This window comes from Salinivibrio sp. KP-1 (assembly GCF_000968645.1).
Lineage (GTDB): Bacteria > Pseudomonadota > Gammaproteobacteria > Enterobacterales > Vibrionaceae > Salinivibrio > Salinivibrio siamensis.
Map to the genome: position 1 here is coordinate 115343 of NZ_LAQR01000003.1, position 100305 is coordinate 215647.

Here is a 100305-nt window from a genome sequence, read left to right on the forward strand (position 1 = left end):
GCTTCAATCGCTGCGTTCAAGGCCAACAAGTTGGTTTGCTCAGCGATATCACGAATCACATCCACCACCATGTTGATTTGTTTCGACTGCTGATCCAATTCATTCACAGTATCGCCGGTTTGACGCATGTCCTCGGCAACTTTACGAATCGAGGCCACCATACCGTCAATGTCTTGTGCGCCCATGCGCGACTGTTCACTCGCTTCATTGGCCGCGGTGGATGAGCTCTCGGTGTTCTGCGCTACATCCGCCACGGTGGCTTTCATTTGCGCCATCGCGGTCGCCACTTGCGACACTTCGTGTTGCTGATTTTGCATCCCCGTCGAGGTTTGGCTCGATACCGCACTCACTTCTTCGACCGCACTGCTCAATTGAGTGACCGCGGCAATCACTTCTTCAATCAAGCTACGCAAGCTATCTTGCATGGCGATACTGGAGTCGGCCAATTTACCCATTTCATCATTACCAATCTGGCTACGATCCAACTGGTAAGTCAGGTCGCCCTTGGCAATTGCAGACGATTGCTCCATCACCAAGCGTAGCGGATTGATAATCGCGCGGGTGAAGACCACCGCTACCACAATCATAAAGGCGATCACCGCAAGCAATACCCCGATAATGGTCATGCTCACCGTAGACACTTGATTCAGCATGGAGGTGCGGTTTGAGGTAATAAACCCTTGGGTCAGCTCAGACATTTCTTTAAGCGATTTATCCAACTGGCCAAAGGTGCCGAACGAGTTCGACAGGATTTTTTGCGCCGCGGTCAGTTGTCCTGCTTCGACTCTGTCCGGAAAGGCACTGAGCTCTTGATTGTATTGGTCCCAGTGATTTTGAATACGAGTAAAAATAGCACGCTCGTTGTCGTACCAAAGGCTTTCTTCATAGGCATCAAGCGCGCGGCTATAATCGCGCTTCATGACATCGATTTCACCCAAGATTTCACGTCGTTCTGCCGGATCACTAAAGGTGAGAACCGCATACTGATCTTGACGAATACGTATTATCTCTTCATTGAGTCGCTCGATCTCAAGCACTGCGGGGAGGGTATCGTCCGTAAAGTTCAGCATATTATCGCGCATGCCGCTGACTTGGGTATAGATATAAAACCCAAAGATCACCACAGCGATACCAATCAGGGAAAAAGCCGCCGTAAACTTTTTACCAATAGATAGATTTTTCAACATGGAAAAGCGAGTCCTCAACAAATTAGTGATTAGCGTGTTAATGCCTAGACATCCATGTTGAGGCGGGCTTGCGTGTCTGTCCTACACAGCGGCACGAATACTAGCACAAAAAATAACCAAAGTGTGATGAAAGACTCATTATTTTTGCAAAAAGTCTGTCATACAATGATGGCTGATTGTGTAAGCATTCTTGCCCTGAACAGCAACTTATCCCTTTTCCGCCCCAATGGTGTAGCGTATTCGGCTCTATTGACCGATTTATAAAAAGTAGATCAAAAATCATCCGGCAGCGACTTTAATCACACATCAAGTAGAAAAAAGACAGAACAAGGCCGAGATAAAGAGAGGTTGAGTACCGAAAGCACCCTGTTACCAGTGCTTTCGGTTGGATTCGTGGCGTCAAAAGACTAGCGTTGGCGAGCAAAACCGCCATCAGACAAACGGAAATAGAGTACCGATTGCCCTTTCTCGGTTTCGATTTGCAGAATATCTAACGCACCACTCTGTGTACGTTTAAAGCGGATCCACTGTCCTGGCTGGATGCGACTAATCGGCTTTCCCTCACCTTCAATATTGGCAATCGCATACAGATCGGTTAACGCTAGATCGTAGCGACGAAAGACTTTGGCCAGCGAGTCACCGGGCTCAATTTGATGGCTCACCCAAGGGCTATTTTCTTTTTTTTCAGCTTGTTGAGTCGCAGGCTCAGCAGTTGACGCCGCGACTGACGAATCATTTTGCGACGCTGACGATACATTCGCCCCTGTATTCAGGGCGACGGGTTGACGAGTTTGGGGCGAGGGGGCTTTGGGCGAGGGACTAGGAAGCACAGCCAACACCAATACAGTCGGGATAAGCACCATCAATAGGCGTCGGTGTAAAGCCGGTAGGCGTTGCCAACCCTGCTTTAGCCCCGTCAAACCATGTAGGCTTTTTAGGCTAGGACGGTTTTCCCATCCCGCTGTGAGTTTCTCTCGCCATCCAGCACGCAGTTTGTTCCAGTATGAACGCATTGCTGTTAACTTCATTGCCACTCCGCGCATGTTTTGTTGTTCTGTCCTCATCTTGGACGCCTTATTGGCACAAAAGTTTACCCACGAAACCATCACCTGTTATCCTTTCACACTTTATTGACGCAAAAAAGAGAGACGTTATGTCTGACGTACAACTGGAAACTGTCGAGCAGAAGGCGAGCTATGGCATCGGCCTACAAATGGGCCAACAGCTTGCCGGTAGCGGCCTAGAAGGCTTACATGTTGATGCCATTGCAAAAGGCATCAGCACCGCGCTGGCTGGCCAAATGCCAGAGATTGAAATTGACGACATCAATAACGCATTGCGTGAGCTTCACACAAAAGCGGAAGAAGTTCGTCAAGAGGCTGCAAAAGCACAAGCAGCAGAAGGCGATGCCTTCTTGGCAGACAATGCCAAGCGCGAAGGCGTCACCGTGACAGATTCAGGTTTGCAGTACGAAGTACTGGTACAAGGTGACGGTGAAATTCCAACCAGCGATAAGCAGGTGCGTGTTCACTACCATGGTCAATTGATTGACGGCAGTGTATTTGATAGCTCAGTCACACGTGGTGAGCCGGTTGAATTCCCGGTGACTGGCGTGATTAAAGGTTGGATTGAAGCCCTGCAAATGATGCCAGTTGGCTCTAAGTGGAAGTTGTATGTGCCACAAGATCTCGCCTATGGCGAGCGTGGTGCGGGCGCAGCCATTCCTCCGTTTGCTGCCCTTGTCTTTGAAGTTGAGCTACTCGACATCCTGTAATCGCTGATTGAATACAAGCGCCAAATCAGGAATGAAAAAAGCGATGCCGAGGCATCGCTTTTTGTCTTTTAATCCGGCGTTATTGCACGTATTCACGTGGGTTCACCGCTCCCCACCAGCTATAGATTTCGGGGAAAATCACATCCGCATTGGTCTCATACTCCACCGCACCAATGGTTTTATCCCCTTGCTGACCGAAGAGCACCACTTCGTCATTGGGCGCCACTTGATCAGCAATATCAGTAATATCAACCATAATGGTGTTCATAGAGGCAACCCCAACGACAGGCACCCGATGGCCCTGAATAAGCACATCGGCATCATTGCCCATTTTACGTGGGAAACCATCCGAATAGCCGACCGGTAGGTTAGCCAAGATAGAGTCACGCTCTAAAGTATAGGTGCTGTCATAACCGACCGTGCTACCAGCAGGCAAATGATGAACAGAGGCCACCTTGGTCTTAAAGCTCATGATGGGTGGGAACTCTCGGTTTGTGGGCTGATCACCATACAGCGCACCGCCAGGGCGAACCATGTCAAAATGCCCTTCTGGCACGTTCAAGGTGACAAACGAGTTCGCCGCATGCAGCAAAACCTCTTCACGCTTCAAACCAGCCTGTTCAATCAACCATTCGCTGTTTGCTTTAAATTGCCCTAGCTTGCTGCGGACATAGTCTTCTTGGTAGTTAGGGAAATGCGTCATGATACCGACCACGTCAAAACGCGCGTCAGTGGCAATATCCACAGCAACTTGCTTACCAGACTCCTCATTCATCTCGATGCCATTACGTCCCATACCACCGGCATTAAACGCCATATGAACGGGAATGGTCATATCGTGTTTGTCGGCAAGTTGGCGCATTTGCTCAGCTTGTTCCGCTGAACCAACCAGTTCTTGAATATTAAGCGCTAAGCCACTTTCCATCTCTTGCAAAGTCGCGGTGCGCACACGCATGATTTCTCCGGTAAAGCCGCCCTCGCGAATAGTACGCGCCTCTTCGTTGCTGGCAATGCCAATACAATCAATCCCGCTAGCAATCACAGTCGGCAGTAGCCCTGCAATGCCGTTACCGTAAGCGTCGGCTTTCATCACCGCACAGATCTTGGTGCCTTCACTGACTTGCTGCTGAACACGCTGAATATTGTCGCCAAAGGTGGAGGTGCTCACTTCTAGCCAGCCGTTGCCATGGCCCATATAACGGTTACCCGTATCTGGCGTTGACGGCGCAGGTGAGGAGTAATCGATAACGGCGGGCGCCCCGAGGGCGACAACACCGGCGACGGCAAGCGCCACTAAAGAGAATTTTTTGTTCATAAGCTTCACTGTTGGTCACATAAATGGAGCATCCGTGACGTGTTGAAATAAAAGCTTGGCGCTTCTATTTGTGCCTCCTGGCATTGCGCGCTGTTTATATCACAGAACACTTCACGGCTGACGAGTCACTCAATAAAAAAGATAGACAAGTTCCGCCCACTTGAACAAAAAAACGCCACCCCACGGTGGCGTTTGAGAGAAGCATGGTTCAGACAAGATTCAACCAGCTAGATGCCAGCCCCATCGTTGAGATCGTCTTCATGCAATCCACATTCGCGTTTTAAACCAAAAAAGCGCGTTTGTTCATCACGCATTCCTGGCTCCAAGCGCTGGGTAGTATGCACATCGCCCACCGACACATAGCCTTGGTCACGCAAGGGGTGATACGGCAAGTCGTGCTCGCGCAGATAGTCGTCCACCGCTTGATTCGACCAATCAATCACCGGCAAGAACTTAAACACCCCATGTTGAATACTAAGTATCGGCAAATTAGCGCGAGAGTCTGATTGCCCGCGGCGCAATCCCGAGAACCAGGTGCCAGCGTTGAGCTCTCGCAGCGCACGCTTCATCGGCTCAACTTTGTTGATTTGATTGTATTGGGTGATCCCTTCCACGCCTTGCTCCCAAAGTTGGCCATAGCGTGCCTCCTGCCAAGCGGGGCTGAGTTCGGCGCGATATACCCGTAAGTCTAAATCCAACCGTGTGGTTAAGGTATCAATAAACCGATAAGTTTCAGCGAACAAGTAACCCGTGTCGGTTAAAATCACCGGAATATCTGATTTTACTTGGCTGACCAAATGCAGCATCAATGCCGCTTGCACCCCAAAGCTAGATGAGAGGACAAATTGCCCCTCAAGGTGCTCTAACGCCCAAGCGACACGCTCAGGTGCCGAGAGTGCTTCCAAGCTGGCATTGACCTCCGCCAGCGCCAAGGCTTGCTGGCTTTTATTCATCGTGGCAATGTCAGCTAACGCTAACGTCGCGTTGGGTTGAATGGTTTCAGGCATAAAAATCCCTCTTAGATACATGCACAGGGGCAATCACCTCACCACGGATCAAGAAATCACCAAAGTGCTCGCCCGGCTCGCGTTCTGTCGCCCAGCGGCCAATCAGCTGATCCAACTCCTCGAGGATTTGGCGATCGGTGATATTCTCTTTATACATTTTTGGGATCCGGGTGCCTTCCCAATTTCCACCTAAGTGCAGGTTGTAACGCCCAGGCGCTTTACCTACCAAACCGACCTCAGCCAGCATCGCGCGACCACAGCCGTTCGGACAACCGGTTACACGCAGAACAATTGGATCATCTTGCACTTGATGCTTTTGCTGAATTTTCTCCACTTCCGTGACAAAGTCCGGCAAGAAGCGTTCGGCTTCTGCCATCGCCAGTGGACACGTTGGGAAGGCCACACACGCCATCGAGTTTGTACGCTGAACACTGTGTTCATCGTCAATTAACCGATAACGACGCGCTAACGCCTCAATCTCGTCTTTTTGCGCTTCTGGGATCCCAGCAATGATCAGATTTTGGTTGGCGGTCATGCGGAAATCGCCTTGGTGTACCTTGGCAATCTCTGCCATGCCGGTTTTGAGCGGCTTTTCTGGCGTATCACGCAAACGGCCATTTTCGATAAACAGGGCAAGGTGGTATTTACCGTCAATGCCTTTGGTCCAGCCTAAGCGATCGCCGCGTCCGGTAAAGGTATAAGGCCGGCTTGGTGCAAAGGTCACACCAGCACGCTTTTCCACTTCCGCTTTGAATACATCTGCGCCAACGCGATCAAGGGTATACTTAGTCTTCGCATTCTTACGGTTCGAACGGTTTCCCCAATCACGCTGGGTGGTGACCACGGCCTCAGCAATCTGCAACGTATGCTCTAGCGGAATAAAGCCAAAGTCATCGGCACGACGCGGATAGGTGTTGGTATCACCATGGGTCATCGCCAGCCCACCACCAACGAGGACGTTAAAGCCAACAAGCTGTCCTTGCTCGGCGATGGCGACAAAGTTGAGATCGTTGGCGTGCACATCCACGTCGTTTTGTGGCGGGATCACCACCGTGGTTTTGAACTTACGTGGCAGATAACGCTCACCCAAAATCGGCTCTTTGTCTTGGCTGCCTTCGACTTTTTCACCGTCGAGCCAAATCTCTGCGTAAGCGCGGGTTTTAGGCAGCAAGTGCTCGCTTATCCGCTTTGCCCAATCATAAGCTTGCTGATGGAGCTCTGACTCCACCGGGTTGGACGTACACAATACGTTGCGGTTCACATCCCCAGCGGTGGCAATCGAGTCAATGCCATATTCATTCAAGGTCTGGTGCATGAGCTTGATGTTAGGCTTAAGGACACCATGAAATTGAAAGGTTTGTCGGGTGGTCAGGCGAATACTGCCATAGAGCGAGCTTTCACGGGCAAACTTATCAATCGCCAGCCATTGCTGGGGCGTAATGATCCCGCCCGGCATCCGCGCACGCAACATCACATTGTGCAAAGGCTCCAGTTTTTGTTTTTGTCGCTCGGCACGGATATCGCGATCATCTTGCTGATACATACCATGGAAGCGGATCAGCTGGAAATTATCATCCGTGAATCCGCCAGTGATCGGATCATCCAAGTCTTGATCAATGGTGCCACGCAAGTAATCACTTTGCTCTTTCAAACGCTCGTTATCAGCTAGTGGGCCCAGTGTATCGCCCGCAAATTTCTGCTCACTCATTAATACACATCCCTTTGATAGCGCTTATCTTTGCGCAATTCATTAATAAAGGCTTCCGCTTGCTCACGGCTTTGCTGGCCCTGTGTTTGGGCTATCTCGATTAAGGCTTCATGAACATCTTTCGCCATTTGATTGGCATCACCACACACATAGATGTAAGCGCCGTTCGATAGCCATTGCCATACCGCCTCAGCACGCGCGAGTAACCGGTGCTGGACATAGACTTTCTCAGCCTGATCGCGGCTAAAGGCCACATCCATCCGCGTCAGCAGGCCAGATTTAAGGTATTGCTGCCATTCAACCTGATAAAGAAAATCGTCAGTAAAGGTGCGATCGCCAAAGAACAGCCAGTTATCACCCTTTGCCTCTCGTTGCTCTCGCTCTTGCAAGAAAGCACGAAATGGCGCAATGCCAGTACCGGGGCCAATCATAATAATGGGGGTGTCATCACTGGTTGGCAGTTTGAAGTTATCGTTGTGCTCAACAAACACCTTGACCGTCTCGGCCACTTCAGCGCGGTGGGCGAGAAAGCTCGAGGCGCCGCCTTGGCGTGATTCTCCGCTCTCATGCTGATAATCCACCAGCCCAACGGTGAGGTGTACTTCATCTTCCACTTCTGCTTGGCTAGAGGCGATCGAGTACAAACGTGGCGTGAGCCGACGCAATATCGATTGAAATTGCTCGACATTCAGGTTGATGTCCGCCAGTGCCAGCACATCAATCAGTTGAGTGCGATTAGCAAACTCGCGCAATGCGGCTTTGTCTTCCGTCAATGCGGTAAGTGTATCGCTCTCAGATAACGCTGCCAGCGCACTGACCTGCTGTGGGTTAGAGGCGGTGATCTCATAGTGGGCAATTAGCGCGTCTCGCAACGAGAGGTTATCACCGTCGATATCGACGGTTTCATCGCCACGCAGACCCACCTTGGCGACGATGCTGTCCACCAGTTCGGGATCATTTTGATACCACACCCCCAAAGCATCGCCTGGCTGATATTCAATGCCGGATTCATCCAGATCCAGCTCAACATGATAAACCGCTTTATCTGAGCCTCGTCCGGTAATACGCTGGCAGGTGAGTAGTTCAGCAGTATAAGGAGACTGTTTGGTATATTTTGCTTGCGCGGTGGCTTGATGAAGCGGCACTACCTGCGCATCGCCACTGGCCTTAAACTGTTGCTTCACCTCGGCTAAGGTTTGCTCTCGCCAAGCACTGGCCGTGGCTTCATAATCCACATCGCAATCAAGGCGGGCGACCATCGGCTTGGCGCCAAGCTTTTGCAAAAAGGCATCAAAGTCTTTCCCCGTCTGGCAGAAGTACTCATAACTCGAGTCTCCCAAGCTCAAGACGGCATAATGAAGATGATCCAGTTTGGGGGCTTTTTTCGATTGCAAAAATTCATGTAACTCAATGGCGTTATCGGGCGGCTCGCCTTCACCATTGGTGGAAGCAACAATCACAAGATGGGTTTCTTTGCCCAGTTGCTTGCCTTTGTAGTTATCTGCTGCAACCAATTTGGCCGGGATCCCAGCCGCTTCCGCTTCCTGATGCAGCGCCTCCGCCACGCCTTTAGCATTGCCGGTTTGTGACGCATACAAAATAGTTAGGGTATGGTTGGGAGCAGAACTGGCTTGTGGCATAGCATTGGGTGCCGCCGCTTCACCAGCAGGTGTTTGGCTTAACCCCCAAAAATAACCACTGATCCAGGCCAGTTGCTGCGGTGACAACTCCGCCACTGCTTGTTGCAACTGGCCTATCTGCTGATCATTGAGCGGGCTGGTTAACCCGGAGAGATCCTTGAGTAACATGGTGACGACATTCCTTGCTAACATTGCGTGAATGCTAGCGTACCCTCACCAATTAATAACAATAAAGAATAGATGTGAATGTTTTATAACTTTTTGTAAGGTAGGTGCGCAGCGGCGTGTCATTAAGCGGGGACATAACGTTAGTCAGCAATACGAACTTGCTGAAAACCAATCTCAAGCGCATTCAACGTCGCTTGGTCAATATCGGTAAAGCATTGCTCAATCCCTTCAGCATTGGTAAGCGCCATTAAACCACCACCGGTGTGGCGACACTCAACAACCCACCCCTCGCTATCTAACGAAGGCTCAACAACCGCCTCAATCAAAAGCTGCTGACGGTATAAAGCACGTAGCTGTTCGGCTGTCATGATGCTTTGCCCACTGAATTGGATCACTTATTGAGTTTAGTCTCAGATAAGCAAAGCTGCCATGCAGGAGGCTTGATGAGCAGAGGCGATGTTGTCACCGCCTCCGCATTGAGGTGGTCTCTATTAAAAGAAACCCAATGGATCAATGTCGTAGCTAACGAGTAAGTTCTTCGTTTGTTGATAGTGACCCAGCATCATTTTGTGTGTCTCTCGCCCGATCCCTGATTTTTTGTAGCCGCCAAAGGCGGCATGCGCCGGATAAAGGTGATAGCAGTTTGTCCAGACCCGCCCTGCTTCAATCGCACGTCCGACACGATAGGCGCGGTTCATATCACGGGTCCAAAGCCCTGCACCCAACCCGTACTCGGTGTGGTTAGCAATCGCTAAAGCTTCCGCCTCATCTTTAAAGGTGGTCACCCCAATCACCGGCCCAAAGATCTCTTCTTGGAAAACCCGCATATTATTATGGCCCTCCAGTAGGGTCGGCTGCACATAATAGCCGCCGCCCAAATCCTGGTGACTACCGCCAATTAATACCTTCGCGCCCTCTTCTTGCCCGACCTTCAAATAGCTCATGATCTTATCAAACTGTTCGTCTGATGCTTGCGCCCCGACCTAGGTCTCGGTGTCGAGCGGATTACCCTGTTTTATCGTGCCTGCGCGCTCAATCACGCGTGCGATAAAGTCGTCATAGATACTTTCCTGGATCAGCGCGCGCGACGGACAGGTGCACACTTCGCCTTGGTTGAAAAAGCCAAGCAACAGGCCTTCTACCGCTTTATTGATATATGCTTCTTCTTGCTGCATCACATCTTCAAAATAGATGTTGGGGGATTTTCCGCCCAGCTCAACGGTTGAAGGAATGAGGTTTTCTGCCGCGCAACGTAGAATGTGATGACCCACTGGCGTAGAGCCTGTGAACGCCAGTTTGGCAATCCGAGACGACGTCGCAAGCGCTTGGCCCGCCTCTGCGCCATAACCATTGACCACGTTAACCACACCAGCAGGCAGCAGATCGCCAATCAACTCCATCAATAGCAATATGGTCGTCGGGGTTTGCTCCGCCGGCTTGAGTACCACGCAGTTGCCCGCCGCCAAAGCCGGCGCAAGCTTCCATGACGCCATCAGTAAGGGGAAGTTCCACGGAATGATCTGCCCCACAACACCTAAAGGCTCGTAAATATGATACGCCACTGTACCCGCATCCAGCTCCGCCGCAGTACCTTCTTGGGCGCGAATACAACCGGCAAAGTAACGGAAATGATCGGCGCAGAGAGGAATATCCGCCGCCAAGGTTTCACGTACCGCTTTACCGTTTTCCCAGGTTTCCGCCACGGCGAGCATTTCGAGGTTCGCTTCAATCCGATCCGCTATTTTTAACAAAATATTGGCCCGATCAGTGACAGAGGTTTTGCCCCATGCGTTTTTGGCGCCATGAGCCGCATCCAGTGCCAGATCCACATCGTCGCTACTTGAGCGCGGCACTTCAGCAAGGGTTTCGCCAGTGCACGGTGACGTATTAGCAAAATACTGCCCTTTCACCGGCGGCACCCATTCACCACCGATAAAATTTTGATAACGCGACTTAAAGCTAACCACTGACCCATCTGTTCCTGGTTTTGCGTAGATCATACTCTTTCCTTATTCCGTGTTTGAGTAGATGGCGGAGCACGTACTGCTCTCTCCTTGCCGTTATTGCTCAAAAAGCGTGGCAGAGATTTTATTGGCTGGGTATTAGGCGAAAGTCGCAGTGAGACATGGGCAACAGAAGCGAATAGGCAGAATCTTCAGGTATAAAAAAACCGCGCATGTGCGCGGTTTTTTACTCGTTGCCTTGACGCTCAACCGATTAAAAGTCGAGCTCTGCACCGACAAAGAAGCCAGTCACATCAAGCTCTCCGTCATTATTGTCAAAGTAGTCGAAGTCATGGTCGATCATGCGATAACCGCCTCGCACGTTCAAATCAGCGGCCACTAAACCTAACTGATATTGCAAGCCCGCTTCGGCATCCAAGGTGCTGGTGCCATCAAACTCGCCTTTGCTCACGGTGGCAAATACAAATAAAGGCGTGCCGACTAGACCTACACGTGCATCGGCATAAATGTTCGGTTGCCACTCGTCAAAGCTTTGCCCTTGAAACTTGCCAGATTGGAAACGCTGCATATTAATGCCCGCATCGACCGACACGAGATCGTTATCGAGAAACTCGTAATAGGCAACAAAGTCGATTTGGTCAAAATCAACATCAGGGTTATCCACGCTCACCGAGGTTTGGCGGATTTTCGCATTGGGGATCAATGGTAACGGATGCTCAATCGCCGCGTAATAAGAGCCAGCAGTGCTCGCATCATCGGCTTCTACATTATTGACGTCAGCATCCATAAACCAGGCATCCGCCCCTACTTTACCGCCTGCCAAGGTATCAGCCTGAGCGGGCATGGCCAAAAACGCAGTGAGCGCTGCGGCGGCAAGCGTCATTGAAGTGGTTTTCATGAAACTCTCCACATTGTCGATTAAAAAAGGTCGTCACGCGGAGGCGGCAAAGCCATGCCTTGTCGCCGATTGCTTAGAATAATAGCAAGCTTTGTGCCGAGGTGAAGAGAAAAACCCGCAACGGCGTGTGTTTGCTGTGTCGACGCGCAAATTTTGTGCGCTTAACGGCGACGGAATCGTGCCCAGCGCTTTTCGTTGATAATCACTTCAGGCTCACCTTTGCGGCTGCGACGCTGGCGTTTAACAAGCCACACAACCAAGGCGATCACCAAAAGCCATGGTAGTAGCTTAAGCAGCGTACCTATCATCCCGGCTAACATCATCACGGCAAAGCCGGCCAGCATGGCCAACACCATGCCCATGATGCTTACGCCTGTCATAAACAATACAACAGCAAAGCCAATCAGAAAGAGTATTTCGATCATTGCGATCTCCTTGTCTTGATAGCGAGACAGACTTTGCAGGTTTCAGGCCAATTTGTCACTCTATATTTTCTCATTAATTCAATGGATTACAGCGTTGCCTTCAGGTCTCCATGAAGGTGCGGTTATATTTTCACCAATAATTGGTGCTTTTCACCGGTTCAGGCATCAAGCCATTGCTCAGGGATATGGCTCATTGCGGTGGTCAGTACCTCAACACCCGCACCCGGCTTGTGCGCATTCTCGCTGATATAGCGGCGCCATTGCCGCGCGCCTGGCATATTCTGGAACAGACCTAACATATGGCGGCTAATATGGTTGAGTTGCGCCCCTTGAGTGAGCTGCTGTTCAATGTATGGGAACATCGCCTCGACTGCTTGGCGACGTGTAATGCGAGGGGTTGTCTTGCCAAATAAACGCTGATCGACCTCGGCCAACATAAACGGGCTCTGATAGGCTTGGCGGCCAACCATCACGCCATCAAGATGCGCTAGGTGCTGTTCCACTTCCTCAAGGCTTTTCACCCCGCCATTGATGGCAAGTGTGAGGTGCGGAAAATCTTTTTTAAGTTGATAAACACGCGGGTAATCCAGCGGCGGGATCTCCCGATTTTCTTTGGGACTCAGCCCTTTTAGCCACGCCTTGCGTGCATGCACGGTGAACATATCACAACCACTCTTTTCACTGACGGTACCCACAAAGTCAGTCAAAAATTCGTAGCTGTCTTGCTCATCAATACCAATGCGGGTTTTCACCGTAATAGGCACATCGGTCACTTCGCGCATGGCAGCCACACACTGCGCCACCAGCTCAGGCTCAGCCATTAAGAGCGCCCCAAAACGCCCGTTTTGCACCCGATCCGACGGGCAACCAACGTTGAGGTTAATTTCATCATAACCACGCTCAGCCGCCAGCTTGGCGCATGTTGCCAAGTCCGCCGGATCCGATCCCCCCAGCTGCAACGCCACCGGATGCTCCTGTTCGTTGTAGGCAAGGTAATCGGCCTTACCATGAATGATCGCGCCTGTGGTGACCATCTCAGTAAACAGCAAAGTGTGTTCTGATAGTAAGCGATGAAAATACCGGCAGTGGCGATCGGTCCAATCCAACATCGGTGCCACGGAAAATCGTTGCATTGGATAATTTGGCTTGAGACCGCGTGAGGCCTGTGTTTTTACTGCATTTGTCATAAGTCTCAATTACTGCGAATTCGGTTAAATTATAGCGAATTTTGATGTACAGTCTCCCTATAGTCTCCCCGAAATGGTAGGACGGAATGGCATCGTACTCTATAGAACACCGTAAACTTGTCAGTGGTGAATCCCGATACCGCTCTCAGGTCGTCATCAAAAAAGGCGGCCGGATTATACACCGAGAGCAAAAAACATTCAGGAAAAAAGCACACGCCGTTGAGTATGGTAAAAAACGGGTTTTCGAGCTAGAAGCCGAGGGCGTAAACAAGTCACAGGTTGTTACGCTTGGCGAGCTTATCGAAAAATACATATACGATGCCAACTTATGGAACAACACGGGGCGCACAAAGCGCTACGTGATCGAAATGCTGAGAGACTGCGACATTGCCAACGTGCTCAGCAACGAGCTAAAACCCAGCGACATTATCCAGCACTGCAAAAACCGTATAGCCGCCGGTGCTAAGCCGGTGACTGTTTATCATGATGTAGCCTATTTGCGTTCGGTAATGCGCAAAGCCAAACCCGTGTTTAACATCGATGCGAACGTTGGCGTGTTCGAAGAAACCATTCCGATACTGGTTGAGATGAAACTGATCGGCAGAAGCGAGAAGCGAACGCGGCGACCCAAAGATGATGAACTCGAGCAACTGCGCGAGGGATTGCTGCAACGGCAGAACTTCCGCAAGAACGGCAACGTGCGTATTCCGTTTATCGATATTCTCGATTTCTCGGTACTGACGTGTATGCGTATTGGCGAAGTATGCGCAATCACGTGGGAAGACTTAGACGAAAAGAACAAACAAGTGCTAGTGCGTAACCGGAAAGACCCACGCAAGAAAAGCGGCAACCACATGTTGGTCCCTTTGCTGGGTGAAAGCTTTGATATTGTGATGCGCCAACCAAGAGAAAGTGATCGGATATTTCCGTATAACCCGCGCTCAGTGACCGCCGGATTTCAGCGTGTGCGCAATGCGCTAGGCATTACCGATTTGCGCTATCACGATTTACGGCGAGAGGGCGCTAGCCGCCTATTTGAGAAAGGTTATTCGATTGAGGAAGTGGCGCAGGTGACAGGCCACCGGAACTTAAACGTGCTGTGGACCGTGTACACAGAGTTGTTCCCGCATAAGCTGCATGATAAAAAGCACTAGAGTTTTCACTAGAAATATATGTCTCTGTCACCTACAAGGGCTTGGAATGAAGAATACTACCAAGGAAATAACGAATAAAATAAAAGAGAATAAATGGTTTATCTTCACCGTTTTATTATCCGCTGTTTTTGGGATGATTTTAGGAGGCGTAACCCTACCTTACTTTTTCTACTCTAATATTGAATCAAAAGAAGTTGCCAATTGGAGCTCAGTACTGGCTGCTGTGGGCACCTTGGGAACTCTAATATTTTTAATAAGAGAAAGCTTTAGAACAAAAAAAGAACAGAAACAAATAAGGAAAGAGCAAAGAGTATATCAGGAAAAACAAGACAAACTCTGGGATGAGCAAAACAAACTGATAGCCTTTCAAAGATATACGGGGCATAGAGAGAGCTTCGAAAAACTGCTTAGCAACATAGAAAAAGCCCATGAATTGAATTTTTATGATAGTGAAAAATTATATAGAAACCTATTCCCTAACAATGGATTCTCCCAGTGTGATTTTAAAATAGAAACAAAAAACCCTAAAAATCCAAAAAAACCTAACGACCTCAATGATATACTTCAAGCACTAAACTACATAGAAGAAAAATTATCAATAATGGACAGGTTCAATAAATACGAGAGGCAAAACAAAATCTGCGACATAGTCTTTGATATCTTTAGACTAAGGAGCATGCTCTATTTCGATTTTGAAAAAAAAGAAGAAATCGGCGATATTAGTCTCGAATTTAAAGGAAAACACTTTGTGCTCAATATTTTCAGCCCCTCAGAATCACTAAACATAATAAGAGATGTAATATCCAAGCTTCTTATCTTTTCTGGAAATGGGAGCCTACCACCATCACTCAATAACATTAATAACAGTTGGAATAGATCTGCGTTGCTCTCTGCGATGATACCGACGTCTCCTAAACACTACTCTTTGTCAATAGAGTCAGTAACCTCTAACAGAGAAATTAGCTTCCTTTGCGAATGGTTTTTATTCATGGACAATCATATATCTGACTACGTTCATACTAACGAAAAGTATAAATATAATGACGTAGCACAGTTGTTATTAAGCAAAAGAGATGTTGAAAAAATAATTTCTGAAAGCGTTAGACTGAAAGCTAAAGTGGGTGAGTGTTTAGAAGTATTAGGAAAAATCGAAAATGATGACAATAAATTCAAACACGCTAAAAGGATAAAAGAAAGATATAGTGATTTAATTTAAAATCCCCACAAAAACTGAACGTGTTGTGGACAGTGTACACGGAATTGTCCTCGCATAAGTTGCATGATAAAAAGTAGCTCACTATCGCAATACAGCATTAAAATCTAGTGAATAACGGCGAATTCATGATACTGAGCTGGCGATCAACTTTAATGCTTATTGAGTCGTTTTGCTATTTTTCTACCTTTATCTGTAAGGCGAAAATGCAACCTATCTAAATCTTTTCGCTCGGATACGGCTAGAACTTTGTCAACAAGGGAGTGATGTTCATGATCGACAGAAACAAAGTTTCCTGAACGTGGGATTGTCATCCCTTTTCCAGGAATGAAAAGAGCACTATCTTTACTCTCATAAATCAAAGAAAGAACTTCTTTTTCCTTAGACGAGAGAGTGAAACGGAGTAGCCAGTTATGAAAAACAGGAATAGAAGATACCCCCGCAAAAAAAGCGGACAAGACCGCCAAGACGATTGCAATTAAATCTGATCCATCCATAAGTCTGCTCCAAAACTGGCCTTGACCAAAAACTTACCTCACTCAATCACAAAGCGGCCGCCGGTGTAGTCACCCGACCAGCCTTTCATGTCAGGGGCGTAGTTTACGGTAACTTTAGGCGCGCCATTTACCATGACGTTTACACTGGCAACCTGAACACGATTTTTAAGCTGCAAATCTTTCGCTGCCTGCGCAGCCGTTGCAAGCAATTGCTCATCACTAAGATTGTCAGCAGTAGTGATGTTGGCGTTAAAGCGGCTTCGATTTCCGATACTCAAATCTTTCGAGTAGCCCACTTTATACGGTTGGGCTTGATTAATTATGCCATCAATTTTCTGATCCGTGGCGGACTGCTCTTGCGCAACAGGTGTTGAGTCTTTGGCTGGTTCGTCATCTGTGAAGAGAGCCAAAGCAAAAGCGATCACAAAAATACCAATGATAGCTTGCAGGCATCCTTTACCTTTCGGTGTTTTTTGTTCGCTGTTCTGGTTTTCTTGTTTCATGATTCCTCCCTAAACCAACTGAAAAAGCGCCTCTTTGGGCGCTGGATTACTCTTTTGTCATAGCCATGACGACGCGGCCAATGACTTCTAAATCTTCATCGTTAACTTCAACGTTTGAGCCTTCAAAGTGAATCGCGAGGCGCTTGCCTGGTATTCGCTGAATCGAGTTAACCGATAGAACGCCATCCATGTTTATCAGGTAACGACCGCTGACAGGTTTGGTTTGCGTTGTATCGATAAAGAGTTTTTCTGATTCGGTATCCACAACCTTTGCAGTCGCAGGCGAAAGGCCGTACTCGCTCAGCGTTTCCACATCTATGTAGGTCTTTCGGACTTCTTCAAGTGAGCCATTGGCTAATCGCTCCAGAACAAGAGATTCACCCTTGGGACCTGAGTCATACATTGGTCCCTCATCGAGAACGAGGTTCCGAATAGATGCCCCGTATTTGAGGTGAGTTCGGATAACGATTTCGAATGGGCATAAATCACGTTGATGCCAGGTCGAAATTGTGGACTTGGGAACACCGTAAACATCCGCAAGCGAAAGAAAATCACGCGAATTCGTGATCTCTTTCAACTTATCAGTCACAGACCTACCCCCTTTGTAGTCAAAGGCGGGAACTTTTGCTTGCAATTTACTCATAAGCGATCTAAATTCACCTCAAAGCGAACCAACAGTGCAATAGTTCGCAATAGTTAACAATAAGCAACCTAAAAGGATACCACTATGGCTTCAGTTCAAATAGCAATTGATACGCCTGTGTGCACAAAACTGGAATTTTTGCGTCGCACAGGGTGGTCCCAAGCGTCACTAAACCGAGCTATTGCTAATAAACAGATTCCAATCATGCCTAAAACCTCTGCCCAAAGCGGGGTGCTGATCAACATGGTCAAGCTGGCACAAATTGCCGCTGAGCAGGAGGACTAGCCGTGCGGTTCCTCAACCTTTTTAACTCAAAACCCATGCCAGCAATAAAAGACTGGCGCTGGGAGTCGCAGACATCAGACCAGCCACGCGAACCAAAGTGCCCTGTATGGCTGCACATTATTGGCATTGCGTCAGTGCTGGCGCCTTACGTGCTCATTTGAGTGTCAGCCATGGAGAGGAATGACTCAATGTGTGAATTTCGTCAGCTCAAACATCAGTCTTTTGACGATGCGTGTTGCGCCTTTGCAAACCGCCATAACTTGCAGCAATTGGCGTCGCAAAGTGAGATCCGTGCGCAAGTGCTGCGCAACAAGCTCAACCCCGAGCAGCCGCATCAGCTCACCGCCAAAGAGCTCGCCACGCTTACACACGTGACCGACGACGAAACGCTAGTCAGTGGACTGCTGTTTGATTTGAGAATGGTGGCCGCCAAGGTGCCCGAGAGCGACGAGGCGGCCAGCCTTGCCACTCGCGCACTGCAAGCCAGCCAGCACGCGGGGGAGATTTCTGCCGCTGCATTGCAGCATGGCGGCAATCACTACCTGCCGCGCACCGAGCGCGACCGCTTAAAAGAGACCGCGCACCGAGGCATCAGAAACCTGGTGATGATGGTGAGCGATTTAGAAAACCGCACATCCGGCATGACGCCGTTCCTGTCGATGGCCGTTGATGCCGTCGGTAGTGGCATGCCTATCCCCGGCTTGAGTTAAGGAGACGACACCGATGAATACACAATTTGCGCTGCTTGCTCATTACGAAACGACAACCATCCCGCTGAAAGACGTGTGTGAAAAGTTTTTTGGCGTGAAAAAGAGCACCGCAGAACAGCAAGCCAAAGCCGGCACGTTCCCCGTGCCAACGTTCAAACTGCGCGACAGCGAGCGCAGCCCAACGCTGATTCACGTCAGCGATTTAGCCGCTTACATCGACGCGCGTTACAAGGCAGCAAAAGAAGAGTGGACTGCCGTTAACACGCCAGCCTAGGAGGGAACCATGTCTCAAGCCGAAAATATCAGCACCCAACACAAAGCGCTCAGCCTGCAAGTGATTACCGGCCGTCCACGCAACCTTGCCGAGTGTGACGCCATTGTTGATGCAGCCAAGGCGAACCCGAAACCCGCGGCGGAAAGCATCGCAGAGGCCCGTGCGCTGTTTGGGCGCAGCCACCGCGCCAGCCAACTAAGAATGGCGTTCAACTCGTTGGCCGCTGCCGAACGCGCCATGGTGTTAGCCGCAGGCGGTTTAGATCATCACCTGCACACCTGGAGCTTTGAAGACTTTGACACCGCCGACCGCGACAAACTGCGCGTTGGCCTTTCTCGCCTCGAGCGCATCGTCAACCGATTTGCAACAGTGCTTGGTCCCATCAAGCGCTTAGACAAAGCCGATTTTCGCTAGCCACTGCACCAGCGTTTGCCCCGCAAGGGGCTTTTTTTGTCACTCGTTTTAGGGAGAACGAAACAAATGGCACAACAAACATTCACCACGCCGCACGGCAACGTCACCGTCAGTGATCCTCAATACAGCGCCAGAACCTTGAGCATGGCACGTGAGCTAGAGCTTGAAAGCCCCAACCCCGAGCGCTGGACAGTCTGCGCGCTTATCACGGAAGACACGAAAGTGACCCAAGAAATGGCCGAGCAATTCGCCGCCAATTCAATCAAGTATTTATAGGAGCAAAGGATGGGCATCTATCTACTCACGGGCGTAAGGCTCGATTTTTATGTGCAAAAGCAACTCGATTTTGAATGCGCTTACTACGTGCTCAAGGGCACATTCACTGCCACTAAAAAGGATTAACACGATGGAAAAGTATTGGAACGGAAAAGGTAACCCCGTGCGCGGACAGCTGTATTTGGATGAAGACAGCCAGCTTTGCGCGTTAATTGAATGGGTTGACGGCTTATTCATCGGCAAGATGATTGAGCACCCAAGCTGGGGAGAGCACGCCCTGCCCGCGCTATCCATTAGCCGCCGCGACAGCATCCAACCAGATCCTAGTCATTTATCAGAATTGACGACGCATAGAACGCTAGAACAACTCGAGCAGGAAACCAAGGCGTTGATTGATGCGATGAATCGATATGGATATTTCTTTCTCGATATCAACATAGTACGCCGATCAGCAAGTGCGGATTTATATCGCGAAACGGAACACATCGAAGCGCTATTGATGAATCGAGTATTCGACCGTGACGGAAATTTCCGAATCGTCGAATGCGCGCAATCAGCTGTGAAGTAGGAGGCGGCATGCAATATTACGCAATTCAATTGAGCGGTGATGGCGGCGTGGTTCGTCACCCTGAAACAGAAGAACCAAAAGCGATCGAAGTTGGCGAGCTGGACGACATGCAAACCGCCATCGACCAAGCCTGCCAGCAGCTTGAGTGCTGCCACATTTTTAAAGGGGTGATTACTCGCGGAAATGGTCTAGGCGGTTATTTGGTAGCCGATGCACACGAACTGGCGGAAATGGGTGTGCAATGAACCAGTTCAACACCCCTGATTTAGAAATCATCAACCAAAGCATTACGCTGCGCGCACTATGGAAAGACGACGAACCATGGGCGCGCAGAATCGTTGATGGATTACCCATTGATATTGCGATGACCATGTACAACCAGTGGCTAGGCCGCTGGATGAAGTACGTTAAGCGCAACGGACAAAGCCGCAGCGCAAACATCTGGCTGCGTCGTGAAGTCGCGCTGCTAAAAAAAGCGGTGAGCCAGTTTCCAGTTCACATCGAGCAGCTTAGAAACGAAACCACGCGCGCCAAACTCGCCAACGACCTGGCCAACCAGTGCATGAATGTTGTTGTTTCAGGCGAAAAGAACGGTGCGGATATTGATGATATCTATAAAGAAGTGTCCGCCATTCCACACTTGTGGGGATTTTCGCCCTCGGTACCGCCACAGACTATCTCTCAGCGGGAAGACGAAAGCAATAAAGAATACAACGAGCGTGTGAGAAAAACATTGCGACTTTCCATTATGTCGCGGTTGATTGATGAAACCTGGTGGGCGCGCAAGCTGGATTTAGCACACAGACGTTTTTCCGAACACTGCCGAATTATTGCAGGCAAGGTTCGGAAAGGCGTTTCGCCCTATTTGAGTCAAGCCGCATTGCGCGAATATCGCGAGCGACGCACTGCCAACGAGCACGCCCTCAAAGACATGATGGCAGAGAACGAGTGGCTGGGAAAAGAAATCTTGCTTTGGGATGCCGTGCAAGCCAGCGTTTCTAACCCAGAGATTCGCCGCACTGAATTGATGGTTCGTATGGCCGGGTTCGAAAAGCTGGCCGAGGAAGAAGAAATGATGGGCGCAATGATTACTGTCACGGCCCCGTCGGCATATCACGCCTTTACCACAGGCAAAAACAAAAAAGCCTATAGCAATAAAAAATACAACGGCGCCAACCCCAAGCAAACCAATCAATACCTTTGCAACGTGTGGGCGAAAGTGCGCGCGTTTCTAAACCGGCGGGATGTCCACATGATGGGCTTTCGTGTCACCGAACCGCACCACGACGCCACGCCGCATTGGCATATGTTGCTGTTCTTTAAACCGGAAGACGCAGAACTGATCCGGTTCGCCTTTTCAGAATATTTTACCCGCGAGCATCGGGAAGAACTGCGCGTTGATAGCGGCGATTTTTCTATTTGGGCAAAAAGCTTTAGTAAAGAGGGGCACTTTGCCCCGCTAGACAAAGACCACATTGAAGTAACCCGCCGCCGCATTCGTGCACGTGTTGACTGGAAAGAGATTGACCCAGAAAAAGGCAGCGCCACCGGCTATATCGCTAAGTACATCGCGAAAAACGTAGACGGTTACAAAGTCGGCATTGATGAAGAAGCCGAGGCCGCTGCCGATACCACCGCCATGTCAGTGGTGGGTTGGGCGAGCGAATGGGGAATTCGCCAGTTTCAGCAAATAGGTGGGCCATCTGTCACCGTGTGGCGTGAGCTACGCCGGATGGAAAACCCAGACCAAGCCGAGCTAATCAAACGCCAAGAAGCGCGCAAGAACGGCGAAAAGTACCAGCCGAAAATCCGATCATTCAAAGAAGTGCGCGCAGAACATGGCGTGCTGGAAGCCGCCCGCCATGCTGCCGATGTTGGCCGCTGGGATATGTTTATCGAGGCCTGCGGCGGTACCTACTGCCCAAGAAAAGACCGCCCAGTTAAATTGGTTTATGCACCGCACACCAACAAACACGCCGAGAACGTCCAGAAGTTAAAAGGGGTTTGCTACGGAATCACCGTGGCCGAAACCCGTGAAGATGGCTGGGTGATTAAGCGGGTGCAAAGCACCCGTAAAAGCAGCGACAGCTGCGCCGCTTGGAGCTCTGTCAATAACTGTACGGAACGATCTAAAAAGGATCCCCGAGCGGAAAAGGCAAGCCCAATAGTTGCCGAAATACTCCAACATTTGGCAAGGACTGGCAGGGACGTAAGCCTATTTAAAGCCCAAGCACTGGCCAACGGGCAATCCATCATTACCGGATATGGCGAGCAAATAAGCATCGTGCAAACCCCGCGTGGCCCAGAGCTTCGCATTAGAGAGTCAGAGCCAGCATGGCGACTGCCAGAACCGCCCGTACAAACCCCAGAAAAACCTAAAGGAAAACGCACACCTGCCCCACCTGATTACGCGGGTGAGTATTGGAATCACATCAACCAACAGCGCGAGAACGCGCAGTAAGGAGCCACAATGGAAAAAGTAAAAGTGCTACTCGAGGTCGAGATCGACAACAAAGGCGACTGGTTGGGGTTAGATGACGAAAACGGCTGGCAATCATGCCCAGGCGTAAACACACTGCTAGACCAATTCAACAGGATGGCGGAACTAGAGAACTGCTCAGCTCTGAATGCACTAGTGAACATATGCGACGCAGATACGCCAAGCCGGTTCGTAAGTGTAGAAAGTGAAACACCACTCAATCAGTTGAAGCGAGTCGAAAAGCGAAAAAAATGAACGTGCTAGCATAGCCTCTGAAAATGCAAGGAGGCCACTATGTACGACTACTTAACCTGCCCTCGATGCGATGAAATCGCTGAGGTCCATAACATGATGCACCACGAAAGCAAGGCAGCCATGATCGTGTTAGCTCGCTGCGAGTCATGCGACAAGGTGCTTTACCATGCAGAGGGGGAAGATGGGCAGAGCGTCAAAGGCATCATGATCACTAAAGCACTAAAGGCATCACCCAGTAACTTTGAGGAAGACGACAATGCGGACGGATTCATTTAAAGCGGAGCTGCTCGCAGAGTGATTAGGTTAGCCACTGTACCGCAGTTACCCACAGAATTTGTGGGTAACTCACCCCCATAAAAAATTTTTCAATTTTTTTTCAATTTACCCCCCTAAATGCCCTTGCATTCTAAAAAGTGGGTTTAGCCTGGTGATGTTCAACGCATAAGGCGCAGCTCAAGCGCCCTTCATGCAAAGCTGGATGTTCGTATTTGATAGGTCAATCAAAAACATACAGTTGTAATCACTTAAAGCACTGTATTAATATACAGTGGTCGGGAATGGTCAGGAGGCTAAATGTCTGATATTAAAACGCAAACGGTAGTGTGGTTGGATTGTGCGTTATCGCAAGACACATGCAACACGGATACCTACAAAACCGCAATTGCAGCCTATCTCTATCGATTGATAGCAAAAGACAACGAGGACCAGCGCACCACCCGGTGCGATGGCGATGGTTCATAGCCGCTACCTGATATCCCGAGCCCCGAGAGAATGTAATCACATGAAACAAACCACACTTTGCAGCTCCCCCACCGCTAAAGTGTGGTTTGTGTCTTTTCAGGTGTTTAGACTAACAAGCTGGTTCCAAGCGTAGGTAAGCATCATGAGTAACATCCCAATTGTCGTATCTGTTCTCGCGTTAGTGCTGGTTGGGATGCTGTTTGGCTTTAACATCCAAGTGAGTAACTCATTCATAGACACGCTGACTTCCGTTGGTGGGACGCTATCTGGGTTAGGTGCCATGGCGGCAGCCTATATTTCATATTTGTCTATTGGGCAATGGAAGGAGCAATATAAACACTCACTGATATATGAATACCTAAGCACGCTCGAGGACTTATTACACACCTATGATAGGGAGTTTTGCGAAAAAGCGATAAATAGAGATAGTTTGAGCTTTAGGGGGAAAGTAGCCTTACGTTTCGAGCCAGTATCAATGATTCTTAACGATTACAACAAAACATATCAAAAGGCTAGAGAAATTGCAGACAAAAAAACACTAGTAAAATTAAAAGACATCGAAATCTTCTCTTTAAATGAGAGCGTTTACCGCGCTTTCATGGACTTTGATTCAGCCAGAAAAAAACAGGATGATTTTTTAAACAAAAACTCAGAAGAAGAAATTACTCAATCACCATACCTACTTGACACGTATCAAAACCTATCCCTTGAAGCAGCTAATAAGCAAAGAGAAATATATAAGGTTTTTAACGACGCATTAAAAGCCGTCCAAGACATAAGAAGCTCGCTTTAGAGCCTCTTTTAAAACACCTATGACTTTGCATTAAAATAGTGAAAGCTGATTATGCAAGTCTTTGCGCCGCTCTGGTGTGAGTGACTAGGTGACTGCATAGTTAAATTTACTGCAAGCTCTCATTTAAACGGAATCATTCTCCATACCCTAGTAGAAGAAATATCATTATCCCTTAAAGAAAAACTCCTAGGCGGGTCAAAAAAACCCAACTCATCCATTAAATTGTAATACTCTTGAGCTTTTTCGTTCTTACCAAATGCATTTCTATTATAAAAAGAAACCAAACCAACAAAATCGTCATCGACGCGCATATGTTCTAGCATCTCATACTTTTCAATTAGCCTCTTATAGTTGTAAAACTGATCGTTTTTATTTTCTTCAGCACAATTAAAAGCCAACAGCATGGTTTCTCTATGACTTAAAAAAGACCTAACTATGTTGGTATAAAACTTTCCATTATCAATTACCCTTTCATTGCTCGAAAAACTATCAGCGTAATCCACATACTTTAGTATGTGGTACAATACTCTAAAGTAATGACTTAAATCATTAAGGTTCGAGTTATCACTTTGTGAAGAGGTAAAATAGAAATATCTTCTTTGCTTCCAATGCACTCTTGAAATGATAATTTTAATTATATCTAAATTATTGGAGGTGCCAGCACACTCATTCGAAGAAGTATTAATCGCATCATAAAGTTTTTTGTTGACATCATAAACCTCTCGAGATACAGAGTTAAACTGTTCTAAAAGTGAAAAGAACGTATCTTCGAACCGCTTCTTTTCTTGCGTTTTTTGAGTTTCTTCTAGTGTTTTTTGTGTGTCTGATAGTTCTTTTTTCTGTATGAGTACTGATTGTGTTAACCAATATAAAGCGAACAAAGCAACGATAGGGCCTAAGATACCACCAAAGTAACTCCCAAAGCCGCCCCATACAGTAGTATCAAGGGATAAGGTAGAACCGGAGTTTGAAAACCAACCAAAATAAGTGACCAGCACTAGAGAGGCAGTAATTCCAGCCGCCCACCAAGACCACTTTATCTTTTTTTGTAACTTTTCAATTTCAGCATCTGTTTCACTTTTTCCCACAACAACCCCCTTGTTTTATTTGGCGTAAAGTAAATTCAAAACAACGACAACTGATTATGCAAATCTTTGCGGCGCTCTGGCGTGAGTGATTTGATTAGCGCGCTGGCGAGTTCATCGGTAGTTTTCGCGCTTGGGGACAGTGGGCTGTGGTAGTGCGAGAACGCGACGAACTGATGGCCGCAATCGGGGTTCGTGCACTGGCAGTACACATCAGCACAGTTTTGCGAGAGTCTGTTGGTTTTGGTGATCCGCGCGCGGGAGCCGCAGCCGCAAAAAATGCGCTTCTGTTTCACAAAAGCGCCCTGCTCTAACTCTAATTTGCTGTGCTGCAAGGTGTGTTTATAGCCCACGGCCTGCACAAAGCTGTGACCGCAATTTGGGTCACTGCACACACAGTGCAAATCACTGCTATCACCATTTTGTTCATGTTTTGGCGCGTGTGCCACCGCGCCACATTGGCAGTAAACTTTCATGGCTGGCCCTCATCACTCAAATCCATACTATATCTACACTGTATTTTTGTACAGGATATATGTTTTTTGAGGTTAATGTGTATTGATTTGATGGCAGTTCAACAAATATACTTTGGTGACTAACTAATGGGGACAGCATGCATGAGTGAGCCATCATACAACGAGATTCAAGACGCAATTTTTGGGCAAGTGTCAGAGGCTCACAGTGATGACTTCGAGAAGCAGATCACCATGTGCTCCATGCATGCTGAGACCCATGATGACTTACAACGCCTTGTTGACCAGAAAAAAATCCAATGGGTTCCTAGCTTAAAAGCTGGAGCAGCCACGACAGGGGTCAGCAACCCTAAACATATGGTTCACTCTGTCATATATTACGGCACACCAAGTAGTGGTTATGCTTGTATCGGGTATACAATTGGCTGTTTAAGACACGACAAAAAAGCCGTAGAAATTGATTTTCTCGAGAAAAGGAACGACGCCGGAAATGAGTGGTGCCACAAATTTCTCCCCTTAATAGTTGACGCTTATGCGGCTTATGCTTTATACCTGAACAACGAAGAGCTAGCCAACATCGAGCAAATTGTGTTTACAGGCCCTGTTCCTGGTGTTCGCAGCTATTACACTGACTTAGGTATGGAGTGGGTAGATGACTACGACTCAAGGAATGCCTTCGTCATGTATCTACACCCTTAGCGCTGCTTGACTTTTGAGCAGATAAGAGTAAGATACATCGCCCAGCTGGATGGATAGGCTTCGATTATTCTCGTCCACCATGCTAGTATAAAGTAATAGCCTTAATTAATAGGCGCTTTAGGAGTCATATATGAAAAACGTTCAAGCGCAAAAAGCAGACGCAAGGAGCTTCGTTGCCAACTTGTATCAGAATGGGAGAACCCCATCAGAGCGTTTTGGTGTGACTTGGGAGCAGTTGAGCGCTCTAGAAAAGAAAGTTCCTTGTTTGACACAACATACACGTGACAACCAACGGGAATCAGCCTGATAGATAGCGCCCCACAGGGGGCGTTTTTGCTTTCCCCAATTAAAATTCCAAGTTAAACCTCAAGTGCAACCTAGGCACCATTGCTATCTCTGGGTCTTGGTTTACCTCATCCATCACTAAATCACACACCGGAACAATCTCATCACGCGCAAACTCGCGCCCTACTTTCTCAGGATCACCAAGGCCGCCGGCGTTCTGGGGAATAATCCCCGCTTTACCCGTCGGAAAACGATGCCCCACTAACACATCTTGCGCGGTGATATTCTTGATTCGCTCGAACTCATCTTTCGTCGCAATGTCGCCAACCGGTATCAGCTGAATGCCTTTTTCCTCGCCGTTGGGGATGTTCACAAACATACTGCGGAAATTGCCCACGCCCTTACTTGCTTGAATTTTCTCTTTGAGTTCCTGCTCGTCGTCTTTCGATAAATTCGGGTCCGTGGCGTAAAAAATGTAACCCATGTGCGCGCCGTTCTTGTAGTAGCGACGGCGAAACAGCGTGGCATCTTCATTTAACAGCGACGATTGCAGCGAGCCTAAGTAATCCGGCAAGCCATACACTTGCTGTTGCGGGTCATATTGAGGCAGAAATATCACATCCTCTGCGCGATAGGTGCGCTGCTTATCATCCCGCTCCAGCAACGCAAAATTGCCATTTTTACGGCGGCGTAGGTACATTGACGGCAACGGGCACAGCCCAATCACACGGCCAAAATAATCACGCAGCTTGAGCAACGCCGCATCGCCAAAGGTGAAATAGTCTCGCAAGAATTGCTGCATCTCGCGGCGCTTCATCCCGCCCCCGCCAGTGAAACGCGCGCTCACATAGTTAGCACGCGCAATCAAGCAACTGCCGTGGTACGCGTTGGCATTTGGGATACGCGCCAAGCCGGTGCGACTAATGGGTGGCTCCCAGTAATCATCCATGTCGTTGTAAAAGAGCTCACTGTATTCGGTCAGCCAGCTGTCAGAATTCACCGCTTCTGCATTTCCATCGATGCTAAACACCGTGGATGACTCGGCCTGCTCGTCGGCGTGTGCTTCTTGCTTGTACTGCTGCTTCTTTTTTCTGCTCATGCTGCGGTTGCCCATGTCGATTTGCGTTTGGTGGTGTGATCCAGCGGCTCATTAATCAATGCGTGCGCGATGGCCCAGAAAACATCTGCGTGACCCGATAACTCTGAGCGGTCAGCTTTGAATGTCATTCTGTTACCGCTGGATGTGGCCGTGCGCTTGATAGCCATAAATGCGGTCGCAATGTCTTTTTCTTCTTCGTTAAATTGCAGTCGTTCACTTTCGTAGACATCTATCATCTTGAGAACGAGACGATCTTTTGTTTCATTGCTGTAGTGAATCGGCACCGTTTCGCGCGGAAATTCTTTGCTCAACATGTCGTGAACACCGACGCCGATGCCGGTTGAGTCCATCCCCAAATAGGTGACGTTATAGCGAGAGAAGACTTTTTTTATCTGCGCAACTTGATACTGAAAGTTCAAGCCATGCCAGTAGTGCTTCTCTAGCACGCGGAATTTTTCTTTTTCATTGATAGGCGGGGCAACAACGACGAGGCATGCATTGTCTCGGGTTCGGCTTGGGTCATAACCTAGCCAGACCTCACGACGGCCAAATGGCCGATCTTCACCGGGCTTAAAGTCGCGCCACGTTGATGGGTCAACCATCAGCCGTTTGAGTTTTGACAGTTTGAAGACACTGGTCGAGTCATCAACGAATTCACACATGTAGAGGTTGGCAAACGCATCCGGCGATTTTTCCTCTTTTAAGCGATCAGGGTTAATGAAATGACAGCCACCTTTTACCGCGTCATAAACATTGATGATGTATCGCCATTGCTGGTCTGGGCAGACACAGCCGCCGTCTCTCATTTCTTTTTCTGATGGGAAGCTAATATTGGCGCGAGTTTCTTTGCCTTTTCTCCATGCCTCCCCCGTCCAAAATGGATATGCGGGGTGGTTTTTTGCCGAGGGTGTCGAAATATAAGTGATATGAAAATGCTCATGCGTCGAGCAGCCCTCAACAACGTCACTGACTCGCTTAAAGTCGCGAATCCAGAAATACTCATCGATGTACACGTTGCCCGAGCGAGATTGCGCAGAGTTCGCATTAGTCGATAGAAAGTGAAGCTCAGCGCCATTGCTTAAAATAATTGGGTTTCCGGTCAGTTCGAGCTCGAAGAATTGAAGTGCAATTTTGCAGATATAGCTTCGAAATACCTCGGCCTGGTTGCGAGTCGCTGAAATAAAAATCTGGTTATGCCCGGTAAGAACGGCATCTTCAAACGCTTCGCCCGCTGTGCCATATGTAAAACCGATTTGGCGAGACTTGAGAATATTGCGAATGCGCGGCATGTTTGGGTCGTTCTTCACTTCACGCGCTAAGCGCTGATAGTCGAATAAACTCGCCACCCATTCTTCAAAGTCTGATTCAGTAAGCTCGCTAATATCGTTCTTTTTGGCTTTGCGCTTACCTCCAGGTTTTTGACTGCCTTTTCTGCTACTCGAGCCACTGTTATCGCGCTGGTTTATTGATGCCTTTTTGAGTTCAATTTCCGCCGCTGATTTTCGGAACTTGAGCTCTTTTTCAAGTAACAGATCCAACTCTTTCAACTGTGCTGATGACTTCTCATCTTTATTGAGTAGCGCGCTAATGCGTCGCTCTATCGCTTCGCTTACCCCCTCTTCTGATAAAAGGTCAGCCCAGCCATTTTTTTTAGCCCAGTTATACACAATGCGAGAGCTCGGCAAGTTCAAGTCACTCGCGATCTCTTTTGGGGTAAGTCGCCGCAAATATAACGAACGCGCTGCGGCTTTTATTTCGTCGGAATATGCCATATGCGGCAATAGTACGCCGCCAAAAGCACCACATAACCAACTGAAATTCGGCTTTATTCGGATATGCGCTAGATCCGAATTTTGGCGAACGCACGATGATGAAAGGAGTTATTCAGCGGCGTATGTTTGCGGTAATTGATAACGCATTCGCATTAACGAGAAAGGTCAAATGAGCAAATGAGCAAGCAAACTGGCTGGATTATTGTCGCAACTGCTGGCGCTACCGTTGATGGCCGCACCATTACCGAAGCGTGGATTAAAGACATGGCGGCGCAATACTCACCCGATGAGTATCAAGCGCTAATCTGGCCAGAGCATTTTCGATCCAGCTGGGCGCCCTTTGACGGCAAGAATTGGGGCACCGTGGATGAACTCAAAGCCGCAAAGAAAGGCGGCGCATTACGCCTTTTCGCAAAAATCACCGCCAACGATTACCTACTTCTTGCCAACAAAGACGGCCAAAAGCTGTTTACCAGCATCGAAGCAGACCCCGACTACAAAGGCTCTGGCCGTTGTTACCTGCGCGGCCTTGCGGTAACCGATTCCCCCGCCAGCACGGGCACTACGCGCTTGAAATTCAGCATCGGCACCGAAGAAAAGCAGCGTGAATACAGCCAGCTTGAAAGCCTTGTTTTTACTCAAGACCCAGACAGCACCAACCCAGACACCAACGAACACGACGTAAAAGAAGCCGTCGCGTTTTTCCGTGGATTTAAAAAAGTATTCGGTGGGCTATTTGGGGAGAGCGCACCACATACCAACCACACCGAACCAGAGGACACCGACGTGACCAAAGAAGAACTCGCAGCCGAATTGGCTAAACAGCTCCAGCCGTTTAGCGAAAAGCTGGGCACGCTTGAAACCAAAGTGAACGCGTTCAGCCAGCAAGAAGCCGGCGACAACAGCCAAGGCGATGGCGGCCAGCCAAAAGCTGACCAAGGCGAACAAGGCCAAAGCCAAAGCACTGAGCCACAAGGCGGCCAGCAATCACCGCAATTTAGCGCAGAGCAATTGAGCAAGGCACTCAATGACGCGGTAAATCCACTCGCTGAAAAGCTCAATGGCTTGGAAAACAAATTCAACGCGCTAACCCAAGAAGCGCCGGGGCAACGCCCAGGCGGCACTGGCGGTGGCGAAAGCGCACCAGACTTGGTTTAAGACAGGAGCAATCAACACATGTCGCAAGTGTTAACAGAACACGCACAATCCATGATGGACGCCTACGCACAACAGCTTGCGAAGTCTTATGGTGTGCAATCAACTCGTCACCTGTTCAATGTATCGCCCGCGCAAGAAACTAAATTGCGTCAGGCAATCATTGAGTCAGCTGATTTCCTAAAAATGATCACCGTCTCGATGGTTGACCAAGGGCAAGGACAAGTCGTTGATTTGGGGCTGTCTAAACTCCATACCGGTCGCAAAAAAGGCGAGCGATTTGCTCAGCCAATCAATGTCGGTGGTCATCAATATAGCTTGGTTGAGACCGACTCATGTGCCGCACTGACGTGGGAAATGTTGTGTCAGTGGGCAAATCAGGGCACACCAAACCAGTTTATGAAACTGGTGAGCGAATACACCAACCAGATGTTTGCGCTAGATAAAATCCGCGTCGGTTGGAACGGCATTGAAGCCGCTGAAACCACAGACCCAGACGCCAACCCACTTGGCGAAGACGTTAACGTCGGCTGGAACGAGTTTGTGCGCCAACGCAAAGCCAGCCAAATCATCACGGATCCAGTGGTGTTTGATGCCGACGGCGGCGGTGATTACAAAACGCTGGATGCCATGGCCTCAGACCTGATCAACAACAACATCAATCCGGTATTCCGCAACGACCCACGCTTAACCGTGTTCGTTGGCTCGGGCTTGGTCTCAGCCGCGCAGTACCACATGTACGACAACGCCGATAAGCCAAGCGAGCACATCGCCGCGCAGCAATTGTCGAAAGACATTGCAGGCCGCAAGGCATACACGCCGCCATTCTTCCCTGAGTTTGGGATGGTCGTGACGATGCCGAAAAACCTGCAAATTCTCACGCAGCGCGGAAGCAGCCGCCGCAAAGCGCGTCACGAAGAAGACCGCAAGCAGTTTGAGAATAGCTACTGGCGCATGGAAGGCTACGCCGTCGGCGTGCTCGAAGCCTATGCCGCGTTTGATAAAGCGTCCGTGGGTACCAGCTCCACTGCCGACGGCACCACCACCGACGGAACCGGCGCATAACGATGAAGCTGTCGCCTGTTCAACGCGCCAAAGCGAGAGCCCAAGCGGGGCAATCTGCCCCGCTTGGCAAAGACGTCGATACCGACTCACTCCACATTAAGTTGATTGAGCTCGATGAAGACGTTCAAGCCATGCGCCACCGCTTTGCCGCAATTGCTGATCGCATTCAACACAAGCGCGATGTGCTGCTGCCCAAGTACCAGCCACTTGCACAAGCGTTTATCGACTCAGGCGACCGCTATCAAAACCCACTTTTTGCCCACGTGCTTGTGTGGCTGTTCGACGTCGAAGACCTAGAGAAAGCCATCGAGTGGTGTTTGATAGCGATAGAACGCGACATCCCAACCCCGGATTTTATGAAGCGTAACTGGCCGACGTTCTGCGCCGATCAAGTGTTTGATTGGTGCGAACGACAAGCCGAAAACGGCGAAAGCATCGAGCCCTATTTCAGCCAGGTGTTCACGAAGATTTGCGACGACTGGCGCTTACACGAAAAAGTGAATGCCAAGTGGTTCAAATTCGCGGGCTTGATGCTGCTACGCGACGAAAACGGCCGCCCACGTCCGAGTGCCGTGGGCGACAAGAAAACATTAGAAACCGCGCACGCACTACTCGAGCAAGCGCACAACTACCACGCGAAAGTGGGCGTGAAAACAATGATGAACAAGATCGAGATGCGCATCAGCGCGCTCGACACAGGGAAGAATTTGTAACCGTCTCCCTACCGCCGCGCGCCCGGCTGGCGATGCATGTTGGCACAGCCAAACACTGCAAACGACCCAGTGGCTAGGGCGCACTTATTAAACACGGAGAACGATATGGGCTTAGGCGGCAAACGACCAGAAGCACAAAACACCGACATTCCAGCCGATGGCTGGCCTGCGCTGTCAACGGCTGAGTTTCGTTCGCTGCGCCGCATCGCGTTCACGTTCGATGAAAACAGTATTGCGATGGCGGTAAGCATTGCCGCGCAAGCAGTGCAAAACCAGCTCGCTGGCATTGACCGCTCAACGCTAAAAGGTGGTTTGCTGCTGGCATACAAGCGCGCCGTTTATAGCCGCGCTCACGCGGATTTGTTGCCCGAGTTTGCAACCCAAAGCCGTCGTGATGAAGCAGAGAACGCCGCAGAAGATGCACCAGAGCAAGACGCACGGTTTCGTGCCCAAAGCAATCGAGATATTGCGCTGATATTGGGGCGCAGTGCGAACGGGGTGGAGCTGATCTAATGGCAATCACTAAGTTGGAACACCTCACCCAGTACATGATTGAGCACATCAAAGGTGCAGTGCTCGATAACAAAATTGATGCATGGCAGGAGAACGCCAGCATTGAAGTGAACGGCGAAGACCGGGGGAACGGTGGCTACATCATTGCCGATTGGCGCTATCGCGCAGTGATCAGTATTGAAGCGTTTCCACATGGACAAATGGACGCGCGCAACATTCTGGCGCTTGTCGCGTGCTGGCTATCGGATTACGACAGCGACCGAAAAGACCACGATTTAGCCGATCCGGAAATGGCTATCGATGTGATTGATTGGCAAACCGCAGATTTAGCCATCGAGCTGGAAATGCTCGAGCAAGTGGAAATGGTACCGGACGAAAACGGACTGATTAGCTATCGCGGAAAGCAGTACCACGTGCAGCCAGTGGATATCTGGACTGCAACCGAGGCGGAAATTACCAATGCGTCCAACGATTGAAGTTAATCAGCGCGATGCGCTCAATTTCAACGAAAAACTGGCAATGCTGGCGCTACCGCGACGCAAGCGCACATGGATATTGAAATCGCTAGGGCGCTGGGAGAGACAAAACACACGCCAGCGCATTCGGCAGCAAAAAGGCATTGATGGCCAAGCGCTAGAGCAGCGCAAAAACGGACGCAAGAAAGTGATGCGTCGCATGGCAAAGGGTTTAGAGCCATACGTTAGGCACAACGCAACCGAATTAGACCTGACTTGGAAGAACAAGCTCACCGCCCAAATCGCAGCGCGTCATTACTTGGGCCAAGCGCAACGAGTGACCGCGCGACAGATGCAAAAGCGGTTTGGCAAGCCGGATTACAACGCCCCCGCATCGCGAGGCATGGCACGCAAGCTGCGCGAGGTGGGTTACACGGTAAGCACAAAATCAGGCCGAGGACGCAAAAAGCCCACGCTCAAGTGGATTCAAGCAAACCTAAGCCACGGCCAATGCGGGCTGTTAATTCGACAGCTAAGCAACAAACCCCAGCAACGCGCTTGGGATATTCCGTTGCCGGAGCGGCAAATCCTCGGCAGCAACCAAACCGACGTTAACCGCCAGCTCGTGAAGATTTTCGAGCAGGCAAAACAAAGGAAATAGCAATGGCACTGGGCAAGGTACAGATAAACAACTTAAACCTCGGCCAAGGTGGCATCCCTGAAATCGAGCGGCACTTGCTGTTCGTGGGCACCACCACTAAAACCGAGCTACAAAACACGCTCACGCGCGTTAACGCGATGACCGACCTCAACGAAGTGGTTGCCGATGATGTGCTGGGCGAAAACATTAAAGCCGCGCAAACCGAGGGCGGGCAAAACTGGACAGCCGCTATTTACGGCTTGCCCGAAGCGGGTAGCTGGGTTGATGCCGTTGAGCAAGCGAACGATCACGACTCGTTCGAGGGCGTGGTATTGCTCGACCCTACAACCGATAAAAGCGACTTTAACGCGATGCAGTCTCTGCACAAAACGCTGATCGCCAAACTAGGACGCTGGCAGTTCTTTATTGCTGCTGTGCCCGGCATCGATAAAGCCGCACAAACATGGTCGGAATACACAAACGCAATGGTGGAGCTGGTAAAAGACGTTGCCGCGAACATGGTGGTACCGGTGCCGCAGCTGCATGGTAACAATGCGGGCGTGCTCGCTGGCCGCTTATGTAATCGCGCAGTAACAGTGGCCGATACGCCCATGCGTGTCGCAACTGGGCCCGTCACCTCATTGGGCGCCGCACCCGTTGATAGCGAAGCGAAGCCACTGGAAATGGCAACACTGGGTGCTCTCGCCAAAGTCCGTTACTCGGTGCCGCAGTGGTACCCCGACTATGAGGGTGTCTACTGGAGTGATGGCACAACACTCGAAGCCAAAGGCGGTGACTACCAATTTATTGAGTACGTTCGCCCTGTTCATAAGTTGAACCGTCGTGTGCGTGTTAAAGCCATTCGCCGCATCGGTGACAAGATCCTCAACTCCACTCCGCGTTCGATTGAGATGAACAAGCAGTATTTCTCAAAAGACATGCGCCAAATGAGTAAAACCACCGAGATTGGCGGCATTACGTTCCCCGGCGAAATCATGCCACCACGCGATGGTGATGTGTCCATTCAGTGGATGACCAAATCCAAGGTGAACATTGGTTTGCTGGTACGTCCGCACAACTGTCCCAAGCACATTGTGGTGAACATTGCGCTTGACCTGACTAACCCAGCAGACGCGGAGGCCTAATGAGCACTGTTATTTCTGGTAAGAACCTGCGCTTTAACATCGGTGATCTGAAAATCGTGGCCAGCAAATGGACGTGTTCAATCACTGATAACAGCGCCACCAATAAATCCAACGGCGTACCCGATGGCTGGGTGGAAGGTGATGTGGAAGCATCCGGCGAAATCGAGCTCACCACCACCAACTTTAACTTGCTAATGAAAGCGGCAGAGAACGCAGGCGCATTCCGCGCATTGCCAGAGTTCGATGCCATGGGATACGGCAAGACAAACAAAGACGAGTTGAAAGTCGAGATGTTTGGCATCCGCTTGAAAATCTCAGACCTGCTCGACGTCGATGCCAACGGTGGTAGCGCACTGATGCACAAGATCCCCTATGAAGTGACCAGCCCAGATTTTGTTCACATCAACGGCGTGCCCTATCTGCGTGAAGACGAGATAGAGGACTTGGTTAACTAATGCCGGACATATTTGATCATGCAAGCGGCGTTGAAGCCCAATTCCAAAAAATGGCGCTGGAACGGCAACTGGCAACCACGGCCCGTGCGCAAAACCAACACGCGCACAGCGAAACGCATTGCCTTGAGTGCGGCGAGGAAATCCCCGCCGCACGGCGAGAGCGCATAAAGGGTTGCAAGTTCTGCCCCGAGTGCCAAGCGGCCCGAGAGTAGGAGTCACTATGAACCAACTCTTTCACGAATGGTTTGAGAAATTGACCGCGTATTTGACATACCTGATGTCGGGTACCGGTGTCTTTCTCGGGCTGATGAGTGTTGAGCAGTGGATTTCAATCATTGTCGGCATTATCGCCCTAGCGGCGAACATCTGGCACAAGCGGAAAATGCAAAAAATCGCACGCGAGAAGGGGATCTTTATCAATGAAGAAACTTAACAAAGCGATTTGTTCTGTCATCGCGGTTATCGGGATCATGACCGGTTCAACCGTTTATGACGCCACAACCGCAACAGAGCCCGTGGGTGATGTTGTCATTGAAAACCAACACGTGGCATCGCTTCGCGTCAGCCCTGCCGGGCTGAGAATCATCGGTAACGCGGAGGGGTGCCGGCTGGAGCCCTACACCTGCCCTGCTGGATTGCCAACCAATGGAATTGGCAACACGCACGATGTTAAGCGTGAAGCGATATCGCTGGAGCAAGTCGCCAAAGACTGGGCAGCAAACATCAAAGACGCGGAACGCTGCATCGAAAACGCCGAGGAAAAAAGTGGCCAAACACTGACTCAAGGCCAATTCGATGCGTTTGTCTCATTCAGCTTCAACACGGGATGCACGCGATTCATGCGTAACCGTGACGGCAGCAGAACGCAGATTTACACCAAGATTATCCGCGGTGAGTTTGATGCAGCCTGTAATGAGTTGCCTCGGTGGGTGTATGGCGGTGGCCAGCGATTAAACGGATTAGTGATACGCAGAGGAAAAGAACATGCCCGGTGCTTTGCGAGCAATTAAGTGGCTAGGCATTGTCGCGCTGATTGCAGCCGTGATCGTGCTATGGGTGATGCTGGATGCCAGCCACGAACAAGAGCAATCACTCGCGCAAGAGCTTGAACGTGTAAAGCAGCAGCGTGACGCACACGCCGAACAGCTGCAAACGATAGGCGAAGAAGCAACAGCAACTAATCAACTACTTGTCGAGCGCAAGCGAAAGAGCATAGCCAAAGAGGAAAAGACACGTGAAAACAAAGCAGCCATTAAACAAAACATCGCTGGTATTCACTGCGCTATTCCCTCTGATGTTACTGAGCGGCTGCGCCAAGACTACTGAAACTGAGGTGCGGGTAGTCAACAAGTTACCACCGGCGGGGCTGGTCGTTCCTTGCGATAAACCAGCGGTTAACGGCACATGGCCAGCGGTGATTGCAGAAGACATTCCCAACCTGAAAGCCGCACTCAGTGAGTGCGCTGGACAAGTTGAAGATTATTTGAACTGGCGTGAACAGCAGGCCAGAAACAACCAAACGGAGAAAGACCAATGAAAAAAATCGTACTCACCGTCGCGGGCACAGATACCCATTTTGAACCCACTCCAGAGCTGTACGCGGATTACATGGGACAAGTAGCCCAGGGCAACATTTCGGATGCGGCGCATAACTTTGTAATGCAAAGCGCGACCGAAGACAGCAAGCCAGCACTACGCGAACTCACTGAAGAGAACGCAGGGGCAGCGATTCAGCTTGCTGGGGTGTTAATGCAAGAGTACGCGCCAAAGGTTGATATCGCGGTAAAAAAATAGAGCAGCAGGTCGCGGCAATTGAGCATAGCGACCTAGCAAAGCTGCTCGCATACCGACGTAAATGGCTACCACATGGCGAGGATAACGAGCGAGATATCGCCCGCGCAATGTGGTTAGAGAAAGAATACTGGCAGAACATGGCAACAGCCACCGCAAACGGCATTGCCAAAGGATTTACAGGCTAACGCATGAGTTTACCCGAACCGCTGCGATTTACCGTTGGGCTTGTTGACCAAATCAGCAAGCCGCTCGGTAATATCCGGCGCCAGATGAACCAATTCACCGAGGGCTACCGCGATGCTAGTTACACTATGGCATCAGGTGCGGCCGGCATGGTGGCGTCTGGTTATGCGTTACAACGTGCCATGATGCCAGCCATCGAGATGGACCGCGCGCTGGGTGAGGTGAAATCACTTGGCGTAGCGGATGACAAACTCAAACAACTGACACAAACCGCACTCAAATTCAGTGTCGAATACGGCAAGTCTGCAACCGAGTTCGTGGGCGCGAGTTATGACATTAAGTCAGCCATGGGCGCGCTAAGCGGTGACGAACTCGCAGGTGTTACGCGCAGCAGTGCGATATTAGCGGCAGCGACCAAGGCAGATGCGGCGACAATTACCAGCTACATGGGCACCATGTACTCGGTGTTCAAAGACCAAGCCGAAGCGATTGGCAAAGACAACTGGGCGCAACAGCTCGCAGGCATGACCGCTAAATCGGTGGAGATGTTTAAAACCACCGGGCAAGGAATGTCGGATGCCTTTAAATCGGTTGGCGCGTTAGGTAAAAGCCAAGGCATTGCGATTCAAGAGCAGATGTCTGTGCTTGGGTTGCTGCAAGGCAGTATGTCAGGCAGCGAAGCAGGTACGCGTTACAAGGCATTCTTGAATGGCGTAGTGAAAGCACAAGACCAGTTAGGCATGGCGTTTACCGACTCCAACGGCAAGATGCTCCCCATGTACGAGATCATGAACAAACTGCGCAACCAGTTTGGTGATCTCGATGCCATGGAAATAGCACAAATCAAAAAGGCGTTTGGTTCGGATGAAGCCGTTCTAGTGGTGACCGACCTCATTAACAAAACCAAAGATTTGCAGTCCAGCGTTAGTGACTTAAACGAGGCATCCACGCTGGATACCGCCATCAACATGGCCAAAGACATGACCGACCAATGGGAACGGATGGAGCAAGGTATCTTTGCCATTCGTACCGCCTTTGGCGCGGCTTTGCTGCCCTCACTGGTACCCGTGCTGTCATCACTGGCCGATGGAGCTGGCGAGATCATCAAATGGACAGAGCTATTCCCCAACCTCACTAAATACATTGGCTATGCCACGCTGGCGTTCTTTGGCCTCGCCGCCGCCGGCGGTGCTGCCACGTTGATGATGGGCATTGGAACACAAGTAATGCTCACTTGGAGTATGGCAACCAAGATAGCTGGCGGAGTTACCAGTGCGCTGCTTGGTATTTTACCGTTGCTAACTAAGGCTATATCAGTAGTCAATTTAACGATGATGGCTAACCCTATCATGTGGATTGTTGCTGGCATCGCAGCCGCTATCGCCGCGGTTGGAGCGCTAATCTATTACTGGGATGATTTACGCGCCGCATTCGGTGATACCGTTATTTTCCAAGCTTTCGATTTCTTTGGCCAAGAGGCGGTAGCCGCATGCCGCGCATTGTTCGATGCCATGAAGCCTATCCTGACCTTGATTGGATACATCATCATGGGAATAGGTAAAGGCATTGTCTTTGTCATTAAATTGCTGTGGCAGGTCGCTTCGTTCGTCTTCAAAGCAATCATTCAGGCATTTCAACCCTTTATTTATCTGCTCGATGTGATTCGAACTGGCGTGGTGTATCTGTTCTCAGGGTTTGTGTTCAGCATCGGTGTAGCGCTGCGCGCTTTCAGCTACCTCTTCAAATTTGTATCCGCTGGCTGGCAATGGGTGCTGTCAGGTTTTCAAGACGTGTCAGGGTTCGATTTCCTATTCCAGATAACTGACGACATTAAAGCTGCTTTTGATGACATGTTTGCTTGGTTAACCAGCATGTTTGATGGCGTCATCGAAGAAGCCAAAGACCTCGTTAGCTGGATACCCGGCTTAGGCGATGACGACGAGCAGCCGGGTAAAAAAGTGCAAGCCGTTGCAAGTGCCACCCCACGCAACCAAGTGCAACGCGGTGGTGCGGCTCGTGCCATGGCGAGTTATCAAACCAACGCCACCCACTATGGCGGTGTCAGCATTTACGCCCAGCAAATGAACAATCCGCAAGACCTCGCCACCGAACTGGAGATGAACACGCCATGAGTTATCTCTATCAAGACATTCTAATTGAAAACGGTGATGTGGTACTCGATGACGGCCGCAACCCCGTGATGATTCAAGACCGTGCAGTTATCGCGCAAGACATTAAGCACGCGATCATCGAATCGGGTTATGCCGTGGATTTAGTCGGCGAGAAGTCCCGCGCCCGTCGTGAAGACATTAAAACGCAAATCGAACTGCTGGTTGAAGAAGACAAGCGCATTGTGCCGGGTACCGTGCGCATTGAAGAGCCAGAGCTCGGCAAACTCTGGATATTCGCAATCACTCAAGACTTTGGCGAGATGGAATTAGAGGTGCTGAATGGCTGATATCCCAAAACCGGATTATAAGAAAATCGTCAAAGAGGCAGGTATACCCACCGATGCAAAAGCATGGCGCAAAGTGCTGCAAGATGAGATGGAAAAAGCCGGCTCGACAATCAACAACGACAGCCGCTTTTCACCGTTCTGGCGCATGATTGAACAAGCCGTGATTGTATGCACAACCTGGTTGATTAACACTTTGCTGGTTGGCTACATCCTGCCAAATATGTTCTTGGCCACCTCCACCGGTGAATGGCTAAAGATGATGGCATGGGCGGTACGCATTAAGCCTAAGCCTGCCTTTAAAGCGCGCGGCAAAGTCGTGTTTCAGCGTGCAGCAGCGAAAGGGCCCGCGCTGATCATCCCCAAAGATACATGGGTACAAACCGAGCCCATCAACGGCACCATTTATCGTGTGCGCGTGACGGAAGACGTGACCCTACCCGAAGACCAGCAGACCATATCCGCCCCAGTGGAAGCCGAACACGCGGGCGCAGCTTATAACCTTGGTGGCGGGTATTACCACATTTTGCCTGAGTCCGTTAACGGCATTGGCGCGGTCACGAATACTGATGACTGGCTAGATGATGCAGGCGCCGATGAAGAAAGCGACGACGAACTGCGATTGCGGGTACGTAATCAGTGGTCGGCAGTGGCCAAGTGGCATATCGATGCGGCCTATCGTTCGCTGCTAATGGAAAAAGCCGGCATTCAAGATGACAACATCTATTTCGAGCACAATGCGCCGCGTGGCCCCGGCACAGCAAACGCCTATATTTTGCTAGATACGGGCGACCCATCGCCCGACATGCTGACCATGCTAAACAAGCACATTCAAGATAACGGCCAGCGCGGGCACGGTGATGATTTGCTGATAAAAGCGCTACCCAAAACCGATACGGATGTGCGCGTCACTGTGTGGCCAGAGCCAGAACTTACCGATGATGAACGCATCAAGCTAAAAGCCAATATCGAGCAGCTGATCCATTGTGCGTTCCGAGAAAATACCGATTTTGACGTAACACGCACCGAGCCATTGAGCCGCTTTTCATTCTCGATGCTGGGTAAAGAGCTGCACGCCAATTTCACGGGCATTCAATCACTGGATTTTGAAAACAGCGACATTATCACCGCGATGAACGTGCCACGCATTCGCACGCTGGAGGTCACCATTGCGTCTACCTGATATCAAATTCAAGTTCTGGATGGGCCGCGGCGAGCTTACTAAGTTCGCCAAAGGGTTGCGCGCGTATTGGGGTCATGTTGAGGCAGCACTCAAAATGCCATTGCAGCAGCACGACCCACTGACCGCGCCAATGCCATTGGTGCGCTTGCTAGCTTGGCAGCGTGACATCTCCCCGCTCGAGCGCGAGCCGGAAGAAATATTCCGTATTCGTGTCGCGTATGCCTATGAATTCGCGCGTCATGGTGGCGAGGTGGACGGGTTCCACAACATGTTTGAAAAGCTCGGGATTGATTGGATAGCCATTCACGAACGGCAAGACCCTGTTCAATGGGACGTGGTAACCATCGAAACCGCAGACGGCGACCTCGCACAAAAAAGCTGGTTGATGAACGCAATGATCCGGCAATACGGGCGTACTTGTCGCCGCTATCGATTCAACGTCACCTATCCAGTGGCGCTATCGCTACGCACTTATCAATTCTCACATGCGTTTCAGCTCTGTACAGCCAGCGCATTAAACCAAGTAACGCTCAACGGCCGCGAACGTGCCTTTGAACATAACCAGCAACTCTTTATCGCAACACTGGAGAGTAAACAATGAGCCAAACGGCAATCCCGCTGGAGTTTGAAAAGTACCTCCAGAATAAAACATCACTCAACAAGCCGACGGATTTAAACGAAGTCGTCTTTGCGATGATTCCCGATTTAGACCCAAGCGCACCCATCGACCGAAACAGCTCACTGCCGCCTGTGGGGCAATGGGTCTATCAGCAAGACGTTGACCAAATCGGTAAATCTGGCGATAACGCGGTGGTCTATTCCGTGGTGATCCCCGGCACCGTCGCCCCCTTTCAATTCAACGCTATGTTCTTGCGTGATAAGAACGTGCCGGAAAGTTGTGGGGTAATTGTTCACAAAGCGACGGAAACCAAAGAAGTCGGCATGGCGCTGACCAAATCGCTAATGATGCAGTTCGACGGCGCCGCCGCCGCAGGCAATGTGACCATTGATGCGGAGACGTGGCAGATTGACTACAGCGCCCGATTACGCGGAATGGATGAAGACTTACGCTTGGTAAATCTCGACAACTACGGGCACACCGCATTTGTTGACGGCTTTGCCGTGACCCGCCATGACGTTGACGCAAACAAATACCTAATAGCACCTGGTGTGGTGTATATCGGCGGGTTGCGTGTTGCGCTCAACGATACGTTAGTGCAAACCGTTGCCGATAAACCCAAAACGCTATATATCGACGCTTACCGCGACGGTACCGCCCTATCTGATTGGGAAAACTTGTTCGATATCGTCGCCAGCAATGACGAACTCACCGACTACACCGCCCAAAACGGCCGCCCCCACTACGTAACCAAGCTGGCCCGCATCAACAGCGACGGCAGTATCGAAGACCTGCGCCAACGCGGCGGCCTGCAAGCGCACTTAGATGCTGAAGATCCTCACAGCCAGTACATCCCCAAATCCGCCATCGCGACCATCGAAGAAGCCAAGCAAGGCAAAAAAGGCAAAATGACGGATGCTGAGGGGGTGCATGCCGCGTTTAATCAGTATGGTTTAGGGTCATCCGAATTCAATGAAAACATTTTGTCCTACAAATCCTTGACCAATCCAAAGCCAACAGGATTTTATAGATACGCAGATAACTGCACTAATAAGCCCTCATCAACTAACGGTGAGGTTATTTGGATTAACAGAAGCGCAGGTACTCAGTCAGCAGTCACCATTGATGAAAACGGAAACGCTTTCTTTGGTAGGGAGTCAACCCCCGGATTCTGGATAAAAATTACGTCCGAAAACGACAAAGCCAATACCGCAGAACTTCTGCAAGGCACTAACGACAAAAGATATGTGACATCTAAGGGTGTGAACGACGCGCTAGACATGGTCGGCTTTGTGCTTTGGAGCTCCGGCAAACAGAAACCAAAAGGCCGATGGATCAAGCCCGCCCGCGTCGAGCTATCACGTACAGCCTATGCAGAGCTTTGGCAATTCGCGCAAGACAGCGGAACGCTGGTTGATGAATCACTGAAAGATCAAGACCCAGAAACATACGCCCCATGCTACGGCACCGGAGATGGCTCCTCGACGTTCACAACACCAGATTACCGCGGTGACTTTTTCCGTGTAGCAGATGATGGCCGGGGAGTTGATGCTGGTCGTGAATCGGGAACTTTTCAAAGTGATGAATTAAAAGAACATAACCATGACTATCGAATGTACGGATTGAGTGACTTTGATCCTACAGGAGGGAGAAAAATAGTCGGTGGTGACACAAATGGAACCGATCGAGGGGAGTATAGAGTTGATAATTTCGGAGGCTCTGAAACTCGACCTCGAAACGTTGCACTTGTCGCATGGCTTAGGTACTAGGAGGCACAATGGGGAACATAAATACTCAAGTTGAAGAACAACAAATTCAAGTGCCACCGCGCGAGCCTATTGCAATCTACTACTTCCACTATAAAACGGGCGAGTATATCGGCACAGGCACAGCGGAACCCGACCCGCTAGATGACAAAAACTGGCTTGTGCCCGGTAATGCCACAGTAGAACCATTACCCGAGCTTGAATCTGATCATGTTGCCGTTCGTATCGGCGGCAAGCATGGCAAATGGGAATCGATGCTCGATAAACGCGGTACCGAATACTGGCTAGCCGATCGGTCAAAGCATGTAATCGACAAGCTGGGTGAGGATGTACCCGCGAACGGGCTGTTAGATGACCCCGGTTCAACCCAAGAAGAACGCGCACTGCAACGAGCGCGCGAAGAGCACGCATGGGTTAAATCCGAGCTCGACAAAGTAGAAGTACAGCTGATGTATCACTGGACAAGCGACCCGCGCGCAAAAGCAACTGTTGACCAATGGTCGCAGTACGCACAACAGCTACGCAACTACACATCAACTGACGACAACGGCAACCCGTACATCCGAGATGGTGAGACGCGCCCTATTTCACCGTTGGATGCGCCAGCACAGGAGTAATCCATGCTCTCACTATCTGGCACTCCTATTCAGCTGAAAAACCTAAAAGTCACCGCTAGGCATCGCCTGGCGGGTGACGACATGTCAGGCCAATCAGCATCAACAGACCAAGCCGAAACAGGCGATAAAGCTAAGGTGCTAGCCGTCACTGGCACGCTGAACTATGCAGAGCACAATGCACTAAGCCAGCTGTTCGCGTTGGCCAGCGCAAAAGATAAAGGTGCCCGCAAGATTTATCGCATCCAAAACCGCACCGCGAAAACAGTCAAAATTCGAGAAGTGAAGTTTCAAGGCACAATCACGGCGCAAGAAGATGCCCAAAAACGCCAGTGGATGATCAGCTTTGAGTTGGTGGAGCATCACAGCGTGCCCGAACGACAAGAGCAGCGCGAGGACGATAAAAAAGCACAGCAACAAAAAGTGGATGGCGCGACAACACCGGTGGAGAGCGGTGAAGCCACCGCACAAGCCGATGTGCCACCAGGTACCGACGTGGAGCTGACCGGGTTCATGGGCTTGCTAAAAAAACTCGATGAGGCGCTAGCATGAACAACCAACGCTTTGTCATCCAAGCCTACGTGGGCAAACAGAAAGTAAACGTTAGCAGCCACCGGCTAACGTTTAACTACAACAGCCCCGGCACCGCAATGCTCACCGTAAAAGCCGAGCCAGAAAAAAACGCGATTGTGGCAATCGACATGGGCTGGGGTGAAAGCGTTAAGCGCACGTTTATCGGTTTTATCGAACGCACAACACGAGAAGCTGAGGGCTACACACGCATCTTTTGTCGCGAACTAGCGGCGATGCTCTATCACCCACTAGATGTGATCATACGCCACCCGACACTGATGCAAACACTCAGCAATGTCACCGAACAAACCGGCTTGCAGTTCGTCGTACCGGAACGCGCATACAGCCAAAGCGCCATCCCCTGCTTTTATTCGGTTGGCAACGGCTATCGCATCATGGATGAAATAGAGCAGGCGTTCAGCGTGCCGGATTTATTCTGGCAGCAACAAGGCAATGGCCAAATCTACGTAGGCAGCTATCAAGATAGCTACTGGGCATCCAAACCAGTCAGTATTCCGGCAAGCATCATGCAGCCGCACAACGGAAAAAAATCCGCAAAACTTTCGTGCGTTCCCCACGTAAAGCCGGGGGCAATCGTCAACGGCCGCCGTTTGCAAAAAGTTGAACACATCAAAACAGAAACGGTGCTCGAATGGATGTAAAAGCAATAAAGCGCATCATCTACCGCCTGTTCCCTGAATTGACAGGCAAATGGCACGTGCCGCGCTGGGGTAAAGTCGTCGCACTACCTGAGCTACCGAGCGAGGGCGATTTGTCCGATCGGTTCTATCCGCACTATGCCGCCGATATTGCACTACTCGACGAAAAAGGCCGCGAGCTGGATAAGCCAGTGCTGCAAGCAGTGCCACTCCCCGTGCCCGGCATCGGGGATCATGCAGGCCGACTAGAACCGCCAAACATCGGTGCCATCGTCGAGCTAGGCTTTATTTTTGGCCAGCCAGACAAACCCTTTATTCGTACCGTGCTCCCGCTGGGCTGGAAGTTGCCAGCCATCAAAGAGGGAGAAAGCCGATACCAACAGCGCCAAGGCGTTTACCACCTTGTTGACCAACAGGGAAACTTTCGCAGCATCACAGACAAGCTAGCGCAACTGCACTGCGACTTACGCGAAGTACGCGCGCAAACAGAACAAGACCACCGCAGCCCCAAAAGCTGGTTTGGTTCCGAGCAAGAGAACGTGCTGCGTTTACTCAGCGAGCTAATGCAAGTCGTCACCGAACTATCAAACACATGCGCAAGCCACACGCACAGAAGCCCCGAGACTGGTGCACCAACTAGCGCGCCACATCAAGCCGCCACATTCACCGGCCACGGCAAAGACTCAACAAAACTGAAAGACCGCCTAGACCCCATCACCAAGTAACCCGCAAAGGATCACGAGCGCACCAAACGGTGCGCTTTTTTACGCGCCTAACAACGCCACACAGCAGCGCTAACCGCTCACCGACCTATCCACGCACCAAAGCCATAAACACGCCATCACACGCCAGAAAGCGCGCACGAAACCCACGTAACAGAGCGTCCACGTGACGGAATCCGCACTCCTCCTCCCCGCCCGCGACGTTTTCGATGTAAAAAATTTCGCAATAATCCCGAGTGCAAAAATATAGCGCCAGACCCCGCAAATACTGGGGTTTGGCGTCTAATCCAAAATTTCAAAAATTGAAAAAATTTTCAGTTAATTGCAAAAAAAAGATCCCAAAAGATCGCGATAGTGTTTGTAAACTATTGATTGGTATAGGGTGCTCGTGTTTTTCGTCACAATTGCAACGATCTAACGCAGCGAATAAACGATCTTGAGAAGAGGCGGTAAGGCCAGAGCTGGCGCGTTATCGAGAGCGGTTTGGAGGTAAAACAAAATTTCAATTAATCGCAACGCTGAGCGAGTTGCTGTTTGTCCAAACAAAAAACGTGTTAAGGGGGACTATTAGGGATACCGAGGGAGACCAGATAAAAAGAGCAGGTTTACAGTCTCCCTATGAGTACCCCTTTTGCCATAAAGCACTGTTTTTATTAATCAGTAAAACCAATCCAACATGGGTGCAACAGAGAAACGCTGCATCACCGTTTTAGGCGTCACATCAGGGCTGGCGGCGGTTTTGCTGGGGTTAGTCATGGTCTCGAATCTCTGCAATTACGTTGAACGACGGTCATTTTCGACAGGCGGACGCGGATTATACACATTGCACCGGTAAGATTTAAGCAGAACAGGTGAACGTGAAGGGTTTGAAATAGAAACGCGGCTGTAATGACCTAAAGTAGATGGCGACCCTTTTCTCCTAGCGCTGCTGCGAAATCCGAAAGTATTTCTCTGCCACTAAGTAGCTGATCACCGCCTCTTTTTGTCGGTCGCGGAATTGGTTTACCCATTGATGAGCATTGTTGATGATCGCTTGTGCTTCATGTGGATGAGTGAGGTAGTAGTCGATGACTGCCTCTAGGTTGGAAAAATCGGCGTTGACCTCGGCATAGTGGACTCCAGGGATTAATTGGCCCTCCATAAACCAAGTTTCATATTCCATTGGGGGTGACAAGCAAAGCGAGTTGGAGGACATTATCCATTTTAAGTTGGTGGCAACGTCTTTCCCTTCCACACTGAGAATAAACTTATGCTGTAGCTGCGCTTGCGGTGTCAGCGGGGCTTTTCGATAGGCTTGGTCAGTATCATTCACGGGGCGTGTATCCCCGACATCAATGGTTGGATGCGTGTAAAAGCGCTGAAGAAGCTGGCGGCGCTTGTGATTGAAGCAGCGCCCACGCCATACCGCGCTATCGCGTTTTTGCCCAAACGGCACAGGATCATTAATAAATTGGAAGTGACGCACCGCGTTGAGCTTGAGCAGGACGGCGTTTTGATTGTCGCCATGAATCGGTCGGCTTTTCACGAATGCTGGCGTGGGCGGCGGTTGTGTCACATCGCCGCCTAAGTAATGCAGAAACAAACCATTTGGGAACCAGCGCATTACCCGCAATATATCGAGAAAATATACCGAGCCTTGATCTTGTCTCACACGGCCCGTCTGATGATCGCAATATTGCTCAGACAAACAAAATGGCGCATTCAAACGGTTATAGTAGCTGACGCGCTGGTCGATATCGGATTGATGTTGCTGATAAGTGGGGAAAAGTTGCCTGCGCATCCAAGTGCGATACCAATCATTAGGGATCGCATTGAGTGCCAAGTTATAACTATAGTAGCGGAGTTTATTCACGGCCTTGCTCCGTCAATCCATATGCAGGAAAGCCTAGTTGAGCAAGATGACGAGGGTATGAAATGGGCGAGAGAGCCGAACGATGTGCTCTCTCGCGACAAGACTTATTCGATGGTGAATTTGCCTTTCATCACAGTCCAGTGGCCTGGGAATGAGCAGAAATAGGTTAAGTCTTTGCCTTGCAAACCTTCGGTTGAGAAGGTGATGGTGGTGCTTTCACCGCCGCCAATCAGCTTAGTGTGTGCCAAGATGCGATCGTCGCCTTGTGGCAGATAGTCGTTATCTGCGCCGGCACCGGCGCCTTTCATGGCGATATCTTGCAGGTTAGACGTTTCCGACAGCACCCAGTTGTGGCCCATAGAGGTCACAGGCATTGAGCCTTGATGCTCCAGCGTTAACGTGACTTCGCTGCAGCTTGCTGGTACGGACAACGATGACTGGTCGTAGGCCATTTTATCGCCGGTGGTGACAGTTAACTCACACTCATTGGCAGCCGCTTGCGTTGAAACAGACGCGAACGCCAGGGCGGCGAGGGCTAACAGTTTTTTCATCGGTACATACTCCTATTATGGATGTAAAGGTATGTTTTTAATGCCTGTGGCACGCTGTCATCATACTGACATGACAGCGCAAAACAGTTAGCCGATTCAAAAATCGACTGATTGGTTTTTATTTTTACTTCTATCATTACTGTAGGGTAACTGATCGCGATCAAGTGATATTGGACTACCTATTTACACTTGTGGCAAAGCGCATAGGATGACGATAGGTGGGGTGCGATGTTATACAGCTATGGTAAGATAACTGACTGACTGTTAGCACTTTGAGGCGCTATGACCAACACCACTGGGTTACTGCACCGCGCACAGCAGCTTTGCGAGCAACGCGGCGTGCGATTAACGCCGCAGCGGACGCGCGTTTACGAGATTATCGCCAACTATTCACGTGCGATCACCGCCTATGAGCTGCTAGACGAGCTGCGTGAAACAGAGCCACAAGCCAAACCACCAACGGTTTATCGTGCGCTAGACTTTCTGTTAGCGCAGGGGTTTGTGCATAAGGTGGAGTCAACCAATAGCTATATCGCTTGTTGTCATCTTGGCCACCAGGGGCACTGCTCCCAACTGCTCATCTGTGATCAATGCGGCACCGTGGAAGAGTGTCACACTGAGGAGCTTTCTGAGGCGTTGCGTGAAAAGGCGCAAACAATGGGGTTTGAGGTCCAACATCACGTGATTGAAACCCATGGTACCTGCGCACAATGCCTAGCTCACTAATACTGAATTGATTAGGACGGACATTCTTTATGGAAGCACAATTCGTCAACCCGTTTCTTACTTCACTGATCAATGTGCTACAGACGATGGCACAGCTGGAAATCCAGCCAGAGAAGCCTCACTTGAAAAAGTCAGAGATCGCCAAAGGGGACGTTTCTGGGTTAATTGGCATGGTCGGCCCACAGACTAAGGGCTCCTTTTCCGTCACCTTTGATGAAGATATGGCGCTTGAAATCATGCAGCGTATGCTTGGAGAGCGGTCCGAGTCGATTGATGAAGAAGTGACGGATATGGTCGGTGAGATCACTAATATGGTGACAGGTGGTGCGAAGCGTATTTTGTCAGAAAAGGGCTTCGAATTTGAGATGGCGACCCCTGTGGTCGTATCCGGCAAAGGCCATACCATCAACCACAAAAGCGATGGGCCTGTGATCATCATGCCATTTAAATCCCCGCACGGCACTGCCTTTATTGAGATCTGCTTCGATCACTAAACGGACATACGTCGCAGACGGTCACGCGTTGTGCCAAAGGCGATAGCTCACTAGGTGGCCTCCAATGATTGGCCCCCAAAAATATAAAAACGCCGCGATAACCATCGCGGCGTTTGACTTTCTCAATCACGGTTCCGCTCAGCTTAGGCTTGGCGCCACTGTTTAAACGCGTTGATCAGGCCATTAGTTGAGCTATCGTGGCTTTCGACCTGCTGCGCATCACCGAGCTCAGGCAGAATGTTACTCGCCAGCTGTTTACCGAGCTCAACGCCCCACTGATCAAAGCTGAAGATATTCCAAATCACCCCTTGGGTGAAAATCTTGTGCTCATACATGGCAATCAGCGCGCCAAGTGTATAAGGGGTAATTTTCTCCACCAAAATCGAGTTGGTTGGACGGTTGCCTTCAAACACTTTAAATGGCGCAATCGCAGCCACGTCTTCGGCTGATTTGCCCGCTTGCGTCAACTCAGCTTCGACTTGCTCACGGCTCTTACCAAAGGCTAGCGCTTCCGTCTGGGCGAAGAAGTTCGCCATCAATTTGGCGTGATGGTCGCCAATCGCATTATGACTGTGCACAGGAGCAATGAAGTCACATGGGATCAACTTGGTGCCTTGGTGAATCAGCTGGTAGAAAGCGTGCTGACCATTCGTGCCTGGCTCGCCCCAGATGATAGGTCCTGTTTGGTAGTCAACCGGGCGACCATTGCGGTCGACATACTTACCGTTTGATTCCATATTGCCTTGCTGGAAGTAAGCCGCAAAACGGTGCATGTATTGGTCATACGGTAAAATAGCTTCTGATTCCGCCCCGTGAAAGTTGTTGTACCAAAGACCAATCAGTGCCAATAAAACCGGCATGTTCTGTGCCATCGGCGCGGTTTTGAAGTGATTGTCCATTTGGTGCGCACCATCAAGCAGCGCGACAAAGTTGTCGTAACCTACACCCAAGCAGATAGACAGACCAATCGCCGACCATAGTGAGTAGCGGCCGCCAACCCAATCCCAGAACTCGAACATGTTGGCGGTATCAATACCAAAATTCGCCACGGCATCGGCATTGGTTGATAGCGCGGCAAAATGCTTCGCCACCTGGGTCTCATCCCCTGCTGCATTCATAAACCAGTCTCGCGCCGTGTGTGCGTTGGTCATGGTTTCTTGGGTGGTAAAGGTTTTTGACGCCACCAAGAACAAGGTGGTTTCCGGGTTAAGATCTTTTAACGTCTCAGCCATATGGGTGCCGTCGACATTAGAGACAAAGTGCAGGTTAAGGTGATTCTTATACGGCGCCAACGCTTCAGTGACCATGTAAGGACCCAAGTCTGATCCGCCGATACCAATATTCACCACATCGGTGATCGCTTTACCGGTATAACCTTTCCATTCGCCACTGATCACGCGCTCGGAAAAAGACTGCATCTGCGTCAGTACCGCATTAACCTTAGGCATCACATCTTCGCCGTCAACCATCACAGGCGTGTTGCTACGATTACGTAGTGCTGTGTGGAGAACCGCGCGATCTTCTGTACGGTTGATTTTCTCACCGCTAAACATTGACTCAATCGCTTCAGCGACCCCGGTTTCGTCGGCGAGTGCCAATAACTTGGTCAGCGTTTCTTCGCTGATCAAGTTTTTGGAATAATCCAACAGAATGCTGTCTTCGAATTGCGTTGAGAAGTGGGCAAATCGCTCTGGGTTATCAGCAAACAGATCAGCCAGTGTGTAGTCCTGCGCTTCTTCAAAATGGGCGGTCAGTGATTGCCACGCCACGGTCTGAGTGGGATTCGTTGTCTTTAGCATCATGTCATCCAAATCGCGTTGTGAGTGCTGCTGTGGGTATCACAGCAGGCAAGGATCCTGTATAACGTCAGCACCACCACGCTGTACGCAGCGGTCATTGGTGTAATATTACATAATCATGGCTCGATTCTCACATCTAATCGCTGTGAGTAGGTTGCGATCAATCATAGAATAGTTGGATCGCCTGTGAGCCAACAGCATACGATAAAGATCACAACAAGGATTGCTTATGTGGTATCAAACTGAGATTCGTCTGCGTGCTCGGCCGCGCGGGTTTCACCTGATCACCGACGAGATCGTGCACGCGCTCCCCATGTTGGGCGACATGGATGTGGGTATGGTGCAAGTGTTTATCAAGCACACCTCGGCGAGCTTAACCCTCAATGAAAACGCCGACCCGACCGTGCGCCAAGATATGGAGGCGCACTTTAATCACTCAGTGCCTGAGCGAGCGCCTTATTATCGCCACACCTACGAAGGGGACGATGACATGCCAGCGCATATCAAAGCGTCATTGTTAGGCGCAAGCGTCACGGTGCCCATCAGCCAAGGTCGGCTGAATTTAGGCACGTGGCAAGGGATTTATCTGGGCGAGCATCGCGATGAGGGCGGCATGCGTACCTTGGTAGTGACCCTGCAAGGCGCACCACAAGCCAACGTCTAGTCTCGCTGGCCAGCATGCGTTTCGATAAGGGGGCGGGGCCTAACCCGCCGCCCGCCGCTCAGAGGTGGTGGTCAGGTATTGGCGCGGCACTCGGCCGGTCACTTGGCACACGAGCTCATAGCCGATGGTATCGACCAAGCGGGCAATGCGCTCGACGGGAAGCTCGGGCCCCCATAACACCGCCTCATCCCCCACTTTGTCAGTGGCATCTGGCCCTAAATCGACCGTGATCATATCCATCGATACCCGCCCAGCAAGTGGCACTTCGCGGCCATTCAACCAAACAGGGGTGCCATCGGGCGCCAGTCGTGGGTAGCCATCACCATAACCGATGGCTATCACACCAATCAGCGTATCGCGCTCGCTACGCCAGCGCGCGCCATACCCTACCGGCTCACCGGCTTTTAGCTTGCGAACGGCCATCACCCTTGAGGTTAAGCGCATAGCTGGTTTCAAGCCCAGCTGTTCACCCGTCAGTTCAATCCGCGACGAAATGCCATATAGGCAAATGCCGGGTCGTACCCAATCAAAGTGACTTTGCGGCCAAAACAAGGTTCCCGACGACGCCGCCAGTGAGCGTTCACCCGGCAGTCCTTCTGTCACCTGTGTGAAGGTGTCTACTTGCGCTTGCGTAATGGGGTTATCCATTTCATCGGCACAACCAAAATGACTGAGAAAGCCGATGTCAGGCGCCACATTGTCACACGCTGTCAAGGCAGAGAGCGCGTCTGGTACTTGGTCCGGCTCGAAGCCTAAGCGATGCATCCCTGAGTCGACCTTTAACCACACGGGTAAAGGCTCACTCAGTGCCGCGTTAGTCAGCATGGTGACTTGCTCATCACAGTGCACCGTGGCGGTCAGTTGGTGTTCAACCAATAGCGGCAGCTCGTCGGCTTCATAAAAACCTTCCAACAAAACAATAGGCAAGCGTATACCGGCCTGTCGTAACGTCAGTGCTTCTTCAATCCGTGCCACCCCAAAAGCATCGCTATAAGGCGCAAGTGTGGAGGCCACTGAGACCAAACCATGGCCGTAACCATCCGATTTAACCACTGTCATCACTTTGCTATTGGGCGCTTGGCGACGCATCACCTGGATGTTGTGTATCATCGCCTCCGGATCGATAACGGCTTTGGCCGCATTCGTCATGATAAAAGGATTACTCGTCATCAAACGCCGGCCCTGCATAATTATCAAATCGCGAATACTGCCCTTGGAAAGTCAGTCGTACTGAGCCAATCGGGCCGTTACGCTGTTTACCAATCAGGATTTCTGCAATCCCTTTCATCGCACTTTCCGGGTTATAGACTTCGTCGCGGTAAATAAACATGATCAAGTCAGCATCCTGCTCAATGGCACCCGATTCACGCAAATCCGAGTTAACCGGGCGTTTGTCGGCCCGTTGCTCCAACGAACGGTTAAGCTGTGATAGCGCCACCACAGGCACATTCAGCTCTTTCGCGAGCGCTTTGAGGGAGCGGGAGATCTCGGCAATCTCAAGGGTTCGATTCTCTTGCAAGCCAGGAACACGCATTAGCTGCAGATAGTCGACCATGATCATGCTCACCCCACCATGCTCACGGGCAACACGGCGCGCGCGTGAACGCACATCCGTCGGCGTCAGGCCGGAGCTGTCATCGATGTACATGTTCTTTTTCTGCATTAAGATCCCCATCGATGACGAGATACGCGCCCAGTCTTCATCATCAAGCTGGCCGGTACGGATCTTGGTTTGGTCAACCCGTGATAGCGAAGCCAACATACGCATCATCAGCTGTTCCGCTGGCATCTCGAGCGAGAAAATGAGTACCGGCTTTTCTTGATCCATCGCCGCGTTTTCACACAGGTTCATCGCAAAGGTGGTTTTACCCATTGAAGGACGAGCCGCCACGATCACCAGATCAGAAGGCTGCAAACCTGCCGTTTTCTTGTTCAGATCAGTAAAGCCGGTCGATACGCCCGTGACGCCATCTTGTGGGGTTTTGAAAAGCTCTTCGATGCGTTCAAGGGTTTTACTGAGCACCGAGTCGATATGTTGCGGCCCTTCTGTCTCGCTGGTGCGCGACTCAGCAATGGCAAACACCTTACTCTCTGCCATATCGAGCAGATCTTCTGATGTGCGACCTTGGGTATCATAACCGGCGTCCGCAATTTCATTCGCCACTCCAATCAAATTACGCACCATAGCCCGTTCACGGACAATATCCGCATAAGCGACGATATTCGCCGCACTTGGGGTGTTTTTCGCCAACTCTGCGAGATAGGCAAACCCACCCACATCATCCAAATGTCCGCCTTTTTCTAAATGCTCAGACAGGGTGATTAAATCCAGCGGCTTGCCTTCATCGAGCAACGACTTGGTAGACTCATAAATCAATCGATGCGGGCGGCTGTAAAAGTCATGGCCAACCACTTTTTCCGCAACCGCATCCCAGCGCTCGTTATCCAACATCAAGCCACCCAACACAGACTGCTCGGCTTCGATAGAGTGTGGGGGCACTTTGAGGTTAGCGACTTGCTGATCTTTTGCGGGTTTACGATTGTCTGCCATAAAAACTCACCTATTGCTACTGGGGGTCATTATACCCGCTGTCCTCGCAGGACGCTGCCCCATGCAGCATTTTTTTCCAAACGCTGAATAAGTCCCCGAGATTTTAACTTAAATTTGACCGCCTAGGAGGCCAGGACACCTAGGATAAGGCGCGATATTGTCAACAGGTGATTCACGATGAAAGTGCCATCCCTCTTCCTTGTGATGTCCACATTATATATCCCTTTTAGCCACGCCACGGAGACCACGTCATCCCCTTGGCAAAGTGATTTGTCGTTAGGACTGCAACAATTAAGCGGCAATGCCGATTCACAAACAGTCAACGGGGAAGTGAATGGCCAATATGATGGCGAACAAACACGTTATCAAGCCAGCGCGAGCGTGCTACAAGTGGAAAAAGATGGCGAGGAAGATAAACGCAAAACAGAATTAGAAGCCCAGGTAAACCGTGGTATTAGCGCGCGCAGCTATGTCTTACTGAACGCTACCTATGTCGCTGACCGCTACGGTCCCTATTACGATGACTTTATGCTAGCCACAGGGCTTGGTCATCAATGGTGGCAAAGTGACACACTCTCACTGAGCACGGAAGTGGGGCCAGGGTATCGCTACCAGCGTCCTAATCTTGATGAAATCGACGATGACGATCTCATCATGCCTTACTCGGTTCGCGAGCCGGTGATTCGTGCACAGGCTAAAGGAGAGTGGCAACTGGTCGACAGTGTCAGCTTAGAGGGGAGAAGCATAGTGATATCAGGTGCCAGTAATACCAGCGTGGAAGGCGCCGTCACTCTGGCTTCCACCATTACTGAGAAGCTTTCGATAAAAATAACCAGCAAACAAAATTATATGACGGATGTGCCACCAGGATTGAAGCACCACGACAGCGTGCTAACCGTCGGTCTTCGTTATCAGTGGCTATAAAAGACGAAAAAAAACCAGCCCGAGGGCTGGCTTTTTATCAACGTTTTGATGCGCGATTAAGCAGCAACAACGTTTACTTTTACGGTTGCGAACACGTCATAGTGCAGCTGTACGCTGATTTCGTACTCACCAGTGTGACGCAATGCGCCCTCTGGTAGACGCACTTCGTTTTTCGCAATTTCAACGCCTGCTGCAGTCACAGCATCAGCGATGTCACGGGTACCGATAGAACCAAATAGTTTACCTTCATCACCCGCTTTAGAAGCGATTTCAACCGCTTCTAGTGCTTCAACTTTTTCTGCACGCGCTTGAGCGGCTGCCAGTTGCTCAGCAACTTTCGCTTCTAGCTCAGCACGACGTGCTTCAAAGTGTTCGATGTTGGCTTTGGTTGCCATAACTGCTTTACCCTGAGGGATAAGGAAGTTACGCGCATAACCAGATTTAACAGTTACCTGATCACCTAGGCCACCCAGGTTACCGATTTTATCAAGTAGAATAACTTGCATTCTTCAATCCTCTCTAACTTGGACAGTTCCGATTACTGATGCTTGTCAGTGTACGGCAGCAGGGCCAGGTAACGAGCGCGCTTGATAGCACGAGCCAGTTGACGCTGATACTTAGCACGAGTACCAGTGATACGGCTAGGTACGATTTTACCTGATTCGGTAATGTAATTTTTTAGAGTCGCTACATCTTTGTAGTCGATCTCTGTAACGCCTTCTGCAGTGAAACGGCAGAATTTACGACGACGGAAGAAACGTGCCATGGGCTTATCTCCTGATCTAAATGTCTATGATGTTGTCGGCATGCAATACCCATTTACCCTCGCCTTGTCGGCTGGTTTGGTAGGCGAGAAACCCGCTTACCTTGATATGGCTGCCTAAAACTAAATTTTGCGTTTGTTGTGTTGACACTTGCCCACTGGCTACCACAGATAAGCGACAAAACACTTGTCGAGGTAGGTCAGCTTCAACCTGCGTGGAACGGTGCTCTAACACAAAGTGACAGTGCGGAATTCCTGCAGGACTTTGGCGACGGACCGGACCTTTACTGATAACACCAGCAAGCTCCAACCGATTGGTCATCACAGCAATTACTCAGCTGCGTTTTCGCCTTCAGCTTGCGCTTCAGCTTTTGCTTCTGGTTTCGCTTCTGGGCGCTCTTCACGCTTAGCGGTACGCTCTTCTTTAGCCTTCATCATGACAGATGGCTCAGTGATAGCGTCTTTGGTACGCATGATCATGTTACGGATCACCGCGTCGTTGAAGCGGAACATGCTTTCCAGCTCGTCAATCACAGCCTGCTCAGCTTCTACGTTCATCAGAACATAGTGTGCTTTGTGCAGCTTGTTGATTGGGTAAGCCAGTTGACGACGGCCCCAGTCTTCTAGACGGTGGATTTGACCGCCTGCATCTTTGATAGACGCAGTGTAACGCTCGATCATGCCAGCAACTTGCTCGCTTTGATCAGGGTGCACCATGAATACGATTTCGTAATGACGCATTGAGTTGCTCCTTACGGATTAATCAGCTTCCACAATTGGCTCGGTCGTCCAGCGGAAGCAAGGAACGAAAAGTAAAAGACCGAGAATCAGGCGCGAGATAGTACAGAATTGCAGCGCCATAAGCAAACAGATTTTCTCTTTATCCGCTTATCTTTCTGTCACCGTGTCACCACAACGTCAAAAGGCCCTCGCTGCGTTACTTATCGGAACACGCGCCTTATCCTCCCCCTTTACAACATAGAATGTGCGCACCACTTAATTCGCTCAAAACAACAACCTACTGATAACATTCTCCGTGACATAGACCGAAAAAGCATGACAAATCGCAAAAAAATCAAGAAATCAAGCCTGCAAACTGTCAAGTTTGTTTAATTTTCAACCGACATCACGCTATTGATGCACTTCTTTTTTATCGATAATTAATTTCTGAACCCGCGCTCAAATTATTACACCTTCGCCTCCATTTCTTGGCATTCATTGCCCAATATAACCACTTTGTTGCCTAGACTTGACTTGGAAGTCGGTTTTTTAGTGCAAAAAGCGTAGGGAAGGACGCATCAATCACTGACTGCATTGATGAAATTCGCTTCAAAAATTTTGGGAGCAAAATATGAAACTGATGACGCCATCACGTGCCGTCGCGCTAGGTTTGGCGGGACTCGCGTTAACTAGCCCCAGCGTGCATGCTGCGGTTGATTGCCAGCCCCTGCCCGGTTGGCAGAATGGCAATACCTACACCAAAGGGGATCAAGTTAAGGCGGACAATACCGCCTATGAGGCAAGGTGGTGGACGCAAGCCGATCCTGCCACTCAGTCTGGCGAGTGGAAAGCATGGAAAATCCTCGGCCAGTGCGCGGGCAGCGTTAACCAAGCCCCTACCGCAACCTTAACCGTGTCACCGTCTGGACCCGTTGAGGTTGGCGACACACTCACCTTCACCCTTGCCGGGGCCGATACGGATGGCACAGTGACCTCATTCGTGCTCTCACAAGGCGACACTGTCTTATATGAAGGTGCAGAAGCGACCACCATTGACTGGCAAGCCGAACAAACGGGTCGTTTTACCTTTACTCTCACCGTGACCGACGACAAAGGCGCCACCGATACCCTAACATTGCAACAGGTGGTGGGTGATGACCAAACCGGCGGCGATGAGTATGCCTGTCGTCCGGCTGGTTTATACACCACCCCCGATGTCGACGTGCCGTATTGCTCGGTGTATGACGAGAACGGCCTTGAATACATGGGCGCTGATCACCCTCGCCGTGTTATCGGCTATTTCACCAGCTGGCGAAACGGTGCCAACGGCCAGCCCGCTTATTTAGTCAGCGATATTCCTTGGGACAAGATCACCCACATTAACTACGCCTTTGCTCACGTCAATGCGGACAACCAATTGTCTATCGGCGATCCCAATGCCCCCGATAATCCAGCAACCCAAATGACCTGGCCGGGCGTGGCCGGCGCAGAGATGGATCCAACCCTGCCGTACAAAGGCCACTTTAACTTGCTCAACAAGTATAAAAAGCAGCACCCCGACGTGAAAACGCTGATCTCCGTGGGTGGCTGGGCCGAAACTGGGGGCTACTTCGGTGAAAACGGCGAGCGTATCGACAGTGGCGGTTTCTACACCATGACCACCAATGCCGATGGCAGCGTCAACCAAGCAGGCATTAAGGCTTTCACCGACAGTGCCGTCGCCTTCTTGCGCCAGTATGGCTTTGATGGTCTAGACATTGATTATGAATACCCATCGTCAATGAAAGACTCGGGGCATCCGGACGATTTCGAATACTCTAACCCACGTCGGGCGCACTTGAATAAATCCTACCAAGTGCTGATGAAATCGCTACGTGAAGCGCTCGATAAAGCCAGTGCACAAGATGGCAAGCACTATATGCTGACCATCGCCGCACCGTCATCGGGTTACTTATTGCGCGGGATGGAAACTTTCCAAACCACCCAATACTTAGATTACGTCAACATCATGAGCTATGACCTACATGGGGCATGGAATGATCATGTTGGCCATCAAGCGCCACTGTATGACACCGGCGAAGACTCAGAGCTTAAACAGTGGAATGTCTACCAAACGCCTGAATTTGAGGGGATTGGTTATTTAAATACCGACTGGGCAGCAACCTATTTTATGGGCGGTATGTCACCCGGCCGTATCAATATCGGTATCCCGTATTACACCCGCGGCTTTAAAGACGTACAAGGCGGCGATAAAGGCCTTTGGGGACGCGCACCACTGCCAAACCAAAGCGAGTGCCCAGCCGGCACCGGTGTCGGTGAGAAAAACAAATGCGGCAACGGTGCAGTCGGGATAGATAACCTTTGGCATGATGTGGACGAGCTCGGCAACGAAGTGCCTGCTGGCTCTAATCCTTTGTGGCATGTGAAAAACCTGCTCGACGGCAAACTACCGGCCTATGCCGCGAAGTACGGGCTCGACCCTGAACAAGATCCTAGCGATCGCCTCACCGGTAGCTATCAAGCTTATTACGATGACATCGCCAAAGCGCCATGGGTTTGGAACGAGGAAAAAGGCGTATTCCTGTCGATGGAAGACGAAACCTCGATGGCCGAAAAAGTCGACTACGTGATCAATAAAGGTCTAGGCGGGGTGATGTTCTGGGAGCTTGCGGGGGATTATCGCTATGATGATCAGCGTCAAGCCTACTTTATGGGCGATACCCTGACTTCGCTGGCGTACCAAACCTTTAAGCAAACTGGCAGCGACTACTCACTGCAACGTGGCGATGCCAACTTCCAAGTGCCAAGCGAGCAAGTGGATGTCACCTTTGACGCGCTGAACTTCCCAGTGGGCGATGACAACTATCCTATTCGCCCCACGTTCCGCTTTACCAACCACTCCGATCTGGACTTATCGGGCGCCACCATCAGCTTTGATGTGCCAGTTTCCACCTCGGCCATTTTTAAATCTGACTGGAACGCTCAGAAAAAGCTACGCATGGAAGTGGTCCGTGATAGCAGCAACGCCAGTGGCAACAACATCGGCGGGTTTGATGCTACGCATCATCGCTTTGCCATCACCCTGATTAACGAATGGGGCGGCATTGAGCAAAGCTTTAAGCCCGGTGAAACCTTGGATGCTCAGGTGATGTACTACATGCCGATCACCAACCCGACCAATATCACCATCGAAAAAGATGGCCAGCGCTATGCGGTGAAGCAGGAGTATCCAAACCTTCCGCCTGCGCTACCCGGTAGCACCAGCCAAAGTGGCGGAGAGTCTCAGTGTCCCGGCGTCGATGTTGCCAGCCTGAGTACCTATCCCAACTGGCCTAACGGGGGCAACCATGCCAGCGGTGGCGACCAACTTATCTACCAAGAGGCGGTATGGGAAGCCAAGTGGTGGACCCAAGCGGCACCCGGTGGTCAAGCTTGGCGCCAAGTCTGCAGCCTCTAATCCATTTCTGGTCTTGAATGCGGGGGCTGCGTGCCCCCGTTAAGGAGTCGTTATGTTCAAGTCTTCGTTCACACAGTTTTCCTGCCGTACCGCCGTGGCCCTTGCGTTGGTCGCAAGCAGTTCACAGGTGATGGCACATGGCTATTTAGACAGCCCCAAAGCGCGCCAAGCGATTTGCCATGAGCAAGGGGGCTACTGGTGGCCTTCAGATGGGTCACGTATTCCCAATGCTGCCTGTCGCGCTGCGTTCTTAGAGTCGGGGCACTACCCGTTTGTGCAACACCACGAATCAGCGCAATTGGTGGCGGATTACCGCAATATGGATGCGGTGAAAGCGGCCGTTACCGATGGCAACTTATGTGGTGCCGGCGATCCCAATAAAGCCGGGATCAGTTTGCCCTCACCGGATTGGCAACGGACCGAAGTCACCCCAGATGGCAATGGCCAAATTGACGTACGTTTTCGCGCCACCACACCTCACAACCCAAGCTATTGGGAAATTTATCTCACCAAGCCAGACTACAACGGCGCGACCGATGCGCTGACGTGGGATGATCTCGAGAAGATCGACACCTTTGGCGATCTGCCCATTGTGATCGGCGATGACGGAAACCGTTATTACGAGATGACCGTGACCCTGCCCGCCGATCGTCAAGGTGACGCCATTCTCTATAGCCGTTGGCAACGCATTGATCCGGCCGGTGAAGGCTTCTACAACTGTGCCGACATCACTATCACCCCCAGTCAGACAGCGCCAGCCCAATGGCACGAGCTGGGCTACTTTGTCCCACATCCACAAATGGCAGCTTTGGGCGATCGCGTACGTGCCCGCTTGCACAACCGCCAAGGCCAAGAAGTGGTAGATGTCACACTCACATTGACGGACCAAAATGTGGCGAATTGGCCACACGCGCTGGCCAGCCTTATCGAACAACAGGCTAACGAGCCCTTACGTATCGGGGTGATGCGCAACGGTGAGATCCAGTTTAATGCCGATGACGTGGTGCAAAACCAAGTCTTTAGCCATCACGATAGCTATAGCTTCAACCTGTCGGTGATCCCGGCTACCGACGAACCCACCAGCAACCTGCCCGCGTGGAGCGCTTCTGAGGTCTATGTGGCCAAGGATCGCGTGCGCTTCGGCGACAACATCTACCAAGCAAAATGGTGGACACGAAACGAGCAACCCGGCGCTGCCCTTGTTTGGCAACGCGTGACACAATAAGGAGCAAACATGAAGCCAATGACCCTACTCTCTCTGGCGATTGCTGGGGCACTGGGTGCCAGCCACGCCGTGGCGGCCCCCTCAACCCCAAGTTTGGACTGGAAGCCACAAAACTATTCTTTTGTTGAAGTCGACGAATATGGCCGCGGATCTTACAAAGATCTGGTGCAACGCGTGGACGAAGTCCAAATTGAAATTAAATGGAATGCCTGGTCCGGTGATGGTGGTGATAGCTACAAGGTGTACTTTGACGATCAGGTCGTTAATCAAGGCACCTTACCCGCAGGAACCAAATCTGGCGTTGTCACTTTCCCCTATGACAAAGGCGGCCGCCACCAGCTTAAACTCGCCTTATGTGAGGGAGGCGTGGATGGCCAGTGCGCGACCAGTGCCGCCAAACCCATCGTGATCGCAGACACCGACGGCGTGCACCTTGACCCACTGCCGATGAATGTCGACCCCAATAACAATGACTACCCCAAACAGCCTGATACCGTGGTGGGAGCATACTTTGTCGAATGGGGCATTTATGGCCGTAACTTCGATGTCAGTCAGGTGCCCGCGGGGAATCTCACCCACATCTTATATGGCTTTATCCCCATTTGTGGCCCCAATGAGTCATTGGGCGACATCGAAAATGGCAACAGCTTGCGCGCACTAGAGCTCGCCTGCCAAGGCTCAAAAGACTATGAAGTGGTGATCCATGACCCTTGGGCGGCGGTTCAGAAAAAACTGCCCGGCACACCAGCTAAAGATCCGATTGGTGGCACTTATGCGCAAATGATGGCGCTCAAGCAGCGCTACCCGGATCTGAAAATTCTCCCATCTGTGGGCGGCTGGACCCTATCAGACCCCTTCTATGATTTCACCGACAAAGCCAACCGTGACGTCTTTGTTGCCTCGATGAAAGAGTTCCTACAAACCTGGAAGTTCTATGATGGGGTCGACATTGACTGGGAATACCCGGGCGGTGGCGGTGCCAACCCAGATCTGGGCAATCCAGATAAAGACAGCCAAGCCTACGCGGCCTTAATGCGTGAGCTGCGCGCGATGTTGGATGAGCTCGAAGCCGATACCGGCCGTGAGTACCAACTCACCTCGGCCGTCGGTGCCGGTTATGACAAAATCGCCAACGTCGATTACAGCGCCAGCGCACCGTACATGGATTACATTTTTGCCATGACCTACGACTTTTTCGGGGCGTGGAATAATGTCACCGGCCACCAAACCGCCATTTACTGCGGCAGCCATATGAGCACCGATGAATGTGATGGTACTGGCGTCGATGATAACGGCGAGCCCCGCAAAGGCCCTGCCTACACGCTCGATAATGGCGTGCAATTACTGCTAGAAAGCGGCGTACCACCGGAAAAAATGGTGATTGGTACCGCGATGTACGGCCGTGGCTGGGAAGGCGTTTTCCCTGCCAATGCGACCGATCCTAGCAACCCGATGACCGCACCCGGAAATGGCCCGATCAAAGGCAGCACCGCAGACGGTATTTGGGAAGCCGGTGTGATTGACTACAAAGGCATCGTCAAATCCATGCTCGGCAGCGCGGGGAACGGCATCAATGGTTTTCAACCCGGCTATGATGAGCAAGCCGAAGCGGCTTATGTTTGGAACCCAGACAACGGTAAGCTCGTCACTTATGACAACCAGCGCTCGGTCAAAGCCAAAGGCCAGTATGTGCGTAATCATAACTTTGCCGGTTTGTTTGCTTGGGAAATCGATGCCGACAATGGCGATATCCTTAATGCGATGCACGAAGGCCTAGCACAGGATGGTCAGCCGCCAGTCAATAGTGCTCCAACCGTCACCCTTGCGCAGCAAAGCTATACGCTGGCGCCCGGAGCGTCGTTAACCATTGCCGCCAATGGGCGTGATCGGGATGGCGATGCCCTGACCTATCGCTGGCAAGGCGATACAGCGTTGACCCTGACTAATAGCGACACGGATTCGGTCACTGTGACCGCCCCCGATGTGAGCACCAGCACCGACTATTCCCTGTCGGTGACGGTATCGGACGGCCAAGCCGATGACGAGGCCAGCGCCATCATTAAGGTGGTGGTACCGGGTGAAAACCAAGCCCCCACCGTGGCGCCTATCGCCCCTGTTAGCCTGAAAAGCGGTGAGCAAACCAGTGTGACGATTGAGGCAAACGACCCAGATGGCGATCCACTTAGCTACACCTACCGTGCATCCGGCGATCTGGCCGTTTCTGGCTCCGGTGATCAGGTGACCCTGACCGCGCCCACCGTGACGGAGAATCGCGACTATGTGGTCACGGTCGAGGTCAGCGATGGCGACAACACCACGCAAGCGCAATTCACGGTAACCGTGACGCCGGCCAGTGGCTTACCAACGTGGGATGAAAACACTGTGTATGTGGGCGGCGATCGTGTCCTGTATCAAGGGGTTGAGTATCGCGCCAAGTGGTGGACCAAAGACCAGCGCCCAGACCAAGGCGGCCCATGGGAGCGCGTCGGGGATAGCCAAGCCAACCAAAGCAGTGAATGGCAAGCGACCGTCGCTTATTCCGGTGGCACTGAAGTTGAATATAACAACCAACGCTACCAAGCCAAGTGGTGGACGCAAGGCGACAAGCCGGGCAGCGCCGCAGTCTGGCAATTGCTGTAACGAACTGCTTTTCCTCCCAAATAAAAAACGCCCCAAGCTGGGGCGTTTTTCTTCAACGTTGAGCAAGAGGCGCTGTGCTTAACGACGCTGACGCACCGCTTCATACAAACAGACGCCGGTCGCCACGGACACGTTCAAGCTCGACACGCTACCCGCCATTGGGATCCGGATCAGCTCATCACAGGTTTCACGGGTCAAACGGCGCATGCCATCTCCTTCTGCACCCATCACTAAGGCGAGCGGCCCCACTAATTTGGTGTCGTAAACATCATGATCGGCTTCACCCGCGGTGCCCACAAACCACACGCCCTGCTCTTTGAGCGCGCGCATGGTTCGCGCTAAGTTGGTGACGCGCACCAAAGGCACCACTTCAGCGGCGCCACAGGCCACTTTTCGCGCCGTGGCATTGAGCTGAGCGGACTTGTCTTTCGGGACAATCACCGCACTGACTCCCGCCGCATCCGCGGTACGTAAGCACGCCCCCAAGTTGTGGGGGTCGGTGACACCATCAAGTACCAGCAACAAGGGGTTCTCGGTATTGGTGAGAATCGCCTCCAAGTCATTTTCGTTGTACTGACGGCCCGCTTTGACACGTGCCACTATCCCTTGGTGCGACGCACCTTGGGTTTTGTCGTCTAAGGCCTTGCGACCCACTTGTTGGATGCTGACCCCCAACATCGCAATCTCATTTAGCACAGGTACCAGACGTTCATCCTGGCGCCCTTTTAACACCATCACTTCGATAAAGCGGGAAGGGTCGGTCGCTAAAATCGCTTTAACGGCATGAATACCGTAAATTACTTCATTACTCATGATTTACTTCTTTTTCTGACCCGCTTTGGCTTTTTGTTTCTTCGCCTTTTTCTTACGCGCTTTTTCCGCAGGCGATTTCACTTTACGCTTTTTGCCGTTTTTATCTGCAGGCGCCTTGTCTTCTTCAACACTTGGCACCGCACCACGTTTAAGCTGTTGGCGAACCGAGGTTCGCTCACGACGGGCTTGCGGGTCTTTATTCGACTCCGCTCGGCCTTTTTTACGTTTGTCACGAGCCGTTTTACCCGGGCGACGAGCTTTGCGTTCAGAGCCTACCAGCTCAAAGTCGATTTGTCGCTCATCCAAGTTCACCGCCAAGACTTTCACTGTCACCTGATCGCCGAGTCGGAACACACGGCCAGACCCTTCGCCCACCAAGCGTTGCCCTACCATATCAAAGCGATAGTAATCATTATCGAGGTTGGAAATATGGACTAAACCATCGATATGTAGCTCATTAAGGCGAACAAAGAAACCAAAACCAGTGACATTAGCAATCACGCCTTCCAGCTCATCACCAACGTGATCTTGCATGTACTCACATTTGAGCCAGTCCGATACATCTCGGGTGGCATCATCGGCACGTCGCTCTGTTTTCGAGCATTGCTCACCCAGCACATCCATATCATCAAACGAGTAGTGATAGCCACCGGTCGGGGTCCAACGGTCTTGGTTTTTACCCGCTTGCTTGGCAATCAGGTATTTAAGCGCTCGGTGCAACAGCAAATCCGGATAGCGACGAATAGGCGAGGTAAAGTGCGCGTATTGCTTGAGCGCCAAACCAAAGTGGCCTTGGTTATCCGCTTGATACACCGCTTGCTTCATCGAGCGGAGCAGCATGGTTTGAATCAGTTCACTGTCAGCACGACCATGCACCACATGCATCAGCGCCGCGTAATCTTTCGGCGTCGGCTCGAGGCCACCGCTGAGACTCAAGCCTAACTCGCCTAAGAAATCTTTAAAGCCGCTGAGGCGCTCTTCGCCCGGCGCTTCGTGGACACGATAAAGCGCCGGCTCTTTGTGTTTTTCCACAAAACGGGCAGACGCGACGTTGGCCAAGATCATACACTCTTCGATGATCTTGTGTGCATCATTACGCTCCACCGGCACAATGCGGTCGATTTTACGCTGTGCGTTGAAAATAAACTGGGTTTCCACCGTCTCGAATTCAATCGCCCCGCGTTGCTGACGTGCATCGCTCAGCACCTTATACATATCGTGTAAGGTTTCTAAGTGCGGGACCAGAGAACGGTAGCGCTCTCGCAGCTCCTCGTCGCCTTCCAAGATATGGGACACCTTGGTATAGGTCAGACGCGCGTGGGAGTTCATCACCGCTTCGTAATGTTTGTAACCAGATAACGCCCCTGATTCTGAAATCGTCATCTCACACACCATACACAGGCGGTCGACTTGCGGATTCAGCGAGCATAAGCCATTAGAAAGCACTTCCGGCAACATCGGCACGACTTGGTTAGGGAAATACACCGAGTTGCCGCGGTTTTGCGCTTCTTTATCCAGCGCCGAGTCAGGACGCACATAGTAACTGACATCGGCAATCGCCACCCACAAGCGCCAGCCGCCAGAGCGTTTACGCTCACAATACACCGCATCATCAAAGTCGCGGGCATCTTCACCATCGATGGTCACCAGTGGTAAATCACGCAGATCGACACGCCCCTCTTTGGCTTTTTCTGGCACCTCTTCACTCAAGTTGTTGACTTGCTTGAGCACAGCATCCGGCCATTGATGGGGAATATCATGGGTGCGCAGTGCAATCTCGATTTCCATGCCCGGCGCCATGTTCTCGCCCAGCACTTCGACAATCTTACCGACAGGATTGGTTTGGCGGGTTGGCCGCTGCATGATCTCGACCACCACCACATTGCCCATACGCGCACCTTGGGTTTGTTCTTTGTCGATCACAATATCTTGACCAAGACGGCTATCATCGGGCACCACAAAGCCCATACCGTCTTCCACAAAGTAACGGCCTACAATCTGGCCTTGGCGCGCTTCGAGCACGCGAACCACACGGGCTTCTTTGCGCCCACGCTTATCGGTGCCGACACCTTGTGCTAAAATCACATCACCATGCATCACGCTCCGCATTTGATGATGCGGCAGCATCCAATCATCGTGGTTGCCTTTACCTTCTGGACGCAGAAAGCCAAAACCGTCACGATGACCAATCACGGTCCCTTTGACCAAGTCCAACCGCTCGGGTAAGGCGTAGCACTGACGACGGGTAAACACCAATTGTCCATCACGCTCCATGGCGCGCAGGCGTCGACGTAGCCCTTCATACTGCTCATCACCAGCTAGGCCCAGATGTGAAAACAGATTATCGCGACTCACTGGTGCCTTGAAGCTGCGGATAACTTCCAGCAAATGCTCGCGGCTGGGCACCGGATTCTCGTATTTCTCCGCTTCGCGTGCCTGGTGAGGATCGGCTGCGAGGCTGCTCGGGGTATTATTTGTCGAACCTGTGTCTTGCGACATAGACCTTTTCCTATTGGCGTATGTTGATTTCATTATATCTGTAAACTGTCGCTATTGCGCCGCGATGATCGCAGTTTGACGTTTTGTTTCAGCGCCTTGCTTGCAGGCAACGAGAGGAGCATGGCGCATTGGCCATATCAAATCAGATTGGGAACAGATGTGTATAGAGAGTGTAACGGATTTTGCGCGCAAAGTCGCCTACTGACAAGACCGACGGCTACCAGTAGCTGGTGCGCCGTTTAGCACGGGCGATAATGTTTTGCGGCATCCGCGCCTCAAGTGCTGAACGTAACTGTGCGATACGATTACGGGTGCGAGAATCCGCGGTGATGGTTTGATATAACCAGCGGTAAGCGTCTTCATAATCAAGCGGCGAACCGACATCGTCCACCAGCAACTCTGCCAGCTGGATCCGGGCACGCGTATCCCCCAACGAGGCAGCTTCACGTAAATAAGGGATCGCACGGTGCTGATCTTGCTGCACCAGTGTGCCATTGGCGTAGTAACGGCCAATTTGCTCCAATGCGGCGGGTAGCCCTTGCTGAGCCGCTTGCTTCATGTAGTAAACACCGAGATCCGCGTCTTGCTCAACACACACACCCCACGCCAGCATATCGCCATATAAAAATTCATAGGCAGGGGAGCCCACACGGGTGGCACGGGCTTCAATATCTTGTACGAGCTGGCATTCGTCTTGTTTGACGCGCTCAAGGTGAGAGTTGGTTTCAAACAGCGTGATAAGCTCACTTTCTTCGTATAAAGGCACAGCCGCCCCGACGTCCGCATGGGCCGTTGCTGTCGTCAGCGTCGCTGTCGTCAAAGAAAGTGAAAAAATCAGCGTTCGAAACTTCATGCCTACTCGCTATTCAACCAAGAAACCCAACAGCAACGCGCACGCTCGCCGTGTGCTTTTTTGTATCGGCACCTTGCATACTGACTTTAGCAAAGGCGGCAAGTTTTTTCCGCTTTCACGCGATTTGGCTTCCTACGCCACACTAAAATATGAAAAAAGCCAGCGATCAACGCTGGCTTTTGGTATCGAACCGTCTTACGTGCTTAACTATTAAAAGGATGCACTTTGATAATGGTTTCGTTACGGTCTGGACCGGTCGAGACCACATCGATAGGCACACCAGTCAGCTCTTCGATACGCTTGATGTAGTTCAGTGCAGCTTGTGGGAGCTCATCCAGAGACTTCACCCCAAAGGTGTTTTCACTCCACCCCGGCATGCTTTCATAGATAGGCTCGATGTTCTCATACGCGTCAGCTGCTAGTGGAGACACCTCAACGGTTGAACCGTCTGCCATCTTGTAACCGGTACAAATTTTGATTTCTTCCAAGCCGTCCATCACGTCAAGCTTGGTTAAGCAGAAGCCTGATACCGAGTTAATCTGTACGGCACGACGCATGGCCACCGCATCAAACCAACCACAACGACGCTTACGGCCAGTGGTGGCACCGAATTCAGCGCCCTTGGTACCAAGGTGCATGCCAATCTCATCATCCAGCTCAGTCGGGAATGGGCCTGCCCCTACACGGGTGCAGTAAGCTTTCGCAATACCCAATACATAGCCAAGATGACGAGGACCAAAGCCAGAGCCTGCCGCCACACCACCAGCGGTAGTGTTCGATGAGGTCACATACGGATAGGTGCCGTGGTCGATATCAAGCAAAGTGCCTTGCGCGCCTTCAAACATGATTTTGTCACCACGCTTGCGGGCATCATCCAGCTCTTGAGTCACGTCCATCACCATGCCGGTGAGGATGTCCGCTTGCTCCATGACTTTCGCCAAGGTCTCTTCGTAGCTTACTGGCTCGGTTTTGTAGAAATGCTCAAGCTGGAAGTTATGGAACTCCATCACTTCTTTAAGCTTTTCAGCAAAGGCTTCTTTGTCGAACAAATCGCCAACGCGTAGGCCACGACGGGCGACCTTGTCTTCGTACGCAGGACCAATACCACGGCCTGTGGTACCGATAGCTTTCTTACCGCGTGCTTGCTCACGTGCTGCGTCAAGCGCAATGTGATAAGGCAGGATCAGTGGACACGCTTCTGACAGGAATAGGCGCTCACGCACAGGCACGCCACGTGCTTCCAGCTCACCCATTTCTTTCAGCAAGGCGTCCGGGGACAGCACCACACCATTGCCGATAATGCATTTAACGTTGTTGCGGAGGATACCAGAAGGAATCAAGTGTAGGACGGTCTTTTCACCGTCAATGACAAGAGTATGACCTGCGTTGTGACCGCCTTGGTAGCGAACCACGTATTTTGCATCTTCAGTCAAAAGATCAACGATCTTTCCCTTACCTTCGTCACCCCATTGGGTGCCGAGAACGACTACGTTATTACCCATCTTCTTCGATATGCAGCTAGTTAAAAATGGATTCTAGCACCTTAAAAACTCGGTTGCAGTCATTTTTTAACCGTATTGACATTTTCACTTGTCTGCTCGGTGCCAGGTGGCTGAATGCTAGGTTAAAAGCTGGTAAGCCAGCACACTCCCAATCACCACTAAGCAGCCACCAATACGCCGCAACTGGGTGTCAGATTGTTCACCTAAAGCCATGACCATTTGTCGCCACTGTTTCGGCAGTAACATCGGCCCTAACCCCTCAACCACTAATACCAGCGCTAGCGCGCCCCACAAGCTAGTCATTCTTACCTCCTACGTCGAAAATAAGGGATGACGACATAAAAAAAGACAAGGCCAGAGCCTTGTCTTTTATGCGTCGCTACCCATCTAACGATTTACTTTTCTATCGCTTCAGGTTGCTTCATGTATTTGAAGAAATCACTCTTCGGATCCACGACGAGCATATCGCTCTTGCTGTTAAAGCTCTTACGATACGCTTGTAGCGAGCGAACAAAGCTATAAAACTCAGGCTCTTTTTTGAAAGCGCTGGCAAATAGCTTCGCCACTTCTGCGTCAGCTTCACCACGAGTGATCCGCGCTTGACGTTCTGCTTTGGACAAAATCGTCGCCACTTCGAGCTCCGCTTGCGCACGAATGATTTCCGCTTGCTCGCGACCCTGTGCGCGATGGCGACGGGCTACGGCCTCACGCTCAGCACGCATACGCGCATAAATCGACTCACTGATTTCACTCGGTAGGTTGATACGCTTGATACGCAAGTCAATCAACTCAATCCCTAAATCACGCGAGCCCTCGCTGGCCGCCCGCTCAAGGACACTTTTCATCACTTGATCACGTTTTTCAGACACAATCTCTTTGATGGTCTTGTTACCAATTTCGGCACGCAGGCCATCGGCAACACGACGTTGCAACAGAGATTCAGCCGTCAATTTATTACCGCCCCCTGTGGACAGATAGTACTGGCCAAAGTCTTTAATACGCCATTTGACGTAAGAGTCGATAATAACGTCTTTTTTCTCCGCGGTAACAAAGCGGTCAGCGCGATCATCCATGGTTTGAATACGCGCATCCAAGGTCTTAACGCGATCAAACAACGGCAGTTTGAAGTGCAGACCGGGCTGGTAGATTTTCGCCACGTCGTTATCCGCTTTAAGTACACGTCCAAAACGGATCACAATGCTACGCTCACCTTCACTCACCACGAAGATCGACATCAAAAAGACCACTGCCGCTAGGACGACAACTGGGATCATCATCTTACGCATGCTTAGTATCTCCCTTCTCGTGATGAACCAGAACGCGGCGCCGACTCTTGCTGTTGAGGCTGAGAGCTTTGCTCAAGCTCAATACCATATTGGCTGCTCGACGTTTCTTTACGCTGGTTAGCGCCAACGGCTGCGCCTCCCATTAGCTTATCCAGTGGGAGATACATGAGGTTGCTGTTTCCGCTTTGCGAATCCACCATCACCTTACTCGTATTGCTGTACACTTCTTCCATGGTCTGGATGTATAGTCGGTTACGCGTCACACGAGGTGCATCACGATACTCAGGCAAGAGTTTCTCAAATTGAGAGACTTCACCCTCTGCCTCGTTAACGGTACGCTCTTTATAACCCAATGCCGCTTTTTTCAGCGTTTCTGCACGACCCGTTGCTTTCGGCAACACATCATTACGATACGCTTCAGCTTCACGGATAAAGCGGGCCTCATCCTCTCGCGCTGCAATCGCATCATCAAAGGCGTCTTTGACCTGCTCCGGTGGGCGCGCATACTGGAAGTTGACATCCACCACCAACAAGCCCATGTCGTACTTGTCGATGATTTCGTTCAGCTCAACCTGAGTGCGCTCACGCACTTCTTGACGGCCACGAGTGATGATGTCATCCATCAAAGAGTCACCGACGACCGCACGCAATGCTGAATCGGTTGCTTGACGCAAGCTGTCATCTGCATTGGTCACGCTATAAAGATATTGCTGTGGATCCATCACGCGGTACTGGACGTCCATCTCCACGTTGACCACGTTTTCATCTTTGGTCAGCATCAGGCCAGAGCTATTGAGCGAACGAATCGACTCTACATCTACCGTACTGACCGTATCCACAAAGGTTGGCTTCCAGTTCAGGCCCGGTTGAACGATACGATCATACTGACCAAACCGCAGAACCACACCACGCTGAGCTTCCCCGATGGTATAGAACCCGGAAATACCCCAGACAATGATACCTACCAGCGCGAGAACGCCTAGCCCTGCCATACCACCGCCGAACGATGGTCCTTTACCTTTGCGGCCACCTAAGCCGCCCAATTTGCGGCTTAGTTTGTTAAACAATTCATCAAGATCCGGTGGCCCTTGATTACGGCCTCCACGATTCCCCCAGGGGTCTTTGTCGGGACCGCCATTGTTTCCTGGCTCATTCCACGCCATTCGCGCACTCCATCAAATTGATCTGACGATAATTTTTTACTCTAGCAGCCTAATCACTGACGATAAAGTCGCCGAGCTGGTTGCCTTCTCTTTTTTCTAACCGATACCAGTCCGTTTGCGGCAGCCTGACATCGACGAGTAGATGCCCATCATCTTGGTACTCTTCACTGATAACGCATCGCATCTGGTGAAATTTACTTTGCATTCGCCCAGCCATACTTGGTGGCAGCCGTAATTGATGCCGCACCATGGTGCCAGATAAACGCTCGGTAAGGGCTTCAAATATGAGCGCGATACCTTGACCAGACAACGCTGACACCCATACTGCTTTCGGAACGCCCTCTTCGTCCCGTTCAATACGAGGCTCAGCCTGATCCAGACTATCTATTTTGTTCATAATGATAAGATGAGGCACATCCGCCGCATCGATTTCATCCAACACACTGTTGACCGCTTCAATGTTGTCACCAAAGCGTTCATCACTGGCATCGACCACGTGTAGTAGCAAGCTCGCTTCTTGCGTTTCTTGAAGCGTTGCTTTAAATGCCGCGACTAAGTCATGCGGTAAGTGACGAATAAAGCCGACGGTATCCGCCAATATCGCGGTACCCACGTCGTCCACTTCAATACGGCGCAATGTCGGATCCAAGGTGGCAAACAGCTGATCGGCCGAATATACCCCCGCTTCGGTGATCCGATTAAACAAGGTCGATTTGCCCGCATTGGTATACCCGACCAATGACACAGTCGGCACTTCCGCCCGCGCGCGCGCACGTCGCCCTTGCTCACGCTGCTTCGCAACCTTATCCAGTCGCTTTAAAATCGCTTTCACCCGATCACGCACTAAGCGACGGTCTGTTTCTAACTGTGTTTCACCCGGGCCACGCAAGCCAATCCCGCCTTTTTGACGCTCAAGGTGAGTCCAGCCTCGCACAAGCCGGGTAGATAAGTGGCGTAACTGAGCCAGCTCAACTTGCAACTTACCCTCATGGGTACGCGCACGCTGGGCAAAAATATCGAGGATCAATCCGGTTCGGTCTAACACTCGGCATTTAAATCGCTGCTCTAGGTTGCGCTCTTGGGCCGCGGATAAAGTGTGATTAAAAATCACAATGTCCGCGCCGACTTGTTGCACAGTATCTGCTATTTCTTGGGCTTTTCCCTCGCCAACAAAATATTTGGGATGAGGGGACTGACGGCTGCCGACAACAACTTGCAAGGCATCGACACCCGAGGATGACACCAGCATTTGAAATTCGCTGAGATCATCCCACTCGCCATCATGGGTAAAGTTTATATGAACGAGTACAGCCTGTTCACCGGCCTCGTAACGGTCAAACAAGCGAGAGACTCCTTAGCAATAGAATGCTTTATTCCTCAGGTTTTTCTTGCTGACGTTCGCCCTGTGGACGCTCACCAGCCCCTTGATTATTGTTGTGGTGGCTCACAGCACGTGCCGGCACAACGGTTGAAATCGCGTGCTTGTACACCATTTGATTAACCGTATTTTTTAGCAGGATCACGAACTGATCAAACGATTCGATTTGGCCTTGCAACTTAATACCATTTACTAGGTAAATGGAAACAGGAATGCGCTCACGACGTAACGCGTTCAGGAATGGGTCTTGTAATGATTGCCCCTTAGCCATTATTTCTTTTCCTTATTTGTTTGTAATTGTAGTCAATTGTCGCGGTTAAGCAGCGTCCTTGTCAGTGACAGTATACATCAAGTTTCCGTCCCTGCCGTCAACGCTTTTGTCACCGTTTGTAAAGACAGCGACGGCGTGTCGCTATCAAGCCAAGTCACATTATCCCAGCCTCTTAGCCAGGTTATTTGACGCTTGGCTAACTGGCGCGTCGCGCAAATCCCACGGTAAACGGCTTCATCATGGGTGCAACGTCCGGCCAAATAGTCCCACATCTGACGGTACCCGACACAACGAATCGATGGCAGATCGACATGCAGATCATCGCGTTCGTATAATGTGCGTACCTCTTTTTCAAACCCCGCGTCGATCATTTTATCGAAACGAAGCTCGATGCGGCGATGCAATTCGCCTCGATCCTGAGGCGCTATTGCAAATTGGTGTACCTGATACGGCAAAGGTTCACCTTTTTTTTCTGTTAATGCTGTTAGGGTCTGCCCACTGATCCGATAGACTTCTAACGCCCGCATGATTCTTTGCGGATCGTTAGGGTGGATCCGAGCGCCCGACACGGGATCAACCTCGCATAACTGAGCATGTAATGCTTCCCAACCATGCTGTTGCGCCTCGTTTTCTAACCCCTCACGGATATCAGGATCCGCACTCGGCAACGGCGATAGCCCTTCTAACAATGCTTTAAAATACAGCATGGTGCCTCCCACCAACAGTGGGATCTTACCATCGGCGACAATCGTCGCCATTTCTGTGAGCGCATCTTCACGAAAATCTGCCGCCGAGTAGGCTTGAGACGGATCACGAATGTCGATTAGACGATGCGGCGCTTGCGCTAATTCCTCCGCTGTCGGCTTGGCGGTGCCAATATCCATCCCGCGATAAATCAGTGCCGAGTCGACACTAATGATTTCTACCGGCAAGGTCTGGCGCAGCGCAATGGCCAGATCCGTTTTCCCGGACGCGGTCGGTCCCATCAAAAAAATCGCTTTAGGCAGCGGATTAGTCATGCTGTAGTGCTTCTATCACTGAGGTCAGGTCGATGCGTTTAAAGTAGCGCTGGCGGCCCTTTTCTAACGCGTCCCCCTGCCAATATTGTTCAACGTCCGATACGGTTTGTACCGCTTGCGCAAGGCTGACTGGATCCGATGCTACTGTCAACTGCTTTGCCAGCCAACAGCACATACTCGCGCTGTGATCCATGTGGGATTGCTCAGGATCTAATTGCGCTAAAAACGCCAATAACGCAGGGATAAAAGCCTGTAAGTTATGCTGTCTTAGTGGCTGACAGACTGACATCACCATTAATTGCTGCCCTTTAGGGCGAATATGAATACCAAACTGCCCAAGTAACGCCTGATACTGGATCACGCGCTGACACTCTTCTGTAGAGGCAGATAACCGTTGTGGGATCAATAGAGGTTGCGTGACTAGCCCCTCACCCAGAGCGGGTTGTAGCGCGCCTTGATGGCGCCAGCATTCTAACCGGTGATGATCGGCCAGCCATAATCTCTCACCCCATACCATCAGCACATAGTGCTGCTCAACCACTGAAAGCACCTTCCCTAATCCAGGCTGGCCCGTGCTCGTGGTTGTTGAGACGGTATCAAGAGCTGCCGGGACGCTGTCGAATGGCGACAAACTCATCGCACGCGTTGGCGTGGCACCACCTAGGTCAGCCCCGGCATCCGGTTGGGGGGTCATCAATGCTTGATACGCTTGCGTCGCTTGCTTTGAGGGTGAGCGAGAAGGAGTATCCGCTCTCCCCGGCCAGTCTGAACCGTGAGAAGGTCGGCCACGCGTTGGGCCGTCATTGGCGTGGTGCTTATACGCTGTATCACTCGACCAGGAAGCCGGTGATGCTGCGCCTGCCTGCCGTTTACCGGGGTAATCAGGGAACGCGTCAACCGCTTGTTGGTAAGGGTTGGGGTTGGCGGTCGCAGAGGCACGCGGCTGATAAGTGACCGCTTCTCTCACTTCGCCCGTCTCAGGGTTCACACTGTGGTCTTCAGGTAACGACGCTTGTTGTAAGCCGTCATAAATGGCTTGATAGATAAAATCATGCACCAAGCGCGCCTGATGAAAACGGACTTCATGTTTCGCTGGGTGCACATTGACATCCACTTGATGCGGATCGACATCAATATACAGTACGAAAGCGGCGTACTGATCCCTTGCAAGGCTTTGTTCATAACCTTGGCGAATCGCGTGATTAATCAGCTTATCTTTCATCATGCGCTGATTAACAAAGCAATGCTGCATATCATTTTGCTGACGAGCACCTTCTGGTGTGCAAATCCAGCCTGTCAGTGCCATGTCGTGATGATGCAGGTCAATCCGCAACGCATGCTCAACAAACTTTTGCCCACAAATCGCCTTCACGCGGCGTAATGGATCGCCGTTTTCTGGCACACGTCGATACTGGCGCACTTGGGTACCGTTATGGCGCAGGTTGATGGTGATATCAAACCGGCTCAATGCAATGCGCCGCAGTAACTCATCAATGTGGCCAAACTCGGTTTTCTCAGTGCGTAAAAATTTGCGCCGCGCTGGGGTGTTAAAGAATAAGTCCACCACTTCAACGGTACAGCCAACCGGGTGGGCGGCGGGCTTTACATTCACCGCCATCTCTCGCCCCTCAGCAAACGCCGACCATGCTTCTTGCTGGTCAGCAGGACGCGAGGTGATAGTAAGACGTGATACCGAGCTTACACTCGCTAGCGCCTCACCGCGAAATCCGAGGCTCATGATCGCCTCAAGATCATCCAAGCTGTGGATCTTAGACGTGGCGTGTCGACTGAGGGCAAGTTGCAGATCCGCTTTGCTGATCCCACACCCATTATCACGCACGCGGATCAGCTTGCTTCCCCCTTTTTCAATATCCACATCAATACGGGTTGCCCCCGCATCAATGCTGTTTTCTACCAGCTCTTTCACCACCGAGGCGGGACGTTCGACCACCTCCCCAGCAGCAATCTGGTTAGCAAGGCGCGCGGGTAAAATCTCAATCGCCATATCAGCTTCCTGGGATGATCAAGGTTTGCCCGACCGCCAGCGTATCAGAGCGTAATTCATTGGCGCGGCGGAGGCTCTCAATGGTCACTCCGTAATTGCTGGCAATTTTGCCAAGGTATTCACCGCGTTTGACTTTGTGTTTGACCGCTGGCGATGTCGCACCCGGCACGCTTAGCTTTTGCCCCACCCAGAGCGTGTCAGACTTCAAGTTATTCGCGCGGCGCAGCGTCGCCACCGAGACCTGATAATGCTCGGCAATTTTGCCAAGAAACTCTCCGCGACTCACGGTGTGCGTCAGCGTACGCGTTGACGTCGTTTTGCTGGTCTTGCCTGCTAATTTAGCGACATCAACATTGGGGATCGATAACACTTGGCCAACCCGCAAGGTATTGGAGGTTAATCCATTCGCCGATTTTATCGCGGCGACGGAACTCTTATATTTTTTGGCAATGACCGACAGTGACTGGCCGGCACTGACTTTGTGTTTTACCCCGTTTTTGCGCGCAGCAAACAAGGTGCCATCCGGCGGGAAGCGCTCAAAATAATTGCGAATACCATGATAGACCGCATCCGCGAGCCGGCGCTGATGATCCCGCTGAAATAGCAGGCGTTCTTCTTGTGGATTAGAGATAAAGCCAACTTCGACGAGCAAAGACGGTATGTCTGGTGACTTTAATACGGCGAGGCTGGCGTGCTCTGGACTCGATTTATGTAATTTGGTGACTTTGCCGAGCTCCTTTAGGACGCGTTTCGCGACATTAAAGCCTTCCTTTTGCGAGTTACTAAACTGCAAGTCCAATACCGCACGACTTAAGTATTCGTCCTCATTATTCTGTGCCAGCAAAGAGCCCCCACCCAACAAGTTAGATTGCTCTTCATGTTTTTCTATCCAACGACCAATTTCACTGTTCGCACGGCGACGAGAAAGGACCCATACCGATGCGCCACGAGGTTGTGGTTTATGGAAACCATCTGCGTGCACCGAGACCAATAAGTGGGCTTTGTGTTGACGCGCAATTTCAGACCGACGGTTCAAATCGACAAAGTAGTCCCCCGTACGCGTTAAAACCGCACGCATGCCAGGAACAGCGTTAATGCGTGCCGCCGTTTGCTTAGCGATAGAGAGCGTGACATATTTTTCAAATTTACGGCTAGGCCCCACCGCACCGGGATCATTACCGCCATGCCCGGCATCGATTGCCACTACGATATCCTCGGTGCCAAAAGGCAATGCAGCCACCGTCTCACGTCGCTTCTTTTCAGCAACAGACAACGCGGGTTTATTTTTATCTACTTTCTTAGGATGGGGTAAATCAACCACCAGCCGATGGCCATATTCTCCCCCGGGGGCGAGCGAGAAGATATGCGGCTTGGCACCGTCTTTTAACTCAAAAACTAACCGATACGTCGATGCCTCGGGCGGACTGCTCTTACGGATTTTACGCAAGATATCACTGCCTTTGACCGGCTTAGGTAAGCGCGTAGCCAGCTGGCTCTGCTTTAAATCAACCACCAGCCGATCGGGACGTGACAGTGAGAAATAGCTAAAATCCGGTTTATCTTCAAGATCTACCACCACCCGTGTCTCATTGGGGGCGGGCCATACCCGAATATTTTCAATCTTATTGGCCCAACTTGTTGCACTCAACAAACTGGCGATCATCAAGATGCAAAGCCGCTGCCACATCATGCTAGTCTTCCCATTCTAGACGGTCGATAATTGCGATCCCAACGCGGGTATTCGCGTCAATAACCAGTTCACGCTGCTCACCGTCATAGCGCAGAGTAATGTCTAGATCGGCGCGCGGTAACCAGCCTTGGCCTTTTTCCGGCCATTCAATCAAGCAAAGCGCCTGATCATTAAAATAATCACGGATCCCCATAAACTCCAGCTCTTCCGGATCGCCCAACCGATAAAGGTCAAAATGGTATATGTGCCAGGGTGGCAATAGGTAAGGTTCCACGAGCGTATAGGTGGGGCTTTTCACATTCCCGGTATGTCCCATTGCTTGCACAAAACCGCGGCAGAATGTGGTTTTGCCGGCGCCAAGATCACCGTGCAAGTAACAAGTGGTATTTTGCGTACATGCACGCGCCAACGCGGCACCAAACGCCACAGTGCGATCGGCATCAGTCAATGAGGTGGTAAAAGTCTGGGTCATACTACAAAGGGATCTCATCTTTATATGGGTATTCATCGCACCTTGCATGGCTACCGCCACCCGTGCGCTAATCTACTAATTGTTGCAAATAGGGGAATAGATCGCTGGCCAATAACCCCCGTTCACCTGCCTCGGCCGCCTTATCACCCGCTTTGCCATGAAGATAGCACCCCAGAGCAGCGGCAGGAAATAAGTCTACGCCTTGCGCCAGAAGACTGCCTATGACACCCGACAACACATCGCCCATTCCCCCAGACGCCATGCCAGGGTTACCGACATTAGCAACAGCATAATTTGTGCCATCATATACGATTGTTCCCGCTCCTTTAAGTACGGCAACGCCACCATAACGCGTGTGTATCGCTTTGACGGCAGCAAAGCGGTCAAGTTCCACTTCTTTGGTTTCACAACCTAATAAGCGCGCCGCCTCACCGGGATGTGGGGTGAGGATCCAGTCATCGCGATGTTGTGGCTGCCGCGCTAACTTATTGAGGCCATCCGCATCAATCACCTTGGGCATCCGAGCACTCATGGCGATCGTCCACAACGCATCCGACCACGCACTCTGGCCGAGTCCCGGGCCAACGACCAAATGTGTTGCCCATGCCAACGTCTCACTGAGTGATTGGCCGGGCTCCCACCCTTGCGTCATCAGTTCTGGCTGACGTGTTACCAGCATCAGGGTATGCGCTTTTTGCGTCACCACTTTGACAAGCCCGGCACCGGCTCTTAACGCCGCTTGCGCTGACAAGGCCACTGCGCCCCCCATGCCCTGGTCGCCCCCTAAACACAGGACGCGACCGAATTGTCCCTTGTGTGCGCTACGCGAGCGTTTAGGTAAATGCGGCTCGACCCAGTCATCACGAACAAGGTAACCCGCAGGGGTGGACTGACGCGAGAATGCTGTCGCGACATTCAGGCCTGCAAACATTAACTCACCGCGATGGGCAACCGCTTGGCCGGTGAGCAATCCTTGCTTTAACGCAATCAAGGTGACGGTCACATCGGCGTCAATAGCCACGCCTTTCACACAGCCACTATTGGCACAAAGCCCAGAGGGAATATCTACCGCAACCACAGGTACCGCCGCGAGGTTGATGGCGCTGATCGCCTGAGCAAACTCCCCCTCCACGGCACGCGATAATCCGGTACCCAAGATAGCATCGACCACCACATCGAACTGGCTGATCGTTGGTGGGTGTTCAACATAGCTACCACCACAATCTTGCCACTCTTGCCAAGCGGTCGCCGCATCACCCTCCAGTTTGCTTGGTGTCACTAGCGACCACACGGTAACGCTTAACCCCGCGGATTTGGCAAGCCGCGCAATCACATAACCATCACCCGCATTGTTACCGGCACCACATACGATTAATAGTCGAGCCGCATTGGGATAATGTTGATTGATACAGTCAAACACTGACTGCCCAGCACGTAGCATTAGCTGATACATGGGAATCGACAGTGCACGCGCGACCGCTTGCTCGCCTTCACGAACTTGCTCTGCGCGATAGAAACTCTGTGGTAAACTTGTCGCCATTAAGTGCCTCCATTGATTGTACTGCACCACCCAAGGCCTCAGGATCTACCGCTATGTCGCAACCCAAGCCCGATGCATCCATTGATTTCGACCAACTTGCCCAACGTATCAAGCAATGGGGGCAAGCGCTAGGCTTCCAGCAAGTGGGGATCACGGATGTTGATCTCAAGCAACATGAGGCGCAATTACAGCGCTGGCTCGACAACGGGTATCACGGTGAGATGGCGTGGATGGCCAGACATGGCATGATGCGTGCGCGACCGGACGAACTGGTGCCAGGCACAGTGCGCGTGATCTGTGTGCGGATGAACTACTTGCCGCCTAACGCGGGCTTTGCCCAAACACTGGCCAATCCTGATTTAGGATATGTGAGTCGTTACTCGCTGGGACGTGACTACCATAAACTGATTCGGAATCGACTCAAAAAGCTGGGCCAACAGATTGAGGCTGAAGTGGGCCCATACGGATATCGTCCTTTTGTCGACTCTGCACCTGTTTTAGAGCGCCCGCTCGCGGAGAAAGCCGGCTTAGGTTGGACAGGCAAACATTCCCTGATCCTCAATGATGAAACCGGATCCTGGTTCTTTCTCGGTGAGTTATTGGTGGATCTTCCTTTACCCGTCGACACCCCTGTCGAGAATCAGTGCGGTAAATGTGTTGCCTGCATGACCAGTTGTCCCACTCAAGCAATCGTCGCAGAAGGCGTGGTCGACGCGCGCCGCTGCATTTCCTACCTGACTATCGAATATGATGGCGTGATCCCCTTAGAATTTCGCCATGCCATCGGTAACCGTATCTATGGTTGCGATGACTGCCAGCTGGTTTGTCCGTTTAACCGTGAGGCCGAGATCACCTTAGAGGCCGATTTTCATTGTCGCCCCAGCCTCGAACAACAGCCACTCACCACGCTGTTCAACTGGGATGAGGAGACCTTCTTATCGCTCACACAGGGGTCGGCGATACGTCGCATCGGGATCCAAAAATGGCGGCGCAACCTAGCGATTGCCATGGGCAATGCCCCCTTCAATCAAGCGATCATCGACAGTCTCAAGGCGCGGCTCGGTGAGGACGAGCTGGTTGACGAACATATTCACTGGGCGCTCAGCGAACAAGAGAAAAAACGACAGCGTATTGATGTCAAACCATTACCCACAGGGACGCGTCGTCTCGTGCGCATCATAGAAAAAGGATTGCCTCGTGACGCTTAATCGGGGGCTTACAAGCGGAAAGATGACGCTATTCACATAATGTGGAAAACCGTCACGCAATGCGCATTTATGGTGCGCTTTTTGATAGTTAAACACATTGATGGTGCATTAAGCGAGCAAGATCACGTAAGTGAATAACACTGTGGAAAAGCGTTAGCTAACCTGAAAGAAAACCATGTATTTTTCTTATTTTACAAGCAGTTAAGGTATGTTTGCGTTTATTTCACATGTGCAACATAGATACCGTGCCTGATGATAAGATAACCAGCACCGTACACAGCAACAAATCCATTAACTGGTTTATCCACAACGCTTTCTCTGTGGATAAGTCTGTGCAGTATTGGTAAAAACCGCGCCACCGTGCGCTTTCAGAGAAAGCATGGACAGATGGGATTTGTGTAAGAAATGATGCTTCACAGCATTAAAGATGGCGCTATCTTAAACGCCACACTGGTGGTTAACCAAGTGATTGGAGCGACACACGGGGTTCGAACCCGTGACCTCAACCTTGGCAAGGTTGCGCTCTACCAGCTGAGCTAGTGTCGCTTATTCCGAATTGTTGTTTGGAGCGACATACGAGGTTCGAACTCGTGACCTCAACCTTGGCAAGGTTGCGCTCTACCAGCTGAGCTAATGTCGCATTGCTGATGCATTACATCGCATTTTAATTTGGAGCGACACACGAGGTTCGAACTCGTGACCTCAACCTTGGCAAGGTTGCGCTCTACCAGCTGAGCTAGTGTCGCTTAGATCGACCTGATCAACATCAGATCGATATTAATTTGGAGCGACATACGAGGTTCGAACTCGTGACCTCAACCTTGGCAAGGTTGCGCTCTACCAGCTGAGCTAATGTCGCTTTCAACAGACGATTCACGTCGTTAGGGCTGCGAATTATACGAAGAAAAAACCGGGTTGCAAGTGCTGGTGAGCAATTTTTTGGTTTTTTCTTTTAATCGCTCAAAAGAGCATCAGATCGATGACTGCCTCATCAGATCGTTAAGATCCTCTCTCGATAGAAGCGTAATTCTGCAATTGATTCTCGGATGTCGTCAAGCGCTAAATGGGTTCCCTGTTTAGAGAAATCATTCAACACCTCAGGTTGCCATCGACGTACCAGCTCTTTTAACGTACTTACATCCACCGTACGGTAATGAAAATAGCGCTCGAGCGCTGGCATGTGGCGATAGAGGAAGCGTCGATCTTGCCCCACACTATTACCGCAAATCGGTGACGCGCCAGACGGCACCCATTGCGATAAGAAAGCGATGGTCTGCTCAATGGCGGTTTGCTCGTCAATATCACTCTGTTGTACGCGCGCCACTAAGCCAGACTGGCTATGGGTACGCGTGCACCAATCATCCATTTTGTCGAGCTCGCTTTGCGGTTGATGTACCGCCAGGACGGGCCCCTCAGCCAGAATATTCAACTGTGCATCGGTGACAATTGTCGCGATCTCAATGATCTTATGTGTATCCGGATCCAGCCCCGTCATTTCCAGATCAATCCAGATTAAATTGTTTTCACTGAACGCCATTGAACTTGCCTTTTTTATCGATAAACCATGTATCATACTGTGCTTGATATGAAAGCCAACTTAACCGATAAGAGTCAACGTGGCAAAAAAGAAAAAACTGACGAAGGGTCAACTGCGACGGGTAAGATCCAACCAACAACGCCGGATCAAAGAGAAAGATACCGATCTGCAATGGGAAGATGCCGCACTGGAATCCGCGCGGGAAGGGCGGGTTATCACGCGGTTTGGACAACATGCTGATATCGAAGATCCCGACACAGGTAAGATACACAGATGCAATATTCGTCGCACTGTCCATAGTCTGGTCACTGGCGACCGTGTAGTATGGCGACCCGGTAAAGAAGCGCTCGATGGCTTTGCTGGCGTTGTGGAGGCGGTGCATGAACGTGACTCCGTGCTCACTCGCCCCGATTATTACGATGGGGTCAAGCCCGTCGCGGCGAACATTGATCAGGTGGTGATCGTGGCCGCTATTTTGCCCGAGCTGTCGCTCAACATTATCGACCGCTACCTTATTGCCTGTGAAGCACTGGATATCGCGCCCCTGATTGTGATCAACAAAGTCGATTTGTTGGATGAAGAGGGCCATGAGATGGTCGATGATCTGCTCGATATCTATCGAGATATTGGTTATCCCCTCGTGATGGTCAGTGCGGACTCGGGCGAAGGCATGTCAGCGTTGATGACACACCTAGACCAGCATGTGAGCGTCTTTGTTGGGCAGTCCGGCGTCGGGAAGTCCAGTTTGGTCAATACCCTACTCCCCGATGTGCACGCGCATACGCATCAGGTATCGGAAAATTCAGGGCTTGGTCAACATACCACCACCGCCGCACGCTTGTATCATTTTGATCAAGGCGGCGATCTGATTGACTCCCCCGGCGTCCGTGAGTTTGGCTTATGGCATTTAGAACCGGAACAAATTGCTCATGGCTTTGTCGAATTTCGTGATTATTTAGGTGGCTGTAAGTTCCGCGATTGCAAACATGGCGATGATCCTGGTTGCCTACTGCGACAAGCGGTCGAAGACGGACACATTAGTGTCGAACGTTTTGATAGCTACCATCGCATCATTGAGAGCATGAAAGAAGCCAAAGACAACCGTCAGTTCTCGCGGAATAAGCAACACTGAGCGATTGTCACTTTACTGACAGATTCGCTACACTGCGCGCCAATAAAAGGCACGTCACTGACATCAACAACCCGATAATTGGTTAGGACTACACTGTGCGAGACGATTTGAAAGTCGGCCTACAATACCTTACGCCGAAACACGCGTTGACCCGATTGATGGGGAAACTTGCTAACTTGAAAGCGGGTTGGTTCACCACCGCTGTGATCAAATGGTTTATCAAGCAATATCACGTGGATATGAGCGAAGCAAAAGTGAGCGATCCCAGCCACTATCGCACCTTTAATGATTTTTTCGTTCGCGAGTTGAAGCCGGCGCTGCGCCCCATCGATGGCGACGAGGCAACGCTGGTCTTTCCGGCTGACGCCTGTGTCAGTCAAGCAGGCGCGATTGAACAGGGCCGCTTGATTCAAGCCAAAGGCCATAGCTTCTCTCTGACCGAGTTAGTGGGTGGAGATGACACGCTTGCGGCGCAATTTGACCAAGGCGAATTCGCCACCTTGTACCTTTCTCCTCGCGACTATCACCGCGTTCACATGCCGTGTGACGGTGTGTTGCGAGAGATGATTTATATTCCTGGCGATTTGTTTTCAGTGAACCCACTGACGGCAGAAAACGTGCCAAACCTCTTTGCGCGGAATGAGCGCGTGGTGTGCGTCTTTGATACCGCGTTTGGCCCCATGGCACAAATATTGGTCGGCGCCACCATTGTTGGCAGTATCGAAACCACGTGGGCCGGGACGGTGACCCCGCCAACCGGTGGCAGTATTCGTCGTTGGCAATATCCAACCGACGGTGAGCAGGCGATGCACTTTGCTCAAGGAGAGGAAATGGGCCGATTCAAACTGGGCTCTACCGTGATTAACCTCTTCCCTAAAGGGGCGGTACGCTTTGATGACGCCGTCTTACCTGGTGAGCCGACACAATTGGGGCAAGCTTACGCACACCGCCAGCACTAACGTCCCGCTAAAAACCTGGGAAAAATGTGAAATATGGGGCATTTATGCCCCTTTTTTGTGTCGAAATTCGGATATTTTTCCCGTTAATCCAAGATAAAGCGCCGTATGATACGGATATTCCATTACTGATAATAAGGCGCACGCGACTCTTCGCGTCTAAGGCGGAACGCGCTCGCCCATCCATGACGAAGGAGCGTATTTGTGGTTAATGCTCGTTTTATCAAATTGCTGGTCGCCCTCGGCTTACCGCTGTTACTACTGTTAGTCCCTACCGATTGGTTACCCATTGCTAACCTCACTATTATTCAGCACCGTTTGTTAGCGATATTTCTGATGGCGGCCTTGCTGTGGGTCCTTGAGCCTGTGCCGGTGTTTTCAACCTCTTTGCTGATCATTACCCTGCAGTTGGTGATGATATCCGATAAAGGCTTACACTGGTTTCGCGGTATCACACTGCATCATCCTCGCGGAGACTTAATTCCTTATACCGACATTCTCAGCGCCTTTTCATCCCCTATCATTATTCTGTTTATGGGAGGGTTTTCACTGGCTATTGCCGCATCAAAATATGAACTCGACATCAATTTGGCACGTGTGCTGTTGAGGCCGTTTGGTCACCACCCTAAATTTATCATGCTTGGCCTGATGCTGATTACCGCGGTATTTTCGATGTTTATGTCAAACACTGCCACCACGGTGATGATGCTGGCCCTATTAACGCCAATTATCGCGGTGTTACCCAAAGGTGATCCTTTGGTCAAGGCACTCGTGCTTTGTATTCCCGTGGCAGCGAATACCGGTGGCATTGCCACACCTATCGGCACACCACCTAACGCTATTGCCTTACAGTATTTAACGGGGGAGTATAAAGTCTCTTTTCTGGGTTGGATGCAGATGGGCCTGCCTTTCGTGATCGTTCAGCTCACCTTCGCCTGGTGGCTATTACAACGGCTCTTTCAGAGTCAACAAACCCGCGTGAACCTCGCTTTAGAAGGCCGTTTTTTACAAAGCTGGCAGGCTTACACTGTCTATATCACCTTCGCCCTCACGATCGTACTGTGGCTCACCACCAGTTTGCATGGCATGAATACTTATGTGGTGGCGGTGATCCCACTGGCGATTTTTACCCTCACTGGCATTATTGGTAAGCCAGAGCTCAAACAAATTAACTGGGATGTGTTGTGGCTGGTCGCTGGCGGGATTGCCATGGGGATCGCGCTCGACCAAACCGGCCTAGCCGCGGCGCTCGCTCATGCGGTCGATTACAGCCTGCTTACCGCCATGACGGTGCTGGTTACCTTGTCGATTATCTGCTGGCTGATGGCGAACTTTATGTCCAACACAGCCACCGCTAACCTCTTAATGCCGATAGCCGCGGCCATCGCGACCTCCATGCCCGCACTGGCAAGCATTGGCGGTATGCAGGGGCTATTGATTGTGGTCGCTTTTTCCGCTTCCTTGGGGATGATACTGCCGGTCTCGACGCCACCCAATTCCCTAGCATATTCAACCGGATTTATCAGCAGTCAAGATTTGGTCAAAGTCGGTATCATCTTAGGCATAAGTGGCTTAGGCCTAGTTTATACCGCTGTCCTCTTACTCACATGACAATCGTTTAACGATTGAGACACAAAACGATAGATTCGCCCCAGAACGAGAAAATTGATATTTTTCATCCGCTAAAAATGGGATAACACTGATGATGTGAGTAAGACAGCCAGCTGAGCTTTGAGGATAAACCCACTTTTTGCAAAATTCTTTATCCCTCATTGACTCAAGCTTTCTACAATTAATCAGATACTCAATAAGAAAGTATCATCAAAACGTGGTAGTACGAGGGATCTTTAATGAAATTCACCATCAAGACCAAAATATTGCTTGCTGTTGCTTTGGTCGTTGCCTTAGTCAGTGCAGTACAGGCATGGTTTTCCGTTAACCAATTGGAACAAGAGACGCAGCAAAACGTCACTGAGCAAATGCGCGATGTCGGTCTTTCCACCAGCAACTTTATCGAAGAGTGGCTAGATATCCGCAGTGACATGCTAGTCGCCAATGTGCCACTGATTGCGACCCAGAAGAATGTCGATCGTGAATTATTGCTGACCAAGCGCCAGGGTAACTTTCTCACCGTTTACGCCGGCTTTGCAGACGGCTCGATTGCTTATGGTGACAAAACAGAAAGCTGGCCGGCCAATTATGACCCGCGGACTCGACCTTGGTACAAACAAGCCAACGCCGCCAATGAGCTCATTATCACACCGCCTTATGTCGATGCCAATGGTGCCGGGATGGTGATCAGTTTTGCCAAATCGTTCGATCAACGCTTTGAGGGCGTTATCGCGGCGGATCTCTCCGTTGACGCCATTGTGCAAGAAGTGCTCAACGTGCGGTTACCCAACCAAGGTTTCGCCTTTTTGGTGGACGGGAATAACAATGTCGTCGCTTATCGGGATACCGCGCTCAGTACCAAAGCGCTCACCGAGGTTGACGATGAGCTCACCCCCGCTTTTATCCAAAAGGCCCGTAACAGTGACGCACTCGCGAGCATTACCTTTGACGGTGACGGAAGAGAAAAACTGCTCGCCGTGACGCCCGTTGAAGGCGCTGACTGGAGCCTTGGCGTGGTACAAGATAAAAAGTTGGCGTTTGCGTCTGTCTCAGAGCAGATTGTGTCCACCTTGGTCACGTCAGTGATTCTCTTTGTGATCATTGCATTGATTGCCGGCGCCCTTATCCACCGGATGTTAGCCCCCCTGACCCAACTGACACAGGCAGTGAGCTCGCTGTCAAAAGGCAGTGGGGATCTGACTCAGCGCCTTGATATTGTCCGTAAAGATGAAATCGGTGAGCTAGCCGGGCACGTCAATGCGTTCCTTGAGCAGTTACAAGCGATGATAGGCCGCAGCGTCACCCAGAGTGTCACCTTATCGGATCGCGCAGACCAATGTCGCAATCTTGCTCACCAGTCCAGTAGCTTGGTGGGGCAGCAACAGGGCGATGTCGATCAAATTGCTACCGCCATCCATGAGATGTCGACCACCGCCAACGAAGTTGCGAGTAACGCTGAACAAACCGCTCGCTCTGCCCAAGAAGCGGAGAGCTCTTGCCGTGATGGATTAGAGGTGGTGGAGAGCAACCGTGATGCCATTACCCAACTGGCGGAACAAGTGGAGCAAGCGACGGATGTGATTCGAGAGTTGGATACCAATTCACAAAGCATCAACCAAATCATCTCCACCATTCAGGATATTGCTGAACAAACCAACCTACTCGCGCTTAACGCCGCCATTGAGGCCGCCCGAGCCGGCGAACAAGGTCGTGGCTTTGCTGTCGTCGCCGATGAAGTGCGTGTATTAAGTCAGCGTACTCATGACTCCACGGAAGAGATCCGTAACATGATTGAAACGCTACAAAACACCACTCAACGCGCGGTGGATGGCATGACCCAAAGTAATGATATGGCGACCTCAAGTGTCGAGCGCGCGGCCTCAGCGAGCGAGAAACTCAACGAAATCACCCGTGCAATTGGCGACATTTCTGAGATGGCGGCACAAATTGCCAGCGCGGCTGAAGAGCAACGTGCGGTGACCGAGGATATCAACCGCAATACCCAAGCGGTGCGTGACCTATCGTTAGAGATCCACCAAAAATCCAATGAAACGGGCGAGCAAGGTGAGCAAATGGCGCAAGATGCGCAAGAAATGCACAACGACCTCTCCAAATTCAAAGTATAACCTGAGCCACTGCAGTCTGCCTGCCTGGGTAGGCAGACTGTCACTGGCAGAAAGATCACAGATTCATCCATCTTCTCGCGCTTTGCCGCTGTTGTGACCGCATTTTGTCTTATCGATCCAACTTTAGTGCAAACGTTGCGTATACACTTGTGACACTTTTCAAGCAGATGGAAATGTGTCTATGCCCAAGCCAACCATTAAGCTAAAAATCATTGTGGCGATTGCCTTTATCGTGGCCTTGGTCAGTGCGGTACTTGCCAGCATTTCTGTGCGTCAACTCCAAAGCGAGACGACCAGCAGTATCACCAAGCAAATGCATGATGTCGGGGATGCCACCGTCCAGTTTATCGATAGCTGGCTGAGTACGCGCGCCGATATGCTATTGGCAAACGAATCACTGATCGCCAATAAGGCTAATGTGGATCGCGAGCTTCTTGTCACCAAGCGAGCGGGGCACTTTCTCTCCGTATATGCCGGCTTTGAAGATGGCCGTATCGCCTACGGTGATAAAAGCGAAGATTGGCCCGCCGACTATGATCCGCGCACTCGCCCTTGGTATCAAAGCGCCAGTGACGCCAATGGCTTAATCATTACCGAGCCCTATCAAGATTTTGACGGCAGTTTGGTGGTCAGTCTCGCCAAGGCCTTCAATGGCCAATATCAAGGCGTGCTGGCTGCCGATGTCACCGTCACCGATATTGTCGAGCAAGTGTTAAATTTAAAACTCAGTAATGGCTTTGCCTTTCTCGTCGATGGTGACAACCGCTTAGTGGCGTATCGCGACACAGATCTCAGTCGCCAACCCCTCACTGAGCTGGATGAAGAGCTCACCCCGACATTTATGGCCAATGCAAGCGCACAACGCCAACTCACCACCTTTGAGCTCAATGGCAAAGAAAAGCTACTCGCGGCTATCGAAGTACCTAATACCGATTGGACCTTGGGTATCGTTGAAGACAAGACGCAAGCCTATGCCTCAGTATCAGAGCAAATTACCTTTGTGCTGATCGCCTCAGTGATTTTGTTTATCGTGATTGCCTTTGTCGCCGGCGCGTTAATCAAACAACTGCTAAAGCCATTAGGCGAGCTGACAGGGGCCGTGCGCACGCTCTCTGCAGGTGAAGGCGATCTGACGCAAAGGATCAACATCGCCCGCCAAGATGAAATTGGCGAATTGGCTGAATACGTCAATGCCTTCCTCGCTCAGCTCCAGCAAATGGTGGGTAAAGCAGTGAACCAAAGCATGACGTTGTCAGAAAGTGCTGAGGAGTGCCGAACCCACGCCCTGCAATCCAGTCAGCTGGTTGATAAGCAGCAAAATGATGTTGATCAGATCGCGACTGCGATCCACGAAATGTCGACCACAGCCAACGAGGTCGCCAGTCACGCCGAAGATACGGCCTCATCGGCGCAACAAGCGGAGCAGTCATGCCAAGAAGGGTTGAGCGTGGTCGGCGATAACCGCAATGCCATCACTCAGTTGGCCGAGCAAGTGGAGCGAGCCACTAATGTGATCCGCGAGCTGGATGAAAATGCACAGAGCATTAACCAAATCATCGCGACGATTCAAGGGGTGGCAGAACAAACCAACTTGCTTGCCCTAAACGCGGCGATTGAGGCAGCGCGGGCAGGCGATCAAGGGCGCGGTTTTGCGGTGGTCGCCGATGAAGTGCGTGTGCTCAGCCAGCGTACCCATGACTCCACCGAAGAAATTCGCAACATGATTGAGACGCTGCAGCACACCACGCAGCGCGCGGTCGATGATATGACTCAGAGTAACGAGATGGCCACCTCCAGTGTGGATCGCGCCGAAGCGGCCAGTGAGCGCCTGAATCAAATCACCAGCGCCATTGGTACTATCTCAGAAATGGCGATTCAAATTGCCAGCGCCGCCGAGGAGCAGCGCGCGGTCACTGACGACATCAATCGCAATACCCAAGCGGTGAAAGATCTGTCTTATGAGATCCACCAGCAAGCCAGTGCTACCGGCGATCAGGGAGAAAGTATGGCGCAAGCCGCGCGGGATATGCATCAAGATCTGTCAAAATTTAAAGTCTAGGTGAATGCCCTTTCAGACGCCGCCGCAAGGCGGCGTTTTTCTTATGGCGCTACGCGCGTGAGACAGGAAACGCAGTCACCGCATCAATGTGATCACAACCGAGCGCGAGCATCACAAGGCGATCGATCCCTAGCGCAACCCCTGCGCAATCAGGTAGGCCACTTTCCAGCGCTGACAACAAGTGCTCATCGATAGGTTGTGGTGGTAGACCGCGAGCCACACGTGCCGCATTATCCGCCTCAAACCGCTGTCGCTGCTCGTTGGCGTCTTGCAATTCATAAAAGCCATTGGCCAGCTCAACCCCTCGGTAATATACCTCAAACCGATGCGCAACACGCGTGTCTGCTTCGCTGATTTTAGCCAACGCGGCTTGCGATGCCGGAAAGTCATAAATAAAGGCGGGCACCTGCTGGCCAATATGCGGCTCCACCATCACGGAGAAAAGCAGCTGCAGCAAGGTCTCTTTGTCGGTTTCATCCTGAGTGATATCGGTGAGCCCTTGGGTGGCAGCCAGTGCACGCAACTGATCAATATCCGCAGTGAGAGGGCACAGTCCGGTGAGAGATTCAAAGACCGTTTGATAGCTCATCCGTGTCGCAGCTTGGCACCTCAGCACCTGTTGTAACAAGGCATCCATTTCATCCATCAAGTCATGGTGGGTATAGCCAGGTTGATACCACTCCAACATCGTAAACTCGGGGTTATGGTAGCGCCCCGCTTCTTCATTCCGAAACGCTTTGCTGATTTGATAAATAGCCCCACTTCCAGCGGCTAATAGCCGCTTCATATGGAACTCTGGACTGGTCATGAGGTGCAAGGCGACGCCGTCAGCAAAACCCGGCCCAACCAAAGACGTTGTGAAGCTATGAAGGTGCACATCGGTCACCGCCGCTTGACTCAGTGCTGGGGTATCCACTTCCCATACATCACGGACGGCAAAAAATTGACGGATACGGGCTATGATCGCAGCGCGCTTTTTTAGTTGTGACACGCTTGCCGTTGGCTGCCACCGATTCCTCTCACTCATACGTTTACCCTTGCGCTCTCTGATGGCGCCAGTCTATCGCTGCCGCCTGGAATGACAAGTGCTCATCACCGCTGTCACACAGCAACTATGTGTCACACGACGCATTTTCTTGGTGAGTATTTCTCATTTTTACAAGAGAGGCAGGCACTTAACGACTAACATCACACTTTTATGCAATTTAACACCCATGCCCGCAAAATCACGGCAATTCCCCGACTGAGTCAATTTTTACTATGCGTAGATTGCCTACCATGACAGCAGAACAATAAACAAGCCAAGCACTGGCTTTCCCTACACTGGAGGATGAACGTGCAGACCCTCACCACAGACATTGCAGTTATCGGCGCTGGTGGCGCTGGACTGCGCACGGCCATTGCGGCCGCTGAAGCTGACCCTTCTCTTAATATTGCGCTGGTGTCTAAGGTCTACCCCATGCGCTCCCACACCGTGGCCGCAGAAGGTGGATCGGCTGCCGTCATCAAGGACGAAGACAGCCTAGACAACCACTTCAACGATACCGTGAGCGGTGGCGACTGGTTATGCGAACAAGATGTCGTCGATTACTTTGTCAAACATTGTGCCCATGAAATGGTACAACTCGAGCAATGGGGCTGCCCTTGGAGTCGAAAAGACGATGGCAGTATCAATGTTCGTCGGTTTGGCGGTATGAAAGTGGAGCGTACATGGTTTGCTGCCGATAAAACCGGCTTCCATATGCTCCATACCCTATTTCAAACCTCGACCAAATACCCACAAATCCAGCGTCTCGATGAATACTTTGTGATTGATTTGATTATCGATGACGGGCAAGTACAAGGCTTGATTGCCTTGCACATGGCGGAAGGCGAGCTGGTTTGTATTAAAGCCAAATCGGTGGTGTTAGCCACTGGCGGTGCGGGACGCGTGTACAGCTGCAATACCAATGGTGGGATTGTCACCGGGGATGGTATGGCCATGGCTTATCGCCACGGTATTCCGCTGCGTGATATGGAATTTGTCCAATATCACCCCACAGGACTGCCTGGTACGGGGATCTTAATGACCGAAGGCTGCCGTGGCGAAGGTGGCATTATTGTCAACAAAGACGGCTACCGCTACCTGCAAGATTATGGACTCGGGCCAGAAACGCCCGTCGGTCAACCGAAAAACAAATACATGGAGCTCGGCCCACGCGATAAAGTCTCACAAGCCTTTTGGCATGAGCAGCAAAAAGGCAATACCATCAAGCACACGCTCGGTGACGTTGTTCATCTCGATTTACGTCACCTCGGCGAAGACTATATTCAAGAACGGCTGCCGTTTATTTGTGAGCTCGCCAAAGCCTATGTCAACGTTGACCCCGCCAAAGAGCCGATCCCAATTCGTCCCACGGTGCACTACACCATGGGTGGCATTGAAACGGATGCCCAAACCGAAACGCGCGTTAACGGCTTATTTGCGGTTGGTGAGTGCTCCTCCGTCGGTTTGCACGGCGCTAATCGACTCGGCTCAAACTCGCTCGCTGAATTGGCGGTATTTGGTCGTTTGGCGGGTGAAGGCGCAGCAAAACGGGCAGCGGCCTTCACAGATTGGAATCAAGCGGCGATTGATGCCCAAGTTCAGAACGTCAAAGCGCGCATTGATCAGTTGCTGAGCAATCAAGGCGAAGAAAACTGGGCGGATATTCGCAAAGAGCTTGGCGAGACAATGGAAGCGGGCTGCGGTATTTATCGTCGCGAAGATCTGATGCAAGCCACCATTGATAAAATCGCGGAACTCAAAGCACGCTATCAGCATATTGCCATCCAAGACCAAGGGAGTGTGTTCAATACTGACCTACTCTATGCCATTGAAGTGGGCTATGGCTTGGAAGTGGCCGAAGCCATGGCACATTCTGCTATCCAGCGTAAGGAGTCTCGCGGGGCCCACCAACGCCTTGATGAGGGCTGTACCGAGCGTGACGATGAAAACTATCTCAAGCACACCTTAGCCTTCTACCAACCTGACGGCCGTCCTCGCATTGATTATGGCGATGTCAAAATCACCAAGTCACAACCACAAGCGCGGTTGTATGGTGATGCGGCAGAACGCGCCAATGGTGGCAATGTTGACTCAAAAGAGGAGCACGCATCATGACGCAAACTACCTACCAGGTCTCAGTGCTCAGATACGATCCGGCAACGGATGATGCGCCTTACTCGCAATCTTTCGTTGTACCCGGCGATGAAACCATGTCGGTCTTGGATGCGCTGGGGTATATCAAAGACAACCTCGATAAGTCGCTCTCTTATCGCTGGTCGTGTCGCATGGCCATTTGTGGCTCATGCGGGATGATGGTCAATGGCGTGCCCAAGCTCGCTTGCAAAGCGTTTTTACGTGATTACGCCAAAGGGGTGGTGATTGAGCCTTTGGCTAATTTTGCGATCGAAAAAGATCTCGTTGTCGATATGACGCCCTTTATTGAGCGCCTTGAAGCGATAAAACCCTATATCTTGGGTAATGATCGTCGCCCTGAAGACGGGCCCAACACGCAAACGCCTGAACAAATGGCACGCTACAAACAGTTTGCCGCTTGTATCAATTGCGGCTTATGCTACGCCGCCTGTCCTCAGTTTGGTCTCAATCCCGACTTTCTTGGTCCTGCTGCGATCGCGCTGGCACACCGCTATAACCTTGACAGTCGAGACAAGGGGAAAGCCCAACGCATGCCACTGATTAATAGTGATAACGGTGCATGGGGATGTACTTTCGTCGGCTACTGCTCAAAAGTTTGCCCGAAAGGTGTTGATCCTGCGGGTGCGGTCAACCAAGGCAAGGTGGCTTCCACCCAAGATATGGTGATTGCCATGTTTAATCCCAATAAAGATGGGCAGGAGGTAAGAGGATGAGTAATCGCAAACCCTATACACGCCCCATGCCTCGTACTTGGTGGCTCGAACATCCGTTCTACCGCTTTTATATGGTGCGAGAAGCAACAGTACTGCCTTTGGTCTTTTTCACGCTTAGTCTTACAGCTGGGTTAATTTGCTTGGTTCAGGGACCGCAAGCGTGGCAAAGCTGGCTGGATTATATGGCCCACCCGGTTGTGATTATCTTGAACCTGGTTGCCTTGGTCGCCAGCCTGTTTCATGCCACCACATTTTTTAGCATGATGCCGCAAGTAATGCCGATTCGCATTAAAGGAAAACTGCTCGACGGTAAATGGGTGGTTGGTGCGCAATGGGCCGCGGTCGCGGTGATCTCACTGATTGCTCTTGTGCTCATTTAGGAGGTGTTATGATCGATCCCAAACCCAAACGTTCCGATGAGCCCATTTGGTGGAGTTTATTTGGCGCCGGGGGGACCTGGTTCGCGATGTTTACCCCGGTGACTGTCTTGATTCTGGGGGTGCTCATCCCACTTGGCGTTATTGACCCATCCGCATTGAGCTATGACCGCGTGATGATGTTTGCTGATCACTGGCTGGGCAAATTGCTTATCCTCGCCACGCTGGCGCTACCAATGTGGCACGCCATGCACCGCATTCATCACGGGCTGCATGATTTGAAGCTGCATGTGGGGTTAGCAGGCAAAGTGGTATGCTATGCCATCGCTTTTGCCGTCAGCATTGCCGCCGTGCTGTTGGTGCTTGTCATTTAACGAACACCGACGGCCCGTCATAATAAAAAAGCCCTGGCCTATATCAGCTCAGGGCTTTTTCGCGGTATCGTTATTTAACCCGTCCAACGTACTCACCCGTTCGGGTATCGACCTTAATTACTTCGCCGATTTGAATAAACAAAGGCACGCGAACCACAGCGCCTGTGCTCAGTGTCGCTGGCTTACCGCCCGTTCCTTGCGTATCACCTTTCAAACCAGGATCAGTTTCCGTCACTTCTAGTTCAACGAAGTTAGGTGGTGTTACCACGATAGGGTCGCCGTTCCACAGCGTAAGCGTACAAGTGTTGTTCTCGACTAACCACTTGACGTTATCACCCACTGCGCTCTCATTAGACGCAATTTGCTCAAAGGTTTCATTGTTCATGAAGTGATAGAATTCACCGTCTGTGTACAGGTAATCCATATCGACTTCAATCACGTCAGCCGCTTCAACGCTGTCACCCGATTTAAATGTTTTCTCTAGTACTTTACCGGAGATCAACTTACGGATTTTGACACGGTTAAAGGCCTGACCTTTACCTGGCTTTACGAATTCATTTTCGGTAATGACACACGGCTCGTTATCGAGCATAATTTTCAAACCGCCGCGGAATTCATTAGTGCTGAAAGACGCCATCTTGATCCTCTTAACATCTTCGAGTTTTCACAAATGTCGCACATCATAACCCGAATCCAGCCTGCTGTTGAGCGAAACTGGATCAAAGAACTCGCAGAGGCGATCACAGATCCCAGTGAACTGCTGCAAACGCTTGAAATTTCACCAAAGGGGTGGGAGGCCGGCTTTGCCGCGCGCCGTTTGTTTACACAGCGCGTCCCACGTAGTTTTGTTGCCCGAATGGAAAAGGGCAACCCTAATGACCCGCTGCTTAAGCAAGTGCTACCAGTGGCAGACGAGTTTACTGAGGTTGACGGGTTCAGCGCTGACCCACTGGAAGAGCAAGATAATGCGATTCCTGGTTTGTTACACAAGTACCACAACCGTGTGTTGCTGATCGTTAAGGGAGGCTGTGCCATAAATTGCCGTTATTGCTTCCGCCGCCATTTCCCTTATCAAGATAACAAAGGCAGCAAACGCGTGTGGCAAGGGGCGCTGGATTATATCGCCGCTCATGCAGAGATAGACGAAGTGATTTTATCTGGTGGTGATCCGCTGATGGCAAAAGACGAGGAGCTCGATTGGCTCATCAGTGCTATCGAGCAAATAACGCATGTTAAACGGCTGCGTATTCACTCTCGCTTGCCCGTAGTGATCCCTGCGCGCCTCACTTCCGCACTGACCGAGCGCTTATCGCGCTCGCGTTTACAAGTGGTAATGGTCACCCACATCAACCATGCCAATGAGATCGATGACGAATTAAGCGACAAACTCCACGCATTGCGACAAGCGGGGATCACGCTGCTCAACCAAAGCGTGCTTCTCAAAGGCGTGAATGATAGTGCGGATGCGTTGGTGGCACTGAGCCAACGACTGTTTGAGGCTGGCGTTTTGCCTTATTACCTGCATGTATTGGATAAAGTTCAAGGCGCCGCCCACTTTTTAGTCTCGGACGATGAAGCGCGCGCATTAATGCAGGAGATTATCGGCCAGCTTTCAGGCTATTTGGTCCCCCGACTGACCCGAGAAATTGGCGGGCGGGCCAGTAAAACCCCGCTTGATCTACATTTAGAGTGAATAATCAGTAACTTAATTAATATACGCTGTTGATTTATTTTTGCTTCCATGGCTTATTAGAGAGGAAAGCTCACCACAAGGATGTGTTATGTCTCTGATTATTCGTCAATACCACGTCGACGATATTCCTGCGATACGTGAAATCTACGCGCAACCTAACGCCCAAGCGGGTACCTTGCAGTTGCCGATGCCAAGCCTCGCTATGTGGGAAAAGCGGCTTAATAACGTGCCAGATGGCGTATACCCATTGGTTGCCGAGCTAGAAGGTAAAGTGGTCGGCAACCTAGGCTTAGTCATTGCCACAAACCCTCGCCGTCGCCACGTCGCAGACATTGGTATGGGCGTTCACGATGCCTATCAAGGCCGCGGCATTGGTAGCGCGCTAATGGAAAAAGCGATCGATTTAGCCGATAACTGGTTGAATATGTCACGGATCGAGTTGACCGTATACACAGATAACACAGCGGCTATCCATCTCTATCAACGCTTTGGCTTTGAAATTGAAGGCACCGCCAAACAGTTTGCATTCCGCAATGGCGAGTTTGTCGATGCCCATTATATGGCACGTAATCGCTAACCAAGCCATTCAGGCATGCTATCGGGCTTAGCGTAGCTCAGACGACCAACACGATCAGTGGTATGGTAGCTGTCTAAGCCACTCAAAGCGACGGAGCCTGCTTGCTCAATATCGACAAAACCATCATGGCTGATACAGCTATCTGGAACATGCGCCTCAATGATCTCACCCACCAACAGGTGGGTGCCATTGATCGCCATGGTGTGCTCTTCACGAAGAATGAGACCAAGACGTATAGCAGCCTCTTGAACATAAGGCGCATTAATGCGCTCTCGCCATAAAGGAGTCAACCCCACTTGCTCAAATTCAGACACGCCGTGTGGGTAGCGTGCTGATGTTTGATGCGCCGCGACAACCATCTCTTTTTGAACATGGTTGAGAGTATAAACACCTGTTTCTCTGATATTTGCTAACGTATCTCGCGGGACGGTATCAGGGCGGATAATCACCCCCATCAACGCAGGGTTTGCCCCTAAGTGAAACGCAGAACTCACAATGCATAGATTTGTCTGCCGACTCGTATCACTTGTTCCCAGTAGGTTCGCCGATTTAAAACCTGACAAGCTATTGACGAACGCCGCACGGTAGCGCTTCTCCATGGCCAATATATCATCTCTTTCATACACGCTTAGGGACATAAGTATCCTTATTCAAGTTGGCACCGCTGGCAACGGGCTTGGCCCGTTAACAACGCAGATATTCGATAACGATGGCGGGCGAAAAACAAATAGGCTTTATCCGCAAACCAGGCAATGCCAGGCCTACGTAACCACTTAACCCAACGCCCTTTGCCTACCGCTTGCCAAGCTATGTAGGTCGCATCTAAACCATACACCATCTTCCCGCTGCAATCTTGTGCGTGCAGAATGCGATTTGCAGAGCTGGGATCGACATGAGGAAACCGATCACAAAAATCGGCTTGATGAATATCGACCAGCTGCAAAACACCCTCAGTGTCCCAGCGAGACAGCTTACGCATCTCTTTCACGCATAAAGGACACATACTGTCGTAAAATACAGTCACCATAATCACACCTCCTGACGTAGAGACTACGGACAGAAGGGAAAAGAAGATCAGAGAAACGCACGGTAGAAAAGCTAGCAGGAAGGGAAAGCATAAAGCTCAGTACAAAAATGACAAACACAAAAAAGCCCCGACCGTGAGGTCAGGGCTTGGTGTTTTCTCATCAAAGTCTTACGCATATCAGCTTTGATGCTTAAATCCGTTTTTGCCTTCAGATTTTTCCAAAAATCTGAAAACAAGAAAGCAAGCCTGGCGATGTCCTACTCTCACATGGGGAGACCCCACACTACCATCGGCGCTGCTTCGTTTCACTACTGAGTTCGGCATGGAGTCAGGTGGGTCCAAAGCGCTATGGTCGCCAAGCAAAATTTGGTGTGTCTTCACTTTTCAGTCAAAACACGTAATCTAGAAAGCTGTTCGTTCTCGCCACAATCAACTGGCTTTATTCGAGTCCAACCCAAAACCTCTTGGGTGTTGTATGGTTAAGCCTCACGGGCAATTAGTACAGGTTAGCTCAACGCCTCACAGCGCTTACACACCCTGCCTATCAACGTTCTAGTCTAGAACAACCCTTTAGAGAGCTCGAAGCTCTAGGGATGACTCATCTCGGGGCCAGCTTCGCGCTTAGATGCTTTCAGCGCTTATCTGTGCCGAACTTAGCTACCGGGCAATGCGTCTGG

The 100305-nt window shown here is 51.0% G+C and carries 103 protein-coding genes, 4 tRNA genes, 2 rRNA genes and 1 pseudogene (1 of these 110 running past the window's edge); 58 read left to right on the plus strand and 52 right to left on the minus strand.

Annotated elements, in window-relative coordinates:
- On the minus strand, positions 1-1187 hold the 5' portion of the coding sequence (locus WN56_RS06775; RefSeq protein ID WP_046074312.1) for a methyl-accepting chemotaxis protein. The gene continues 445 nt to the left of window position 1, outside the view; 1187 of the gene's 1632 nt are visible here — the first part of the coding sequence; the start codon lies at positions 1185-1187; its stop codon lies off the left edge, out of view.
- A 407-nt stretch (positions 1188-1594) separates the two neighbouring features.
- A complete protein-coding gene (locus WN56_RS06780; protein WP_197075743.1) occupies positions 1595-2215 on the minus strand; it encodes a LysM-like peptidoglycan-binding domain-containing protein in 621 nt (206 codons plus the stop codon).
- Positions 2216-2340: 125 nt separating this feature from the next.
- Here WN56_RS06780 and WN56_RS06785 point away from each other — a divergent pair, with 125 nt between their 5' ends.
- Positions 2341-2961, plus strand: a complete 621-nt coding sequence (locus WN56_RS06785) for an FKBP-type peptidyl-prolyl cis-trans isomerase (protein ID WP_046074313.1) — start codon at positions 2341-2343, stop codon at positions 2959-2961.
- A gap of 79 nt (positions 2962-3040) precedes the next feature.
- Here WN56_RS06785 and alr (WN56_RS06790) read toward each other — a convergent pair whose 3' ends face one another.
- From alr (WN56_RS06790) to dusA, 9 genes and pseudogenes are all read right to left on the minus strand, one after another.
- Positions 3041-4276, minus strand: coding sequence for an alanine racemase (gene alr, locus WN56_RS06790; protein WP_046074314.1), 1236 nt, complete (start codon positions 4274-4276; stop codon positions 3041-3043).
- Positions 4277-4503: 227 nt separating this feature from the next.
- Positions 4504-5283, minus strand: a complete 780-nt coding sequence (locus WN56_RS06795) for a phosphoadenylyl-sulfate reductase (RefSeq protein ID WP_046074315.1) — start codon at positions 5281-5283, stop codon at positions 4504-4506.
- On the minus strand, positions 5276-6991 hold the full coding sequence (gene cysI / locus WN56_RS06800) for an assimilatory sulfite reductase (NADPH) hemoprotein subunit (RefSeq protein ID WP_046074316.1): 1716 nt from the start codon (positions 6989-6991) through the stop codon (positions 5276-5278). Before cysI ends, WN56_RS06795 begins: the two co-directional genes overlap by 8 nt.
- Complete coding sequence (locus WN56_RS06805) at positions 6991-8799, minus strand: assimilatory sulfite reductase (NADPH) flavoprotein subunit (RefSeq protein WP_046074317.1); 1809 nt, start codon at positions 8797-8799, stop codon at positions 6991-6993. Before WN56_RS06805 ends, cysI begins: the two co-directional genes overlap by 1 nt.
- 140 nt (positions 8800-8939) lie before the next feature.
- Positions 8940-9167, minus strand: a complete 228-nt coding sequence (locus WN56_RS06810; RefSeq protein ID WP_046074318.1) for a hypothetical protein — start codon at positions 9165-9167, stop codon at positions 8940-8942.
- Positions 9168-9290: 123 nt separating this feature from the next.
- Positions 9291-10799 (minus strand): annotated as a pseudogene (locus tag WN56_RS06815) (aldehyde dehydrogenase family protein).
- A gap of 217 nt (positions 10800-11016) precedes the next feature.
- Complete coding sequence (locus WN56_RS06820) at positions 11017-11661, minus strand: TIGR04219 family outer membrane beta-barrel protein (protein ID WP_046074319.1); 645 nt, start codon at positions 11659-11661, stop codon at positions 11017-11019.
- A gap of 161 nt (positions 11662-11822) precedes the next feature.
- Positions 11823-12086: an envelope stress response protein PspG gene (gene pspG / locus WN56_RS06825; RefSeq protein ID WP_046074320.1), complete on the minus strand. Its 264-nt coding sequence runs from the start codon at positions 12084-12086 to the stop codon at positions 11823-11825.
- A 158-nt stretch (positions 12087-12244) separates the two neighbouring features.
- Positions 12245-13273, minus strand: coding sequence for a tRNA dihydrouridine(20/20a) synthase DusA (gene dusA, locus WN56_RS06830; protein ID WP_046074321.1), 1029 nt, complete (start codon positions 13271-13273; stop codon positions 12245-12247).
- 86 nt (positions 13274-13359) lie between these two features.
- Here dusA and WN56_RS06835 point away from each other — a divergent pair, with 86 nt between their 5' ends.
- Together WN56_RS06835 and WN56_RS06840 are read left to right on the plus strand one after the other, a co-directional pair.
- Positions 13360-14427, plus strand: a complete 1068-nt coding sequence (locus tag WN56_RS06835) for a site-specific integrase (protein WP_046074322.1) — start codon at positions 13360-13362, stop codon at positions 14425-14427.
- A gap of 46 nt (positions 14428-14473) precedes the next feature.
- Positions 14474-15643 (plus strand): hypothetical protein, encoded by a 1170-nt coding sequence (locus WN56_RS06840; protein ID WP_046074323.1) that lies wholly within the window; start codon positions 14474-14476, stop codon positions 15641-15643.
- A 149-nt stretch (positions 15644-15792) separates the two neighbouring features.
- On the opposite strand, the gene WN56_RS06845 is transcribed toward WN56_RS06840, so the two are convergent.
- The 3 genes from WN56_RS06845 to WN56_RS06855 are packed head-to-tail and all read right to left on the minus strand — an operon-like array spanning position 15793 to position 17283.
- Positions 15793-16137, minus strand: a complete 345-nt coding sequence (locus tag WN56_RS06845) for a hypothetical protein (RefSeq protein ID WP_046074324.1) — start codon at positions 16135-16137, stop codon at positions 15793-15795.
- A gap of 38 nt (positions 16138-16175) precedes the next feature.
- Positions 16176-16640 (minus strand): hypothetical protein, encoded by a 465-nt coding sequence (locus tag WN56_RS06850; protein WP_046074325.1) that lies wholly within the window; start codon positions 16638-16640, stop codon positions 16176-16178.
- A 46-nt stretch (positions 16641-16686) separates the two neighbouring features.
- On the minus strand, positions 16687-17283 hold the full coding sequence (locus WN56_RS06855) for a helix-turn-helix domain-containing protein (RefSeq protein WP_046074326.1): 597 nt from the start codon (positions 17281-17283) through the stop codon (positions 16687-16689).
- 84 nt (positions 17284-17367) lie between these two features.
- Here WN56_RS06855 and WN56_RS06860 point away from each other — a divergent pair, with 84 nt between their 5' ends.
- From WN56_RS06860 to WN56_RS06910, 12 genes are all read left to right on the plus strand, one after another.
- Entirely contained in the window at positions 17368-17568 is a 201-nt protein-coding gene (locus WN56_RS06860; protein ID WP_046074327.1) for a hypothetical protein, read from the plus strand.
- A gap of 188 nt (positions 17569-17756) precedes the next feature.
- A complete protein-coding gene (locus WN56_RS06865) occupies positions 17757-18278 on the plus strand; it encodes a phage regulatory CII family protein (RefSeq protein ID WP_052708033.1) in 522 nt (173 codons plus the stop codon).
- A 13-nt stretch (positions 18279-18291) separates the two neighbouring features.
- Complete coding sequence (locus WN56_RS06870) at positions 18292-18552, plus strand: pyocin activator PrtN family protein (protein WP_046074329.1); 261 nt, start codon at positions 18292-18294, stop codon at positions 18550-18552.
- A 9-nt stretch (positions 18553-18561) separates the two neighbouring features.
- The gene (locus WN56_RS06875) at positions 18562-18966 is read left to right on the plus strand and encodes a hypothetical protein (RefSeq protein ID WP_046074330.1); all 405 of its coding nucleotides are present in this window, start codon (positions 18562-18564) and stop codon (positions 18964-18966) included.
- Positions 18967-19032: 66 nt separating this feature from the next.
- The gene (locus WN56_RS06880) at positions 19033-19242 is read left to right on the plus strand and encodes a hypothetical protein (RefSeq protein WP_046074331.1); all 210 of its coding nucleotides are present in this window, start codon (positions 19033-19035) and stop codon (positions 19240-19242) included.
- 130 nt (positions 19243-19372) lie between these two features.
- Positions 19373-19810 (plus strand): hypothetical protein, encoded by a 438-nt coding sequence (locus WN56_RS06885; RefSeq protein ID WP_046074332.1) that lies wholly within the window; start codon positions 19373-19375, stop codon positions 19808-19810.
- 8 nt (positions 19811-19818) lie between these two features.
- On the plus strand, positions 19819-20055 hold the full coding sequence (locus tag WN56_RS06890) for a hypothetical protein (protein WP_046074333.1): 237 nt from the start codon (positions 19819-19821) through the stop codon (positions 20053-20055).
- Positions 20052-22271: a replication endonuclease gene (locus tag WN56_RS06895; protein ID WP_052708034.1), complete on the plus strand. Its 2220-nt coding sequence runs from the start codon at positions 20052-20054 to the stop codon at positions 22269-22271. The genes WN56_RS06890 and WN56_RS06895 overlap by 4 nt, the downstream gene beginning before the upstream one ends.
- 9 nt (positions 22272-22280) lie before the next feature.
- On the plus strand, positions 22281-22544 hold the full coding sequence (locus WN56_RS06900; RefSeq protein WP_046074334.1) for a hypothetical protein: 264 nt from the start codon (positions 22281-22283) through the stop codon (positions 22542-22544).
- 39 nt (positions 22545-22583) lie between these two features.
- Complete coding sequence (locus WN56_RS06905; RefSeq protein ID WP_046074335.1) at positions 22584-22820, plus strand: hypothetical protein; 237 nt, start codon at positions 22584-22586, stop codon at positions 22818-22820.
- A gap of 297 nt (positions 22821-23117) precedes the next feature.
- The gene (locus tag WN56_RS16870; RefSeq protein WP_156146662.1) at positions 23118-23285 is read left to right on the plus strand and encodes a hypothetical protein; all 168 of its coding nucleotides are present in this window, start codon (positions 23118-23120) and stop codon (positions 23283-23285) included.
- 142 nt (positions 23286-23427) lie between these two features.
- Complete coding sequence (locus tag WN56_RS06910; RefSeq protein WP_046074336.1) at positions 23428-24078, plus strand: hypothetical protein; 651 nt, start codon at positions 23428-23430, stop codon at positions 24076-24078.
- A 119-nt stretch (positions 24079-24197) separates the two neighbouring features.
- On the opposite strand, the gene WN56_RS06915 is transcribed toward WN56_RS06910, so the two are convergent.
- Entirely contained in the window at positions 24198-25166 is a 969-nt protein-coding gene (locus tag WN56_RS06915) for a putative phage abortive infection protein (protein WP_052708035.1), read from the minus strand.
- A gap of 35 nt (positions 25167-25201) precedes the next feature.
- On the minus strand, positions 25202-25516 hold the full coding sequence (locus WN56_RS17060) for an ogr/Delta-like zinc finger family protein (RefSeq protein WP_369795693.1): 315 nt from the start codon (positions 25514-25516) through the stop codon (positions 25202-25204).
- A gap of 264 nt (positions 25517-25780) precedes the next feature.
- On the opposite strand from WN56_RS17060, the gene WN56_RS06925 reads away from it, so the two are divergent.
- Positions 25781-26335, plus strand: coding sequence for a hypothetical protein (locus WN56_RS06925; RefSeq protein ID WP_046074337.1), 555 nt, complete (start codon positions 25781-25783; stop codon positions 26333-26335).
- A gap of 346 nt (positions 26336-26681) precedes the next feature.
- On the opposite strand, the gene WN56_RS06930 is transcribed toward WN56_RS06925, so the two are convergent.
- Both WN56_RS06930 and WN56_RS06935 read right to left on the minus strand, forming a co-directional pair.
- Entirely contained in the window at positions 26682-27719 is a 1038-nt protein-coding gene (locus tag WN56_RS06930; RefSeq protein ID WP_046074413.1) for a phage portal protein, read from the minus strand.
- Positions 27716-29491 (minus strand): terminase large subunit domain-containing protein, encoded by a 1776-nt coding sequence (locus tag WN56_RS06935; protein WP_046074338.1) that lies wholly within the window; start codon positions 29489-29491, stop codon positions 27716-27718. The genes WN56_RS06930 and WN56_RS06935 overlap by 4 nt, the downstream gene beginning before the upstream one ends.
- 177 nt (positions 29492-29668) lie before the next feature.
- On the opposite strand from WN56_RS06935, the gene WN56_RS06940 reads away from it, so the two are divergent.
- The 23 genes from WN56_RS06940 to WN56_RS07050 all read left to right on the plus strand — a co-directional run bounded on the left by WN56_RS06940 (position 29669) and on the right by WN56_RS07050 (position 46203).
- Positions 29669-30649, plus strand: a complete 981-nt coding sequence (locus WN56_RS06940; RefSeq protein ID WP_046074339.1) for a GPO family capsid scaffolding protein — start codon at positions 29669-29671, stop codon at positions 30647-30649.
- A gap of 18 nt (positions 30650-30667) precedes the next feature.
- A complete protein-coding gene (locus WN56_RS06945) occupies positions 30668-31711 on the plus strand; it encodes a phage major capsid protein, P2 family (RefSeq protein ID WP_046074340.1) in 1044 nt (347 codons plus the stop codon).
- 2 nt (positions 31712-31713) lie between these two features.
- Positions 31714-32424: a phage terminase small subunit gene (gpM, locus tag WN56_RS06950; RefSeq protein ID WP_046074341.1), complete on the plus strand. Its 711-nt coding sequence runs from the start codon at positions 31714-31716 to the stop codon at positions 32422-32424.
- Between the two features lie 105 nt (positions 32425-32529).
- Positions 32530-32937 (plus strand): head completion/stabilization protein, encoded by a 408-nt coding sequence (locus WN56_RS06955; RefSeq protein ID WP_046074342.1) that lies wholly within the window; start codon positions 32530-32532, stop codon positions 32935-32937.
- Positions 32937-33413, plus strand: a complete 477-nt coding sequence (locus WN56_RS06960; protein ID WP_046074343.1) for a phage tail protein — start codon at positions 32937-32939, stop codon at positions 33411-33413. Before WN56_RS06955 ends, WN56_RS06960 begins: the two co-directional genes overlap by 1 nt.
- Entirely contained in the window at positions 33397-34053 is a 657-nt protein-coding gene (locus tag WN56_RS06965) for a virion morphogenesis protein (protein WP_046074344.1), read from the plus strand. Before WN56_RS06960 ends, WN56_RS06965 begins: the two co-directional genes overlap by 17 nt.
- 2 nt (positions 34054-34055) lie before the next feature.
- Positions 34056-35177: a DUF2586 domain-containing protein gene (locus WN56_RS06970; protein ID WP_046074345.1), complete on the plus strand. Its 1122-nt coding sequence runs from the start codon at positions 34056-34058 to the stop codon at positions 35175-35177.
- Positions 35177-35632, plus strand: coding sequence for a phage protein (locus tag WN56_RS06975; protein WP_046074346.1), 456 nt, complete (start codon positions 35177-35179; stop codon positions 35630-35632). The genes WN56_RS06970 and WN56_RS06975 overlap by 1 nt, the downstream gene beginning before the upstream one ends.
- Positions 35632-35844 (plus strand): TraR/DksA C4-type zinc finger protein, encoded by a 213-nt coding sequence (locus WN56_RS06980; RefSeq protein ID WP_046074347.1) that lies wholly within the window; start codon positions 35632-35634, stop codon positions 35842-35844. The genes WN56_RS06975 and WN56_RS06980 overlap by 1 nt, the downstream gene beginning before the upstream one ends.
- Before the next feature lie 8 nt (positions 35845-35852).
- Complete coding sequence (locus tag WN56_RS06985; RefSeq protein ID WP_046074348.1) at positions 35853-36065, plus strand: hypothetical protein; 213 nt, start codon at positions 35853-35855, stop codon at positions 36063-36065.
- Positions 36052-36642 (plus strand): lysozyme, encoded by a 591-nt coding sequence (locus tag WN56_RS06990; protein ID WP_046074349.1) that lies wholly within the window; start codon positions 36052-36054, stop codon positions 36640-36642. The genes WN56_RS06985 and WN56_RS06990 overlap by 14 nt, the downstream gene beginning before the upstream one ends.
- Complete coding sequence (locus WN56_RS06995; protein ID WP_046074350.1) at positions 36617-36958, plus strand: hypothetical protein; 342 nt, start codon at positions 36617-36619, stop codon at positions 36956-36958. The genes WN56_RS06990 and WN56_RS06995 overlap by 26 nt, the downstream gene beginning before the upstream one ends.
- Before the next feature lie 7 nt (positions 36959-36965).
- Positions 36966-37169, plus strand: a complete 204-nt coding sequence (locus WN56_RS07000) for a hypothetical protein (RefSeq protein ID WP_369795694.1) — start codon at positions 36966-36968, stop codon at positions 37167-37169.
- Entirely contained in the window at positions 37166-37426 is a 261-nt protein-coding gene (locus WN56_RS07005) for a putative phage tail assembly chaperone (protein WP_046074352.1), read from the plus strand. The genes WN56_RS07000 and WN56_RS07005 overlap by 4 nt, the downstream gene beginning before the upstream one ends.
- A gap of 188 nt (positions 37427-37614) precedes the next feature.
- Positions 37615-39741, plus strand: coding sequence for a phage tail tape measure protein (locus tag WN56_RS07010; RefSeq protein ID WP_046074353.1), 2127 nt, complete (start codon positions 37615-37617; stop codon positions 39739-39741).
- Positions 39738-40067, plus strand: a complete 330-nt coding sequence (locus tag WN56_RS07015) for a DUF2590 family protein (RefSeq protein WP_046074354.1) — start codon at positions 39738-39740, stop codon at positions 40065-40067. The genes WN56_RS07010 and WN56_RS07015 overlap by 4 nt, the downstream gene beginning before the upstream one ends.
- Positions 40060-41247, plus strand: coding sequence for a baseplate J/gp47 family protein (locus WN56_RS07020; RefSeq protein ID WP_046074355.1), 1188 nt, complete (start codon positions 40060-40062; stop codon positions 41245-41247). The genes WN56_RS07015 and WN56_RS07020 overlap by 8 nt, the downstream gene beginning before the upstream one ends.
- Positions 41234-41848, plus strand: coding sequence for a phage tail protein (locus WN56_RS07025; RefSeq protein ID WP_052708036.1), 615 nt, complete (start codon positions 41234-41236; stop codon positions 41846-41848). The genes WN56_RS07020 and WN56_RS07025 overlap by 14 nt, the downstream gene beginning before the upstream one ends.
- Positions 41845-43635, plus strand: a complete 1791-nt coding sequence (locus WN56_RS16745; RefSeq protein ID WP_082084430.1) for a phage tail protein — start codon at positions 41845-41847, stop codon at positions 43633-43635. The genes WN56_RS07025 and WN56_RS16745 overlap by 4 nt, the downstream gene beginning before the upstream one ends.
- Before the next feature lie 8 nt (positions 43636-43643).
- Positions 43644-44249: a hypothetical protein gene (locus WN56_RS16535; protein ID WP_052708037.1), complete on the plus strand. Its 606-nt coding sequence runs from the start codon at positions 43644-43646 to the stop codon at positions 44247-44249.
- 3 nt (positions 44250-44252) lie between these two features.
- Positions 44253-44798 carry a hypothetical protein gene (locus tag WN56_RS07040; RefSeq protein WP_046074356.1) on the plus strand — a complete coding sequence of 182 codons (546 nt, stop codon included), beginning with the start codon at positions 44253-44255 and terminating at the stop codon, positions 44796-44798.
- Complete coding sequence (locus WN56_RS07045) at positions 44795-45481, plus strand: hypothetical protein (RefSeq protein ID WP_046074357.1); 687 nt, start codon at positions 44795-44797, stop codon at positions 45479-45481. The genes WN56_RS07040 and WN56_RS07045 overlap by 4 nt, the downstream gene beginning before the upstream one ends.
- Complete coding sequence (locus tag WN56_RS07050) at positions 45472-46203, plus strand: hypothetical protein (RefSeq protein WP_046074358.1); 732 nt, start codon at positions 45472-45474, stop codon at positions 46201-46203. The genes WN56_RS07045 and WN56_RS07050 overlap by 10 nt, the downstream gene beginning before the upstream one ends.
- Positions 46204-47119: 916 nt before the next feature.
- On the opposite strand, the gene WN56_RS07055 is transcribed toward WN56_RS07050, so the two are convergent.
- Both WN56_RS07055 and azu read right to left on the minus strand, forming a co-directional pair.
- On the minus strand, positions 47120-48052 hold the full coding sequence (locus WN56_RS07055) for a glycosyl transferase family 90 (protein ID WP_046074359.1): 933 nt from the start codon (positions 48050-48052) through the stop codon (positions 47120-47122).
- A gap of 104 nt (positions 48053-48156) precedes the next feature.
- Complete coding sequence (gene azu, locus WN56_RS07060; protein WP_046074360.1) at positions 48157-48603, minus strand: azurin; 447 nt, start codon at positions 48601-48603, stop codon at positions 48157-48159.
- 282 nt (positions 48604-48885) lie between these two features.
- Here azu and zur point away from each other — a divergent pair, with 282 nt between their 5' ends.
- Together zur and WN56_RS07070 are read left to right on the plus strand one after the other, a co-directional pair.
- Positions 48886-49329, plus strand: a complete 444-nt coding sequence (gene zur, locus WN56_RS07065; RefSeq protein ID WP_046074361.1) for a zinc uptake transcriptional repressor Zur — start codon at positions 48886-48888, stop codon at positions 49327-49329.
- Positions 49330-49358: 29 nt separating this feature from the next.
- Complete coding sequence (locus tag WN56_RS07070; RefSeq protein ID WP_046074362.1) at positions 49359-49823, plus strand: chemotaxis protein CheX; 465 nt, start codon at positions 49359-49361, stop codon at positions 49821-49823.
- A gap of 143 nt (positions 49824-49966) precedes the next feature.
- On the opposite strand, the gene pgi is transcribed toward WN56_RS07070, so the two are convergent.
- Positions 49967-51622, minus strand: coding sequence for a glucose-6-phosphate isomerase (gene pgi / locus WN56_RS07075; RefSeq protein ID WP_046074363.1), 1656 nt, complete (start codon positions 51620-51622; stop codon positions 49967-49969).
- 229 nt (positions 51623-51851) lie between these two features.
- Here pgi and WN56_RS07080 point away from each other — a divergent pair, with 229 nt between their 5' ends.
- The gene (locus WN56_RS07080) at positions 51852-52286 is read left to right on the plus strand and encodes a secondary thiamine-phosphate synthase enzyme YjbQ (protein ID WP_046074364.1); all 435 of its coding nucleotides are present in this window, start codon (positions 51852-51854) and stop codon (positions 52284-52286) included.
- 39 nt (positions 52287-52325) lie between these two features.
- On the opposite strand, the gene alr (WN56_RS07085) is transcribed toward WN56_RS07080, so the two are convergent.
- Together alr (WN56_RS07085) and WN56_RS07090 are read right to left on the minus strand one after the other, a co-directional pair.
- Positions 52326-53456 (minus strand): alanine racemase, encoded by a 1131-nt coding sequence (gene alr / locus WN56_RS07085; protein WP_046074365.1) that lies wholly within the window; start codon positions 53454-53456, stop codon positions 52326-52328.
- A complete protein-coding gene (locus WN56_RS07090) occupies positions 53446-54837 on the minus strand; it encodes a replicative DNA helicase (protein WP_046074366.1) in 1392 nt (463 codons plus the stop codon). The genes alr (WN56_RS07085) and WN56_RS07090 overlap by 11 nt, the downstream gene beginning before the upstream one ends.
- A gap of 177 nt (positions 54838-55014) precedes the next feature.
- On the opposite strand from WN56_RS07090, the gene WN56_RS07095 reads away from it, so the two are divergent.
- Positions 55015-55761: a YdiY family protein gene (locus tag WN56_RS07095; RefSeq protein WP_046074367.1), complete on the plus strand. Its 747-nt coding sequence runs from the start codon at positions 55015-55017 to the stop codon at positions 55759-55761.
- 56 nt (positions 55762-55817) lie between these two features.
- On the opposite strand, the gene rplI is transcribed toward WN56_RS07095, so the two are convergent.
- The 4 genes from rplI to rpsF are packed head-to-tail and all read right to left on the minus strand — an operon-like array spanning position 55818 to position 57265.
- A complete protein-coding gene (gene rplI, locus WN56_RS07100) occupies positions 55818-56267 on the minus strand; it encodes a 50S ribosomal protein L9 (RefSeq protein WP_046074368.1) in 450 nt (149 codons plus the stop codon).
- A 32-nt stretch (positions 56268-56299) separates the two neighbouring features.
- Positions 56300-56527 (minus strand): 30S ribosomal protein S18, encoded by a 228-nt coding sequence (rpsR, locus tag WN56_RS07105; RefSeq protein WP_021023493.1) that lies wholly within the window; start codon positions 56525-56527, stop codon positions 56300-56302.
- Between the two features lie 16 nt (positions 56528-56543).
- Positions 56544-56846, minus strand: a complete 303-nt coding sequence (gene priB, locus WN56_RS07110; protein WP_046074369.1) for a primosomal replication protein N — start codon at positions 56844-56846, stop codon at positions 56544-56546.
- An 8-nt stretch (positions 56847-56854) separates the two neighbouring features.
- A complete protein-coding gene (gene rpsF / locus WN56_RS07115; RefSeq protein WP_046074370.1) occupies positions 56855-57265 on the minus strand; it encodes a 30S ribosomal protein S6 in 411 nt (136 codons plus the stop codon).
- Positions 57266-57875: 610 nt separating this feature from the next.
- Here rpsF and WN56_RS07120 point away from each other — a divergent pair.
- The 3 genes from WN56_RS07120 to WN56_RS07130 are packed head-to-tail and all read left to right on the plus strand — an operon-like array spanning position 57876 to position 64566.
- Positions 57876-60701: a glycosyl hydrolase family 18 protein gene (locus tag WN56_RS07120; RefSeq protein ID WP_052708038.1), complete on the plus strand. Its 2826-nt coding sequence runs from the start codon at positions 57876-57878 to the stop codon at positions 60699-60701.
- Positions 60702-60753: 52 nt separating this feature from the next.
- Positions 60754-61926 carry a lytic polysaccharide monooxygenase gene (locus WN56_RS07125; RefSeq protein WP_052708039.1) on the plus strand — a complete coding sequence of 391 codons (1173 nt, stop codon included), beginning with the start codon at positions 60754-60756 and terminating at the stop codon, positions 61924-61926.
- A gap of 9 nt (positions 61927-61935) precedes the next feature.
- The gene (locus WN56_RS07130; RefSeq protein ID WP_046074371.1) at positions 61936-64566 is read left to right on the plus strand and encodes a glycosyl hydrolase family 18 protein; all 2631 of its coding nucleotides are present in this window, start codon (positions 61936-61938) and stop codon (positions 64564-64566) included.
- Between the two features lie 78 nt (positions 64567-64644).
- Here the strand turns inward: WN56_RS07130 and rlmB are convergent, their stop codons facing one another.
- The 14 genes from rlmB to WN56_RS07205 form a co-directional block, all read right to left on the minus strand.
- Positions 64645-65379, minus strand: coding sequence for a 23S rRNA (guanosine(2251)-2'-O)-methyltransferase RlmB (gene rlmB / locus WN56_RS07135; protein ID WP_046074372.1), 735 nt, complete (start codon positions 65377-65379; stop codon positions 64645-64647).
- Positions 65380-65382: 3 nt separating this feature from the next.
- The gene (gene rnr, locus WN56_RS07140) at positions 65383-67878 is read right to left on the minus strand and encodes a ribonuclease R (RefSeq protein WP_046074373.1); all 2496 of its coding nucleotides are present in this window, start codon (positions 67876-67878) and stop codon (positions 65383-65385) included.
- A 217-nt stretch (positions 67879-68095) separates the two neighbouring features.
- The gene (locus tag WN56_RS07145) at positions 68096-68731 is read right to left on the minus strand and encodes a tetratricopeptide repeat protein (protein ID WP_046074374.1); all 636 of its coding nucleotides are present in this window, start codon (positions 68729-68731) and stop codon (positions 68096-68098) included.
- Positions 68732-68934: 203 nt separating this feature from the next.
- Positions 68935-70233, minus strand: coding sequence for an adenylosuccinate synthase (locus tag WN56_RS07155; RefSeq protein ID WP_046074376.1), 1299 nt, complete (start codon positions 70231-70233; stop codon positions 68935-68937).
- Positions 70234-70350: 117 nt separating this feature from the next.
- Entirely contained in the window at positions 70351-70536 is a 186-nt protein-coding gene (locus tag WN56_RS07160; protein WP_046074377.1) for a DUF2065 domain-containing protein, read from the minus strand.
- A gap of 92 nt (positions 70537-70628) precedes the next feature.
- On the minus strand, positions 70629-71519 hold the full coding sequence (gene hflC / locus WN56_RS07165; protein WP_046074378.1) for a protease modulator HflC: 891 nt from the start codon (positions 71517-71519) through the stop codon (positions 70629-70631).
- A gap of 2 nt (positions 71520-71521) precedes the next feature.
- Positions 71522-72682, minus strand: coding sequence for an FtsH protease activity modulator HflK (gene hflK / locus WN56_RS07170; RefSeq protein ID WP_046074379.1), 1161 nt, complete (start codon positions 72680-72682; stop codon positions 71522-71524).
- Positions 72683-72731: 49 nt separating this feature from the next.
- Entirely contained in the window at positions 72732-74024 is a 1293-nt protein-coding gene (gene hflX / locus WN56_RS07175) for a ribosome rescue GTPase HflX (protein ID WP_046074380.1), read from the minus strand.
- 28 nt (positions 74025-74052) lie between these two features.
- Positions 74053-74331 carry an RNA chaperone Hfq gene (gene hfq, locus WN56_RS07180; RefSeq protein WP_046074381.1) on the minus strand — a complete coding sequence of 93 codons (279 nt, stop codon included), beginning with the start codon at positions 74329-74331 and terminating at the stop codon, positions 74053-74055.
- A gap of 77 nt (positions 74332-74408) precedes the next feature.
- Positions 74409-75350 carry a tRNA (adenosine(37)-N6)-dimethylallyltransferase MiaA gene (miaA, locus tag WN56_RS07185; protein WP_046074382.1) on the minus strand — a complete coding sequence of 314 codons (942 nt, stop codon included), beginning with the start codon at positions 75348-75350 and terminating at the stop codon, positions 74409-74411.
- The gene (gene mutL, locus WN56_RS07190; RefSeq protein ID WP_046074383.1) at positions 75343-77355 is read right to left on the minus strand and encodes a DNA mismatch repair endonuclease MutL; all 2013 of its coding nucleotides are present in this window, start codon (positions 77353-77355) and stop codon (positions 75343-75345) included. The genes miaA and mutL overlap by 8 nt, the downstream gene beginning before the upstream one ends.
- A gap of 1 nt (position 77356) precedes the next feature.
- Positions 77357-79045 carry a LysM peptidoglycan-binding domain-containing protein gene (locus WN56_RS07195; RefSeq protein ID WP_046074384.1) on the minus strand — a complete coding sequence of 563 codons (1689 nt, stop codon included), beginning with the start codon at positions 79043-79045 and terminating at the stop codon, positions 77357-77359.
- Position 79046: 1 nt separating this feature from the next.
- Entirely contained in the window at positions 79047-79517 is a 471-nt protein-coding gene (tsaE, locus tag WN56_RS07200) for a tRNA (adenosine(37)-N6)-threonylcarbamoyltransferase complex ATPase subunit type 1 TsaE (protein ID WP_046074385.1), read from the minus strand.
- 67 nt (positions 79518-79584) lie between these two features.
- Positions 79585-81057 (minus strand): bifunctional ADP-dependent NAD(P)H-hydrate dehydratase/NAD(P)H-hydrate epimerase, encoded by a 1473-nt coding sequence (locus tag WN56_RS07205; RefSeq protein ID WP_046074386.1) that lies wholly within the window; start codon positions 81055-81057, stop codon positions 79585-79587.
- An 80-nt stretch (positions 81058-81137) separates the two neighbouring features.
- On the opposite strand from WN56_RS07205, the gene queG reads away from it, so the two are divergent.
- Complete coding sequence (gene queG, locus WN56_RS07210) at positions 81138-82265, plus strand: tRNA epoxyqueuosine(34) reductase QueG (RefSeq protein ID WP_156146663.1); 1128 nt, start codon at positions 81138-81140, stop codon at positions 82263-82265.
- 470 nt (positions 82266-82735) lie between these two features.
- On the opposite strand, the gene WN56_RS07215 is transcribed toward queG, so the two are convergent.
- The 5 genes from WN56_RS07215 to orn all read right to left on the minus strand — a co-directional run bounded on the left by WN56_RS07215 (position 82736) and on the right by orn (position 83802).
- A tRNA-Gly gene (locus WN56_RS07215) sits at positions 82736-82811 on the minus strand.
- Positions 82812-82829: 18 nt separating this feature from the next.
- Positions 82830-82905 (minus strand) — tRNA-Gly (locus WN56_RS07220).
- Between the two features lie 30 nt (positions 82906-82935).
- A tRNA-Gly gene (locus WN56_RS07225) sits at positions 82936-83011 on the minus strand.
- A 37-nt stretch (positions 83012-83048) separates the two neighbouring features.
- Positions 83049-83124: transfer RNA gene (locus WN56_RS07230), tRNA-Gly, on the minus strand.
- Between the two features lie 132 nt (positions 83125-83256).
- Positions 83257-83802 carry an oligoribonuclease gene (gene orn, locus WN56_RS07235; protein WP_046074388.1) on the minus strand — a complete coding sequence of 182 codons (546 nt, stop codon included), beginning with the start codon at positions 83800-83802 and terminating at the stop codon, positions 83257-83259.
- Between the two features lie 79 nt (positions 83803-83881).
- On the opposite strand from orn, the gene rsgA reads away from it, so the two are divergent.
- From rsgA to WN56_RS07260, 5 genes are all read left to right on the plus strand, one after another.
- Entirely contained in the window at positions 83882-84934 is a 1053-nt protein-coding gene (rsgA, locus tag WN56_RS07240; protein WP_046074389.1) for a small ribosomal subunit biogenesis GTPase RsgA, read from the plus strand.
- A 158-nt stretch (positions 84935-85092) separates the two neighbouring features.
- Positions 85093-85893, plus strand: coding sequence for an archaetidylserine decarboxylase (gene asd, locus WN56_RS07245; RefSeq protein ID WP_152799775.1), 801 nt, complete (start codon positions 85093-85095; stop codon positions 85891-85893).
- Between the two features lie 201 nt (positions 85894-86094).
- Positions 86095-87501 (plus strand): DASS family sodium-coupled anion symporter, encoded by a 1407-nt coding sequence (locus WN56_RS07250; protein ID WP_046074391.1) that lies wholly within the window; start codon positions 86095-86097, stop codon positions 87499-87501.
- 239 nt (positions 87502-87740) lie between these two features.
- Positions 87741-89627 carry a methyl-accepting chemotaxis protein gene (locus WN56_RS07255; protein ID WP_046074392.1) on the plus strand — a complete coding sequence of 629 codons (1887 nt, stop codon included), beginning with the start codon at positions 87741-87743 and terminating at the stop codon, positions 89625-89627.
- Between the two features lie 181 nt (positions 89628-89808).
- Complete coding sequence (locus tag WN56_RS07260) at positions 89809-91686, plus strand: methyl-accepting chemotaxis protein (RefSeq protein ID WP_046074393.1); 1878 nt, start codon at positions 89809-89811, stop codon at positions 91684-91686.
- 49 nt (positions 91687-91735) lie between these two features.
- On the opposite strand, the gene epmA is transcribed toward WN56_RS07260, so the two are convergent.
- On the minus strand, positions 91736-92713 hold the full coding sequence (gene epmA / locus WN56_RS07265) for an elongation factor P--(R)-beta-lysine ligase (RefSeq protein ID WP_046074394.1): 978 nt from the start codon (positions 92711-92713) through the stop codon (positions 91736-91738).
- Positions 92714-93022: 309 nt separating this feature from the next.
- Between epmA and frdA the strand changes: the two genes are divergently transcribed.
- The 4 genes from frdA to frdD are packed head-to-tail and all read left to right on the plus strand — an operon-like array spanning position 93023 to position 96331.
- Entirely contained in the window at positions 93023-94828 is a 1806-nt protein-coding gene (gene frdA / locus WN56_RS07270) for a fumarate reductase (quinol) flavoprotein subunit (RefSeq protein ID WP_046074419.1), read from the plus strand.
- The gene (locus WN56_RS07275; RefSeq protein WP_046074395.1) at positions 94825-95580 is read left to right on the plus strand and encodes a succinate dehydrogenase/fumarate reductase iron-sulfur subunit; all 756 of its coding nucleotides are present in this window, start codon (positions 94825-94827) and stop codon (positions 95578-95580) included. The genes frdA and WN56_RS07275 overlap by 4 nt, the downstream gene beginning before the upstream one ends.
- Positions 95577-95960, plus strand: coding sequence for a fumarate reductase subunit FrdC (gene frdC / locus WN56_RS07280; RefSeq protein ID WP_046074396.1), 384 nt, complete (start codon positions 95577-95579; stop codon positions 95958-95960). The genes WN56_RS07275 and frdC overlap by 4 nt, the downstream gene beginning before the upstream one ends.
- An 8-nt stretch (positions 95961-95968) precedes the next feature.
- The gene (gene frdD, locus WN56_RS07285) at positions 95969-96331 is read left to right on the plus strand and encodes a fumarate reductase subunit FrdD (protein ID WP_046074397.1); all 363 of its coding nucleotides are present in this window, start codon (positions 95969-95971) and stop codon (positions 96329-96331) included.
- 70 nt (positions 96332-96401) lie between these two features.
- On the opposite strand, the gene efp is transcribed toward frdD, so the two are convergent.
- Positions 96402-96968: an elongation factor P gene (efp, locus tag WN56_RS07290; RefSeq protein ID WP_046074398.1), complete on the minus strand. Its 567-nt coding sequence runs from the start codon at positions 96966-96968 to the stop codon at positions 96402-96404.
- A gap of 33 nt (positions 96969-97001) precedes the next feature.
- On the opposite strand from efp, the gene epmB reads away from it, so the two are divergent.
- Positions 97002-98024, plus strand: a complete 1023-nt coding sequence (gene epmB, locus WN56_RS07295) for an EF-P beta-lysylation protein EpmB (protein ID WP_046074399.1) — start codon at positions 97002-97004, stop codon at positions 98022-98024.
- A gap of 88 nt (positions 98025-98112) precedes the next feature.
- Positions 98113-98601, plus strand: a complete 489-nt coding sequence (locus WN56_RS07300) for a GNAT family N-acetyltransferase (protein WP_046074400.1) — start codon at positions 98113-98115, stop codon at positions 98599-98601.
- On the opposite strand, the gene WN56_RS07305 is transcribed toward WN56_RS07300, so the two are convergent.
- The 4 genes from WN56_RS07305 to WN56_RS07320 form a co-directional block, all read right to left on the minus strand.
- Positions 98598-99239 (minus strand): flavin reductase family protein, encoded by a 642-nt coding sequence (locus WN56_RS07305; protein WP_046074401.1) that lies wholly within the window; start codon positions 99237-99239, stop codon positions 98598-98600. The genes WN56_RS07300 and WN56_RS07305 overlap by 4 nt on opposite strands.
- Positions 99240-99247: 8 nt before the next feature.
- Positions 99248-99628: a thiol-disulfide oxidoreductase DCC family protein gene (locus WN56_RS07310; protein ID WP_052708040.1), complete on the minus strand. Its 381-nt coding sequence runs from the start codon at positions 99626-99628 to the stop codon at positions 99248-99250.
- 244 nt (positions 99629-99872) lie between these two features.
- Positions 99873-99988, minus strand: a 5S ribosomal RNA gene (gene rrf, locus WN56_RS07315).
- Between the two features lie 115 nt (positions 99989-100103).
- Positions 100104-100305: ribosomal RNA gene (locus WN56_RS07320) — 23S ribosomal RNA — on the minus strand; the annotation flags it as partial.

Excerpts from the sequence above, each read along its gene's own strand:
- WN56_RS06780 (WP_197075743.1), bottom strand. The coding sequence starts at position 2,215 with ATGAAGTTAACAGCAATGCGTTCATACTGGAACAAACTGCGTGCTGGA.
- WN56_RS06785 (WP_046074313.1), top strand. The coding sequence starts at position 2,341 with ATGTCTGACGTACAACTGGAAACTGTCGAGCAGAAGGCGAGCTATGGC.
- alr (WP_046074314.1), bottom strand. The coding sequence starts at position 4,276 with ATGAACAAAAAATTCTCTTTAGTGGCGCTTGCCGTCGCCGGTGTTGTC.
- WN56_RS06795 (WP_046074315.1), bottom strand. The coding sequence starts at position 5,283 with ATGCCTGAAACCATTCAACCCAACGCGACGTTAGCGTTAGCTGACATT.
- cysI (WP_046074316.1), bottom strand. The coding sequence starts at position 6,991 with ATGAGTGAGCAGAAATTTGCGGGCGATACACTGGGCCCACTAGCTGAT.
- WN56_RS06805 (WP_046074317.1), bottom strand. The coding sequence starts at position 8,799 with ATGTTACTCAAGGATCTCTCCGGGTTAACCAGCCCGCTCAATGATCAG.
- WN56_RS06810 (WP_046074318.1), bottom strand. The coding sequence starts at position 9,167 with ATGACAGCCGAACAGCTACGTGCTTTATACCGTCAGCAGCTTTTGATT.
- WN56_RS06820 (WP_046074319.1), bottom strand. The coding sequence starts at position 11,661 with ATGAAAACCACTTCAATGACGCTTGCCGCCGCAGCGCTCACTGCGTTT.
- pspG (WP_046074320.1), bottom strand. The coding sequence starts at position 12,086 with ATGATCGAAATACTCTTTCTGATTGGCTTTGCTGTTGTATTGTTTATG.
- dusA (WP_046074321.1), bottom strand. The coding sequence starts at position 13,273 with ATGACAAATGCAGTAAAAACACAGGCCTCACGCGGTCTCAAGCCAAAT.
- WN56_RS06835 (WP_046074322.1), top strand. The coding sequence starts at position 13,360 with ATGGCATCGTACTCTATAGAACACCGTAAACTTGTCAGTGGTGAATCC.
- WN56_RS06840 (WP_046074323.1), top strand. The coding sequence starts at position 14,474 with ATGAAGAATACTACCAAGGAAATAACGAATAAAATAAAAGAGAATAAA.
- WN56_RS06845 (WP_046074324.1), bottom strand. The coding sequence starts at position 16,137 with ATGGATGGATCAGATTTAATTGCAATCGTCTTGGCGGTCTTGTCCGCT.
- WN56_RS06850 (WP_046074325.1), bottom strand. The coding sequence starts at position 16,640 with ATGAAACAAGAAAACCAGAACAGCGAACAAAAAACACCGAAAGGTAAA.
- WN56_RS06855 (WP_046074326.1), bottom strand. The coding sequence starts at position 17,283 with ATGAGTAAATTGCAAGCAAAAGTTCCCGCCTTTGACTACAAAGGGGGT.
- WN56_RS06860 (WP_046074327.1), top strand. The coding sequence starts at position 17,368 with ATGGCTTCAGTTCAAATAGCAATTGATACGCCTGTGTGCACAAAACTG.
- WN56_RS06865 (WP_052708033.1), top strand. The coding sequence starts at position 17,757 with ATGTGTGAATTTCGTCAGCTCAAACATCAGTCTTTTGACGATGCGTGT.
- WN56_RS06870 (WP_046074329.1), top strand. The coding sequence starts at position 18,292 with ATGAATACACAATTTGCGCTGCTTGCTCATTACGAAACGACAACCATC.
- WN56_RS06875 (WP_046074330.1), top strand. The coding sequence starts at position 18,562 with ATGTCTCAAGCCGAAAATATCAGCACCCAACACAAAGCGCTCAGCCTG.
- WN56_RS06880 (WP_046074331.1), top strand. The coding sequence starts at position 19,033 with ATGGCACAACAAACATTCACCACGCCGCACGGCAACGTCACCGTCAGT.
- WN56_RS06885 (WP_046074332.1), top strand. The coding sequence starts at position 19,373 with ATGGAAAAGTATTGGAACGGAAAAGGTAACCCCGTGCGCGGACAGCTG.
- WN56_RS06890 (WP_046074333.1), top strand. The coding sequence starts at position 19,819 with ATGCAATATTACGCAATTCAATTGAGCGGTGATGGCGGCGTGGTTCGT.
- WN56_RS06895 (WP_052708034.1), top strand. The coding sequence starts at position 20,052 with ATGAACCAGTTCAACACCCCTGATTTAGAAATCATCAACCAAAGCATT.
- WN56_RS06900 (WP_046074334.1), top strand. The coding sequence starts at position 22,281 with ATGGAAAAAGTAAAAGTGCTACTCGAGGTCGAGATCGACAACAAAGGC.
- WN56_RS06905 (WP_046074335.1), top strand. The coding sequence starts at position 22,584 with ATGTACGACTACTTAACCTGCCCTCGATGCGATGAAATCGCTGAGGTC.
- WN56_RS16870 (WP_156146662.1), top strand. The coding sequence starts at position 23,118 with ATGTCTGATATTAAAACGCAAACGGTAGTGTGGTTGGATTGTGCGTTA.
- WN56_RS06910 (WP_046074336.1), top strand. The coding sequence starts at position 23,428 with ATGAGTAACATCCCAATTGTCGTATCTGTTCTCGCGTTAGTGCTGGTT.
- WN56_RS06925 (WP_046074337.1), top strand. The coding sequence starts at position 25,781 with ATGAGTGAGCCATCATACAACGAGATTCAAGACGCAATTTTTGGGCAA.
- WN56_RS06930 (WP_046074413.1), bottom strand. The coding sequence starts at position 27,719 with ATGAGCAGAAAAAAGAAGCAGCAGTACAAGCAAGAAGCACACGCCGAC.
- WN56_RS06935 (WP_046074338.1), bottom strand. The coding sequence starts at position 29,491 with ATGGCATATTCCGACGAAATAAAAGCCGCAGCGCGTTCGTTATATTTG.
- WN56_RS06940 (WP_046074339.1), top strand. The coding sequence starts at position 29,669 with ATGAGCAAGCAAACTGGCTGGATTATTGTCGCAACTGCTGGCGCTACC.
- WN56_RS06945 (WP_046074340.1), top strand. The coding sequence starts at position 30,668 with ATGTCGCAAGTGTTAACAGAACACGCACAATCCATGATGGACGCCTAC.
- gpM (WP_046074341.1), top strand. The coding sequence starts at position 31,714 with ATGAAGCTGTCGCCTGTTCAACGCGCCAAAGCGAGAGCCCAAGCGGGG.
- WN56_RS06955 (WP_046074342.1), top strand. The coding sequence starts at position 32,530 with ATGGGCTTAGGCGGCAAACGACCAGAAGCACAAAACACCGACATTCCA.
- WN56_RS06960 (WP_046074343.1), top strand. The coding sequence starts at position 32,937 with ATGGCAATCACTAAGTTGGAACACCTCACCCAGTACATGATTGAGCAC.
- WN56_RS06965 (WP_046074344.1), top strand. The coding sequence starts at position 33,397 with ATGCGTCCAACGATTGAAGTTAATCAGCGCGATGCGCTCAATTTCAAC.
- WN56_RS06970 (WP_046074345.1), top strand. The coding sequence starts at position 34,056 with ATGGCACTGGGCAAGGTACAGATAAACAACTTAAACCTCGGCCAAGGT.
- WN56_RS06975 (WP_046074346.1), top strand. The coding sequence starts at position 35,177 with ATGAGCACTGTTATTTCTGGTAAGAACCTGCGCTTTAACATCGGTGAT.
- WN56_RS06980 (WP_046074347.1), top strand. The coding sequence starts at position 35,632 with ATGCCGGACATATTTGATCATGCAAGCGGCGTTGAAGCCCAATTCCAA.
- WN56_RS06985 (WP_046074348.1), top strand. The coding sequence starts at position 35,853 with ATGAACCAACTCTTTCACGAATGGTTTGAGAAATTGACCGCGTATTTG.
- WN56_RS06990 (WP_046074349.1), top strand. The coding sequence starts at position 36,052 with ATGAAGAAACTTAACAAAGCGATTTGTTCTGTCATCGCGGTTATCGGG.
- WN56_RS06995 (WP_046074350.1), top strand. The coding sequence starts at position 36,617 with ATGCCCGGTGCTTTGCGAGCAATTAAGTGGCTAGGCATTGTCGCGCTG.
- WN56_RS07005 (WP_046074352.1), top strand. The coding sequence starts at position 37,166 with ATGAAAAAAATCGTACTCACCGTCGCGGGCACAGATACCCATTTTGAA.
- WN56_RS07010 (WP_046074353.1), top strand. The coding sequence starts at position 37,615 with ATGAGTTTACCCGAACCGCTGCGATTTACCGTTGGGCTTGTTGACCAA.
- WN56_RS07015 (WP_046074354.1), top strand. The coding sequence starts at position 39,738 with ATGAGTTATCTCTATCAAGACATTCTAATTGAAAACGGTGATGTGGTA.
- WN56_RS07020 (WP_046074355.1), top strand. The coding sequence starts at position 40,060 with ATGGCTGATATCCCAAAACCGGATTATAAGAAAATCGTCAAAGAGGCA.
- WN56_RS16745 (WP_082084430.1), top strand. The coding sequence starts at position 41,845 with ATGAGCCAAACGGCAATCCCGCTGGAGTTTGAAAAGTACCTCCAGAAT.
- WN56_RS16535 (WP_052708037.1), top strand. The coding sequence starts at position 43,644 with ATGGGGAACATAAATACTCAAGTTGAAGAACAACAAATTCAAGTGCCA.
- WN56_RS07040 (WP_046074356.1), top strand. The coding sequence starts at position 44,253 with ATGCTCTCACTATCTGGCACTCCTATTCAGCTGAAAAACCTAAAAGTC.
- WN56_RS07045 (WP_046074357.1), top strand. The coding sequence starts at position 44,795 with ATGAACAACCAACGCTTTGTCATCCAAGCCTACGTGGGCAAACAGAAA.
- WN56_RS07050 (WP_046074358.1), top strand. The coding sequence starts at position 45,472 with ATGGATGTAAAAGCAATAAAGCGCATCATCTACCGCCTGTTCCCTGAA.
- azu (WP_046074360.1), bottom strand. The coding sequence starts at position 48,603 with ATGAAAAAACTGTTAGCCCTCGCCGCCCTGGCGTTCGCGTCTGTTTCA.
- zur (WP_046074361.1), top strand. The coding sequence starts at position 48,886 with ATGACCAACACCACTGGGTTACTGCACCGCGCACAGCAGCTTTGCGAG.
- WN56_RS07070 (WP_046074362.1), top strand. The coding sequence starts at position 49,359 with ATGGAAGCACAATTCGTCAACCCGTTTCTTACTTCACTGATCAATGTG.
- pgi (WP_046074363.1), bottom strand. The coding sequence starts at position 51,622 with ATGCTAAAGACAACGAATCCCACTCAGACCGTGGCGTGGCAATCACTG.
- WN56_RS07080 (WP_046074364.1), top strand. The coding sequence starts at position 51,852 with ATGTGGTATCAAACTGAGATTCGTCTGCGTGCTCGGCCGCGCGGGTTT.
- alr (WP_046074365.1), bottom strand. The coding sequence starts at position 53,456 with ATGACGAGTAATCCTTTTATCATGACGAATGCGGCCAAAGCCGTTATC.
- WN56_RS07090 (WP_046074366.1), bottom strand. The coding sequence starts at position 54,837 with ATGGCAGACAATCGTAAACCCGCAAAAGATCAGCAAGTCGCTAACCTC.
- WN56_RS07095 (WP_046074367.1), top strand. The coding sequence starts at position 55,015 with ATGAAAGTGCCATCCCTCTTCCTTGTGATGTCCACATTATATATCCCT.
- rplI (WP_046074368.1), bottom strand. The coding sequence starts at position 56,267 with ATGCAAGTTATTCTACTTGATAAAATCGGTAACCTGGGTGGCCTAGGT.
- rpsR (WP_021023493.1), bottom strand. The coding sequence starts at position 56,527 with ATGGCACGTTTCTTCCGTCGTCGTAAATTCTGCCGTTTCACTGCAGAA.
- priB (WP_046074369.1), bottom strand. The coding sequence starts at position 56,846 with ATGACCAATCGGTTGGAGCTTGCTGGTGTTATCAGTAAAGGTCCGGTC.
- rpsF (WP_046074370.1), bottom strand. The coding sequence starts at position 57,265 with ATGCGTCATTACGAAATCGTATTCATGGTGCACCCTGATCAAAGCGAG.
- WN56_RS07120 (WP_052708038.1), top strand. The coding sequence starts at position 57,876 with ATGAAACTGATGACGCCATCACGTGCCGTCGCGCTAGGTTTGGCGGGA.
- WN56_RS07125 (WP_052708039.1), top strand. The coding sequence starts at position 60,754 with ATGTTCAAGTCTTCGTTCACACAGTTTTCCTGCCGTACCGCCGTGGCC.
- WN56_RS07130 (WP_046074371.1), top strand. The coding sequence starts at position 61,936 with ATGAAGCCAATGACCCTACTCTCTCTGGCGATTGCTGGGGCACTGGGT.
- rlmB (WP_046074372.1), bottom strand. The coding sequence starts at position 65,379 with ATGAGTAATGAAGTAATTTACGGTATTCATGCCGTTAAAGCGATTTTA.
- rnr (WP_046074373.1), bottom strand. The coding sequence starts at position 67,878 with ATGTCGCAAGACACAGGTTCGACAAATAATACCCCGAGCAGCCTCGCA.
- WN56_RS07145 (WP_046074374.1), bottom strand. The coding sequence starts at position 68,731 with ATGAAGTTTCGAACGCTGATTTTTTCACTTTCTTTGACGACAGCGACG.
- WN56_RS07155 (WP_046074376.1), bottom strand. The coding sequence starts at position 70,233 with ATGGGTAATAACGTAGTCGTTCTCGGCACCCAATGGGGTGACGAAGGT.
- WN56_RS07160 (WP_046074377.1), bottom strand. The coding sequence starts at position 70,536 with ATGACTAGCTTGTGGGGCGCGCTAGCGCTGGTATTAGTGGTTGAGGGG.
- hflC (WP_046074378.1), bottom strand. The coding sequence starts at position 71,519 with ATGCGTAAGATGATGATCCCAGTTGTCGTCCTAGCGGCAGTGGTCTTT.
- hflK (WP_046074379.1), bottom strand. The coding sequence starts at position 72,682 with ATGGCGTGGAATGAGCCAGGAAACAATGGCGGTCCCGACAAAGACCCC.
- hfq (WP_046074381.1), bottom strand. The coding sequence starts at position 74,331 with ATGGCTAAGGGGCAATCATTACAAGACCCATTCCTGAACGCGTTACGT.
- miaA (WP_046074382.1), bottom strand. The coding sequence starts at position 75,350 with ATGACTAATCCGCTGCCTAAAGCGATTTTTTTGATGGGACCGACCGCG.
- mutL (WP_046074383.1), bottom strand. The coding sequence starts at position 77,355 with ATGGCGATTGAGATTTTACCCGCGCGCCTTGCTAACCAGATTGCTGCT.
- WN56_RS07195 (WP_046074384.1), bottom strand. The coding sequence starts at position 79,045 with ATGATGTGGCAGCGGCTTTGCATCTTGATGATCGCCAGTTTGTTGAGT.
- tsaE (WP_046074385.1), bottom strand. The coding sequence starts at position 79,517 with ATGACCCAGACTTTTACCACCTCATTGACTGATGCCGATCGCACTGTG.
- WN56_RS07205 (WP_046074386.1), bottom strand. The coding sequence starts at position 81,057 with ATGGCGACAAGTTTACCACAGAGTTTCTATCGCGCAGAGCAAGTTCGT.
- orn (WP_046074388.1), bottom strand. The coding sequence starts at position 83,802 with ATGGCGTTCAGTGAAAACAATTTAATCTGGATTGATCTGGAAATGACG.
- asd (WP_152799775.1), top strand. The coding sequence starts at position 85,093 with ATGGGGAAACTTGCTAACTTGAAAGCGGGTTGGTTCACCACCGCTGTG.
- WN56_RS07255 (WP_046074392.1), top strand. The coding sequence starts at position 87,741 with ATGAAATTCACCATCAAGACCAAAATATTGCTTGCTGTTGCTTTGGTC.
- WN56_RS07260 (WP_046074393.1), top strand. The coding sequence starts at position 89,809 with ATGCCCAAGCCAACCATTAAGCTAAAAATCATTGTGGCGATTGCCTTT.
- epmA (WP_046074394.1), bottom strand. The coding sequence starts at position 92,713 with ATGAGTGAGAGGAATCGGTGGCAGCCAACGGCAAGCGTGTCACAACTA.
- WN56_RS07275 (WP_046074395.1), top strand. The coding sequence starts at position 94,825 with ATGACGCAAACTACCTACCAGGTCTCAGTGCTCAGATACGATCCGGCA.
- frdC (WP_046074396.1), top strand. The coding sequence starts at position 95,577 with ATGAGTAATCGCAAACCCTATACACGCCCCATGCCTCGTACTTGGTGG.
- frdD (WP_046074397.1), top strand. The coding sequence starts at position 95,969 with ATGATCGATCCCAAACCCAAACGTTCCGATGAGCCCATTTGGTGGAGT.
- efp (WP_046074398.1), bottom strand. The coding sequence starts at position 96,968 with ATGGCGTCTTTCAGCACTAATGAATTCCGCGGCGGTTTGAAAATTATG.
- epmB (WP_046074399.1), top strand. The coding sequence starts at position 97,002 with ATGTCGCACATCATAACCCGAATCCAGCCTGCTGTTGAGCGAAACTGG.
- WN56_RS07300 (WP_046074400.1), top strand. The coding sequence starts at position 98,113 with ATGTCTCTGATTATTCGTCAATACCACGTCGACGATATTCCTGCGATA.
- WN56_RS07305 (WP_046074401.1), bottom strand. The coding sequence starts at position 99,239 with ATGTCCCTAAGCGTGTATGAAAGAGATGATATATTGGCCATGGAGAAG.
- WN56_RS07310 (WP_052708040.1), bottom strand. The coding sequence starts at position 99,628 with ATGGTGACTGTATTTTACGACAGTATGTGTCCTTTATGCGTGAAAGAG.